The 101,594-nt window shown below is 60.9% G+C and carries 89 protein-coding genes and 1 riboswitch (1 of these 90 running past the window's edge); of the genes, 45 read left to right on the top strand and 44 right to left on the bottom strand.

Annotation, left to right across the window (positions count from 1 at the left end; translation table 11 throughout):
- The 5 genes in view from AC07OV_RS10270 to AC07OV_RS10290 are tightly spaced (at most 9 nt apart) and all read right to left on the bottom strand, a layout consistent with a single transcriptional unit that may run on beyond the window.
- A protein-coding gene (locus tag AC07OV_RS10270) for a C-terminal binding protein (RefSeq protein ID WP_176996656.1) crosses the window boundary here: on the bottom strand, positions 1–519 show its 5' portion. Its footprint begins 441 nt before the window's first position; the window shows 519 of its 960 coding nt (coding positions 1–519); the start codon lies at positions 517–519; its stop codon lies off the left edge, out of view.
- Between the two features lie 9 nt (positions 520–528).
- Positions 529–828, bottom strand: a complete 300-nt coding sequence (locus tag AC07OV_RS10275; protein WP_176996657.1) for an AzlD family protein — start codon at positions 826–828, stop codon at positions 529–531.
- Positions 821–1,531: an AzlC family ABC transporter permease gene (locus AC07OV_RS10280; protein ID WP_494997313.1), complete on the bottom strand. Its 711-nt coding sequence runs from the start codon at positions 1,529–1,531 to the stop codon at positions 821–823. Before AC07OV_RS10280 ends, AC07OV_RS10275 begins: the two co-directional genes overlap by 8 nt.
- Positions 1,528–2,628 (bottom strand): pyridoxal phosphate-dependent aminotransferase, encoded by a 1,101-nt coding sequence (locus AC07OV_RS10285; protein WP_494997312.1) that lies wholly within the window; start codon positions 2,626–2,628, stop codon positions 1,528–1,530. Before AC07OV_RS10285 ends, AC07OV_RS10280 begins: the two co-directional genes overlap by 4 nt.
- Before the next feature lie 5 nt (positions 2,629–2,633).
- Positions 2,634–3,824 carry a KamA family radical SAM protein gene (locus AC07OV_RS10290; RefSeq protein WP_176996660.1) on the bottom strand — a complete coding sequence of 397 codons (1,191 nt, stop codon included), beginning with the start codon at positions 3,822–3,824 and terminating at the stop codon, positions 2,634–2,636.
- Between the two features lie 135 nt (positions 3,825–3,959).
- Between AC07OV_RS10290 and AC07OV_RS10295 the strand changes: the two genes are divergently transcribed.
- Positions 3,960–5,363: an aminotransferase-like domain-containing protein gene (locus tag AC07OV_RS10295; RefSeq protein WP_494997310.1), complete on the top strand. Its 1,404-nt coding sequence runs from the start codon at positions 3,960–3,962 to the stop codon at positions 5,361–5,363.
- A gap of 17 nt (positions 5,364–5,380) precedes the next feature.
- Here the strand turns inward: AC07OV_RS10295 and creC are convergent, their stop codons facing one another.
- The 3 genes from creC to rloA2 are packed head-to-tail and all read right to left on the bottom strand — an operon-like array spanning position 5,381 to position 7,986.
- Positions 5,381–6,808, bottom strand: a complete 1,428-nt coding sequence (gene creC / locus AC07OV_RS10300) for a two-component system sensor histidine kinase CreC (protein WP_494997309.1) — start codon at positions 6,806–6,808, stop codon at positions 5,381–5,383.
- The gene (gene creB / locus AC07OV_RS10305; RefSeq protein WP_495092169.1) at positions 6,808–7,476 is read right to left on the bottom strand and encodes a two-component system response regulator CreB; all 669 of its coding nucleotides are present in this window, start codon (positions 7,474–7,476) and stop codon (positions 6,808–6,810) included. Before creB ends, creC begins: the two co-directional genes overlap by 1 nt.
- 9 nt (positions 7,477–7,485) lie before the next feature.
- On the bottom strand, positions 7,486–7,986 hold the full coding sequence (gene rloA2, locus AC07OV_RS10310) for a retropepsin-like aspartic peptidase RloA2 (protein WP_176996664.1): 501 nt from the start codon (positions 7,984–7,986) through the stop codon (positions 7,486–7,488).
- A 174-nt stretch (positions 7,987–8,160) separates the two neighbouring features.
- Between rloA2 and yihG the strand changes: the two genes are divergently transcribed.
- The gene (gene yihG / locus AC07OV_RS10315; protein ID WP_176996665.1) at positions 8,161–9,048 is read left to right on the top strand and encodes a 1-acylglycerol-3-phosphate O-acyltransferase, YihG family; all 888 of its coding nucleotides are present in this window, start codon (positions 8,161–8,163) and stop codon (positions 9,046–9,048) included.
- Here yihG and AC07OV_RS10320 read toward each other — a convergent pair.
- A complete protein-coding gene (locus AC07OV_RS10320) occupies positions 9,045–9,614 on the bottom strand; it encodes a DUF2780 domain-containing protein (RefSeq protein WP_176996666.1) in 570 nt (189 codons plus the stop codon). The two genes, yihG and AC07OV_RS10320, sit on opposite strands and share 4 nt — an antisense overlap.
- Before the next feature lie 152 nt (positions 9,615–9,766).
- On the opposite strand from AC07OV_RS10320, the gene AC07OV_RS10325 reads away from it, so the two are divergent.
- Positions 9,767–10,393, top strand: coding sequence for a sigma-70 family RNA polymerase sigma factor (locus tag AC07OV_RS10325; RefSeq protein ID WP_494997307.1), 627 nt, complete (start codon positions 9,767–9,769; stop codon positions 10,391–10,393).
- A complete protein-coding gene (locus AC07OV_RS10330; protein ID WP_495092170.1) occupies positions 10,390–11,067 on the top strand; it encodes an anti-sigma factor in 678 nt (225 codons plus the stop codon). Before AC07OV_RS10325 ends, AC07OV_RS10330 begins: the two co-directional genes overlap by 4 nt.
- Before the next feature lie 128 nt (positions 11,068–11,195).
- Here the strand turns inward: AC07OV_RS10330 and fdhA are convergent, their stop codons facing one another.
- The 8 genes from fdhA to AC07OV_RS10370 form a co-directional block, all read right to left on the bottom strand.
- Positions 11,196–12,395 carry a formaldehyde dehydrogenase, glutathione-independent gene (fdhA, locus tag AC07OV_RS10335; RefSeq protein ID WP_016972852.1) on the bottom strand — a complete coding sequence of 400 codons (1,200 nt, stop codon included), beginning with the start codon at positions 12,393–12,395 and terminating at the stop codon, positions 11,196–11,198.
- A 185-nt stretch (positions 12,396–12,580) separates the two neighbouring features.
- Complete coding sequence (gene purU, locus AC07OV_RS10340; RefSeq protein ID WP_495092171.1) at positions 12,581–13,438, bottom strand: formyltetrahydrofolate deformylase; 858 nt, start codon at positions 13,436–13,438, stop codon at positions 12,581–12,583.
- A gap of 124 nt (positions 13,439–13,562) precedes the next feature.
- Positions 13,563–14,195: a sarcosine oxidase subunit gamma gene (locus tag AC07OV_RS10345; protein WP_176996669.1), complete on the bottom strand. Its 633-nt coding sequence runs from the start codon at positions 14,193–14,195 to the stop codon at positions 13,563–13,565.
- A 124-nt stretch (positions 14,196–14,319) separates the two neighbouring features.
- Positions 14,320–17,337 carry a sarcosine oxidase subunit alpha gene (locus AC07OV_RS10350; RefSeq protein WP_176996670.1) on the bottom strand — a complete coding sequence of 1,006 codons (3,018 nt, stop codon included), beginning with the start codon at positions 17,335–17,337 and terminating at the stop codon, positions 14,320–14,322.
- Positions 17,334–17,636, bottom strand: a complete 303-nt coding sequence (locus AC07OV_RS10355; RefSeq protein ID WP_010207083.1) for a sarcosine oxidase subunit delta — start codon at positions 17,634–17,636, stop codon at positions 17,334–17,336. Before AC07OV_RS10355 ends, AC07OV_RS10350 begins: the two co-directional genes overlap by 4 nt.
- A 15-nt stretch (positions 17,637–17,651) precedes the next feature.
- Positions 17,652–18,902, bottom strand: coding sequence for a sarcosine oxidase subunit beta (locus AC07OV_RS10360; RefSeq protein WP_010207084.1), 1,251 nt, complete (start codon positions 18,900–18,902; stop codon positions 17,652–17,654).
- Between the two features lie 22 nt (positions 18,903–18,924).
- On the bottom strand, positions 18,925–20,178 hold the full coding sequence (gene glyA, locus AC07OV_RS10365) for a serine hydroxymethyltransferase (protein ID WP_495092172.1): 1,254 nt from the start codon (positions 20,176–20,178) through the stop codon (positions 18,925–18,927).
- Positions 20,179–20,459: 281 nt separating this feature from the next.
- Entirely contained in the window at positions 20,460–21,188 is a 729-nt protein-coding gene (locus tag AC07OV_RS10370) for a TraX family protein (RefSeq protein WP_495092173.1), read from the bottom strand.
- Between the two features lie 90 nt (positions 21,189–21,278).
- Between AC07OV_RS10370 and AC07OV_RS10375 the strand changes: the two genes are divergently transcribed.
- Together AC07OV_RS10375 and AC07OV_RS10380 are read left to right on the top strand one after the other, a co-directional pair.
- Positions 21,279–22,319: a threonine aldolase family protein gene (locus AC07OV_RS10375; protein ID WP_110620199.1), complete on the top strand. Its 1,041-nt coding sequence runs from the start codon at positions 21,279–21,281 to the stop codon at positions 22,317–22,319.
- 173 nt (positions 22,320–22,492) lie between these two features.
- The gene (locus AC07OV_RS10380; RefSeq protein WP_176996674.1) at positions 22,493–22,693 is read left to right on the top strand and encodes a hypothetical protein; all 201 of its coding nucleotides are present in this window, start codon (positions 22,493–22,495) and stop codon (positions 22,691–22,693) included.
- A 91-nt stretch (positions 22,694–22,784) separates the two neighbouring features.
- Here AC07OV_RS10380 and gbcB read toward each other — a convergent pair whose 3' ends face one another.
- A complete protein-coding gene (gbcB, locus tag AC07OV_RS10385) occupies positions 22,785–23,885 on the bottom strand; it encodes a glycine betaine monooxygenase reductase subunit (protein WP_028618224.1) in 1,101 nt (366 codons plus the stop codon).
- A 280-nt stretch (positions 23,886–24,165) separates the two neighbouring features.
- Here gbcB and gbca point away from each other — a divergent pair, with 280 nt between their 5' ends.
- Entirely contained in the window at positions 24,166–25,461 is a 1,296-nt protein-coding gene (gene gbca, locus AC07OV_RS10390) for a glycine betaine monooxygenase oxygenase subunit (RefSeq protein WP_016972861.1), read from the top strand.
- An 831-nt stretch (positions 25,462–26,292) separates the two neighbouring features.
- Here the strand turns inward: gbca and etfB are convergent.
- The 6 genes from etfB to AC07OV_RS10420 form a co-directional block, all read right to left on the bottom strand.
- Positions 26,293–27,063 (bottom strand): electron transfer flavoprotein subunit beta, encoded by a 771-nt coding sequence (gene etfB / locus AC07OV_RS10395; RefSeq protein ID WP_176996675.1) that lies wholly within the window; start codon positions 27,061–27,063, stop codon positions 26,293–26,295.
- Positions 27,064–27,073: 10 nt separating this feature from the next.
- Positions 27,074–28,294, bottom strand: a complete 1,221-nt coding sequence (gene etfA, locus AC07OV_RS10400; protein WP_495092174.1) for an electron transfer flavoprotein subunit alpha — start codon at positions 28,292–28,294, stop codon at positions 27,074–27,076.
- Positions 28,294–30,237 (bottom strand): dimethylglycine demethylation protein DgcB, encoded by a 1,944-nt coding sequence (gene dgcB / locus AC07OV_RS10405; RefSeq protein WP_495092175.1) that lies wholly within the window; start codon positions 30,235–30,237, stop codon positions 28,294–28,296. The genes etfA and dgcB overlap by 1 nt, the downstream gene beginning before the upstream one ends.
- Positions 30,238–30,400: 163 nt before the next feature.
- A complete protein-coding gene (gene dgcA, locus AC07OV_RS10410; protein WP_017256151.1) occupies positions 30,401–32,461 on the bottom strand; it encodes a dimethylglycine demethylation protein DgcA in 2,061 nt (686 codons plus the stop codon).
- A 15-nt stretch (positions 32,462–32,476) separates the two neighbouring features.
- The gene (locus AC07OV_RS10415; RefSeq protein WP_016977793.1) at positions 32,477–33,007 is read right to left on the bottom strand and encodes a DUF5943 domain-containing protein; all 531 of its coding nucleotides are present in this window, start codon (positions 33,005–33,007) and stop codon (positions 32,477–32,479) included.
- A gap of 78 nt (positions 33,008–33,085) precedes the next feature.
- On the bottom strand, positions 33,086–34,063 hold the full coding sequence (locus AC07OV_RS10420; protein WP_176996679.1) for a dipeptidase: 978 nt from the start codon (positions 34,061–34,063) through the stop codon (positions 33,086–33,088).
- A 265-nt stretch (positions 34,064–34,328) separates the two neighbouring features.
- Between AC07OV_RS10420 and AC07OV_RS10425 the strand changes: the two genes are divergently transcribed.
- The 5 genes from AC07OV_RS10425 (at position 34,329) to AC07OV_RS10445 (ending at position 38,320) form a co-directional block, all read left to right on the top strand.
- On the top strand, positions 34,329–35,840 hold the full coding sequence (locus tag AC07OV_RS10425) for an AAA family ATPase (RefSeq protein ID WP_495092176.1): 1,512 nt from the start codon (positions 34,329–34,331) through the stop codon (positions 35,838–35,840).
- Complete coding sequence (locus AC07OV_RS10430; RefSeq protein ID WP_494997299.1) at positions 35,837–36,811, top strand: hypothetical protein; 975 nt, start codon at positions 35,837–35,839, stop codon at positions 36,809–36,811. Before AC07OV_RS10425 ends, AC07OV_RS10430 begins: the two co-directional genes overlap by 4 nt.
- 142 nt (positions 36,812–36,953) lie before the next feature.
- Positions 36,954–37,355 (top strand): lysozyme inhibitor LprI family protein, encoded by a 402-nt coding sequence (locus tag AC07OV_RS10435; protein ID WP_176996680.1) that lies wholly within the window; start codon positions 36,954–36,956, stop codon positions 37,353–37,355.
- A gap of 39 nt (positions 37,356–37,394) precedes the next feature.
- Complete coding sequence (locus tag AC07OV_RS10440) at positions 37,395–37,877, top strand: hypothetical protein (protein ID WP_494997298.1); 483 nt, start codon at positions 37,395–37,397, stop codon at positions 37,875–37,877.
- Between the two features lie 26 nt (positions 37,878–37,903).
- The gene (locus tag AC07OV_RS10445) at positions 37,904–38,320 is read left to right on the top strand and encodes a DUF3010 family protein (RefSeq protein ID WP_495092177.1); all 417 of its coding nucleotides are present in this window, start codon (positions 37,904–37,906) and stop codon (positions 38,318–38,320) included.
- Positions 38,321–38,445: 125 nt separating this feature from the next.
- Here AC07OV_RS10445 and AC07OV_RS10450 read toward each other — a convergent pair whose 3' ends face one another.
- A complete protein-coding gene (locus AC07OV_RS10450; protein WP_495092178.1) occupies positions 38,446–39,624 on the bottom strand; it encodes an AAA family ATPase in 1,179 nt (392 codons plus the stop codon).
- A 68-nt stretch (positions 39,625–39,692) separates the two neighbouring features.
- A complete protein-coding gene (locus AC07OV_RS10455; RefSeq protein WP_016977789.1) occupies positions 39,693–40,637 on the bottom strand; it encodes a GlxA family transcriptional regulator in 945 nt (314 codons plus the stop codon).
- 193 nt (positions 40,638–40,830) lie between these two features.
- On the opposite strand from AC07OV_RS10455, the gene AC07OV_RS10460 reads away from it, so the two are divergent.
- The 6 genes from AC07OV_RS10460 to AC07OV_RS10485 all read left to right on the top strand — a co-directional run bounded on the left by AC07OV_RS10460 (position 40,831) and on the right by AC07OV_RS10485 (position 46,240).
- Positions 40,831–41,775: a choline ABC transporter substrate-binding protein gene (locus tag AC07OV_RS10460; RefSeq protein ID WP_176996684.1), complete on the top strand. Its 945-nt coding sequence runs from the start codon at positions 40,831–40,833 to the stop codon at positions 41,773–41,775.
- 77 nt (positions 41,776–41,852) lie between these two features.
- The gene (cdhC, locus tag AC07OV_RS10465) at positions 41,853–42,740 is read left to right on the top strand and encodes a 3-dehydrocarnitine:acetyl-CoA trimethylamine transferase CdhC (RefSeq protein WP_495092179.1); all 888 of its coding nucleotides are present in this window, start codon (positions 41,853–41,855) and stop codon (positions 42,738–42,740) included.
- A gap of 129 nt (positions 42,741–42,869) precedes the next feature.
- Positions 42,870–43,835, top strand: coding sequence for an L-carnitine dehydrogenase (locus AC07OV_RS10470; RefSeq protein ID WP_017476440.1), 966 nt, complete (start codon positions 42,870–42,872; stop codon positions 43,833–43,835).
- Between the two features lie 111 nt (positions 43,836–43,946).
- On the top strand, positions 43,947–44,423 hold the full coding sequence (locus AC07OV_RS10475; RefSeq protein WP_176996687.1) for a thioesterase family protein: 477 nt from the start codon (positions 43,947–43,949) through the stop codon (positions 44,421–44,423).
- A gap of 15 nt (positions 44,424–44,438) precedes the next feature.
- Entirely contained in the window at positions 44,439–45,599 is a 1,161-nt protein-coding gene (locus AC07OV_RS10480) for a gamma-butyrobetaine dioxygenase (protein WP_495092180.1), read from the top strand.
- A 377-nt stretch (positions 45,600–45,976) separates the two neighbouring features.
- Positions 45,977–46,240 (top strand): hypothetical protein, encoded by a 264-nt coding sequence (locus AC07OV_RS10485; protein WP_176996689.1) that lies wholly within the window; start codon positions 45,977–45,979, stop codon positions 46,238–46,240.
- An 88-nt stretch (positions 46,241–46,328) separates the two neighbouring features.
- On the opposite strand, the gene gbdR is transcribed toward AC07OV_RS10485, so the two are convergent.
- Together gbdR and AC07OV_RS10495 are read right to left on the bottom strand one after the other, a co-directional pair.
- On the bottom strand, positions 46,329–47,432 hold the full coding sequence (gene gbdR, locus AC07OV_RS10490) for a choline metabolism transcriptional regulator GbdR (protein ID WP_005792167.1): 1,104 nt from the start codon (positions 47,430–47,432) through the stop codon (positions 46,329–46,331).
- 502 nt (positions 47,433–47,934) lie between these two features.
- Positions 47,935–49,311, bottom strand: coding sequence for an L-serine ammonia-lyase (locus tag AC07OV_RS10495; RefSeq protein ID WP_176996690.1), 1,377 nt, complete (start codon positions 49,309–49,311; stop codon positions 47,935–47,937).
- Between the two features lie 415 nt (positions 49,312–49,726).
- On the opposite strand from AC07OV_RS10495, the gene AC07OV_RS10500 reads away from it, so the two are divergent.
- The 3 genes from AC07OV_RS10500 to choV all read left to right on the top strand — a co-directional run bounded on the left by AC07OV_RS10500 (position 49,727) and on the right by choV (position 52,761).
- Positions 49,727–50,674: a choline ABC transporter substrate-binding protein gene (locus AC07OV_RS10500; RefSeq protein ID WP_176996691.1), complete on the top strand. Its 948-nt coding sequence runs from the start codon at positions 49,727–49,729 to the stop codon at positions 50,672–50,674.
- A 66-nt stretch (positions 50,675–50,740) separates the two neighbouring features.
- Complete coding sequence (gene choW / locus AC07OV_RS10505; RefSeq protein WP_010565949.1) at positions 50,741–51,586, top strand: choline ABC transporter permease subunit; 846 nt, start codon at positions 50,741–50,743, stop codon at positions 51,584–51,586.
- Positions 51,583–52,761 carry a choline ABC transporter ATP-binding protein gene (gene choV / locus AC07OV_RS10510; RefSeq protein ID WP_176996692.1) on the top strand — a complete coding sequence of 393 codons (1,179 nt, stop codon included), beginning with the start codon at positions 51,583–51,585 and terminating at the stop codon, positions 52,759–52,761. Before choW ends, choV begins: the two co-directional genes overlap by 4 nt.
- Before the next feature lie 156 nt (positions 52,762–52,917).
- Here choV and AC07OV_RS10515 read toward each other — a convergent pair whose 3' ends face one another.
- Entirely contained in the window at positions 52,918–54,852 is a 1,935-nt protein-coding gene (locus tag AC07OV_RS10515; RefSeq protein ID WP_371319357.1) for a BCCT family transporter, read from the bottom strand.
- A 391-nt stretch (positions 54,853–55,243) separates the two neighbouring features.
- Between AC07OV_RS10515 and betI the strand changes: the two genes are divergently transcribed.
- The 10 genes from betI (at position 55,244) to yccS (ending at position 70,163) form a co-directional block, all read left to right on the top strand.
- Positions 55,244–55,837 carry a transcriptional regulator BetI gene (gene betI, locus AC07OV_RS10520; RefSeq protein WP_495092181.1) on the top strand — a complete coding sequence of 198 codons (594 nt, stop codon included), beginning with the start codon at positions 55,244–55,246 and terminating at the stop codon, positions 55,835–55,837.
- A gap of 110 nt (positions 55,838–55,947) precedes the next feature.
- Positions 55,948–57,420, top strand: a complete 1,473-nt coding sequence (gene betB, locus AC07OV_RS10525; RefSeq protein ID WP_176996695.1) for a betaine-aldehyde dehydrogenase — start codon at positions 55,948–55,950, stop codon at positions 57,418–57,420.
- 138 nt (positions 57,421–57,558) lie between these two features.
- Entirely contained in the window at positions 57,559–59,253 is a 1,695-nt protein-coding gene (betA, locus tag AC07OV_RS10530; protein ID WP_176996696.1) for a choline dehydrogenase, read from the top strand.
- 214 nt (positions 59,254–59,467) lie between these two features.
- A complete protein-coding gene (locus AC07OV_RS10535; RefSeq protein WP_495092182.1) occupies positions 59,468–60,910 on the top strand; it encodes a TldD/PmbA family protein in 1,443 nt (480 codons plus the stop codon).
- Positions 60,910–62,226 carry a TldD/PmbA family protein gene (locus AC07OV_RS10540; protein ID WP_495092183.1) on the top strand — a complete coding sequence of 439 codons (1,317 nt, stop codon included), beginning with the start codon at positions 60,910–60,912 and terminating at the stop codon, positions 62,224–62,226. The genes AC07OV_RS10535 and AC07OV_RS10540 overlap by 1 nt, the downstream gene beginning before the upstream one ends.
- Positions 62,227–62,571: 345 nt before the next feature.
- Entirely contained in the window at positions 62,572–63,462 is an 891-nt protein-coding gene (locus AC07OV_RS10545) for an alpha/beta fold hydrolase (protein WP_495092184.1), read from the top strand.
- Positions 63,463–63,498: 36 nt separating this feature from the next.
- A complete protein-coding gene (gene mdtD / locus AC07OV_RS10550; protein ID WP_176996700.1) occupies positions 63,499–64,926 on the top strand; it encodes a multidrug transporter subunit MdtD in 1,428 nt (475 codons plus the stop codon).
- 130 nt (positions 64,927–65,056) lie between these two features.
- Positions 65,057–66,394, top strand: a complete 1,338-nt coding sequence (gene dbpA / locus AC07OV_RS10555) for an ATP-dependent RNA helicase DbpA (RefSeq protein WP_256349848.1) — start codon at positions 65,057–65,059, stop codon at positions 66,392–66,394.
- Between the two features lie 195 nt (positions 66,395–66,589).
- Positions 66,590–67,768, top strand: a complete 1,179-nt coding sequence (locus AC07OV_RS10560; RefSeq protein ID WP_495092185.1) for a BaiN/RdsA family NAD(P)/FAD-dependent oxidoreductase — start codon at positions 66,590–66,592, stop codon at positions 67,766–67,768.
- Positions 67,769–67,979: 211 nt separating this feature from the next.
- Entirely contained in the window at positions 67,980–70,163 is a 2,184-nt protein-coding gene (yccS, locus tag AC07OV_RS10565) for a YccS family putative transporter (protein ID WP_494997289.1), read from the top strand.
- 94 nt (positions 70,164–70,257) lie between these two features.
- Here the strand turns inward: yccS and AC07OV_RS10570 are convergent, their stop codons facing one another.
- A complete protein-coding gene (locus tag AC07OV_RS10570) occupies positions 70,258–70,995 on the bottom strand; it encodes a substrate-binding periplasmic protein (RefSeq protein WP_176996704.1) in 738 nt (245 codons plus the stop codon).
- A gap of 220 nt (positions 70,996–71,215) precedes the next feature.
- Here AC07OV_RS10570 and AC07OV_RS10575 point away from each other — a divergent pair, with 220 nt between their 5' ends.
- Positions 71,216–71,668, top strand: a complete 453-nt coding sequence (locus AC07OV_RS10575; RefSeq protein WP_494997288.1) for a GNAT family N-acetyltransferase — start codon at positions 71,216–71,218, stop codon at positions 71,666–71,668.
- A gap of 106 nt (positions 71,669–71,774) precedes the next feature.
- On the opposite strand, the gene AC07OV_RS10580 is transcribed toward AC07OV_RS10575, so the two are convergent.
- Genes AC07OV_RS10580 through AC07OV_RS10590 form a run of 3 tightly spaced genes read right to left on the bottom strand, consistent with a single transcriptional unit; the run spans position 71,775 to position 74,738 of the window.
- Entirely contained in the window at positions 71,775–72,071 is a 297-nt protein-coding gene (locus AC07OV_RS10580; protein ID WP_495092186.1) for a winged helix-turn-helix domain-containing protein, read from the bottom strand.
- A gap of 18 nt (positions 72,072–72,089) precedes the next feature.
- Positions 72,090–72,590 carry a M48 metallopeptidase family protein gene (locus AC07OV_RS10585; protein WP_176996707.1) on the bottom strand — a complete coding sequence of 167 codons (501 nt, stop codon included), beginning with the start codon at positions 72,588–72,590 and terminating at the stop codon, positions 72,090–72,092.
- 42 nt (positions 72,591–72,632) lie between these two features.
- Positions 72,633–74,738, bottom strand: a complete 2,106-nt coding sequence (locus AC07OV_RS10590; protein WP_495092187.1) for a putative bifunctional diguanylate cyclase/phosphodiesterase — start codon at positions 74,736–74,738, stop codon at positions 72,633–72,635.
- A 307-nt stretch (positions 74,739–75,045) separates the two neighbouring features.
- Here AC07OV_RS10590 and AC07OV_RS10595 point away from each other — a divergent pair, with 307 nt between their 5' ends.
- Positions 75,046–75,711, top strand: a complete 666-nt coding sequence (locus AC07OV_RS10595; RefSeq protein ID WP_495092188.1) for a polysaccharide lyase family 7 protein — start codon at positions 75,046–75,048, stop codon at positions 75,709–75,711.
- Positions 75,712–75,874: 163 nt separating this feature from the next.
- Here the strand turns inward: AC07OV_RS10595 and fba are convergent, their stop codons facing one another.
- From fba to tkt, 6 genes are all read right to left on the bottom strand, one after another.
- Complete coding sequence (fba, locus tag AC07OV_RS10600; RefSeq protein WP_003177554.1) at positions 75,875–76,939, bottom strand: class II fructose-bisphosphate aldolase; 1,065 nt, start codon at positions 76,937–76,939, stop codon at positions 75,875–75,877.
- Between the two features lie 265 nt (positions 76,940–77,204).
- Positions 77,205–77,540 carry an MliC family protein gene (locus AC07OV_RS10605; protein ID WP_159958049.1) on the bottom strand — a complete coding sequence of 112 codons (336 nt, stop codon included), beginning with the start codon at positions 77,538–77,540 and terminating at the stop codon, positions 77,205–77,207.
- 47 nt (positions 77,541–77,587) lie between these two features.
- Complete coding sequence (locus tag AC07OV_RS10610; RefSeq protein ID WP_176996715.1) at positions 77,588–77,818, bottom strand: hypothetical protein; 231 nt, start codon at positions 77,816–77,818, stop codon at positions 77,588–77,590.
- A 29-nt stretch (positions 77,819–77,847) separates the two neighbouring features.
- Complete coding sequence (locus AC07OV_RS10615; RefSeq protein WP_010207155.1) at positions 77,848–79,011, bottom strand: phosphoglycerate kinase; 1,164 nt, start codon at positions 79,009–79,011, stop codon at positions 77,848–77,850.
- 17 nt (positions 79,012–79,028) lie between these two features.
- The gene (gene epd, locus AC07OV_RS10620; protein ID WP_494996196.1) at positions 79,029–80,084 is read right to left on the bottom strand and encodes an erythrose-4-phosphate dehydrogenase; all 1,056 of its coding nucleotides are present in this window, start codon (positions 80,082–80,084) and stop codon (positions 79,029–79,031) included.
- A 138-nt stretch (positions 80,085–80,222) separates the two neighbouring features.
- The gene (tkt, locus tag AC07OV_RS10625) at positions 80,223–82,220 is read right to left on the bottom strand and encodes a transketolase (RefSeq protein WP_176996717.1); all 1,998 of its coding nucleotides are present in this window, start codon (positions 82,218–82,220) and stop codon (positions 80,223–80,225) included.
- Positions 82,221–82,479: 259 nt separating this feature from the next.
- On the opposite strand from tkt, the gene AC07OV_RS10630 reads away from it, so the two are divergent.
- From AC07OV_RS10630 to AC07OV_RS10650, 5 genes are all read left to right on the top strand, one after another.
- Complete coding sequence (locus AC07OV_RS10630) at positions 82,480–83,475, top strand: ArsR/SmtB family transcription factor (RefSeq protein ID WP_495092189.1); 996 nt, start codon at positions 82,480–82,482, stop codon at positions 83,473–83,475.
- 19 nt (positions 83,476–83,494) lie between these two features.
- Positions 83,495–84,685 (top strand): methionine adenosyltransferase, encoded by a 1,191-nt coding sequence (gene metK / locus AC07OV_RS10635; RefSeq protein WP_176996719.1) that lies wholly within the window; start codon positions 83,495–83,497, stop codon positions 84,683–84,685.
- A 219-nt stretch (positions 84,686–84,904) separates the two neighbouring features.
- A complete protein-coding gene (locus tag AC07OV_RS10640) occupies positions 84,905–85,255 on the top strand; it encodes a hypothetical protein (RefSeq protein WP_176996720.1) in 351 nt (116 codons plus the stop codon).
- A gap of 95 nt (positions 85,256–85,350) precedes the next feature.
- Positions 85,351–87,009: an NAD-dependent DNA ligase LigB gene (ligB, locus tag AC07OV_RS10645; RefSeq protein WP_495092190.1), complete on the top strand. Its 1,659-nt coding sequence runs from the start codon at positions 85,351–85,353 to the stop codon at positions 87,007–87,009.
- Between the two features lie 71 nt (positions 87,010–87,080).
- Positions 87,081–87,476: a DUF1090 domain-containing protein gene (locus AC07OV_RS10650; RefSeq protein WP_176996722.1), complete on the top strand. Its 396-nt coding sequence runs from the start codon at positions 87,081–87,083 to the stop codon at positions 87,474–87,476.
- Positions 87,477–87,482: 6 nt separating this feature from the next.
- Here AC07OV_RS10650 and AC07OV_RS10655 read toward each other — a convergent pair whose 3' ends face one another.
- Positions 87,483–87,932 (bottom strand): c-type cytochrome, encoded by a 450-nt coding sequence (locus AC07OV_RS10655; RefSeq protein WP_176996723.1) that lies wholly within the window; start codon positions 87,930–87,932, stop codon positions 87,483–87,485.
- Positions 87,933–88,061: 129 nt separating this feature from the next.
- On the opposite strand from AC07OV_RS10655, the gene mltA reads away from it, so the two are divergent.
- The gene (gene mltA, locus AC07OV_RS10660) at positions 88,062–89,246 is read left to right on the top strand and encodes a murein transglycosylase A (protein ID WP_495092191.1); all 1,185 of its coding nucleotides are present in this window, start codon (positions 88,062–88,064) and stop codon (positions 89,244–89,246) included.
- 125 nt (positions 89,247–89,371) lie between these two features.
- Here mltA and AC07OV_RS10665 read toward each other — a convergent pair whose 3' ends face one another.
- A complete protein-coding gene (locus AC07OV_RS10665) occupies positions 89,372–89,758 on the bottom strand; it encodes an MAPEG family protein (RefSeq protein WP_176996725.1) in 387 nt (128 codons plus the stop codon).
- A 195-nt stretch (positions 89,759–89,953) separates the two neighbouring features.
- Here AC07OV_RS10665 and AC07OV_RS10670 point away from each other — a divergent pair, with 195 nt between their 5' ends.
- Positions 89,954–91,213: a cation:proton antiporter gene (locus tag AC07OV_RS10670; RefSeq protein WP_494996200.1), complete on the top strand. Its 1,260-nt coding sequence runs from the start codon at positions 89,954–89,956 to the stop codon at positions 91,211–91,213.
- On the opposite strand, the gene AC07OV_RS10675 is transcribed toward AC07OV_RS10670, so the two are convergent.
- The 3 genes from AC07OV_RS10675 to AC07OV_RS10685 form a co-directional block, all read right to left on the bottom strand.
- A complete protein-coding gene (locus AC07OV_RS10675) occupies positions 91,207–92,094 on the bottom strand; it encodes a formate/nitrite transporter family protein (protein ID WP_176996727.1) in 888 nt (295 codons plus the stop codon). The genes AC07OV_RS10670 and AC07OV_RS10675 overlap by 7 nt on opposite strands.
- Before the next feature lie 56 nt (positions 92,095–92,150).
- A complete protein-coding gene (locus AC07OV_RS10680) occupies positions 92,151–94,070 on the bottom strand; it encodes a patatin-like phospholipase family protein (protein ID WP_495092192.1) in 1,920 nt (639 codons plus the stop codon).
- Between the two features lie 100 nt (positions 94,071–94,170).
- Positions 94,171–94,563 carry an acyl-CoA thioesterase gene (locus tag AC07OV_RS10685; protein WP_016977737.1) on the bottom strand — a complete coding sequence of 131 codons (393 nt, stop codon included), beginning with the start codon at positions 94,561–94,563 and terminating at the stop codon, positions 94,171–94,173.
- Between the two features lie 199 nt (positions 94,564–94,762).
- Positions 94,763–94,868: riboswitch (S-adenosyl-L-homocysteine riboswitch) on the top strand.
- Between the two features lie 21 nt (positions 94,869–94,889).
- On the opposite strand from AC07OV_RS10685, the gene ahcY reads away from it, so the two are divergent.
- The 5 genes from ahcY to rhlE2 all read left to right on the top strand — a co-directional run bounded on the left by ahcY (position 94,890) and on the right by rhlE2 (position 101,443).
- Positions 94,890–96,299 (top strand): adenosylhomocysteinase, encoded by a 1,410-nt coding sequence (gene ahcY, locus AC07OV_RS10690; RefSeq protein ID WP_010207176.1) that lies wholly within the window; start codon positions 94,890–94,892, stop codon positions 96,297–96,299.
- Positions 96,300–96,470: 171 nt separating this feature from the next.
- A complete protein-coding gene (gene metF / locus AC07OV_RS10695; RefSeq protein WP_178920074.1) occupies positions 96,471–97,316 on the top strand; it encodes a methylenetetrahydrofolate reductase [NAD(P)H] in 846 nt (281 codons plus the stop codon).
- A gap of 78 nt (positions 97,317–97,394) precedes the next feature.
- Positions 97,395–98,477, top strand: coding sequence for a hypothetical protein (locus AC07OV_RS10700; protein ID WP_494996202.1), 1,083 nt, complete (start codon positions 97,395–97,397; stop codon positions 98,475–98,477).
- A 63-nt stretch (positions 98,478–98,540) separates the two neighbouring features.
- On the top strand, positions 98,541–99,344 hold the full coding sequence (locus tag AC07OV_RS10705) for a substrate-binding periplasmic protein (RefSeq protein ID WP_494996203.1): 804 nt from the start codon (positions 98,541–98,543) through the stop codon (positions 99,342–99,344).
- A gap of 221 nt (positions 99,345–99,565) precedes the next feature.
- Positions 99,566–101,443: an RNA helicase RhlE2 gene (rhlE2, locus tag AC07OV_RS10710; RefSeq protein WP_494996204.1), complete on the top strand. Its 1,878-nt coding sequence runs from the start codon at positions 99,566–99,568 to the stop codon at positions 101,441–101,443.
- The last annotated feature ends 151 nt before the right edge of the window (positions 101,444–101,594 follow it).

Consider the following 101,594-nt stretch of genomic DNA (forward strand, 5'->3'; position numbering starts at 1 on the left):
GCTGACCTGACAACCAAACGCCTTGAAGCGCAGCGCCGCCGCCATGCCGATCCGCCCACACCCAATAATGCCCACGTGCAGTTGGCTCATGCGCGGCAACGCGCCGACTTCACGCCAATCCCAACTGCCTCGCGACACCACCTCATGGCCGCGGGGCAAGCGGCGTAGCAACGACAGGGCCATGGACAATGCGTGATCAGCCACCTCTTCAGTCCCGTAGTCGGGCACGTTGGCCACTTCGATATGGCGCTGACGGGCTGCCACCAAGTCGATATTGTCAAACCCCACGGCCGCACGAACGATGCCCCGGCACCGTTCAAGGCGGTTGATGAACGCGGCTTGCAGCGGTACCAGGTGCCAACTGATCAGCCCGTCGCATTGCATCGCAGCCTGCGGCAGTTGGTCCGCATTGGAGACCTGGAACAGCGAGACGCTGGCCCGCCCGCCGAAGACATCCTGCTCAATGTCGGCCTTGCTCACGTAGCTGTTGTGAAGCGAGTCTATGATTCCGATTTTCATGGTTTGTCCTTAAATGAGCCAACGGATCGCCGCGCAGCTAAAGGTGCCTGCGGCGACGCCGAGCAAGGTGTTCTTGAACTTCCAGACCACCGCCACGGTGATCAGCGCCGCCAGCCAGATCGACACATCGCCGGTGGCGAGTTTCGGACTGATCAGCGCGGCCAGCAGCGCCGCCGGCAGGTTTTTCAGAAAGCGTTCTGTGAAGCCGTTCAAGCTGGTGCGCTCAGCCGTCACCAGCAACCCACCGATACGGGTGAGGTAGGTGACGAGGGCCATGCCGATGATTGCCGCCAGTTCCAACTCACTCATGGTCGATTTCCAGTTGTCCGGCCTGGGGCAACGCGGCCACCAACGCACTGGCGATAATCGCCGCAATGACCACCGACGCCTGGCCAATACCCGGCAACTGCGCCGCGTAGAAGGCGATGACCCCGGACAGCAGCCACGTGAAGAAATCCAGCGAGCGCTGCCACAGCAACACCATCAACGACAGGAACATCGCCACAAAGGTGAAATCCAGGCCGAAGTCCGCTGGCCGTGGAATATGGCTGCCCAATTGGGTCCCCAGCAGCGTGCCGCCGACCCAGCCGAAATAGATCAGCAGGCCGGCCTGCACGAAATAACGCAGGGACGGCGCCGACTTCTTGAAGCGGTGCTCGGCCAGTGCCCAGGTTTCATCGATCAGCAACAAGGAAAACGCGGGAATCAGCTTGCGCTTGGGCTCCTTGCGAAACGCTGGGCGCAGCGACAGACTCATCAACAAGTGCCGTAGATTGACCAACAACGTCGTCAGCACGATGGCCACCAACGACAGCTGCCCGGAGTGCCATTGCTCCACCGCCACGAACTGCGAAGCACCGGCGAATACCATCAGGCTCATGAGTGTGGCGGCGAGGGGCGACAGCCCGGCCTTGCTGGCCAATACACCAAACACCAGGCCGAAGACAAAGCCGCTGATGACAATGGGCAAGGCGTCTTGAAAGGCGTCACGAAACTGCAGTTGAGGTTTCATTCAATGGCCCTCTCGAACAGTTCCAGCACGCGCTCCTCCAGGGCGGCTTCACAGACGGTGACCCGGATCAGGTTGGCAAACGCCGGATGCAGTGGCCGGTGCACGGCAATCCGGTGATCCAGCAGATGCTCCTGCAAGTGGTGAGCCGCCGCCGCGGACGGCAACAACAGGCTGATGAAGTTGGTACCGGACGGCAGCACCCGGTAGCCCATCCCCCGCAACCGCTGGCTGAAGGCATCGCGCAACAGGGCGTTGTTTTCCTGGATGGCTTCGGCGTGGCGCCGATCGTCCAGCGCCACACGCGCGGCGTGCTGCACCAGGCCGCCGACGGCGTAGTGAATGCGCACCTTGTCGAGCATGGCGATGGTCGCAGGATCGGCCAGCGCATACCCCAGGCGCAAACCGGCCAGGGCGTAGGCCTTGGACAGAGAACGCACCCGGATGCAGCCCTCAAGCACCCGCTCACTGTTCATCTGCAGGTCAGGGCAGAAGTCCAGGTAGGCCTCGTCCAACAGCAAGGTGCAATCATCGGGCAAGGAGGACGCCAGCTCCTGGACCGCCTCGAACGACCACCAACTGCCCGTCGGATTATCCGGGTTGGCCAGGTAGACCACCTTGGCGCCGCAGCGCACGGCCTCAAGCAACAAGCCTGGAATGTTCACTGCCAGGCTGGTGTCCGTGCGGTGATACGGGGTTTCGACCACCTCACACCCCGCCGCCTTGGCAAAGTACGCAAAAGTTGGATAGGTGCCAGCACTGCACACCACCCGGTCCCCCGGCGCGCACAAGGCTCGAATGCACAACGCCAGGACCGCATCGGCGCCGCTGTCCAGGCACAGATGCGCCGGGTTGAAACCATGGGCCGCCGCCAGTGCCTGGCGTAGGGCAAAGGCTTGCGGATCGCCATACAGCCGTGCGTGTTCGCAAAAGTCATTACCGTACCGCTCGCGCAAGGCGGTGAGTGGCGCGTCGAGACATTCATTGCCGCCCAGGCGCAAGTCGACCTGCCTGCCTGTGCGCTGCTCAAAGGCGACCATGCCAGGAAACGGGTTGGGGTTGTCCAGGCCCGTCAGATGGCTGGCAAAACGATTGACCATAAGGTTCATTCCGGAAAAGTGCAGGGCTGGCCTTGCCAGTTGGTGTACTGCAGGTATTCACCGTCGCTGCGTCGCTGCAGGGTCGGCAGACCGTTCAGCAGATCCAGCGGCACGGTGTATTTGCCGGTTTTGTGAGGCAGTACGTATTCAGGCACGGCGATGTTCGACAGCCTGCGCTTCATCCGGCTGACCAAGGCCACGGCGTCGCTGATGTCGGTACGAAAGGCCTGGGAACCGGGTGAGAACGGCATGAAGTGATACAAGTAGTGCGGCTGGATGCCGTGCCGGTAGAGGGTCAGGCACAGCTCGGCCATCGTGTCGTAGTCGTCGTTGATGCCACTGAGCAATGGGATGTTGGCGAATAGGATCGGGCACACGCTGCGCAGGCGCTTGGCAGCTTGCAGGAAGTCTTCCGTGACTTCCCGGGGGTGGACGATATGCAAGCCTATGGCAGTGACGTCGTGCCGCCCGAGGACCTCCACGAGTTGATCAGTAATACGGTACGGGTTGAAGGTCAGCGCACGGGTGTGCAGGCGGATGATCAGGTTGGGGCGTATCGCTCGCAGGTCGCCAAGGTAGCCGTCCAGGTGTTTGTCAGAATGCATCAACGGCTCGCCGCCACTGAGGATCACTTCATCGAGCTGCGGGTTCTGACGGATGTAGTCGAGCGTATCGAGCCAGTCCTGCTTGCGCATTGAGCTTTTAACGGTCTGTTTTTCCAGGGTGCGCAAGGCTTCGTAGCAGAACTGGCAATACGCGTGGCAGACATTGGCCAGGCGCAGAATGACCCGGTTGTCGTACTTGTGCTGGCAGATCGGCGTGACCATTTCGTCGGGCAATTCCCAGTTTTCCGACTCGCCGTCGTAGCCCAGGGCCTCGGCGGCAGGGGTGCTGTTCCAATCGGGAATCAATTGACGCCAAAAGGGGTCATCTGTCAGGGGGCGCCGATGCTGATCAACCTTGATCAGACCCAGGGTGTAAGGGGTTACCGTAAGTTTGCGGTCTTCCAGATGCTGGCCAATACGCTGCAGCCAACCATCCTGTGCCAACCCCGGAAAGTAGCCCAGCAGTTCATCAAGCTTGGTCACCGCATTGCGCTGTTGCCATTTCCAGTCGCTCCAGTTGTCCAGGTCGGTCACGGCCAAGGGCTGACTGTTGCGGGGTGCCAATACCGACGGTGACAAAACGTGCGTCATCACTATTCCTCCTGAATTAAGCTGACAGTCCGTCAGGCTTACTCCAGAAATCCCGGCAACCCAAAAACAGTGCTGGTCCTGCTGTAATAACTGTTAGAAGATTTGCCCTAACACTTCATGGTCAGGGTCACAGGGATGGAACTCATACTAGACCGCTCACCAAAGATTGCCGTCATCGAACAGTTGGTGAGTGCCATCAAGGAGGCTATCGGGCGTGGCGAGATCAAGCCCGGGCAGCGTTTGCCGTCCATTCGCGAGCTCAGCGCCAGGCACGACCTGAGCTTCCATACCGTCGTCAGCGCTTACGAGCGCCTGGAAATCAATGGGTGGATCAGCGCCAGCCAAGGCCGTGGTTTTTTCGTCGAGGCCCAGGCGAGCAAACCACCGGCGCCTGCCCAGATGGCGCCCCTGGAAGCCATTGACCGAGGAAACTTGAACGCCTTCTGGCGGATTTTCCATGGCGATGCCTACAGCATGAAACTGGGCTGCGGCTGGCTGCCGCCGGCGTGGCGCGACACGCAAGCCCTGGCGAGGATCATCCGCCGTACGGCCAACTTCGCCCACAGTTCGCTGATCGAATACGGCGATCCACTCGGTCATTTGCCGCTGCGTCAGAACCTGGCCCAACACCTGCACAACAGGCTGGCCCTAACGGTCAACCCCGATCAGGTGCTGACCACCCTCGGCGCCACCCAGGCGCTGGACCTGGTGATTCGCAAACTTATCGAGCCCGGCGATTGCGTACTGGTGGACGACCCCTGCAACAGTAACCTGGTGCAACTGCTGGCCCTGCGCGGTGCCACGGTGGTCGGCGTCGCGCGGCTGCCTGACGGCCCGGATATCGAAGCACTGGAAAAAACCCTGGCCAGCCGAACCGTGAAAGCGTTCTTCATCAACTCGCAATTTCACAACCCCACCGGCTCATCGCTGAGCCCGCATAGGGCTTTCCAGATTTTGCAGCTGGCTTATCAGTACGATCTGCTGCTGGTGGAAGATGACGTTTACGGCGACCTGACCGGCGAACACGGCACGCGGCTGGCGACCCTCGACGGCTTGCGCAAAGTGATCTACATCAGCAGCTTTTCCAAGACACTCTCGGCCAGCCTAAGGGTGGGCTATTTGGTGGCACCGCCCCACCTGATTGCAGCGTTGGCCGACTTGAAACTGCTGACCAGCGTCGCCGTGCCGAGCTTCTGCGAGCGCTTTCTCAGCACGATCCTGTCGGACGGTATTTACGAGCGGCACTTGAACCTGGTTCAACGCAAATTGCAGACCCACCAGGCGATCGCTCAAGCGAGTTTCCAACGCTGGGGCTGGGAGATCTTCCACCTGCCCGATGGCGGGTTGTTTCTCTGGATACGCCACCCCGAACTGACTCAAACCGATGACTTCCTTGAACGCGCCTACAAGCAGGGCATCCTGCTGGCGCCCGGCCAGTTGTTCGACGCCAATGGTCTCAAGAGCCCCTGGTTGCGCATCAACGTCGCACACCTGGACCCGGCCAAAGCCCAGCGGCTGTTCCAGAAGCCTTTCGGTTGAGTCATGCAGACCTCTGCTCAGTCGACGTCAGGCAACCACAGCACCACACGCACGCCGCCGGCAACGTTGCCGATGTGCAGGCCACCGTTATGCAACTGCATCACTTCTTGCACGAAGTTCAATCCCAGCCCAGTGCTCTTGCGCCCGCTCACCGGCCGTGGCAACGAGTAGAAACGCTCGCTCAAGCGCGGTAGTGCATAGTCGGGAATCGGCTCAGCCTGGTTGAACAGGCTCACCTCAATCTTGTTATCCCGGCGCTGCGCCGAGAAGCGCAGCGTGCCGCCAGGGGGCGTGAAATCCAGCGCATTTTCCAGCAGATTGCCGAGGGCCTGTTGCAGCAGAAAGGGCTCGCCAAACAGCTGTACATCCGCGGCGATCCCTTGTTCCACTTGCAAGTCGAAACGCTGGATCCGCGCACATTGAGCGTTGAGGACTTTGTCCACCAAGGCTGCCAGCGGCACCGCCACTTGCTCTTCCAGGCCCTGACGTTGCTCGACCTGCGCCAGGTTCAGCAGGCGCTCGATCAACTGCTGCAGGCGCGCACTTTCGCTGTCGATGTTGCCGACAAAACGCTGCTGCTGCTCGCGGCTCATATCGCCCTGCAACAGCTCCGCCGCGCCACGAATCGCCGCCAGCGGGCTTTTCAGTTCGTGGGTCAGGGTGTGCACGTAATGTTCGACGTAGGCCTTGCCCTCCAGCTGCGTGCGCATGTGCTCCACAGCCGTGGACAGCTGCTTCAACTCGCCGCCCCGGTAATGGGGCAACTCGGCACGCCGGCCTTCGCTGACGGCCTCTGCGTACGCCGTGAGCCGACGCAGCGCCACGCTCAGCCACCATGACAGCAACGCACCGAGCAACAGACCGAGAATCACCAACCCGGCGCCGTACCACAGCAGGCGGCGCTCGGTTCGGTCCACATAGGGCTGCAGCGAGCTGTTGGGCTTGGCCACGGTGACCACACCGATGATCTGGCCGTTGTCGCGGATCGGCGCGCCCACGTGCATCACCGACGACGCCGGGTCGTCCAGTTCGCTGCGGGTGGAACGGGCGCCGTACTCGCCGCGCAGGGTCAGGTACACGTCGTTCCACTTGGAATAGTCCTGGCCTACGGCTTCACCCGTGGAGTCGAGCAACACGGTACCTTTAGCGTCAGTCACGTAGATACGGTGGTTGACCTGGTTCTTCGGCAAGCCCCAGATGGTCGCGCCGGGCTGACGGTTGCCGTAGGCCTTGAGCAGTTCAGGCCAGTGGCTTTGGCCGAGGGTGCCGTTTTTTACGTCATCGCGCAGGATCTCGGCCAACAGGTTGGCGGTGTCCACCAGGGTTTCTTCGGTGGACTGGCGCACGCCCGGGCGGATTTCCTTCATCACCGTGCTGAGCACAAAGTAGCCGGTGAGGCCGATAAACAGCGCGTACACCAGGAAGATCCGCAGCCCCAGGCGCATCAGCTGTTGCTCGGGCTGTAGCTGTAACCGAGGCCGCGGTGGGTCTGGATCGGCTCGGCATCGGCCGCCACGCTCCGCAGTTTGCTGCGCAGGCTCTTGATATGGCTGTCGATATTGCGCTCATAACCGGCATCCGCCGCCACGCCCACCGCATCGAGCAATTGCTCGCGGCTGAACACCCGCTCGGGTTGTTCCAGCAAGCTCTGCAACAAACGGAATTCATGCCGTGTGAGGCTCAACGGCTGGCCGCGATAGGCGATCTGCATGCGTTCCAGATCAACCTGGAACACCGTAGGCGCAGTGCCCGGGCCGATGCGTTTGAGGATCGCCCTGACCCGCGCTGTAACCTCCCGAGGGCTGAACGGCTTGACCACATAATCGTCGGCGCCAATCTCCAGCCCCACCACGCGGTCGATCTCGCCATCCCGCGCGCTGAGGAACATCACCGGCACTTCACTGAACCGGCGCAGTTGCTTGCAGGTTTCAAATCCCGTGATGTCGGGCAGGCCGATGTCGAGGATGATCAGGTCGGCCGGCGTCTGGCGCTGATGGGCCAGCGCTTCCTGGCCGAGGCTCAGCCAGGTGGTGGTGAAGCCATCGCCTTGCAGGGCAAAAATCAGCGTGTCGGCGATGGCCGCTTCGTCTTCGACAATCAGGATATGCGGCATGGTGGTCCGTCAGCAGTCCGGTTTGTCAGCAGTGTAACGACGGGCCGGGTTTACCGCTGCACCGAATTCACGCAGGGCCTTGGCGCCAATCAGCAGCGGGTAGTTGAAACTGCTGCGGTCGGTGAGGTTGACCTCGACGGTGCGCTTGACGTTGCCCAGGCACATTTCCAGGTCGATCACCGGGCGCTTGGCCACGGTGGCTTCGTCCTTGTCGTCGTCTTCATCGGCGCGGCTCTTGATCTTGCTGATGCGCGACACCTTGTGTTCGTAGACTTTGTCACTCGCGTCCTTGCCGCCGAGGCGGAAACGCACCCAGTCGTCCCCGTCACGCTGGAAGGTTTCGATGTTGCGGGCCGACAGCGAGGCGGTCAGCGCGCCGGTGTCCATCTTGGCCTTGAAGGTTTGGCCGATCTCCGGCAGTTGGATGTATTCATAGCGACCGTAGAGGGTCGGTTCGGCGGCCATGACGGGCAAGGCAACCAGGGCAAAGGCGGCAAGGAGCAGTTTCACGAAGTGATTTCCTCGGAAAGAAGTAGGCGGATTCTAGACCGCAAAAGCGCCGGTAAGTTAGCTCGCTGGCAGCATACCCGGCACATTGTGAAACATTCGCCGGGCGATTTGCGATTTGGCCTCTAGACTCACCTCTCTTATGATGGCCCGCCCACCGGACACCAAGAGTTGCTTATGCGCCGCCTGCTCACCGGCTGTTTCGTCACACTGCTGCTATTGCTCAACACCCTGGTCCTCTTCGGACCGTTGATGGTGTTTGCCCTGCTCAAGCTGATCGCCCCCGGCCGCTTGCGCGACTACATGTCCTGGGCGGTGATGTGGATCGCCGAGACCTGGGCCGAGATCGACAAGCTGATCTTCTCGCTGTGCATCCCGACCCAATGGGACATTCGCGGCGGCGATGACCTGCGCGGTGACACCTCCTACCTGGTGATCAGCAACCACCAATCCTGGGTGGACATCCCGGCACTGATCCAGACCCTCAACCGCCGTACCCCCTTCTTCAAATTCTTCCTGAAAAAAGAACTGATCTGGGTGCCCTTCCTCGGGCTGGCGTGGTGGGCGCTGGACTACCCCTTCATGAAGCGCTACACCAAGGCCTTCCTGGCCAAGCACCCGGAACTGGCCGGGCAGGATCTGAAAATCACTAAAGAAGCCTGCGAGCTGTTCAAGCGCCAGCCGGTGACAGTGGTCAATTACCTGGAAGGCACGCGGTTCAGCGAAGCCAAGCGCAAACAGCAGGAGTCACCCTTTGCCCGGTTGCTCAAGCCCAAGGCGGGCGGCGTGGCGTTTGTACTGGCGGCGATGGGCGAACAGCTGGACGCGATCCTCGACGTCACCGTGGTGTATCCACAGGAGAAGATTCCGGGTTTCTGGGACTTGATCAGCGGCGCCGTGCCGAAGGTGATCATCGATATCCGCACCCGTGAGCTGGACCCGGCGTTGTGGCAGGGGGATTACGAGAATGATCCGGCATTTCGCCAGACTGTCCAGAACTGGGTGAACCAGCTCTGGATGGAGAAGGACGCGCGCATCGAACAGCTGCGCGCGACAGGACGTTAACCGCCAGTACCCCACGCCTGGGCCAGTTTGCCCAAGACCGAACTGCTGGCACCCTGGCCGCCCAGGTATTGCAGGATCACCGGCGCAAACTGGCCGATCATCCCACTGTCCATGCCCAGCGCGCTGAACGCGGTGTTCAGGTCGCTGGTGTTCTTCACGTTACCCAGCAGGCCATCGAGGCCGCTGGTCTTGCTGCCGCCACTCTGGCCGAGCATCCCGCTCAAGGCGCCGAGGCTGCCCAGGGAGTTGCTCCCCGAGAGTTGATCCAGGCCCGGTACGCTTTTGCCCAGTTGCGAGTAGTCGGTGCTGCTCAGCTGGTTCTTGGCCAGGCCCAGCATGGCGCCGGTGCCGCCCACGGCTTGTTCCGGGGTGACGTTCAATTGCGAGGTCAGGGCGCTCAGCAGGCCGGCGGTCTGGGAGCTGGGCGCCGCTGCTGCCGCCTTGTTGTTGCCCTGGGCGCCGGAGACGGCGTTGGCCACGTCACCGAGGCTGAAACCTGCGGCAAACACCGGGCCAGCGGCCACGCTCAGCAGGCAGGACAGGGCAAAACCGCGTGAAATCTTCATCAAGACAACCTCTGAAAGTAGGAGCTAAAAAGCAGGCGTTTGACTGACAGTTCCAAAGGAATGTTCCCACCTCAAGATTAGTTCAGAAAAAGCTGCATCCGGATTACGTGCTCGCGCGTATAACAGGCATGCACCGCCCGGAGTCGGATGGAATGAATGCAAGAGCTGAACTACCCTCTGCCTACCGTGCGCAGTCCCGTCGCTCTCGTTCGAGTGCTTGGAGAAGCCCTATTTCCATCAACGATGCTGACCCGTTGCGGCCTTTGCTGGCCCAATGCGCCCTGGGCAACCGCCAGGCATTCGAAACCCTTTACCGCAGTGTCTCACCGCGACTGCACGGTGTGGCCTTCCGTTTCATGGGCCGCTCAGACCTGGCCGACGAAGTGCTGCAAGAGGCCTTCGTGCGCATCTGGTACAGCGCCTCGCGCTACGAGGCGCACCTGGCGGCACCGATGACCTGGATGGTCAACATCACCCGCAACCTGGCCATCGACCAACTGCGCAAACGCCGCGAACTGCCACTGGCCGAGGGCCAACAGGACGCGATGCTCGACGACAGCCCCAGCGCCCACGAACAGCTCGACAGCGAGCGTGACGCCCGCGCCCTCAACCGCTGCCTCGACACCCTGGACGGCATGCAACGCCAGTCGATCACCGTGGCTTACTTCCAGGGCCTGTCGTGCTCGGAACTGGCCGAACACCTGGCCGCGCCCCTGGGCTCGGTCAAATCCTGGATTCGTCGCGGCATGGAGCGCCTGCGCAGGTGCCTTGAATCATGAACTACCAGACCACCGCCCTGCGCCGCGCCCTCGCCGCCGACTATGCCATTGGGCTGATGCCGGCCACCGCACGCCGACGTTTTGATGCCCTGTTGCTCGACGATGCCGCGCTGCGGGTCGAACTCGGCCACTGGCAGGACGCCCTCGCCAGCCTGACCGGCGCGCTGCCCGAACGGCCGGTGCCAGAACATGTGTGGGAAGGCATCAAGGCGCGCATCGAACCGCAGGTGCTGCATATGCCGGCGAAGAAACCGTTCTGGATGAGTTTTCGCGTACTGGCTGCCGCATGTGCCGTGGTAGTGGCGCTGTTGGTGGGCGTGCTGTACCAGCGCGATATCGGCCCCGAGTACAGCGCCACACTGGCCAGCGCCAACCAGCAACCGGCGCTGCAGATCCAGGCGTTTGGCGATCATTTGCAAGTGGAGGCGCTGTCACTGGCCGCCGTGGAACCCACGCGCGCCTTGGAACTGTGGGCTATCCCGGCTGGCGGTAAGCCGGTGTCCCTGGGCCTGGTGCCTGTTGCCGACAAAGGTCGAATTCAGTTGAGCAAGGAGCAGCAGGCATTGCTCACCGCCCCGCTAACCCTCGCCGTCAGCCTGGAACCACAGGGCGGCTCGCCCACTGGGCAACCCACCGGCCCCGTGCTGTATCAGGGCCAATTGGCATCACTTTAAGCCGAGCCAAAACACCATGGGAGGGGGCTTGCCCCCGATAGCGGTGTTTCAGCCAACAAATAAGCGACTGACACTACGCCATCGGGGACAAGCCCCCTCCCACATTTGGATTTACGCGTGTTTGAGATTTACGCCGCGCTGAACAGCTTGTGCGGATCGATCACAAACTTCTTCGGCACACCCGCATCGAACTCGCCATAACCACGCGGCGCGTCATCCAGGCTGATCACCTGCACACCCACGATTTCGGCAATGTTGATTCGGTCCCACATGATCGCCTGCATCAACTGGCGGTTGTACTTCATCACCGGGGTCTGGCCGGTGTGGAAGCTGTGGGATTTAGCCCAGCCCAGGCCAAAGCGAATGCTCAGGCTGCCCATCTTCGCGGCGGCATCCACAGCACCCGGGTCTTCGGTCACGTACAGGCCGGGGATACCGATCTTGCCCGCCACACGCACCACGCCCATCAGCGAGTTAAGCACAGTGGCAGGAGCCTCCGCCTTCACGCCTTCGTGACCATGACCACGGGCTTCGAAGCCCACGGCGTCGACCGCGCAATCTACTTCCGGCTCGCCCAGTAGTGCGGCGATCTGTTCGTGCAGCGGGGTGTCCTTGGACAGGTCGGCAATTTCAAAACCCTGGGCCTTGGCGTGGGCCAGGCGCACCGGGTTGACGTCGCCGATGATTACCACCGCCGCACCCAGCAGGCGGGCAGAAGCGGCTGCGGCCAGGCCAACCGGGCCGGCACCGGCGATGTAGACGGTGCTGCCCGGGCCAACGCCGGCCGTCACAGCGCCGTGGTAGCCGGTCGGCAGAATATCGGAGAGGCAGGTCAGGTCGCGGATTTTCTCCATGGCCTTGTCGCGGTCCGGCAGTTTGAGCAGGTTGAAGTCAGCGTACGGCACCAGCACGTACTCGGCTTGGCCACCGGTCCAGTCGCCCATGTCGACATAGCCGTAGGCGCCACCGGCACGGGCCGGGTTGACGGTCAGGCACACGCCGGTGTGTTGTTCCTTGCAGGAGCGGCAACGGCCGCAGGCCACGTTGAACGGCACGGACACCAGGTCGCCGATTTTCAGGTTCTCGACGTCGCTGCCCTTCTCGATCACTTCGCCGGTGATCTCGTGACCGAGCACCAGGCCGGTCTGGGCGGTGGTACGGCCGCGCACCATGTGTTGGTCGGAGCCGCAGATGTTGGTGGAGACCACGCGCAGGATGACGCCGTGCTCAATCTTCCTGCCACGGGGGTCCTGCATTTTGGGATAGTCGATTTTCTGTACTTCGACCTTGCCGTTGCCGAGATACACGACACCACGATTACCAGACATGCTTTCACCTCGCTGTTGTTTTTATGGAACCACGTCGCCCAGGCAGGCGGCGCGTTTAAGTGCTCGGGTACAGATGCTGTTTCTTGTGTTGTTTATTAGGGCCTCATCGCAGGCAAGCCAGCTCCCACATTTGATCGGGTTCACACGGTCAAAAATGTGGGAGCGGGCTTGCCCGCGATAGCGATCTAAAGAACGACCGTGCGATTGGCGTTCAAGAACACCCGCCGCTCAATGTGATACCCCACCGCCCGGGCCAACGTCAGCCCTTCGATATCGCGCCCCTTGGCAATCAAGTCCTCGGGATAGTGGCTGTGATCCACCACCTCCACGCCCTGGGCGATGATCGGGCCTTCATCCAAATCGTTGTTGATGTAATGCGCCGTGGCGCCCACCAGCTTCACGCCCTTGTTGTAGGCCTGGTGATACGGCTTGGCGCCCTTGAACCCCGGCAGCAACGAGTGGTGAATATTGATGGCCTTGCCATCGAGCTTGCGGCACAGCTCCGGCGACAGCACTTGCATGTAGCGCGCAAGGATCACCAATTCGGCGCCGGTGTCTTCCACCACTTGCCACACCTGACGCTCCTGGGACGGTTTATCGTTGGGGTCAAGGGGGAAATGGTAGTAGGGAATCTGGTGCCAGTCGGCCAACGGCTTCAAATCGGGGTGGTTGGACACCACCGCGACCACGTCCATCGACAGTTGGCCGATGCGTTGGCGATACAGCAGGTCGTTCAGGCAGTGATCGGCCTTGGAGACCATGATCACCACTTTTGGCCGGTAGTTCGGCGCCGTCAGTTCGAAGATCATGCCGAAGGCTTCACCCCGCGTGGCCAGGCCATCGTGGAAAGCCTGCTCGTCAAACCCGTCGGGCTGGCGGAACTCCACGCGAATGAAGAACCGACCCGAAAGGCGGTCATCGAACGAATGGTGCTCGGTGACGTAGCAGCCCTGCTCGAACAGGTAGCGGGTGACCGCATCCACCGTGCCGAGCACGCTGGGGCAGTCGGCGGTCAAAATCCATGTGTCGGGTGCGCGGCTCATTGCAAAACACTCCTCAACCATCTGCATGCAACGCAACCTTGTAGGAGCCGGCTTGCCGGCGATGGCGTTCTCAAGACCGCTATCGCCGGCAAGCCAGCTCCCACAATGTCAGCGTTGCGTCATATCAGGCTTCTACGCTCAGGCCGAACTCGGCCGACGCATCCTGCAGCCACAACCACCAGTAGTCCGAGAAACTGCGACGGATCAGCAGCTCCCAGGTGTCTTCGGCCGTGTGGCGGATCACCAGTTGCGACTTGGCGAACACCGTGCCCACCGCCTTGCCCACCGGGAAGTTGTTGGGGTGCACGTCGTAGCTGGTGGACTTCATCAACACATCGCGCACGTTCGGGCCGCGCAGTTCGAGGATCTGCTGGCCGCCACTGACGTTGACGACCTGGATATGCAAATCACCCAGGGCGGCACGCAGGTTTTGCTCGGCGGCAAATTCTTCCCCACTTGGCACGACCAGTAGCCACTCATCCGGGCCGAGCCATTGCAGGCTGGTTTCACCCTTGACGATGACTTGCAGGGCGCCGGGCAATTCGATGCCCAGGGCCTTGTGTACGCCGGCCGCGAAGGCGGCGTCATGGCCGTCGCCACGAATCGTCAGGTGGCCCAAAAGTTTCTTTTCACGCACGGTCACGCCGGCGTTCTTGCGGCCCTTGCCGACCAGGCTGGCGAGATCGGCATGGTGCAGCGACGACTCGGCCTTGGCGCCGGAGGTGGGGCGTTGTTGGTAAACATTGGCTGCTGTCATAGAGCACCTGTTCTAAATTCTGTGCTGTCTGTTCGGGCCTCATCGCGGGCAAGCCCGGCTCCTACAGGGGAATGCATTCCAAATGTGGGAGCTGGCTTGCCTGCGATGCAGGCGACTCGGTCTGTCAGATGTTCTGGCGATCGCCTTTCGGGTCGAAGAACACCGAGGAGACAATCTCCGCCTCGATCACGCTGCCATCCGCTTGCGGTGAGAACACCCGCTCGCCCATGCGCTTCAAGCCGCCCTTCACCACCGCCATCGCGAACGAGTAGCCGAGGGAGTTATGGGCATAGCTTGAGGTGACGTGGCCGACCATCTTCATCGGGATCGTCTGCTTCGGATCGAACACCAGCTGGGCGCCTTCCGGCAGCCACACTTTTGGATCGACCGGCTTCAGGCCCACCAGTTGCTTACGCTCTTCGCGCACGCAGTCTTCACGGTTCATGCCGCGCCAGCCGATCCACGAGAACGGCTTGGTACGGCCGACGCACCAGCCCATGTTCAGGTCGTCCGGGGTCATCGAGCCGTCGGTGTCCTGGCCAACGATGATGAAGCCCTTCTCGGCCCGCAGTACGTGCATGGTCTCGGTGCCGTATGGGGTCAGGTTGTACTTCTTGCCTGCCTCGACGATTTTTTCCAGCACGCCCATGGCGTAGTCGGCCTGCACGTTGACTTCGTACGACAGCTCACCGGTAAACGAGATCCGGAACACGCGCGCCGGTACGCCGCCGACCAGACCTTCCTTCCAGGTCATGAACGGGAAGCCGTCCTTGTCCAGGTCGATGTCGGTCACTTCGCTCAACAGCTTGCGGCTGTTGGGCCCGGACAGGGTCATGGTCGCCCAGTGGTCGGTGACCGAGGTGAAGTACACCTTCAGGTCTGGCCATTCGGTCTGCTGGTAGATTTCCAGCCACTGCAACACGCGAGCCGCGCCGCCGGTGGTAGTGGTCATCAGGAAGTGGTTGTCGGCGATGCAAGCGGTCACGCCGTCATCGAAGACCATGCCGTCTTCCTTGCACATCAGGCCGTAGCGCGCCTTGCCCACGTCGAGCTTGGTCCAGGCGTTGGAGTAGATGCGGTTGAGGAACTCACGCGCATCCGGGCCCTGGATGTCGATCTTGCCGAGGGTGGACGCATCCAGCAGGCCGACGCTGTCGCGCACGGCCAGGCATTCGCGTTTCACCGCAGCGTGCAGGTCTTCACCGTTGCGCGGGAAATACCAAGGGCGCTTCCACTGGCCGACGTCTTCAAACTCGGCGCCGTTCTTCACGTGCCAGGCCTGCAGCGCGGTGTATCGAACCGGCTCGAAGATGTGCCCGCAGTGACGGCCCGCGACCGCACCGAAAGTCACCGGCGTGTAGTTGGGGCGGAACATGGTGGTGCCCATCTGCGGGATGGTCACATTCAGCGAACGGGCAGCAATGGCCAGGCCGTTGACGTTGCCCAGCTTGCCCTGGTCGGTGCCGAAGCCCAGCGCGGTGTAGCGTTTGACGTGCTCGACCGACTCGAAACCTTCGCGGGTCGCCAGTTCGATGGCGGCGGCGGTCACGTCGTTCTGCAGGTCGACAAATTGCTTCGGCGCCCGTGCAGTCGGCTTGTCATGCGGTACCTGGTAGACAGCCAGTGTCGGCTCTTCCAAGCGGCTCAGAGCTTTTGGCAGGGTGCCTTCCACTGGTGCAAACCCGGCTTCGCTGGCCGCGCGCACGCCGCCTTCAAAACCGTCCGCCAGAGAATCACCGAGACCGTAGACGCCGTTGATGCCCCCCACGCACACGCGTTTCTGCGGGGCTTCGCCCGGTACGAAACCGAGGATGTCTTCACGCCAGGTCGGCTTGCCACCCAGGTGCGAAGCCAAGTGAACCACCGGACTGTAACCGCCGGAACTGGCCACCAGGTCGCACTCCAGCCACTCACCAGGGCTGGTGACTTTGTGCGCTTTCACATCAATCGCGGCCACGCGGGCAGCGGTGACGTGTTTGCTGCCACGGGCCTCGATCACGGCGCTGCCGGTGAGGATACGAATGCCTTTGGCACGCGCCTCTTCCACCAAGGCGCCGCGTGGGTTGTGGCGCACATCGGCCACCGCCACCACTTGCAGACCCGCGTCGAGCCAGTCCAGCGCAACACGGTAGGCATGGTCGTTGTTGGTCGACAACACCAGCTTCTTGCCCGGTGCCACGCCGTAGCGGCGCACGTAGGTCGAAACGGCACCGGCCAGCATGTTGCCCGGCACGTCGTTGTTGCCGTACACCAGCGGACGCTCGCACGCGCCGGTGGCCAGCACCACACGCTTGGCCCGTACACGGTGAATACGCTGGCGCACCACACCAATCGGCGCACGGTCACCGAGGTGATCGGTGAGGCGTTCGTGAATGGTCAGGAAGTTATGGTCGTGGTAGCCGTTGACGGTGGCGCGGGGCAGCAGCACCACGTCAGGCAGGGCTTTCAATTCAGCAATCACGCTGGCGACCCATTCCGCAGCCGGCTTGCCGTCGAGGCTTTCGCGGGAATCGAGCAGCGAGCCGCCGAACTCTTCCTGCTCATCGGCGAGGATCACACGGGCACCGCTGCGCGCCGCGGCCAGTGCAGCCGCCAGGCCTGCAGGGCCTGCGCCGACGACCAGCACGTCGCAGTGACGGTTCATGTTGTCGTAGGTGTCCGGGTCGTTCTCGGTCGGCGAACGGCCAAGGCCAGCTGCCTTGCGGATGTACTTCTCGTACGTCATCCAGAACGATTGCGGGTACATGAAGGTTTTGTAGTAGAAACCCGGCGGCATCAGCTTGCCGCCGACCTTGCCGAGAATGCCCATCACGTCATTGTTGACGTTCGGCCAGCCGTTGGTGCTGGTGGCGACCAGGCCTTGGTACAGCGCCTGTTGCGTGGCGCGCACGTTAGGGATCTGGGTGGCTTCGGTGGCGCCGATCTGCAGCACCGCGTTCGGCTCTTCGGCGCCGGCCGCAAAGATGCCGCGAGGGCGCGAGTACTTGAAGCTGCGGCCGATGATGTCGACGCCATTGGCCAGCAGGGCTGCGGCCAGGGTGTCGCCTTCAAAGCCTTTGTAGGTCTGGCCGTTGAAGCTGAAGGTCAGGACTTTATTACGGTCGATCCGGCCACCGTTGGACAGGCGATTGGTCTGGCTCATACCTTCTCTCCAGAGGCCTTGGCGGTGAATTGTGGCTTCTCACCGATCTTGTAGGTTTCAAGAATTTCGTAGGTCAGGGTGTCGCGGGTCGCGTTGAAGTACTGGCGGCAACCGGCAGCGTGAATCCACAGCTCGTGGTGCAGGCCACGGGGGTTGTCGCGAAAGAACATGTAGTCGCCCCACTCTTCATCGGTGCAGGCGTTAGGGTCCAGCGGGCGCGGGATGTGCGCTTGGCCGGACGCGTGGAATTCCTCTTCGGAGCGCAGTTCGCCACAGTGAGGACAGAAGATATGCAACATAGGGAATTTCTCCTGTTAGTGGGCGACGGCCGCAGCGCCGTGTTCGTCGATCAACGCACCGTTGTGGAAACGGTCGATGGAGAAAGGTGCCGCCAACGGGTGCATCTCACCCTTGGCCAGGCTGGCGGCAAACACGTTGCCTGAGCCTGGGGTGGCCTTGAAGCCACCAGTACCCCAACCGCAGTTGAAGAACATGTTCGGTACCGGCGTCTTGGAGATGATCGGGCACGCATCCGGCGTGGTGTCGACGATGCCGCCCCACTGACGGTTCATGCGCACACGGGACAGCACCGGGAACATCTCGACGATGGCCTGGATGGTGTGTTCGATCACCGGGTACGAGCCACGCTGGCCGTAGCCGTTGTAGCCGTCGATACCGGCGCCGATCACCAGGTCGCCCTTGTCGGATTGGCTGATGTAACCGTGTACGGCGTTGGACATGATCACGCTGTCGATAATCGGCTTGATCGGCTCCGACACCAACGCTTGCAGCGGGTGGGACTCAATCGGCAGGCGGAAGCCCGCGAGCGAGGCCATGTGCCCAGAGTTACCCGCGGTGACCACACCGACGCGCTTGGCGCCGATAAAGCCCTTGTTGGTTTCCACGCCGATGCATACACCGTTTTCCTTGCGGAAGCCGATCACTTCGGTCTGTTGGATCAGGTCCACGCCCAGTGCGTCAGCCGCACGGGCAAAGCCCCAGGCCACGGCATCGTGACGGGCCACGCCGCCACGACGTTGCACGGTGGCGCCCAGCACGGGGTAGCGGGTGTTCTTGGAGCAGTCGAGGTACGGGATCTCGTCGGCCACTTGCTTGGCGTTGAGCAGTTCGCCGTCCACGCCGTTGAGGCGGTTGGCGCTCACGCGGCGCTCGGAATCACGGATGTCTTGCAGGGTGTGGCACAGGTTGTACACGCCACGCTGGGAGAACATCACGTTGTAGTTCAGGTCCTGGGACAGGCCTTCCCACAGTTTCATCGCGTGTTCGTACAGGTGCGCCGACTCGTCCCACAGGTAGTTGGAACGCACGATGGTGGTGTTGCGCGCGGTGTTACCGCCGCCCAGCCAGCCTTTCTCGACCACGGCCACGTTGGTGATGCCGTGCTCTTTGGCCAGGTAATAGGCGGTCGCCAGACCATGCCCGCCGCCGCCGACGATGACCACGTCGTAGACCTTCTTGGGGGTCGGCGTGCGCCACATCTTCTGCCAGTTTTCGTGGTGGCTGAGTGAGTGCTTGAAGAGGCCGAAGCCCGAGTAGCGTTGCATAGTCATTACTCCAAAACCGCGCTCAGCGATAAACCGGGAAATCAGCGCACAGGGCAGACACGTGCTTGGCCACGTTGGCCTCGACATCGGCGTCGCCGAGGTTGTCGAGGATGTCGCAGATCCAGCCGGCCAGTTCGATGCACTGCGGCACTTTGAAACCACGCGTGGTCACCGCCGGGGTGCCGATGCGCAGGCCCGAGGTCACGAACGGCGACTGCGGGTCATTCGGCACGGCGTTCTTGTTGACGGTGATGTGGGCGCGGCCCAGGGCGGCATCCGCCTCTTTGCCGGTCAGGCCCTGACGGATCAGGCTGACCAGGAACAGGTGGTTGTCGGTGCCGCCGGACACCACGTCATATCCACGTTTGATGAACACATCGGCCATGGCCTGGGCGTTATCGATCACTTGCTGCTGGTAGGCCTTGAAGCCAGGTTCCAGCGCTTCCTTGAAGCACACGGCCTTGCCGGCGATGACGTGCATCAGCGGGCCGCCCTGGGCGCCCGGGAACACGGCAGCGTTGAGTTTCTTTTCAATCTCTTCGTTGGCCTTGGCCAGGATCAAGCCGCCCCGTGGACCGCGCAGGGTCTTGTGGGTGGTGGTGGTGACCACATCGGCATACGGCAGCGGGTTCGGGTACAGGCCAGCGGCAACCAGGCCGGCGACGTGGGCCATGTCGACGAACAGCAGCGCGCCGACCTTGTCGGCGATCTGACGGAAGCGTGGGAAATCCAGGGTCTTGGAGTAGGCAGAGAAACCGGCCACGATCATTTTTGGCTTGTGTTCCACCGCCAGGCGCTCGACTTCGTCGTAGTCGATCAGGCCGGTGTCGGTGTTGATGCCGTATTGCACCGCGTTGTACAGCTTGCCCGAAGACGACACTTTGGCGCCGTGGGTCAAGTGACCGCCGTGGGCCAGGCTCATGCCCAGGATGGTGTCGCCGGCGTTGATCAGGGCCAGGTACACGGCGCTGTTGGCCGAAGAGCCGGAGTGCGGCTGCACGTTGGCGTAATCGGCGCCGAACAATTGTTTGGCGCGCTCGATGGCCAGGGCTTCGACCTTGTCCACGTGCTCGCAGCCACCGTAGTAGCGCTTGCCCGGGTAGCCTTCGGCGTATTTGTTGGTGAGGCCGCTGCCTTGGGCTTCCATCACACGTTTGCTGGTGTAGTTCTCTGACGCGATCAGCTCGATATGATCTTCCTGACGCTGTTCTTCGGCATTCATGGCCGCCAGCAGTGCGTCGTCATATCCATGGATCTGGTCTTTTTTGCTGAACATCGCGTCTCTCCCAGCCTTTCGTATTGTTGAGGCCCTCGCAGGGCCCTTTGATGCGATGGTAGGGCTGGTGCAGACAGGTCAAATGCCTACGCACGCCACGCAAAGGTGCGTTTACGACATTCATTGAGCGGCGCAGAACAAATGTGAGAATGGGCCTGTATGGGCGCTGGCTTTTGTGGGAGCTGGCTTGCCTGCGATGGCATCACCACCGTTTAGCTGAGAGACCGAGGTGTCTGCATCGCAGGCAAGCCAGCTCCCACACAAGCCCGCCCCACAGGGGGTTAGGCGATGATCTGGCGGACGAGTAACAGCAGCAGGAAATGCAGGGGATAGAGGACATAAGCCCAACGCCGCATGGCCGGTGGCGAGACGTTTTTGGCACGTCGCAACAGAAACAGACCAGCCAATGGCGCAATCAGACATGCCGCCAACCCCATCAATGCGACCGGCGTGCCGCTCTCGAGCAAAATCTGCCATTGATTGGCGGCCATGCAGACCACACCCGGCAACAGGCTGAAATACCAGGCACGACGAAACACCAGTAGCATCGCCAACGGCAACAACACTCCGAAAAAACCGAACATCAACTGCGCGGAAAACACAGCGGCAATCATGACGGCAACCAGCGCCAATTCTCGATCAAAAAGCGCCTTCTGCTGCCATCCTCGGGCAACCAGCAGGCCCAGCGCCAGGGTCGGCAACACGTTCAACGTATCGGCATCGTCGATAAACAGCCGGTACGGCACTTCGCTGATCACGCTGAACAGCAACAGCCATCCCAGGTAGCGCCACTGACCGGTCACGGGTGCATTTCTTACGCGGTGCAGATTCGCTGCAATCGCCAGGCAAAACCACGGAAACGCCAGGCGCCCCGGCACGTACAGGCCATCCAGGCTCAAGCCGACATACCGCAGGTGGTCCAGCACCATGCACAGCAGCGCCAGCCACTTGAGCAAATCCAAAGCGCCATCACGGACGCGTCCGACAGGAATCGTTTCAGTACCGTGCATAATTCCCCAGTGACTTTGCATTTACAGAGCGTGCGCACCCGCGACAATCTTGGTTACAGTGCGCACCAACATCGACCACAGGAATGGGCCATGACCGACAAGAGCCAACAATTTGCCAGCGACAACTATTCCGGCATCTGCCCGGAAGCCTGGGCCGCCATGGAACAAGCCAACCAGGGTCATCAGCGCGCCTATGGCGACGATGAATGGACCCACCGCGCCGCCGACGGTTTCCGCAACCTGTTTGAAACCGACTGCGAAGTGTTCTTCGCCTTCAACGGCACCGCCGCCAACTCCCTGGCGTTGTCGTCCTTGTGCCAGAGCTACCATAGCGTGATTTGCTCGGAAACCGCCCACGTCGAAACTGACGAATGCGGCGCGCCGGAGTTTTTCTCCAACGGTTCCAAGCTGCTCACCGCCCGCACCGAAAACGGCAAGCTGACCCCGGAATCGATCCGCGAGATCGCCCTCAAGCGCCAGGACATCCACTACCCGAAACCCCGCGTAGTGACCCTGACCCAGGCCACCGAAGTGGGCAGCGTGTACACCCCGGAAGAAATTCGCGCCATCAGCGTCACCTGCAAGGAGCTGGGCCTGAACCTGCACATGGACGGCGCGCGCTTCTCCAACGCCTGCGCGTTCCTTGGCTGCTCGCCAGCCGACCTGACCTGGAAAGCCGGCGTCGACGTGCTGTGCTTTGGCGGCACCAAGAACGGCATGGCCGTGGGTGAAGCGATCCTGTTCTTCAACCACAAGCTGGCTGAAGACTTCGATTACCGCTGCAAACAGGCCGGCCAACTGGCCTCGAAAATGCGCTTCCTCTCGGCCCCGTGGGTGGGCTTGCTGGAAAACGACGCCTGGCTCAAACACGCACGCCACGCCAACCATTGCGCGCAGCTGCTGAGCAGCCTGGTGGCGGACATCCCCGGCGTGGAATTGATGTTCCCGGTGCAGGCCAACGGCGTGTTCCTGCAGCTGTCGGAACCCGCCATCGCGGCGCTGACAGCCAAGGGCTGGCGCTTCTACACCTTCATCGGTAAAGGCGGCGCTCGGTTCATGTGTGCGTGGGATACCGAGGAAGAGCGTGTAAGAGAACTCGCGGCGGATATTCGGGAAGTGATGGGCGCCTGATACTGGCGCAGTGCCGAGTCTGTTATTTGATATTTCTGACAGCAGCACGCTGCATTTTCATTGTCTAGCCTCTTGGAGCCCGGAAGGAAAACGCCGCAGCAGCGGCTCTCCTTTCGGTACGACAACCTGCCGAATGATCGGCCGGAAATGGACATCCAATAGAGAGCTAAGCCATGGAATATCAGAGTATCGGCAACACCCTGGAAAGCGACGGCAGCGTCAGCACCACCGTCATTGACTGGGATGAGTTCCGCAAATACGCGAAAGTCGGCGACACCATCCGCGAGCCATCAAGGACGTTGCGGATCTACGATAAAGTCTATGAATTGACAGCATCAGGCCAGCATTTCGTCGTACACATCTACGCCCAATAACCCCCCCATGTGGGAGCTGGCTTGCCTGCGATGGCGTCCTCATGATCGCCATCGCCGGCAAGCCGGCTCCTACAGGGGGCGGTGCAAGCCTTTAGAATTCGATGCGCACGTCGCCTTTCGGCACGCTGCAGCACGACAGGATGTAGCCCTCGGCTTCGTCTTCCTCGGTGATCCCGCCGTTGTGGTCCATCTCGACCTCGCCCCCCAGCTTCATCACCTTGCACGTGCCGCAGATGCCCATGCCGCAGGCTTTTGGAATCAACAAGCCAAGCTTGGCCGCCGCCGCATGCACGGTTTCGCCCGGGGCCACACGAATGCTCTTGCCCGAGGCAATGAATTCCACCTGGTGCAGATCCGCCAGGTCGATTTCTGGCGCGTCGGCGGCTTGTTCGGCTTGTTCGACTGCATCGGCACGGGCTTCCGGTGGCGTGGCACCGAAGGATTCCTCGTGATAACGCGTCATGTCGAACCCGGCCACTTCCAGCAGGCGCTTCACCGCGTTCATGTAGGGCGTAGGCCCGCAGCAGAACACTTCGCGCTCCAGGAAGTCCGGCACCATCAGTTCGAGCATCTTGTGGTTCAGGTAACCGCGATAACCGGCCCACGGCTCACCCAACCCGTGTTTCTCACAGATCAGGTGCAGGCTGAAGTTATCAATCCGCGACGCCATGTGCTCCAGCTCGCGGTGGTAAATGATGTCCTTGGGCGAGCGGGCGCTGTGGATAAACGTCATGTCGACGTTGGCGTTGGTGTCGTAGAACCAACGCGCCATGGACATCACCGGCGTGATGCCCACGCCGCCGCTGAGGTACAGCACTTTGGGGCTTGGGAAGTCGATGGCATTGAACAGGCCCACCGGCCCGTGCACCGCCAGTTCCTGGCCTTCATGCAGCGTGTCATGCAGCCAGTTGGACACCTTGCCGCCCGGCACGCGCTTGATGGTCACCGAGAAGCTGTAAGGCACCGACGGCGAGCTGGAAATGGTGTAGGAACGCATGATCGGCTGGCCTTCGATTTCCAGCTCCAGGGTGACGAACTGACCCGGCTTGAAAAAGAACAGGATCGGCTGGTCGGCCATAAAGCAGAAGGTGCGCACGTCCCAGGTTTCCTGGATGACTTTGACGCAACGGACAATGTGCCGACCATTGGCCCAGGTCTGGGTGGTTACCGGATTCAGGAAATTATTGGACATGTTGTTCTCCACCGCCGACATCGGCCTTATGGTGGCGATTCTGCGTAACGCCAGAACCACCCATTTACCTATCTGCGACATTCACATACTTATCGCGACCAGCCCCCAACGACCTAGGGTTGCGCGTCGGGAACAGATTGGGCCATGTCGCCCATGGATAAGGTTCGGCCCATCGGCGGCCCCACACTCGCTCCCAACAACGACGCTTTCTTTACGCCTTGCTGCACACCTGATTAGCCACTTATCTCGGCCACACAGAATGGCCATGAGGACCTACACGATGGACGTCACCGCAACCTTAAGCTTGGGCGATCCGCTGGAACCCGCACGCAAGGCCACCGCGCAAATGCTGCAAGAGCGCGAGCGCACCTTTTCGCTGCCACAGCCGTTCTACTCTGATGAGCGGTTGTTTGATATCGACATGCAGGAAATCTTCCAGAAAGAGTGGCTGATCGCCGGCATGACCTGCGAGATCCCCACCAAGGGCAACTACCTGACCCTGCAAGTGGGCAAGAACCCGATCATCGTGATCCGTGGTGCCGAAGGCGTGGTGCATGCGTTCCACAACGTCTGCCGCCACCGTGGTTCGCGCTTGTGCACCAGCGACAAGGGCAAGGTCGCCAAACTCGTGTGCCACTACCATCAGTGGACCTACGAACTGGACGGTCGCCTGCTGTTCGCCGGCACCGAGATGGGCGCCGACTTCGACATGAAGCAATACGGCCTGAAGCCGGTGAACGTGAAGACCGCCGGCGGCTACATCTTCATCAGCCTGTCGGAGAACCCGCCGGCCATCGATGACTTCCTGTCGACGCTCACCCATTACATGGAACCGTACGACATGGAAAACACCAAGGTGGCGGTGCAAACCACCTTGATGGAAAAAGCCAACTGGAAACTGGTGCTGGAAAACAACCGCGAGTGCTACCACTGCAACGCGTCGCACCCCGAGCTGCTGAAAACCCTGCTGGAATGGGACGACGTCACCGACCCGCGTGCCGACCAGGCCTTCAAGGACCACGTAGCCGCCTCCGCCGCTGCCTGGGATGCCGAGAAGATCCCTTACGCCCACGCCAGCTTCGGCCTGCGTAACCGCATCGTGCGCATGCCGCTGCTCAAGGGCACCGTGTCGATGACCATGGACGGCAAGCAAGGCTGCGCCAAGCTGATGGGCCGCATCAAGAACCCGGACCTGGGCTCGATGCGCATCCTGCACCTGCCGCACTCCTGGAACCACTGCATGGGCGACCACATCATCGTGTTCACCGTGTGGCCGATCAGCGCCCAGGAAACCATGGTCACCACCAAGTGGATCGTGCACAAGGACGCGGTGGAAGGCGTGGACTACGACCCGGCGCGCATGCGCGAAGTGTGGGACGCCACCAACGACCAGGACCGTCGCCTGGCCGAAGAAAACCAGCGGGGCATCAACTCCACCGCCTACCAGCCTGGCCCGTACTCCAAGACCTATGAGTTCGGCGTGGTGAACTTCGTGGACTGGTACAGCGAGCGCATGCTGAGCAACCTGGGGGCGGCGCCAGCGCCTTACCTCAAGGGTGTGGCAGTACACGAGTAACAGAGCCCACAAAGACCAAACTGTGGGAGCTGGCTTGCCTGCGATATCGGCGGTGAATTCACTGCACTCATCGCAGGCAACCCAGCTCCCACATTTGCATCTGCACAGTGTTCAAAATTTGATCAAACCTCTTGAAACCCTTTAACGCCCTGCCCTCCAGCCGTTACCCAACAACTTATCCACAAAGCCACCCACAGCAATTGTGGGCAACTGCGCCATTCACCTGAACTTAATTGAAGAAAATCCGTGACTTATTCAACTCATGGGGTTTAAGCATGCATTGCTCACTTATTGATCAAACACCTACAAACCCCGTAGATAGAGGCCTGTAGCAGTACGCAAACACCTTATCCACAGAGCCACCAACAGAGATTGGGTGTAACTTCAAAAACGTTGTGGAAAACCCTATCAAACCGTCATGAACCGGGGGTTTTCACGGTTTCACAGTCAAATTGGTCATTTTTTACCCAAGTCTGTGTAAGCCACGTTTTATAAGGCTCTCAGCCGAAAGCGAACATCTTATCCACAGAAGCGCCAACAGACTTTGGGGGCAAGTCTGTGCGTAAACGCGGTTTCGCACAGGGAAAAAACCCAGGAAAAACCGCCAGTTAGCCTGGTTGTTTTTCGTACAGGGCGCTGCAGGGCTTGATTTGCAAGGGGTGTGGACAGCCGCGAACAGGTTATCCACAGACGGGTCAACAGGGATTGTGGGTAAGCCCATTGTGGGAGCCGGCTTGCCGGCGATGACGGTATGTCAGTCGAGACATCAGTCGGCTGAACGACCGCTATCGCCGGCAAGCCGGCTCCTACAAGGTTTGGGGGGGTTTTGGGTTAGCGTACGACGCCTTCTTCAACCAGCAGCTTGAGGATGGCTTCGGCACCCGCCTCCGGGCTGAGGCCCTTGAGCACTTGCCCGCCGCCGCCACTGGCCTTGGCCGTTGCGGCTTTCATCCGATCGGCACCGCTCTTGGCCTTGATCACTTTGAGGCGCTTGGGCCGAGGTTTGGCCGGTTGCAGCACGGCGCCTGTGAATAACTCGTCCTCTTCCACCTCAACCTCATGGGCAGCCAACTCGCCGCGTTGCGCGGGGCCGTAGGCACTTTGCCGGGGCTTGGGCGCGGCGTTGTCCACCGTTGCCAGGAACGGCAAGCGCACCTTCAAGCGGCGCCGTTGGCCACGTGGCAAGGCTTGCAGCACATGGGCCACGCCGCCGTCGATGGACTCCACTTGCGCCAGCCCGACGATCAACGGCCAGCCCAATTGTTCGGCGAGCAGGAATGGCAGCATGCCCGAGCCTTCGCCGGTTTCCGCCTGGCTGCCAGCGAGCACCACCTGGGCACCTGCCTCGCGCAGGTAGTCGCTGAGCACCGGCAAGGCATCGCTGCCTGCGGGTTGTTCCAGCACCTGCAGTTGCGGCAACCCCATGCCCAGGTAGCTGCGCAGGGTCGGCTCGTTGATGTTGCCGGCATGCAGCACCTGCAACTTATCCCCAGCCATTTGCAGGCCCAGTTCGACGGCGCGCGCGTCCTGCTCGGCACGGCGCGGGCGCCCTGAAGTGGGGTGGGCGCCGATGGACACCAGGCTGATTACATTCGTGGTCATGGCCAACTCCTTAAGCTGCATCGCGCTTGGCGCCGTTGCGGTAAGCCTCGACCGCCGCGATCAAGGCGTGCAGGATCGCGGCGCTTTCGCCAATCACCGACAGGTCGGCACGCTTGATCATGTCGCAGCCAGGGTCCAGGTTGATCGCCACCACCTTGTCGCAGGCACCGATGCCCTGCAGGTGCTGGATCGCCCCGGAAATCCCCACCGCCACATACACCCGTGCCGTGACCCAAGTGCCGCTGGCGCCGACCTGGCGATCACGCGCCATGAAGCCGTCGTCCACCGCCACCCGCGAAGCGCCTTCGGTGGCGCCCAGTGCAGCGGCGGTCTGGTGGAACAGCGCCCAGTCCTTCACGCCGTTGCCGCCAGAGAAAATGAATTCCGCCTCGGCCATGGGAATCGCCGCCGGGTCCACCGCCACCGCGCCGAGGTCCTCGATACGCGGCAGGCTGCGGGCCAGGGGTGTGGATAACTCCACGGGCAAGGCTTCGTGACGGGTTTCGCTGACCGGATCGGCGCACTCGGCAGCCGCCAGGATCAGGCGCGGCAGAGGGCGGGCCAAGTCTTCCTGGCCAGCGCCAGCACGGCCGATGCACTCGTTGCCCTTGATCTGCCAGACGCGGGTGGCCGGGCGTTCCTTGAGGCTGGCGGCAAAGCGTCGGCCCAATTCACCGCCACCGCTGCGGCTGTCGGGCAGCAGCCAGTGACGCGGGTTGAATTGGTTATCCACAGCCCGCAGGCCCTGGACACGTTGCTCCGGTGAATAACCGTCGAATGCGTGACCTTCCAACACCAGCAGGCGGTCGACGCCGGCTGTGGCAAACGCGCTTTCCTTGTGCTCGCCAAACACCACCGCCAGCACGGCGCCGTCGCTGCCGGCCAACTGCCGCGCCAGGCCGAGCAAGTCGCGGTCGTGGCTGCTCAGGCGGCCGCCGACCATGTCCGGCACCACGTTGATGTAGAACGCAGGCGCTGGCACCTGGTGCAACGGCAACTGCACTTCCACCGCCGCCGTGCGCTTGGCCGCGCCGCCCTGTTGGGCGCCGCTGCGGTCGATGCGCTTGATACCGTTGGGGCCGATAAAACCGACGCCATGCACATTCTTGCGGATGACGCCGTTGGGCCCCATCCAGCTGTGTTGCACCGGCTGCATCGCCGCATGGAGCGGGTGCAGGCGGTTACGGGCGATCCATTCGGCCCGGGGGTCGCGGCGGATAATGTCGCTCATCAGTGCACCTCCGCAGGTTCACGCTTTAAAGGAGCTTTTGCCGGTGCGGCGTCTTCGAGCAATGCATCAGCAACAAGCTCGGCAATATCTTTGATCAGTGGGCGCGGTTCGACCACACCCTCAAGCATCGCCGTGCACTGTGGACAACCCACGGCCACCAGCTCGGCACCGGTTTCGCGGATGTCTTCCATGCGCATGTCCGGGATACGTTGCTTGCCGGGAATGTCAGTGATCGGCGCCCCGCCACCGCCGCCGCAGCAACGTGAACGGAAGCCCGAGCGCTGCATCTCCTTAACCTCGATACCCAGCGCACGCAGTACTTGGCGCGGTGCCTCGTATTCACCGTTGTAACGGCCCAAGTAGCACGGGTCGTGGTAGGTCACGCTATTGCCTTTGTGCTGGCCCAGGTTCAACGCGCCTTCGCCGATCAGCTCGGCCATAAACGTGCTGTGGTGCTGCACCAGGTAGTTGCCGTTGAAGGCGCCGTATTCGTTTTTCAGCACGTGGAAACTGTGGGGGTCGCAGGTGACGATGCGTTTGAAGCTGTATTTGGCCAGGGTCTGGATGTTGCGCGAGGCCAGCAGCTGGAAGGTCGCTTCATCGCCCAGGCGGCGGGCCACGTCACCGCTGTCGCGCTCTTCCAGGCCGAGTACCGCGAAGTCCACATTGGCGGCCTTAAGCACTTTGACGAACGCACGCAAGGTGCGCTGGTTGCGCATATCGAAGGCGCCGTCACCGACCCAGAACAGCACGTCGGTGGTGCCTTTTTCGCTGAGCAGCGGCAGGTTCAAATCCGCTGCCCAGTTCAGCCGCCCGCCCGGTGCAAAACCGCCGGGGTTGTCGGTGGCGATCAGGTTTTCCAGGACTTCGGCGCCCTTGTTCGGGGTCGCGCCTTTTTCCAGGGTGAGGTGGCGGCGCATGTCGACGATCGCGTCCACATGCTCGATCATCATCGGGCACTCTTCCACGCAAGCGCGGCAGGTGGTGCAGGACCACAGGGTTTCAGCGTCCACCAGGCCGTTGACGATCGGCTGGTGCGGGTTGCCGCGATGTTCGCCAATGGCTTTGCCTGGATACGGGCTGCCGGCAAACTTGGCATCGGTGCCACCGGCCAGGCCGACCACCATGTCCTGGATGAGTTTTTTCGGGTTCAGCGGTTGGCCGGCAGCGAACGCCGGGCACGCGGCTTCGCATTTGCCGCACTGCACGCAGGCGTCAAAACCGAGCAGTTGGTTCCAGGTGAAATCCTTGGGCTTTTCCACGCCCAGGGGCGCGGTTTTATCGCTGAGGTCCAGCGGCTTCAAACCGGTGGACCGGCCACCGCCGAAGCGTTCGGCACGGCGGTGCCAGGCCAGGTGCAGCGCACCGGCGAAGGCGTGCTTCATCGGGCCGCCCCAGGTCATGCCGAAGAACATTTCGGACACACCCCACAGCACACCCACGCTCAGCAAGGCGGCGAGCAGCCAGCCGCCGAAGTCAGCCGGCAGAATCCCGGCCACCGGCAAGGTGACCAGGAAGAAGCTCACCGAGAACGCCATGAGGCTCTTCGGCAGGCGCATCCACGGGCCTTTGGACAGGCGTGACGGCGGGTTGCGACGACGCAGGTACACGAAGGTAGCGCCGACAAACATCAGCACCGAGGCCAACAGCAGGGCATAACCGAGGATGCGGTTATGCAGGCCGAAACCGTGCACCAGAATGGCGAGCAGCGCCGATAGCACAAACCCGAGCGCCGTGGCGACGTGGGTGTTGGCGATGTATTTGTCGCGGGCGACCACGTGGTGCAGGTCGACCATGTAGCGCTTGGGCATGGCCAGCAGGCCGCCCAGCAAGTCGACCTTGGACGCACGGCCACGGCGCCACATGTTCACCCGGCGCAGGGCGCCGAGGACGGCGAGGCCCAGGGCGGCGAACAGCAGGATGGGAAGAAGGGTGTTCAGCATGGTGAAGCTCCCAAAGACCTCGGGGTCTTGCAGGTCGAGATGCCTTGCTCAATTCCTGTGGGAGCGGGCTTGCCCGCGATTGCAGTGTGTCAGTCAACAAAGATGTCTACTGAACCACCGCTATCGCGGGCAAGCCCGCTCCCACAGGGTTCTCCACAAGCCGTCAGAAATCCTTGCACAGGCGCAGGGCGTCATAGATCGCAGCGTGGGTATTGCGCTGCGCCACACAGTCACCGATGCGGAACAGCAAGTACCCGTCACCCGCTTCGCTCAAGCACGGTTGCGGCTTGATCGCGAACAGGGCTTCGACGTCGATCTGGCCCTTGTTGCGCGAGCCTTCCTTGAGTGCGTAGTAGATGGCTTCGTCCGGGCGCACGCCGTTCTCGACGACCACCTGGTCCACCACCCGCTCCTCTTTGGCGCCGGTGTATTCGTTCTCCAGCACCGCCACCAGCTTGTCGCCTTCGCGGTAGACCTTTTCCAGCATCATGTCGCCGGTCATGATCACTTCTTTGGGGTACATGCTGCGGTAGTAGGTGGGGAACGACGTACCGCCGATGGCCACGCCCGGCTTGATGTCATCGGTGACGATCTCGACCTGGCTGCCTTTGTCGGCCAGGAAGTCGGCCACCGACATGCCGGTGAATTCGCAGATGGTGTCGTACACCAGTACGTTCTTGCCCGGCGCGACTTTGCCGTCGAGCACGTCCCAACTGCTGACGACCAAGCCTTCGGCCGCGCCCCAGTGTTCGTTCTGTTCGACGTTCGGGGTGCCGCCGACCGCCAGTACCACCACGTCCGGACGCAAGTCCAGGATGGTGTCGGCATCGGCCGCCACGCCCAGGCGCAGGTCAACTTTCAAGCGTGCCAGCTCCAGCTGGAACCAGCGGGTGATACCGGCGATCTGGTCACGCTGCGGCGCCTTGGACGCCGTGGTGATCTGCCCACCGATAAATTCTTTTTTCTCGAACAAGGTCACGTCGTGGCCACGCTCGGCAGCGACGCGCGCAGCTTCCATCCCGGCAGGGCCGGCACCGACCACCACGACTTTGCGTTTTGGCCCGGTGGATTTTTCGATGATGTGCGGCACGCCCATGTATTCGCGGGAGGTCGCGGCGTTCTGGATGCACAGCACATCCAGCCCTTGGTACTGGCGGTCGATGCAGTAGTTGGCGCCGACGCACTGCTTGATCTGGTCGATCTGGCCCATCTTGATCTTGGCGATCAGGTGCGGGTCGGCAATATGCGCACGGGTCATACCGACCATGTCCACATAACCGCCTTCCAGAATCCGCGTGGCCTGGTTCGGGTCCTTGATGTTCTGCGCATGCAGCACCGGCACCTTGACCACTTCCTTGATACCGGCCGCCAAATGCAAGAATGGCTCCGGTGGATAACTCATGTTCGGGATCACGTTGGCCAGGGTGTTGTGCGTGTCACACCCTGAGCCGACCACACCGATGAAATCGAGCATACCGGTGTCGTCGTAGTACTTGGCGATCTGCTTCATGTCCTCGTGGGACAAGCCGTCCGGGTGGAATTCGTCACCGCACAGACGCATGCCCACGCAGAAGTCATCGCCCACTTCGGCGCGTACGGCCTTGAGTACTTCCAGGCCGAACTTCATGCGGCCTTCAAAGGTGCCGCCCCATTCGTCAGTACGCTTGTTGACCCGCGGGCTCCAGAACTGGTCGATCATGTGCTGGTGCACGGCGGACAGTTCCACGCCATCCAGGCCACCGGCCTTGGCACGGCGTGCAGCCTGGGCGTAGTTGCCGATCACGCGCCAGATTTCTTCCGGCTCGATGGTCTTGCACGTGGCACGGTGCACCGGCTCACGCACGCCGGAGGGCGACATCAGGGTTGGCCAGTTAAAACCATCCCACCGCGAGCGACGGCCCATGTGGGTAATCTGGATCATGATCTTGGCGCCATGCTTGTGCATGGCGTCGGCGAGGTTCTGGAAGTGCGGGATGATGCGGTCGGTGGACAGGTTGACCGAGCTCCACCATTCCTGCGGGCTGTCGATGGCCACCACCGAGGAGCCGCCACAGATCGCCAGGCCGATGCCGCCCTTGGCTTTCTCTTCGTAGTACTTCACATAGCGGTCAGTGGTCATGCCGCCGTCGGTGGCATACACCTCGGCGTGGGCAGTGCTGAGTACGCGGTTGCGAATGGTCAGTTTGCCGATCTGGATCGGCTGGAACATTGCTTCGAAAGCCATGGCACGGTCCTCGGCTTACAACGGCTTGACGGTGAACAGGCCGTCATCGTGGCCCTCTTCGGAGCCTCCGTAGACTTGCTCTGCGACAGTGCGGATCTGGCTCCCGCGCGCTTGAAGAATCTGGTCCATGGCGCCGGCAAACCAGCCGGTGAACATGTAGTCGACCTTGCGCCCGACCTTGCCGTACACATAGACGAACGCCGAGTGTTCCAGCTTGACGCTGGCGGTGCCTTTGTCCAGGTCGATGTCCTGGATCTTGAACAGGCCCCAGCCGCGTTGCGACAGGCGCTTCATGTAGTGCTCGAACACCGCAACGCCTTCCAGGCCGTGGCATTCAGCTTCTTTTTCGCACCAGTGCCAGGCGGACTTGTAGCCGGCTTTGTAGAGGATTTCGGCATAGGCATCGGCGCCCAGCACTTCTTCAATACCGATGTGGTTGTTGACGAAGAAATGGCGCGGCACGTACAGCATCGGCAGGGCGTCGGAAGTCCAGACACCGGTTTCGCTGTCGACTTCGATAGGCAATTGCGGGGCGATCTTGGCCATGGAAACTTAACTCCAGAAAATTCGTTTGGATGCCCGCTGCGCGAAGGGCAGCGGGTTAAGGATTAGGAGAGCGGTGGCTTATTCGCCCCAGACGTCTTTCAAGACGTTGACCCAGTTCTCGCCCATGATCTTGCGCACCACGCGCTCGCTGTGGCCGCGCTTGAGCAGGGTCTCGGTGAGGTTGGGGAACTCGCCCACGGTGCGGATGCCCAGCGGGTTAATGATCTTGCCGAAGCTGGTCAGGCGGCGGGCGTAGCCCTTGTCATGGGTCAGCATTTCGAAGAAATCCTGGCCATGGCCCTGGGTGAAGTCGGTGCCGATGCCGATGGCGTCTTCGCCGACAATGTTCATGGTGTATTCGATGGCTTCGGCGTAGTCGTCGATGGTCGAATCGATGCCCTTGGCCAGGAACGGCGCGAACATGGTCACGCCGACAAAACCGCCGTGGTCGGCGATGAACTTGAGCTCTTCATCGGACTTGTTGCGCGGGTGCTCTTTCAGCCCGGACGGCAAGCAGTGGGAGTAGCACACCGGTTTCTTGGATTCGAGGATGACTTCTTCGGACGTTTTGGAGCCCACGTGAGACAGGTCGCACATGATGCCGACGCGGTTCATCTCGCCGACGACCTCACGGCCAAAGCCCGACAGGCCGCCGTCACGCTCGTAGCAGCCGGTGCCGACCAGGTTCTGGGTGTTGTAGCACATCTGCACCACCCCCACGCCGAGCTGCTTGAAGATCTCGACATAGCCCAGTTGGTCTTCGAAGGCATGGGCGTTCTGGAAGCCGAAAATGATGCCGGTCTTGCCCAGTTCCTTGGCGCGGCGGATGTCGGCGGTGGTTTTCACCGGGATCACCAGGTCGCTGTTCTCACGGATCAGGGTCTGGCTGGCCACGATATTATTGATGGTGGCCTGGAACCCTTCCCACACCGACACGGTGCAGTTGGCGGCGGTGAGGCCACCTTTGCGCATGTCCTCGAACAGGTCGCGGTTCCACTTGGCAATAATCAGCCCGTCGATAACGATGCTGTCGGCGTGCAATTCGGCTGGGCTCATCAGGCGTCCCCTTATTGGCGATTCACGCGCCGAATCGTCTGCCGGCGCTTTGGGGCCAGCATATGCCCAGGGGCCGACAGAGCCGGGTGCAAAAACGACAGGGGAATTGCCGAAAGCGTCAATCCACGACAATTGGCAAATATGGCATTAGGCCTCTACTCCTTGTAATTTGTCCGGCAGGACCAAAAGACCCGCGCCTTAAGGCGCGGTGAAGCAGCCCAAAGGCATGATCAAAAAGCTCAATTAGAAAAGGAGATTCGGGGAAATGCTCACTTCAATCGATCAAGACGGGGCGATTCTTCATTTACGTAACAGGGAGAGCCACAATCTATTCGATATCGACTCTGTTTCCTTACTCATTGGACCCAATGGCAGCGGGAAAAGCCGATTTCTTCAACAGACGGTGGAAAAATTCGCGCCTCGGGCTCGACCTAAATTTGATTCGGACTGCCGACTGTCATTTGATTACCGTGGAACATTCGATCAAAAAAACTTAAGCGAATGGGGTTTAGTCTACTACACGCCCGTGCGTAACCGATTGACCTTCAGAAAACAGACAAACTTTATCGATGCCTCGCGCGCCCGCGACCAAAACCTCTTTCAACTTTATGAACATAAAAACATCTTAGAAGAGTTCGGCCTGAGCCTGGAACTTTTCGCGAGATTTAGGTTTGACGAAAGAAAAATCAAGGATTTTCTAGCGAGAGCGCTGATTGACGACGAGAAAAACGAATATTCGAAGGTTTTCGACCACCCCGGTGTACTGTCCATCAGGGATTTGGAAAAGCGTCTTAAAAAATTCTCGGACTTCAATGGAAATCAAGACGAGCTAACTCACATGGAGCTCGAGTTAAAAAGCAGGATTGATTCGCTCGGCGACGAAATACTATTGGACTTGAATACCTCCGCGCAACACAACGTCAATAATCCAGAAAATTACCTGCTCGCACTATTTGGCGTTTTCCAGGCCATGCAGAAAATGAATCACAGTTTCCGAGCCTATGTCTCGCTACTCACCGAAGACATCCCATCTTACTACTTCAAGACAATCACTCTCTTACCTTCAAGAGAAGACAAGGCGATCAGTTGTCACACACTGTTCAAACGAACACTTATGATCTTGCAAAGATTCGACTTCAAAAAAGTTGCACGCGGCACTCATCAGTATCAAATTCAAGTAGAACGCGACCGCAGGATCTTCGAGAATTCAAATTTAAGTATTTTCGACATTGTGCTGCCCGGCATGAGCTCAGGCCAATGGGCAATAATAAATCAAGTAATCTCCATCTATGAAGCAATCAAGCAATTAGCCACAAAGCCTGACAAGGCCGCGAAAATCCTAGTACTTATTGATGAAGGCGATGCTTTTTTGCATCTGGCTTGGCAGCGTAAGTACATCTGGCAGGTCAACAATTTTCTGGCTGCGTGTAAGACAGAGTTTTCAATCCCGTGCCTACAGCTAATCATAGCGTCTCACTCTCCCTTGTTGACGTCTGATGTACCCAAGGAATTCATATGCCAATTGCAGCTACCGGAAACCGGCCAGGCTCGAGTACCGCAAGAGGATCAGCCTTCATTTGCTGCACCGCTTAACGCAATATTGAACATTTGCTTTGATGCAAGCACCATTGGCGAATTTGCTACACGACGAATAAATTCAACGATTGAGAACATTAAGCATAAACAACTCTCACCTCGTGACAAGTATCTTATTTCGATCATCGATGACCCGATCATAAAACGAGAGCTTGTGAGAATGAGCGAGCGCCCATCGTGATTATCAATGCTGCCAACACTTGGAAAACGGCCGAAAATCAACACACTACATATTTGAATTCGGTAATTAGACGTTTCCTCGAAAGACCTGCCGACACACTTAAGTCGACGCTGTCCCAGCCGTTTGTTCGACTTATTAGAAATAGACTGACATCCCATCAGCGTGCGGACATGGACATTACTGTTCAATGGCTGCTGCAGATAAAAAATCATGTCAATGTGTTTGAATATAACCATCTGATTGATGATTTGAAGCACGCATTCAACTACACATACTTTAGCAACAAAGAGAAACCCGGCTGGAACGCCTATAGTCTTTGTCGAGAGTCCAAGCTTAAAATCTGCCCTTACTGCCACCACGCATACGCTTTTACTGTATTTAAGGGTGAGGATGGGGCACTCAGACCTACACTTGACCATTTTTATCCAAAATCGCTTTATCCACATTTGGCTTTAACCCTATGCAACCTCATTCCTAGCTGTTACTCGTGCAACTCTTCTCTTAAAGGTGATGACGACGTTTACGCCAACAAACATCTGCATCCATATTTTGATGAGGAAACTATAAACTTCAAGATCACCCACGCATCTAAAACCATCGTAGATATTATCGGCTCGTTTCAAAAAATAAAAAATGAGTTGACAATTGAACTACTTTGGCCCGCAGACTGTGTCGCGAGCAGCAATAGTATGTCTCTCTTCGCTCTTGCAGCTCGCTATGAACACATGTCTTGCGAAGGGGTCGACTTTATTGCCTCACAGGTGGAAATTGAGGCGCTGTTAGGAAACCAAAAGGTCATCAAAAACATGCCTGATGAAGATGCTGACAAAAGCGGCGGTCCACTAAAGATCGAGGACGCCTACCTGAAAGCACGGCTACTGCGGTTTGAACGCAACGAGTACAAGCAATATATCTTGGGAAAAATGTACGCAGACCTATACGACCAATTCCATCGAGGGCTTGATAGCTGACTCTGGAATCGTACGTACATCCTCTGGGAGTTGTCGAAAGCGTCAATCCGCGACAAAGGGCATCAAGACACGTCTGACTGGCAGCTGTTATTTGTCTTACGCTTGGGCCAGAATTCCGCATCACCTGATATGAGACGGCGCAATGAAATCGATTTTCCTGGCTTTGGCACTCATCGCAACCACCGCACACGCGGCTGAAGACACCGACAACACGCCGTGCGATGGCATCGAAAACGACAAGCAAACCCTGGAATGCGCCACCTACAACAAAACCACCGCCGAGCAATTGCTCAAGGACAACTACCAAGGCCTGCTCGAACGCATGGGTTCGACCTACGGCAGCAACAAGTCGCAGCTCGCCGACATTACCGCTCGTCTGAAGGATGCCCAGCAGAAGTGGGAAAAACTGCGTGATGCCGATTGCGCCGTGGACACCTTCCCGGCAGTGAACGGCACCAAGGAATACGCCATCCAGCAGAACGACTGCCTGGCGCGGATGAGTGATGAGCGGTCGGAGTTTTTGGAGTCGATCGGACAGGAATAACAGGCTTAACACCGCTTGGAACGTTGAAAAGGAATTCACATGTATTACGCCCGCGAAGCGGAACGGGATTACCTGTTCACGCGCGCTGTTCTGCTGTTTATATTCACATTGATACTGTCACTGATGCTGTCCCTGTCGGTCAGCCGGGGTGCACCACACGGACTGATCAAGGCAGCCCCCGTAGAAGCCGTTGGGGAAATCACTCAACTCGAAAGCGTCGGCCCGCGAAACACAAGCACCAACGTTTATTACTCGTTCAGCCATGAAGGCCAACGCGAAGACGGCATGGTGAATAACAGCAGCTTCGTTGAAGACCCTGGTTACGAAGTCGGCGACGAGGTCGCCGTGGTGTATTCAAAATGGTTTCCAACGGTGCATAACATCAAGGCCAACTTTCATTCGAGTTCGCCTAATTTCTACATCATGAGCGCCAGCAGCGGCTTGATGATTGTGTGCTGGATGCTGATCCTGTGGACCGTGCACCGGATCTATCAGCACAAAGCCGAAGATCGCTATTACTGACCCCCTCTCATTCCATAGGCTCGAAAATGACTCTCTGCGGCATCGAAATCAAAGGCAGCGAAGCCGTCATCGCTGTCGCTTCCCTGGACAACGGGGCGCTGGCCCATGTCACCCTGGCCACCAAGAAAATCGCCCTGGAAGACGACGATGAAGCGGCCAACGTCAAAGCCTTTGCCGTACAGGTGAAGGCGTTTGTGCAGGAAAACGGCATCACCCGTATCGCCATCAAGAAACGCAGCAAGAAGGGTGAGTTCGCCGGCGGCCCGACCACGTTCAAGATTGAAGGGGTGTTTCAGCTGCTCGACGGTGTGGAGGTGACGCTGCTGTCGCCGCAGACCATTAATGCGCAGAACAAGAAGCACAACTTCGAGTTGCCGGCGACGCTGAACAAGTACCAGCATGAAGCCTACAAAGCGGCGTGTTCGGCCCTGCTGAAAAAATAAGCCACACCACCTATCCCCTGTGGGAGCTGGCTTGCCTGCGATAGCGGTACATCAGTCGACATCTATCGTGCTGACCCACCGCCATCGCAGGCAAGCCAGCTCCCACATTTGATTTGAGTTGCCCCTTAGTCAGGTGTACGCCGCTTGTGCTTCAGCCAATCGCCAAACGTCTTGTCCTCCAGGGCATACCCGCCCCGGCTCGACTTCCACACCAGCTCCTTATCCCGCAGGGCATCAATGCAAGCCTGAATCGTCTGGGTGCCCGGCACTACATCGCTGCCCATCTCTTCCAGCGCCTTGCTGACCGCCGCGAGGGTGCTGTCGGTAAACGGCGCAAACGGTTCGTTGTTTTGCGAACGCTCCACCATCACGTCCAGCACGGCACGCTGGGGAATAGTGAGGTTGTTCCAGGCGCTTTCAAACTCGGTCCACACACCTGCGCGCAGCAACTCGGCTCGGCTGTGCAGCAGTTGGCCCAGGTTGCTCGCCTCGCCCAGTTCCAACGCCACTTCACCAATAATGGTGCGCAGCATCTCGGGACGACGGCCCACCAACTCAAAGGCCTCATCGATGTCGGCAGCGTTGAACTGGTTAGTCTTGGCCAGATTCGCGTTGAGGTGCGCGGTGTAGGCCTGGGTGAACGCTTTGCCTAACAGCGGAAACGGCGTGATGCTGGAACCGAAGAACGGCTGGCTTTTGCCCAGCACCAAGTGGGCCAGCTTGTCGCGGTTGGAGCCGGTGAACACCAGGTGCAACCCACTGCCCTCCTCATCACGCCCTTGGTTGAGCTGATCCCGGGCGGCCTTCAACGCGAACATCGCGTTGATGCCTGAATCGCTGGTCAGCGCGTGCTGCGCTTCATCAATGACCAGCACAACGGGTTTTTCCGCCGCGTGATGCAGCAGCTCCAGCGCCTGGGTCAACGTCGCGCCAACAGGCAACTGAGGCTTGCTGAAATCCCAGGACAGTGTCCGCAGAAAGCTCAGCTTTTCGATGCCAATGTTCTTGGCCAACTTGCGGATGCCCTTTTCATAGGGCACCAGCGAAGCAGCAATTGCGCTGGCAATCAACTCTGCCGGGTCTTTCTCTTTGTCCGCCCACAGGTCGACATACACGGCCAGCCAGCCTCGAAGCTGACACTCCGGGATCAGGTCTTCACGTAGAAAGGTACTTTTGCCTGTTCGGCGCGGCGCTGCGAGAAACAGGCCAGAGGTGAAATCCTGAATGCCAGCCCCCACCAGGCCGTCGGCAATGCTGCTAGCCAGGGCGGGGCGGCGGAATACAAAGCCGCTGTGCTTGGACATGGTTTTATACTCAATTATTCAAAGGACTATAAATTATAGTCAGGAGTATAATTGACTATAATTGCCCGTCAAACTACCTCCCGTCGCCGATCCTCCCTCGGGCACTTGGCAAACCGCGCCCGATAACTGCGCGTGAAATACGACGGCGACTCAAACCCGCAGGCAATACTCACTTCCAGCACGCTCATGTCGCTTTGACGTAAGAGCTGCCGGGCTTTTTCCAGGCGCAGGCCGAGGTAGAAGTTGCTGGGGGTGTCGTTCAAATGCAGGCGGAACAGGCGCTCCAGCTGGCGCCGCGTGACCTTGATCGCTTCTGCCAGGGCCAGGGTGCTCAAGGGCGGCTCGGTGTGCTGTTCCATCTCACCGATCACCTGCACCAGCTTTTTGTTGTTGATGCCGTAACGCGTGGCAATCTGCATGCGCTGGTGGTCTTTGCGCGGGCGAATGCGGCCGAGCACGAACTGCTCGGACACCTGGATCGCCAGCTCCGGGCCATGGGCCTGGGCGATCAGGTCGAGCATCAGGTCGATGGAGGCCGTCCCGCCGGCGCAGGTGATGCGGCGGCGGTCGATCTCGAACAGCTCCTGGGTCACGGTGAGCTGTGGATAAGATTCCTTGAAGGCGTCAATGGCCTCCCAATGCAGGGTCAAGCGATGGCCGTCGAGCAGGCCAGCTTCGGCAAGCACGCAGGCGCCGGTGTCGATGGCGCCCAGGGTCACGCCGTCGTGATCGAGGCGGCGCAGCCAGTGCTCCAGGGCGGGCGTGGCGAACTGCAGCGGTTCGAAACCCGCCACCACTAACAACGTCGCGCCCTTTTTCAGCGGCTCCAGCGCAGCGTCGGCGTTGACCGACATGCCATTGCTCGCCAGCACCGCGCCGCCGTCGGCACTCAACACGTGCCAGCGGTACAACTCACCACGGAAGCGGTTGGCCACCCGCAGCGGTTCCAGCGCAGAGATAAAGCCAATGGCCGAGAAGCCCGGCATCAGCAAAAAGTAGAAATCCTGGGACATGGTGGCGCTCTCGTAGGACGGGCAGCGTGGCACTGTGATACTCCCGTTCTCGGGTGGATTCAAGGGGGCAGGTCGCTGCAGTGCAAGAGCTGGTCGCCGCCGTGCGTTTTGTCGCCCGCGAAGGTACGTAACTTGGCCTCACGGCGCACAAAGACGCCGGACCCCACAATAACGACCTGCCGAGGGATCCACCATGAACCGACTGATCAGCCGCTGCGTGCTTGCACTCAGCGCCAGCGCCATCTTGAGCACGAACGTACTGGCCGCCGACGCGGCGTCCTGCCAGAACGTGCGCATGGGCGTGGTGAACTGGACCGACGTAATCGCCACCAGCGCCATGACCCAAGTGTTGCTCGACGGCCTCGGCTACAAAACCAAACAAACCAGCGCCTCCCAGCAAATCATTTTCGCCGGCATCCGCGACCAACGCCTGGACTTGTTCCTCGGCTACTGGAACCCGCTGATGACGCAGACCATTACCCCGTTTGTTGATGCCAAGCAGGTCAAGGTCCTCGACAAGCCGAGCCTGGAAGACGCGCGGGCCACCCTGGCCGTGCCGACTTACCTGGCCGACAAGGGTTTGAAGACCTTCGCCGACATCGCCAAGTTCGAAAAAGAACTGGGCGGCAAGATCTACGGCATCGAACCCGGCTCGGGCGCCAACACCCAGATCAAGGCGATGATCGCCAAGAACCAATTCGGCCTGGGCAAGTTCCAGCTGGTGGAGTCCAGCGAAGCCGGCATGCTCGCCGCCGTCGACCGCGCCGTTCGCCGCAAGGAAGCCGTGGTGTTCTTCGGCTGGGCGCCGCACCCGATGAACGTCAACGTCGCCATGACTTACCTCACCGGCAGCGACGACGCCCTGGGCCCGAACGAAGGCATGGCCACCGTGTGGAGCGTCACGTCGCCGACCTACGCCGAACAGTGCCCGAACATCCACAAGTTGCTGACCAACCTCACCTTCACCGCCGCCGACGAGAGCCGGATGATGCAGCCGTTGCTGGACCACAAGGACGCCATCGAGTCCGCCAAGCAGTGGCTCAAGGATCACCCGCAAGACCAGGCCCGCTGGCTGGAAGGCGTGACCACTTTCGACGGCAAGCCGGCCGCCGCCAACCTGCAATTGACCAGCAAATAACCTGATTTGAATCACCGTTTCGCAGCCGCTCCTGGCTGCGAACGGCACTACTACGCCCGCCTGTAAGGAACCGCCTCATGAACCACGACGTCATCATCACCTGCGCACTCACCGGTGCTGGCGACACGACCAGCAAAAGCCCACACGTGCCGGTCACTCCCAAACAAATCGCCGCCGCCGCGGTAGAAGCCGCCAAGGCCGGTGCCACGGTTGTGCACTGCCATGTGCGTGACCCACAAACCGGCAAGTTCAGCCGCGACGTGGCCCTGTACCGCGAAGTGATGGAGCGCATCCGCGAGGCCGACATCGACATCATCGTCAACCTCACCGCCGGCATGGGCGGCGACCTGGAGATCGGTGGCGGCGAGAACCCGATGGAGTTCGGCACCAACACCGACCTGGTCGGCCCGCTGACCCGCCTGGCCCATGTGGAAGAGCTGCTGCCAGAAATCTGCACCCTGGACTGCGGCACCCTGAACTTCGGCGATGGCGACACCATTTACGTCTCCACCCCTGCGCAACTGCGCGCCGGCGCCAAACGCATCCAGGAGCTGGGCGTGAAGGCCGAGCTGGAAATCTTCGACACCGGCCACCTGTGGTTCGCCAAGCAGATGATCAAGGAAGGCCTGCTGGACGACCCGCTGTTCCAACTGTGCCTGGGCATCCCGTGGGGCGCGCCGGCCGACACCACCACCATGAAAGCCATGGTCGACAACCTGCCGGCCAACGCCGTGTGGGCGGGCTTCGGCATCGGCCGCATGCAAATGCCAATGGCCGCACAAGCGGTGCTGCTGGGTGGCAACGTGCGCGTCGGCCTGGAAGACAACCTGTGGCTGGACAAAGGCGTGCTCGCCACCAACGGCCAACTGGTGGAGCGCGCCAGTGAAATCCTCAGCCGCCTGGGCGCACGGGTCATGACCCCGGCCGAAGGCCGCGTGAAGATGGGCCTGACCAAGCGCGGCTGATCCTTTCAGAACACAACCAACCCTGTAGGAGCCGGCTTGCCGGCGATGAGGCCCTCATGCCTGTGGCGATGCCTCTGACGCCATCGCCGGCAAGCCGGCTCCTACACTGCCTCCATTCAGGAATATGCCATGAGCTTTATCACCGAAATCAAAACCTTCGCCGCCCTCGGCAGCGGTGTCATCGGCAGCGGCTGGGTGTCCCGCGCCCTGGCCCATGGCCTGGACGTCGTGGCCTGGGACCCGGCGCCCGGCGCCGAAGCTGCGCTGCGCAAACGCGTCGCCAATGCCTGGGGCGCCCTGGAGAAACAAGGCCTGGCGCCGGGTGCATCCCAGGACCGCCTGCGCTTTGTCGCCACCATCGAGGAGTGCGTGAAAGACGCCGACTTCATCCAGGAAAGCGCTCCGGAACGTCTCGAGCTGAAGCTGGAATTGCACAGCAAGATCAGCGCCGCGGCCAAGCCCAACGCATTGATCGGCTCCAGCACGTCCGGCCTGTTGCCAAGCGAGTTCTACGAAGGATCGACCCACCCGGAACGCTGCGTGGTCGGCCACCCGTTCAACCCGGTTTACCTGCTGCCGCTGGTGGAAGTGGTGGGCGGAAAGAACACTGCACCGGAGGCCATTCAAGCCGCGATCAAGGTGTATGAATCCCTTGGCATGCGCCCGCTGCACGTGCGCAAGGAAGTCCCCGGCTTCATCGCCGACCGCCTGCTCGAAGCGCTCTGGCGCGAGGCGCTGCACCTGGTGAATGACGGCGTGGCCACCACCGGCGAAATCGACGACGCGATCCGCTTTGGCGCCGGCCTGCGCTGGTCGTTCATGGGCACCTTCCTGACCTACACCCTGGCTGGCGGCGATGCCGGTATGCGGCACTTCATGGCGCAATTCGGCCCGGCGCTGCAACTGCCATGGACCTACCTGCCGGCGCCGGAGCTGACCGACAAGTTGATCGATGACGTGGTGGACGGCACCAGCGATCAGTTGGGCAAGCACAGCATTTCGGCGTTGGAACGCTATCGTGATGATTGCCTGCTGGCGGTGCTGGAAGCGGTGAAGACCACCAAGGAAAAACACGGTATGACATTCGCTGAATAACCGCTGTTGATCCCTGTAGGAGCCGGCTTGCCGGCGATAGCCCCCTCAAGGACGCCATCGCCGGCAAGCCGGCTCCTACAGTTGACCGAGTACCTACCCGGAATTTATGTCATGCCTGCACTGACGACCTACACCACCCACATCCAGCCCGACTGGGTGGACTACAACGGCCATCTGCGCGATGCGTTCTACCTGCTGATCTTCAGCTACGCCACCGATGCACTGATGGACACCCTGGGCCTGGACAGTGAAAACCGCGAAGCCAGCGGCCATTCGCTGTTCACCCTCGAGCTGCACCTGAACTACCTGCACGAGGTGAAACTCGGCGCCGAGGTGGAGGTGCACACCCAACTCATCGCCCATGACGCCAAGCGCCTGCACCTCTATCACAGCCTGCACCTCGTGGGCGACGAGAAGGAATTGGCGGGCAACGAACAGATGCTGCTGCACGTCGACCTCGCCGGCCCGCACTCCGCGCCGTTCACCGAGGCCACGCTGGAAAAACTCACGGCCATCAGCGCAGAACAGGCCGACCTGCCACGCCCCGCCCTGCTTGGCCGAGTGATTGGACTGCCACCCAAAAAATAAAAACAAGGAGCCACCATGCAAACCGCCGCCGCTGTTGCCGATTTCCGTACCTACCCGAAGATCTGTGACCTCGACGAGGTCCAGGTACTCGACGATCAGATTCGCGTGCGCTGGGCCGATGGACGGGTCAGCCCATTCCATCATCAGTGGCTGCGGGACAACTGCCCGTGCGCGCACTGCGTGTACAGCGTGACCCGCGAGCAGGTGCTGGAGATCGTCGATGTAGACGAGCAGCTCACCGCAATCAGCGCGCACATCGTGCAAGGTGACCTGAGCGTGGAATGGAGCGGCGGCCACCATAGCCGGTATGACCCTGGCTGGTTGCGGGCTCACGCCTACGACGATGAGTCCCGTGCCGAACGGCGTGCGGCAAAACCCAAATCCCAGCTGTGGGACAGCCGTTTCGAGCTGCCGATTTTCGACTATGCAGCCGTCATGCAAGACTCCGACACGTTGCTGCAATGGCTGCTGGCCTTGCGCGACACCGGCCTGACGCAAATCCGTGGCGTGCCCACCGAGCCCGGCTCCCTGGCGTCCATCGCCAAGCGCATTTCGTTCATCCGCGAGAGCAACTTCGGCGTGCTGTTCAACGTGCAATCCAAGGCCGATGCCGACAGCAATGCCTACACCGCTTTCAACCTGCCGCTGCACAGTGATTTGCCGACGCGGGAGCTGCAACCGGGCCTGCAATTCCTGCATTGCCTGGTGAACGACGCCGACGGTGGCGAAAGCATTTTTGTCGACGGATTTGCCATCGCCCAGGCCCTGCGCAACGAAGACCCCGAGGCGTTTCGTGCACTGTGTGAGATCCCCGTGGAATTTCGCAACAAGGACCGCCACAGCGACTACCGCCGGCTCGCACCGATCATCGCGCTGGATGCCCTGGGCGAAGTGTCGGAGATCCGCATGGCTAACTTTCTGCGCGGGCCGTTCGAGGCCAGCGTGGAGCAGATGCCACTGCTCTACCGCGCGTATCGGCGGTTTATTGCGATGACGCGGGAGGAGCGTTTTCGCGTGGTAAAACGCCTGAATCCGGGGGAGCTATGGTGCTTCGACAACCGCCGGACGTTGCATGCGCGCAATGCATTCGACCCGGCGTCCGGGGCGCGGCATTTTCAGGGGTGCTATATCGATCGGGATGAGTTGTTGTCGCGGATATTGGTATTGCAACGGTAGACCGAGGTGCAGCCATCGCAGGCAAGCCAGCTCCCACAGGGGAATGCATTCCAAAGGTGGAACTCGGTCAAATGTGGGAGCTGGCTTGCCTGCGATGAGGCTGGTACAAACACCCCAAAACCCAGGCAAAAAAAGCCCCAACCCAGCCGTGACTGGATCGGGGCAGAGCGCTTGGTGTGAGCGTGACATCCCGAGGGTGACCAAACCTTCAAGGTGCTTGCCTGGCATTCAGTGTGCCTATTACTGCTGTCGGTAAATGGCCCGAAAACGACATGCTCATAGCCATCTGAGGCATTCGTTGATTCTGCCCTTGCCGACCGCTCGGGGGGCTACCAGAATCGAGGTCAGACCCCGCTCCCTACACCAGGAAAAACGCCATGATGCACGCGGATTTGATTGACCAGGATGACCTGCTGGGCCACCTGCGCTCGCTGGGTTTTGAAGTGTCCAGCGGCGCCACCGCCGAGCAGGCTTGCGAGTGCGCGGTACGCGGCTTGAGTGCGGCTCGGGCCAAGGCACTCAAGGGCATGGTGGAACAGATGTACACCGGCAGTGCGACGATTTTGCCGGCGGTGCGCCAGGCGATCGACAAGCAGTTGTTGCCGGCGTTGGTGCAGTTCAAGCAGAACTCTGGCGCCTGATAGATTGCTATCGCTGGCAAGCCAGCTCCTACAGGGGAATGCGTTCCAACTGTGGGAGCTGGCTTGCCTGCGATGAAGGCGACTCGGTCTAAAGCCTTACGCTGGCAAACGTCGACTCATTACGCGCCTGGCTCAACGCCGACATCGGCCCCGACAACGGTGACAACACCAGCGCCTGCGGAATCGGCATCATCGCCACCTGTTGGGTGGTGTTGGAGCCTACGCGCTCATCCCGTGGCGGAATGCCGAAGTATTCGCGGTAGCACTTGGAGAAGTGCGGCGTGGAGACAAACCCGCACACCGACGCCACTTCGATGATCGACATCGGCGTTTGCTTGAGCAACTGCCGAGCACGGATCAGGCGCAGCTTGAGGTAGTAGCGCGACGGCGAGCAGTGCAGGTATTTCTGGAACAGGCGCTCCAGCTGACGACGGGACACGGCGACATACACCGCCAGTTCGTCCAGGTCGATCGGCTCTTCCAGGTTGGCTTCCATCAGCGCGACGATTTCCTGCAGCTTCGGCTGGTTGGTGCCGAGCATGTGCTTGAGCGGCACACGCTGGTGGTCCTGTTCGTTGCGGATGCGTTCGTACACGAACATCTCAGAGATGGCGGCCGACAGTTCACGGCCGTGGTCGCGGCTGATCAGGTGCAGCATCATGTCCAGCGGCGCGGTGCCGCCCGAACTGGTGAAGCGGTTACGGTCGAGGGTGAACAGGCGTGTGCTCATGGCCACGCGGGGGAAGGCTTCCTGCATCGACGCCAGGCATTCCCAGTGCACGCTGCAATCGAACCCATCCAGCAACCCGGCGCAGGCCAGGGCCCAGCTGCCGGTGCACACCGCGCCAAGGCGGCGGGACTGGCGCGCCTGGCTTTGCAGCCACGACACGTGCTCACGGGTCACGGTACGTTGGATACCCACGCCGCCGCACACAATCACGGTGTCCAGGGCTGGGGCTTTGTGCATGGAGGCATCGGGGGTGATCTGCAGACCGTCGCTGGCCCACACCTGGTTTCCGTCAACACTCAAGGTGGTCCAGCGATACAACTCGCGGCCGGAGAGTTGGTTGGCCATGCGCAGCGGTTCGACTGCGGAAGCCAGGGAAATCAGCGTGAAATTGTCCAGCAGCAAAAAGCCGATGGATTGAGGCGCACGGTTCTGGGGTTGGGCCCCGGAGTTGAACGACGTCATCGCGGTATCTCCTCACACAAAGCGGGTGATGGCCTCAGGCGAGGCTCTTGTTATTGCGCTCGTCTGCGACACAGAACGAGGCTTTGAATTGATAGAGCAAATGCCATGCCTAAAATTGAATGGCCGTCCAATAACTCCTAAAAACGACCTCATGACGCGTCTATATAAGCCCGCGCGGTATGTGCGGGATATGACCCGAAATGGGCGTAGGAGCAGGCCTACCTGAGGGGTGTGAGCAGATCGGTAGCACTTGTGGGAAGGCGCTTTGCGGGTGTGGGAGAAGTCTGTCACCGCAAGCGCGGATGACGAGGGATCAGGCGGGAAATCGTTTGGGAGCTACTTATCTGTTTGCGACGCGCTAAAAGGTGGCGCTTTTGGATCCGGGTGTTCACTTTATGAGCAGTGTTGCCTGGGCTGACGCTATCGCCGGCAAGCCGGGCTCCTACAATGGAACGCGCACTCCTGTAGGAGCCGGCTTGCCGGCGATAGCCATTTCAAAGGCTCAACATTCCACGGCACTCACCGCCAACCCACCCCGCGATGTCTCTTTGTACTTGTCATGCATGTCCGCCCCGGTATCGCGCATGGTGCGGATCACCCGGTCCAGGGAGATGAAATGCTGGCCATCCCCGCGCAAGGCCATCTGCGCCGCGTTGATCGCCTTCACCGCCGCAATCGCATTACGCTCGATGCACGGCACCTGCACCAACCCGCCCACCGGGTCGCAGGTAAGGCCGAGGTTATGTTCCAAACCGATTTCAGCGGCGTTACACAATTGCTCCGGCGTAGCGCCGAGGATTTCCGCCAAGCCGGCCGCCGCCATGGCGCAGGCCGAGCCCACTTCGCCCTGGCAGCCCACCTCGGCGCCTGAGATCGAAGCGTTTTTCTTGCACAGGATGCCCACCGCCGCCGCGCCGAGCAGGTAGTCGACCACATTGGCTTCGGTGACGTCCTCGCTGAACTTCATAAAGTAGTGCAGCACCGCCGGGATGATCCCCGCCGCGCCATTGGTCGGTGCGGTGACCATGCGCCCACCGGCCGCGTTTTCTTCGTTGACCGCCAGGGCGAACAGGTTGACCCATTCCATGGCGCTCAAGGTCGAACCGATCACGTTGGGCTTGTTCAATTCCTGCAGGCTGCGATGCAACTTGGCCGCACGCCGGCGCACGTTCAGGCCACCGGGCAGGATGCCTTCGTGCTTGAGGCCTTGTTCCACGCAATCTTGCATGGCGCGCCAGAGCTTCATCAGGCCGCTGCGGATCTCTTCTTCAGAGCGCCACACCTTTTCGTTGGCCATCATCAACTCGGCCACGCGCAGGTTGTGGGTCTTACACAGCTGCAGCAGCTCCACCGCGCTGGAAAAATCGTAAGGCAACTCGGTGCGGTCCATGTCGGCCACACCGCTTTGTGCCTGGGCTTCGTCCACCACAAAACCGCCGCCGACTGAATAGTAGGTGTCGCGGTGCAGCTCGCCGTCATCGCCGTACACCACCAGGGTCATGGCATTGGGATGGAACGGCAGGTTTTCGTCGAGCAGGCGCATGTCCCGCGCCCACACGAACGGCACCGGCAAACGCCCGTCCAGCAGCAGCGTGTCGGTTTCGCGCAAGGTGTGAATACGCAGGCCGATCTGCGAGGGGTCGATTGCATCCGGCCATTCCCCCATCAAGCCCATGATGGTGGCGGTGTCGCTGCCATGGCCGATGCCCGTGGCGGACAGCGAGCCATAGAGCTGAACTTCGACGCGCCGCACTTGTTCCAACCATTCACGTTCACGCAGTGCCTGGACGAACAATGCCGCGGCGCGCATGGGGCCGACGGTGTGAGAACTCGAAGGCCCGATGCCGATCTTGAACAGGTCGAAAACACTGATAGCCATTGCCGTGCAACTCCTCGGGTGAACAGGCCAGGCACCAAGGAGCTGCTACGCTCAGATCGCCCAGATGGCGGCATCATCTAGCTTTTATCCGTCATCACGGCGTCTCACACCGACGTGACCATGCTCAGTAACGTCGCTCGCGTTCGATCACTTGTTTTGGCCGTTTTTAGCGGTGCAGATCGGTAAAAACCGCAGTTTTGCCGTGGAAAAAATCTGTAAGCGACGTCACCGACACTGGATACGACCATCCCTGTACTGGATACGACGCCCCCTGTAGGCGTCAGATTTTCACTGGTACATGATCAGTCTCGACTCGTTTGCAAGGCACCGTGCCAGAGCTGTTGTCGCACGCACCAACCGCAACACCTATAAAGCGCGGCGAACGCCGCCAGAAAAAACACAGGAGTCTAGCCCCATGAAAGGTTCACCCTCGTTGTTGTTGGCCGCCATGTTGAGTCTGCCAGTCCTGGCGCACGCTGCAGAACCGGCACAATGTCAGACCGTCAACTTCTCCGATGTCGGCTGGACCGACATTACCGTCACGACCGCGACCACCAGCGAAGTCCTCAAGGGCCTGGGCTACAAGCCCCGCACCACGATGATTTCGGTGCCAGTGACCTACAAGTCCCTGGCTGACGGCAAGAACATGGACATCTTCCTCGGCAACTGGATGCCGACCATGGAAAACGACATCAAGCAGTACCGTGATGCCGGCACCGTGGAAACCGTCCGCGCCAACCTCGAAAACGCCAAGTACACCCTGGCGGTGCCCGAGGCGCTGTACAACAAAGGCCTTAAAGACTTCGCCGATATCGCCAAATTCAAGGATGAGCTGGGCGGCAAGATCTACGGCATCGAGCCGGGTAACGACGGCAACCGCACCATCCAGACCCTCATCGACAAAGATGCCTTCGGCCTGAAAACCGCTGGCTTCAAAGTGGTCGAGTCCAGCGAAGCCGGGATGCTGTCGCAAGTGGAACGCGCCACCAAGCGCGACCAGGCCATCGTGTTCCTCGGCTGGGAACCGCACCCGATGAACACCCGCTTCAAGATGAAGTACCTGACCGGGGGTGACGATTCGTTCGGCCCCAACTACGGCCAGGCCACCATCTACACCAACACCCGCAAGGGTTACACCCAGGAATGCAGCAACGTTGGCCAGCTGCTGAAAAACCTGGTGTTCACCCTGAACATGGAAAGCACCCTGATGGGTAAAGTCCTGGACGACAAACAGAAACCCGACGTCGCCGCCAAGGCCTGGCTCAAGGCCAACCCGCAAGTGCTCGACACCTGGCTCGCCGGTGTCACCACCGTTGATGGCAAACCAGGTCTGGAGGCCGTTAAAGCTTATCTCGCCAAGTAATCGCTGACCCCGGGGCGGTGCGCTGCCCCGGGATGTTTTCCCTTTCGCATGTGGACATTCACTACCATGCTGACTGAACAGAAAATCCCACTAGGCCAGTACATCGCTGCCTTCGTCGAATGGTTGACCAAACATGGCGCCAACTACTTCGACGCAATCGCATCGACACTGGAAACGATGATCCACGGCGTGACGTTTGCGCTGACCTGGTTCAATCCGCTGGCATTGATCGGTCTGATTGCACTGCTGGCTCACTTCATTCAACGCAAATGGGGCCTGACTGTTTTTGTCATCGCCTCCTTCCTGCTGATCCTGAACCTGGGGTACTGGCAGGAAACCATGGAAACCCTCGCGCAGGTGTTGTTCGCCACCCTGGTCTGCGTGGTCATCGGCGTGCCGCTGGGCATTGTTGCCGCGCACAAACCGATGTTCTACACCATGATGCGGCCGGTGCTCGATCTGATGCAGACCGTACCGACCTTCGTCTACCTCATCCCTACCCTGACCCTCTTCGGGCTGGGTGTGGTGCCTGGGTTGATTTCCACGGTGGTGTTCGCGATTGCCGCGCCTATCCGCCTGACCTACCTGGGTATCCGTGATGTACCGCAAGAGTTGATGGACGCCGGCAAGGCCTTTGGCTGCTCGCGCCGTCAGTTGCTCTCGCGCATTGAACTGCCCCACGCCATGCCGAGCATCGCTGCCGGCATTACCCAATGCATCATGCTGTCGTTGTCGATGGTGGTGATCGCGGCCCTGGTTGGCGCCGACGGCCTCGGCAAACCGGTGGTCAACGCACTGAACACCGCCGACATCGCCCTGGGCTTTGAAGCCGGCCTGGCAATCGTGTTGCTGGCCATCATGCTCGACCGCATCTGCAAACAACCCGACGCCAAAGTAGGGGGTGATGCATGAGCATTATCCGATTCGACAATGTCGATGTGATCTTCTCCAAAGACCCACGCGAAGCGCTCAAGCTGCTGGACCAGGGGATGCACCGCAACGAGATCCTGAAAAAGACCGGGCAGATCGTTGGCGTTGAAAAGGCCAGCCTGGACATCGAGAAAGGCGAGATCTGCGTGCTGATGGGCCTGTCGGGCTCGGGCAAGTCGAGCTTGCTGCGCTGCATCAACGGCCTCAACACTGTCAGCCGCGGCCAGTTGTTCGTGGAGCATGAAGGTCGCCAGATCGACATCGCCTCCTGCACCCCCGCCGAGCTGAAAATGATGCGCACCAAGCGCATTGCCATGGTGTTCCAGAAGTTCGCCCTGATGCCGTGGCTGACGGTGCGCGAGAACATCAGCTTCGGCCTTGAGATGCAGGGTCGCCCGGAGAAAGACCGGCGCAAGCTGGTGGATGAAAAACTCGAGCTGGTGGGCCTGACCCAGTGGCGCAACAAGAAGCCGGATGAGCTGTCCGGTGGCATGCAGCAGCGCGTGGGCCTGGCCCGTGCGTTGGCGATGGACGCCGATATCCTGCTGATGGACGAACCCTTCTCCGCCCTCGACCCGCTGATCCGCCAGGGCCTGCAGGACGAGCTGCTGGAACTGCAACGCAAGCTGAGCAAGACCATCGTGTTCGTGAGCCACGACCTCGACGAAGCACTCAAGCTTGGCAGCCGTATCGCGATCATGAAAGACGGCAAGATCATCCAGTACAGCGTGCCGGAAGAGATCGTGCTGAACCCGGCCGATGACTATGTGCGCACCTTCGTCGCCCATACCAACCCGCTGAACGTGCTGTGCGGCCGCAGCCTGATGCGCACCCTGGACAACTGCAAACGCGTCAACGGTTCGGTGTGCCTGGACCCGGGCGGCGACTCGTGGCTGGACCTGGCCGAAGGCAACACCATCAAGGGTGCCCGCCAGAATGGCGCGGTGATGAACCTGCAGAACTGGGCGCCGGGGCAAGCAGTGGAAGGTTTGGGCCGGATACCGACGCTGGTGGATTCGAACATCGGCATGCGCGATGCGCTGCAGATTCGGTATCACACCGGGAACAAGCTGGTGTTGCATGACAACAACCAGGTGGTGGGGATTCTGGGGGACAGCGAGCTGTACCATGCCTTGCTAGGCAAGAACCTGGGCTAAATCCAACTAAAGAAATGCGGTCGATGTGGGAGCTGGCTTGCCTGCGATAGCGGTGGTGAATTCACCATTGCAATCGCAGGCAAGCCAGCTCCCACAGTTGACCTCATTTCAATCATGAACCAGCGGCACCAGTGACGGCGCCGCACAGCTCAATCATCAGCTATAGACACGGCCAAGGAGCTGCCGATGGCTTTCAAACTGATCGAGCACGTCCCGGGTGATCTGTTCCTGGGTAAAGCCCATCAGGTCGTATTCCTGAGGTCCGTTGTGCAGGTAGACCTCGGCCCGGTAGTAACGGGTGCGCTCTTCCTCGGGCAGGTCGGTCGGTGCCGACGAGTAAGCATCCAGGCTCACTTCGTAGACAAACGGGTTACCCTCTTCCATCTCGATACGCACACCGATGCAGCGCTTGGACTTACCGAGCAAGGTCTGCACTTCGAGGCCCTGCTCACGCAGAGCGCTCGCGGCTTCTTCCAACGCCGGCGTGACGTGCTTGTCCATGAAACGCTGCACCGTGCCTTGGCTCGGTTGCAGGTCCAGCGCGGTCAAACGCTCGCTGAAACCACGACGGCCACGCTCTGCCAGTTGCGCCTGCTCTTGTTCGATGGCCACGTCCTGGCGCATCGCCTTGTGCAAGCCAAACATGAAGAAAATCAGCACCACCGAGAACGGCAGCCCTGCCAGCACCACCATGGTTTGCATGGCTTCGAAGTTACCGGCAAACAGCAGGCCGATGGTCACCAGGGTGATCACCGCCGACCAGAAGATCCGCAGCCAGTGCGGCGCATCTTCGTCCACGTTGCCGCCTTTGCACGAAAGGTTGGCCATCATCACCGCGCCGGAATCCGCCGGGGTCAGGAACAGCACGAAGCCTACGAAGATCGACACACCGATGACGATTTTCGACGCCGGGTAATGCTCAAGCAGTTGGTAGATGGCCATGGACGGTTGTTCCAGCGCCGTCTTGCCCAACTCCACTGCACCGTGATTCAGCACCAGGTCCAGGGCCGAGTTGCCGAAGATCGACAGCCACGCCAGGGTGAAACCCAGTGGAATCAACAGCACGCCCGCCACCAGCTCACGCACCGTGCGACCACGGGAAATACGCGCGATGAACATGCCGACGAATGGGGCCCAGGAAATCCACCACGCCCAGTAGAACAGGGTCCACAGGCCCATCCAGCGCTCGGTCTTGTCGGCGTCGCCTTCGTACACATAAAGGTCAAAGGTTTTCAGCACCAGGCCGTTCATGTAGTCGCCGATGTTCTGCACAAAGCCGTTGAGCAAGTGCAAGGTCGGACCGAACAGCAGCACAAAGATCAGCAAGCCGCTGAACAGCACGATGTTGAGGTTGGACAGGCGGCGAATGCCGTTCTCCACACCCGACACGGCGGCGATGGTCGCCACGGTGCTCATCACGATGATCACGATCAGCAGGTTGGTGTTGCTGTGCTGCATGCCGAACAGGTTTTCCAACCCCGACGACACCTGCATCGAGCCAATGCCCAGGTTGGTCACCAGGCCCAGCAGGGTCACGAACATGCCGAAGCCGTCCACCGCGTGACCGGCCGCACCTTTCACCCAACGCTCGCCCACCAGTGGGTAGAGTGCCGAGCGCAAGGCCAGCGGTTGGTTGTGGCGGTACGCAAAGTACGCCACGGCCAGGCCGACCAGGGCGTAGATCGCCCAGCCATGCAGGCCCCAGTGCAGGAAGGTCAGTTGCAGCGCCTGGCGCGCGGCGCCATTGCTGGCGGCGGCGCCTTCAGGCGGGTTGAAGTAGTGGTCCAGAGGCTCGGACGCACCGAAGTACAGCAGCGAGATGCCGATGCCGGACGAGAACAGCATGCCGGCCCAGGCGCCGTAGCTGAAGTCCGGGGTGTCGTCCTTGCTGCCCAGTTTCAACTTGCCGTAGGACGAAAACGCCAGGCCCACCACAAACACGAGGTAGGCGGCGATGACCACCATGTAGTACCAGCCGAAGCTTTTGGAAAGCCAGGCCTGTGCAACGCCGAGCATGCGCCCGGCCTCCTGCGGGGCGATGATCAGAATGGCGGTCAACAACAGAATCAGCGCGGTGGAGGTGTAGAACACCCAACCGTTGACCCGGACCTTTTCCGGCGGGGTCTTTATAAGAGAGGCAGAACTCATGGCGCAGATGCTCCGGGCAGTGCGAGAGAGAAACACAAGGCAACGGTTATCCCGGGACATCGATTTTTCGGCAGTCGACGGACGGGTGTTATAAAGACACCCCGAAAATTCCTGAACCCCGCCGAAGCGGTGGCCAGGCCCTGATACGGCCTGTTTCAAGGATTTTTGCAGGTGTCAGATGTCGCGGCCCATTTGTAGGAAATACCTGTAGGCAGCGACCATTTGTCGCAGATCTTATTCTTTGTTGATTGAACGTTCAATCAAAACAAAATAGACTGGCCATCAAGCCGACGGACGTTTATCGCCCATCGGCAGGCCTAAGGAGAGGTGCTACATGCCCAAGGTCGGTATGCAACCCATACGCCGCCAGCAGTTGATCGAAGCCACGTTGACGGCCATCGATCAGGTCGGGATGGGGGATGCCAGCATTGCGCTGATCGCCCGCTTGGCCGGCGTCTCGAACGGCATCATCAGTCACTACTTTCAGGACAAGAACGGCCTGATCGCAGCGACGATGCGTTACCTGATGAACGTGCTGATCGACAACGTCCACGAACGCAGGCGTGCCCTGAAGGATGACAGCCCACGGGCGCACCTCCAGGTGATTATCGAAGGCAACTTCGACGCCAGCCAGGTCAACGGCCCGGCAATGAAAACCTGGTTGGCCTTCTGGGCTACCAGCATGCACCACCCGTCATTGCACAGGTTGCAGCGGATCAACGATCAACGTCTGTATTCCAACCTGTGCTGCCAGTTTCGCCGAGTGCTGCCGCTGCCGCGCGCACGCAAAGCAGCCCGAGGCCTGGCGGCCCTGATCGACGGTTTGTGGTTGCGCGGCGCCCTGTCGGGAGACGCTTTCGACACGGAGCAGGCGCAACGGATCGCTTACGAATACATGGATTTCCAATTGGCCATGCAGGTGAGTTAGAGCACACATAACCGCTCAACCCCTGAACTGCTGTCGCTCAGTGTTGCCACACCCTTATGGCCCACTGTTCGGCGGTTAACGCCAACCACTTATGCACTTGCGAGGACTTTATGGCCCGTTTCGAACTGCAAAAACTCTACATTGACGGCGGCTACAGCGACGCTGGCAGCGATGCCACCTTCGACGCCATCAACCCGGCTAACGGTGAAGTTCTCGCCCAAGTGCAACGCGCGACGAAAGAAGACGTTGAACGTGCCGTGGTCAGCGCTGAAAAGGGCCAGAAAATCTGGGCCGCCATGACCGCCATGGAGCGCTCGCGCATCCTGCGCCGTGCCGTCGACATCCTGCGCGAGCGCAACGACGAGCTGGCCGCCCTGGAAACCCTGGACACCGGTAAAGCCTTCTCCGAAACCAAGTACGTCGACATCGTCACCGGCGCTGACGTGCTGGAATACTACGCAGGCCTGGTGCCGGCCATCGAAGGCGAGCAGATTCCGCTGCGTGACACTTCGTTCGTCTACACCCGCCGCGAGCCGCTGGGCGTGGTCGCCGGTATCGGCGCGTGGAACTACCCGATCCAGATCGCCCTGTGGAAATCTGCACCGGCCCTGGCCGCCGGCAACGCGATGATCTTCAAGCCAAGCGAAGTCACTTCGCTGACCACCCTGAAACTGGCCGAGATCTACACCGAAGCCGGCGTTCCGGCGGGCGTGTTCAACGTACTGACCGGCAGCGGCCGTGAAGTCGGCACCTGGCTGACCGAGCACCCGCGCATCGAGAAAGTTTCGTTCACCGGCGGCACTGACACCGGCAAGAAAGTCATGGCCAGCGCGTCGAGCTCCTCGCTCAAAGACGTGACCATGGAACTGGGCGGCAAGTCCCCGCTGATCATCTTCGACGACGCCGACCTCGACCGCGCCGCCGACACCGCGATGATGGCCAACTTCTACAGCTCCGGCCAGGTCTGCACCAACGGCACCCGTGTGTTCGTGCCCAAGCACCTGCAAGCGGCGTTCGAAGCCAAGATTGCTGAACGCGTTGCGCGCATTCGCATCGGCAACCCGGAAGACGAAAACACCAACTTCGGCCCGCTGGTCAGCTTCCAGCACATGGAAAGCGTGCTGGGCTACATCGCCAAGGGCAAAGAGCAAGGCGCACGCCTGCTGTGCGGCGGCGATCGCCTGACCGACGGCGACTTCGCCAAAGGCGCCTTCGTGGCCCCGACCGTGTTCACCGACTGCACTGACGACATGACCATCGTCCGTGAAGAAATCTTCGGCCCAGTCATGGCGATCCTGACCTACGAAACCGAAGAAGAAGTGATCCGCCGCGCCAACGACACCGACTTCGGCCTGGCCGCTGGCCTGGTGACCAAGGACTTGAACCGCGCCCACCGCGTGATTCATCAGCTGGAAGCGGGTATCTGCTGGATCAACGCCTGGGGCGAGTCCGACGCGAAGATGCCGGTCGGTGGCTACAAGCAGTCGGGTGTTGGCCGTGAGAACGGCATCAGCTCGCTGAACAACTTCACCCGCATCAAATCGGTACAGGTTGAGCTGGGCGATTACGCCTCGGTGTTCTGATACCCCGAGTTTTGTGTTGCCTGTGAGGCCCCCTATCGCAGGCAAGCCAGCTCCCACATTTGGAATGCGTTCCCCTGTGGGAGCCGGGCTTGCCCGCGATGAGGCCCGACCTGACTATCTCAAAAGAGGGTGCATCCAATGTCCCAAGAATACGATTACATCATTGTGGGTGCCGGCTCCGCCGGTAACACCCTGGCGACCCGTCTGACCGAAGACGAAGGCGTCACTGTCCTGCTGCTGGAAGCCGGTGGCCCCGACTACCGTTTCGACTTCCGCACACAAATGCCCGCCGCCCTGGCGTTCCCGCTGCAGGGCCGCCGCTACAACTGGGCCTACGAGACCGATCCAGAGCCACACATGGACGGCCGCCGTATGGAATGCGGTCGCGGCAAGGGCCTGGGTGGCTCTTCCCTGATCAACGGCATGTGCTACATCCGTGGCAACGCGATGGACTACGACGGCTGGGCGAAACTGCCAGGCCTGGAAAACTGGACCTACCTCGATTGCCTGCCGTATTTCCGTAAAGCCGAAACCCGCGACATCGGCCCGAACGATTGGCACGGCGGCGATGGCCCGGTCAGCGTGACCACGCCAAAAGCCGGCAACAACCCCCTGTTCCACGCCATGGTTGAAGCCGGCGTACAGGCGGGCTACCCGCGTACCGAAGACTTGAACGGCTACCAGCAAGAAGGCTTCGGCCCGATGGACCGTACCGTCACGCCGAAGGGCCGTCGCGCCAGCACCGCGCGCGGTTACCTGGACACCGCCAAGAAGCGTTCCACGCTGACCATCGTCACCCACGCCCTCAGCGACAAAGTGCTGTTTGAAGGCAAGCGTGCCGTTGGCGTGCGTTACCTGATCGGCGCTGCCGAAGAGCGCGTTGAAGCCCGTGCACGCAAAGAAGTCATCGTGTGCAGCGGTGCAATCGGTTCGCCGCAACTGCTGCAACGCTCCGGTGTTGGCCCGTCCAAGCTGCTGGAAAGCCTCGACATCCCGGTGGTCCACGACCTGCCAGGCGTCGGCGAAAACCTGCAGGATCACCTTGAGCTGTACCTGCAATACGCTTGCACCCAACCGGTGTCGCTGTACCCGTCGCTGCTCTGGTACAACCAGCCGGCGATTGGTGCCGAGTGGCTGTTCAACGGCACCGGCATCGGCGCCAGCAACCAGTTCGAAGCGGGCGGTTTCATCCGTACCCGTGAAGAATTCGAATGGCCGAACATCCAGTACCACTTCCTGCCGGTGGCGATTAACTACAACGGCAGCAACGGTGTGCAAGAGCACGGCTTCCAGGCGCATATGGGTTCCATGCGTTCGCCAAGCCGTGGCCGCATCCAGCTGAAGTCGAAGAACCCACGGGACTACCCGAGCATCCTCTTCAACTACATGGCCACCGAGCAGGACTGGCAAGAATTCCGCGACGGCATCCGCCTGACCCGTGAAATCATGCAACAGCCGGCGCTGGACCAATACCGTGGCCGTGAAATCAGCCCGGGCATTGACGTGCAAACCGATGAGCAGCTGGACAAGTTCATCCGCGAGCACGCCGAAACCGCGTTCCACCCGTCCTGCTCGTGCAAGATGGGCACCGACGACATGGCGGTGGTGGATGGCGAGGGCCGCGTGCATGGCATGCAGGGCCTGCGTGTTGTGGATGCGTCGATCATGCCGATCATCACCACCGGCAACCTGAACGCGCCAACGATCATGATCGCCGAGAAAATCGCCGACAAGATCCGTGGCCGCCAGCCGCTGCCGCGCAGCACCGCCGACTACTACGTGGCCGGCGATGCGCCGGTGCGTGGCAAGCCGCTGCGTGAAATCGCGCAGTAACTGATACACCGCGGCGCTCCCATCGCAGGCAAGCCAGCTCCCACACCGACCGAGTTCGTTTGAACAACTCGATCACCTGTGGGAGCCGGGCTTGCCCGCGATGAGGCCCGACCAGACGCCGAAAAACCACCCGCCTACACTTTCCTTGATCAGCTCCCAGCCCAGGCCTACTCTGTTTGCCTGCCCGCGCCGAGCCGCCCACAAGGAAGGCCCCATGTTCGATTACCACGCCACACTCAAGCAGCACTTCAGTGCCCTGCGCACCCGCGCCGAATTCTTCTCGCTGCGTTACGTGCGCGAATCCGGCCAATACCTGTCGGTACGTAAGAACGTCGCCGAGCCGCCCCACCTGAACCACGACGAAGGCGCGATGCTCACCGTGCGCATCAACGGCGTCGAAGCCTACGCTGCCACTAACGATATTTCCCTCGCGGGCCTGCAAGCCGCCCTCGAACGCGCCGAACAGCAAGCCCGGCAGATCAAGCCCCACGCCCTGCTCGACCTGCGCGAACAACACGTCTCCAGCGACGTCGCCGACTACTTGTCGCCCGAGCTTCAACAGCCCTTCCCTTCCCTGAGCGACTGCTACGCATTGCTCGGCAGCGAATCGGCCGCCGTGCCCAAGGATGAGCGCCTGGTGAACTGGGAAGTCAGCCTCGGCCTGACTCACGTCGAACAGATCTACCTCAATAACGCCGGCGCCGAACTGCGCCAGGCCCAGCGCTTTGTGTTCCCTGGCGTCAACGTCACCGCCTACGACGGCAACGACAGCCAGACCCGCACCCTGGGCGGCAGCAACTTCGGCCAGCAAGGCGGCTTTGATGTGATCAGCCGTTTCGGCCTGGTGGGTGCCGCGCCGCGCATCGCCGACGAAGCCCTGCAATTGCTGCTCGCGCCCAACACGCCCAACGGCCCGCGCGACCTGTTGCTGATGCCCGACCAAATGATCCTGCAGATCCACGAGTCCATTGGCCATCCTCTGGAACTGGACCGCATCTTGGGCGATGAGCGCAATTACGCTGGCACCAGTTTTGTAAAGGCCAGCGATTTCGGCCACCTGCAATACGGCTCCAAGTTGCTCAACGTGACCTTCGACCCGGACATCCCCGAACAACTCGCCAGCTACGGTCATGACGACGACGGCACCGCCGCCAGCAAGCAGTTCCTGATCCGCGAAGGGCTGCTGCTCAAGCCGCTGGGCGGGGCACTGTCGCAATTCCGTTCGGGCATGAGCGGCGTGGCCAACAGCCGCGCCAGCAGTTGGAACCGCGCGCCCATCGACCGCATGGCCAACCTGAATATCGAAGCCGGCGATCAGAGCCTTGCGCAACTGATTGACGGTGTGGAAAACGGCATCCTGATGTCGACCAACCGTTCGTGGTCCATCGACGATGCGCGCAACAAGTTCCAGTTCGGCTGCGAGTGGGGCCAGTTGATCGAGAACGGCGAGCTCAAAGGCGTGGTGAAGAACCCCAACTACCGCGCCATTTCCGCGCACTTCTGGCGCAACCTCAGCGCGGTCGGCGACGCCACCACCTTCAAGGTACTGGGCACGCCCAACTGCGGCAAAGGCGAACCCAACCAGGTGATCCGCGTCGGCCATGCCTCGCCCGCCTGCGTATTCAGTGATGTCGATGTATTTGGGGGAGACGCCTGATGAACAACTTCAAGGCATTGGTGGAATGGCTCAAGCACGCCATCACCGACAGCGAGCAATTCCACCTGGGTTATGCCGATGAGGCGTCCGAGTTTGTGCGCTTCAACCACGCCAAGGTGCGCCAGGCGGGCCAGGTGCAACAGGCCAGCCTCAACCTGAAACTGATCAATGACGGCCGCCACGCCGACCTGGGCATTACCCTGTCCGGCGAGCCGGAGCTGGACCGTCAGCGCCTCGCCGATGGCCTGCAGCAACTGCGCGAAACGCTGCCGCTGCTGCCAGAAGATCCGTACCTGCTGCTCAACCACAACGCCTGGCAAAGCCACAATGAACAAGCCCGGCCATTGCCAGAGCTGGCCCAAGTACTGGAAGACATCAGCCAGGCTGCTGAAGGTGTTGACCTGGTCGGGTTCTACGCCGCTGGCCCCATCAGCCGTGGCTTCGCCAGCTCCGACGGTGCGTTCGGCTGGCATCGCGCCAATAGCTTCAACTTCGATTTCAGCCTGTTCCACGCCAATGGCGAAGCGGTAAAAGCCAGCTACGCCGGGCACACCTGGGACAGCGCCGAGTTCGCCGAACGCTTCCAGCAGGCCCGCGAGCAACTTGAGTTCCTTGGCCGACCGCTGCACACCCTCGCACCCGGGCAATACCGCGCCTACCTGGCCCCGGCGGCGATTGAAGAAATCATCAGCATCATCACCTGGGGTGGTTTTTCTGCCCAGGCCATCGCCAGTAAAGGCAGCTCGTTGCAAAAACTGTATGCCGGCGAGCAATCCCTGAGCCCGCTGGTGACGGTGAGCGAACAGATCAGCGGTTCCCTGAGCCAGGGGTTTTCCACCGAGGGCTACCCGCGCGGTGATGTCACGCTGATCAATGCGGGCAAGGCCGAAGGCCAGTTGATCAACTCGCGCAGTGCCGCCGAATACGGCTTGAGCACCAACGGCGCCAGCAGCGATGAATCCCCCAGCGCCTTGCAGATGGCGGCAGGCGACTTGGCCCAGGCCGATATCCTCAAGCAGTTGGGCACCGGGTTGTACATCAGCAACCTGTGGTACCTGAACTACTCCGACCTGCCCGCCGCCCGCCTGACCGGCATGACGCGCTTCGCCACGTTCTGGGTGGAAGACGGCGAGATCAAGGCGCCGGTCAGCACCATGCGTTTTGATGACAGCGTGTACAGCCTGCTCGGCTCGCAACTCGAAGCCCTGACCGCCGATCGGGAACTGCTGTTGTCGGCCAGCACCTACGGCCAGCGCAACACCGCGTCCAACCTATTGCCAGGCGCCCTGGTCAAACGCCTGACCCTCACCCTGTAACCCACCCCGTGCCGGCTCCTACAGTGGGTGCGTCATGTAACACCCCGTTCCCGTGTAGGAGCTGGCTTGCCAGCGATTGGGCCCGTATGCCATGCACCACGCTTAACGACGCCATCGCCGGCAAGCCGGCTCCTACAGGGGAATTACCGTCACGGCGACGACGCTTCCCTTCTCCATACTTTGGCCGTTCGGCCTGTTGTTCCCCTCCAGATTCCCCGTTATAACGGTTAGTGGCACCTAGCCACGTCCGTGCGGTAACAATAATTCCAACCCCGCCGCCCTTAAACCACTTGAGACCAAGTGATGCACGACCTTGCCCGGGAAAGGGCAAGCTGGAGCGTTGACATGAACCATGGAAGTTTTGTCATTGAAAGGCTGTTCAAGCACTACAACGTTCACATAGAGCAACTGGGTAACGACCCACAAAAGAAAACCGTGCTGATGGTCAACGGCGCGCTGTCCACCACCCGCTCGTTTGCGCGCACCAGCAAATGCCTGGCGGAACACTTCAATGTGTTGCTGTTCGACCTGCCCTTCTCGGGCTATTCGCGCGAATACAACACCGACCTCGACCTGGTGACCAAGGACGACGAAGTGCAAATGCTGCGCGCCCTGGTGGAGCGCTTTGAGGTCAACCACCTGGTGTCGGCCTCCTGGGGCGGCATCTCCACATTGCTGACCCTGGCCCACAACCCGCCCTCCATCGAAAGCTCGGTGGTGATGGCCCTGGCGCCCAACCTCAACCAGGCCATGCTCGACTACGTGGAGCGCGTGCGCGTGCTGATCGAAGCCGATGACAAGTCGGCCGTTGGCCATTTGCTCAACGAGACTGTCGGCAAGTACCTGTCACCCAGACTCAAGCGCAACAACCATCGCCACCTGTCGACCATGGCCACCACGGAGTACCGGCAGGCGCGCTTTCATATCCATCAAGTGCTGGCGCTGGGCGATGGCAACTACCTGCCGGCCCTCAAGCAGATTGAAACGCCGGTGCATTTCCTCAACGGCACGCTGGACGAATACACCCCGGCCGCCGAGGCGCAGTTGTTCAAGCAATACGTAGGGCGCAGCAGCTTTGCCGTGGCCGAACACACCGGCCATTTGCTCGACCTGGAGTCCCGCGAGGCCGCCTTGGCGGTGCACCGTGCGCTGTTGGATTTCTTGGTGGGCAAGGACGCCGCGCTGTCAGATATAGACGAACCGCCAGTGGGAAAAGGAGCGACGGATGGCGCATAATCGCCGACACATAGCCTGCTAACAAAAGGGTTTTCCATGCCGAATCGCGTCCCGCTCGATGCCAAGACCGCCCGCTGGCTACCCTGGGTGGTCGCGATTGCCTTCTTCATGCAGTCGCTGGACGGGACGATCCTCAACACGGCACTGCCGGCCATGGCCCGGGACCTCGCGGAAAACCCGCTGCGCATGCAAGGGGTGGTGATCGCCTATATGCTCACCGTCGCCTTGCTGATCCCGGCCTCAGGCTGGGTCGCCGACCGTTTCGGCACCAAGAAGATCTTCTTTGGCGCCATCATGCTGTTCACCCTTGGCTCGCTGCTGTGCGCACTGTCCAGCAGCCTGACCATGCTGGTGGGTGCGCGGGTCATCCAGGGCTTGGGCGGTGCCTTGATGCTACCCGTCGGCAGGCTCGTGGTGCTGCGCGCTTACCCCCGCTCCGAGCTGGTGCGGATCATGGGCTTCATTACCATCCCCGGCCTGCTCGGCCCGTTGCTCGGCCCGACCATGGGCGGCTGGATGGTGCAATACCTGACCTGGCACTGGATCTTCCTGATCAACCTGCCGGTGGGCATGGTCGGTTGCTACGCCGTGTGGAAACTGATCCCCGACCTGCGCGGCAGCGAACGCACGCGTTTTGATAGCGTGGGGTTCCTGCTGTTCGGCGCGGCGATGGTGCTGATCACCATCGCCATGGAAGGCCTGGGCGAACTGCACTTGCCGCACCTGCGGGTAATGTTGCTGCTGTTCGGCGGGCTGGCGTGCCTGGCGGCCTATTGGTTGCGAGCCGGGCATATCGATAACCCGCTGTTCTCACCGGTGCTGTTCAAGACCCGCACCTTTGCCGTGGGCATCCTCGGCAACCTGTTCGCGCGGCTGGGCAGCGGCGCCCTGCCGTTCCTGGTGCCGTTGCTGCTGCAAGTGGCGCTGGGCTACTCGCCGTCGGAAGCTGGCATGAGCATGCTGCCCCTGGCGGCAGCGGCGATGTTCGCCAAGTCCATCGCTCGCACGCTGATCGAGCGGCTCGGCTACCGCGTGGTGCTGACCGGCAACACTTTGTTCCTCGGCATCATGCTGGCCAGCATGGGCCTGGTCAGCGAGCACACGCCCTACCCGCTGCTGCTGTGCATGCTGGCGATCCTGGGGGCGATCAACTCCCTGCAATTCACCGCGATGAACACCGTTACCCTGATCGACCTGGACGACGCCCAGGCCAGCAGCGGCAACAGTTTGCTGTCGGTGGTGGCGCAATTGTCCCTGAGCCTCGGGGTGGCCTGCGCCGGTGCGCTGCTCGGCGGCTTTACTGCCGAAGCCGGCAACGATGGCGTGGAAAGCGTGCTCGGCGCCTTCCAATTGACCTTCCTCACCGTGGGCATCATGGCAATGCTGGCGGCGGCGATCTTCCTGCAGTTGTCGCCCACCGACGGCAAACGGGTGGTCAGCCGCGAGCATGATATCGAGCACTAGCGGGCGTCTCGTCTAGAACTTGCAGGGAAAATCCTTCGAGACTGGTACACTGCGCAACATTTTGTTTTGCAGAGCCAGTCCCGTGACTACCATCGCCACCGCTTTTAATACTTTGCCCCTGTCCGCCGCCATGCTGGCTAACCTCGACTCGCTGGGTTATGTCGAGATGACGCAGATCCAGGCGCAAAGCTTGCCGGTGATCCTCAAGGGGCTGGACCTGATCGCCCAGGCCAAGACCGGCAGCGGCAAGACCGCCGCCTTCGGCATCGGCCTGTTGAACCCGATCAACCCGCGCTACTTCGGCTGCCAGGCCCTGGTGATGTGCCCGACCCGTGAGTTGGCCGACCAGGTCGCCAAGGAAATCCGTCGCCTGGCCCGTGCCGAAGACAACATCAAGGTACTGACCCTGTGCGGCGGCGTGTCCCTCGGCCCGCAAATCGCCTCCCTGGAGCACGGCGCCCACGTCATCGTCGGCACCCCGGGCCGCATCCAGCAGCACCTGCGCAAGGGCTCGCTGGTACTGGACGGATTGAACACGCTGATCCTCGACGAAGCCGACCGCATGCTCGACATGGGTTTCTACGACGCCATCGAAGACATCATCAGCAAGACCCCGCCGCGCCGCCAGACCCTGCTGTTCTCGGCCACCTACCCGGTGAGCATCAAGCAGTTGGCCTCCAAATTCATGCGCGCGCCGCAACAGGTGAAGGCCGAAGCGTTCCACTCCGACGACCAGATCGAGCAGCGTTTCTACGAGATCTCGCCGGAAGAGCGTATGGACGCAGTGACCAAGGTGCTGGCGCACTTCCGTCCGGCCTCCTGCGTGGCGTTCTGCTTTACCAAGCAGCAAGTGCAGGAAACCGTGGATCACCTGACGGCCAAGGGCATTTCCGCCGTTGGCCTGCACGGCGACCTGGAACAGCGCGACCGTGACCAGGTGCTGGCGATGTTCGCCAACCGCAGTACCTCGGTACTGGTGGCCACCGACGTTGCTGCACGCGGTTTGGACATCGACTCGCTGGACATGGTGATCAACGTCGAACTGGCCCGCGACTCGGAAATCCACATCCACCGCGTGGGCCGTACGGGCCGCGCCGGTGAGACCGGCATCGCCATCAGCCTGGTGGCGCCGTCCGAAGCGCACCGTGCCCAAGCCATCGAGCAGTTGCAGAAAACCCCGCTGAACTGGGACCAACTGGACAACCTCAAGCCGCAAAGCGGTGGCCCGTTGCTGCCACAGATGAGCACCCTGTGCATCGCGGCTGGCCGTAAAGACAAGGTGCGTCCGGGTGACATCCTCGGCGCGCTGACTGGTGAAGCCGGGATTCCGGGTGCCCAGGTGGGCAAGATCGCGATCTTTGATTTCCAGGCCTTCGTGGCCGTGGAACGCGGAATCGCCAAGCAAGCGTTGCAGCGCTTGAATGACGGCAAGATCAAGGGCCGTTCGTTGCGCGTTCGCATCCTGTAAGAACCCCACATATTTACTGTGGGAACCGAATCAATGTGGGAGCTGGCTTGTGTGGGAGCTGGCTTGCCTGCGATAGCATCACCTCGGTGTACCTGACATACCGAGGTGATCCTATCGCGGGCAAGCCCGGCTCCCACACAAGCCAGCTCCCACATTTGATTGCATTTCATATTAAGTTTTTGTGAGGACATTGCTTTGCGCTCGACCGAAGTTGTGATCATTGGCGCCGGCGCCGCAGGCTTGATGTGCGCGCTGACCGCTGCCGGGCGTGGGCGCAAGGTGATGTTGATCGACCATGCGAACAAGGCCGGCAAGAAGATCCTGATGTCCGGTGGTGGTCGCTGCAACTTCACCAATATGTACACCGAGCCGGCCAACTTCCTGTCCCAGAACGCGCACTTCTGTAAATCCGCCCTGGCCCGCTATACCCAGTGGGACTTCATCGGGCTGGTGGCCAAGCACGGCGTGCCGTACCACGAGAAGAAGCTCGGCCAGCTGTTCTGCGACAACAAGTCCAGTGACATCCTCGGCATGCTGCTGGACGAGTGCATCCAGGTCGGCGTGAACCTGCACCTGGACACCTCGATCCAGGAAATCGGCAAGGTCGACGGCGGCTATCAGTTGCAGACCACCTTGGGCGAACTGCGCTGCGAATCCCTGGTGATCGCCACCGGTGGCCTGTCGATTCCGACACTTGGCGCCACCGGCTTCGGCTACCAGGTGGCCAAGCAGTTCGGCCATGAACTGCTGCCGACCCGCGCCGGGTTGGTGCCGTTCACCATCACCGACCAGCTCAAGGAGTTGTGTGGCGAGCTGTCTGGCACTTCGGTGGATTGCCTGGTGAGCTGCAACGATCAGAGCTTTCGCGAGAACATCCTGTTTACTCACCGTGGCCTGAGTGGGCCGGCGATTTTGCAGATTTCTTCGTATTGGGAAAGCGGCGATACGGTCGAGATCAACCTGCTGCCCGACCACGACGCCCACACCTGGCTGCAACAGCAACAGGTCGAGCGCCCGAACAGCGAACTGAAAACCCTGCTGGGCGAGATCTTCACCAAGAAGATGGCTAACCTGCTGGCCGAAACCTGGTTTGCCTCCAAGCCGATGAAGCAGTACACCCACGCCGAAATCGCCGACATCGCGCAAAAACTCGGCAGCTGGCAGTTGGTGCCTGCGGGCACCGAGGGTTATCGCACCGCGGAAGTCACGCTAGGCGGCGTGGACACGCGGGAAGTGTCGTCCAAGACCATGGAGTCGCTGAAAAGCCCGGGCCTGTACTTTATTGGGGAAGTGCTGGATGTGACCGGTCACCTGGGTGGTTTCAACTTCCAGTGGGCCTGGGCTTCGGGCTATGCGGCGGCGCAGTACGCCTGACACGGCTTAACCTTGAAATGCTATCCCCTGTGGGAGCTGGCTTGCCTGCGATGGCTGTAGTGAATTCACCACTGCTATCGCAGGCAAGCCAGCTCCCACATTGGTTTTGTGGTGAACGAGAAAATTTTGCTGTTAGATGTGATCGCCACGCTTGCCGTGGCGTCATTACTGGCTCAATTTAGCGGCATCGTCCCGGAAGACTCCAGACTTCATGTCATCGACCTCGTTCAAGCAGTCCATGCGGCGCCTGTGGGCGCTGGATAAATTCAGTTACAGCGTTCGGGTATTCATCGCCCTCACCGGCAGCATGGCGCTGTGCTGGTATCAGGATGAAATGACACTGCTGATCCCGCTGTTCCTGGGGATTATCGCCAGCGCTCTGGCCGAGACCGATGACAGCTGGCAAGGCCGCCTCAACGCCCTGGCGGTGACGCTGGTGTGTTTCAGCATCGCCGCGCTGTCGGTGGAGCTGCTGTTCCCCTACCCCTGGATCTTCGCGATCGCCCTGGCCCTGGCCAGTTTCTGCCTGACCATGCTCGGTGCCTTGGGCGAACGCTATGGCGCAATTGCCTCGGCGACGCTGATCCTGTCGGTGTACACCATGATCGGCGTGGACCAGCGCGGCGGCGCGGTAACCGACTTCTGGCACGAGCCCTTGCTGCTGGTGGCCGGCGCCGCCTGGTACGGCGTGCTGTCGGTGTTGTGGCAGGCACTGTTTTCCAACCAGCCGGTGCAACAGAGCCTGGCGCGGTTGTTCCGCGAGCTGGGGCGTTACCTCAAACTCAAGTCGTCGTTGTTCGAGCCGATCCGCCAGTTGGATGTGGAAGCACGCCGCCTGGAACTGGCCCAGCAAAACGGCCGCGTGGTCGCAGCATTGAACGCGGCGAAGGAAATCATCCTGCACCGCGTGGGCAATGGTCGCCCAGGCTCGAAGGTCAGCCGCTACCTGAAGCTGTACTTCCTGGCCCAGGACATCCACGAACGCGCCAGTTCGTCCCACTACCCCTACAACGCCCTGGCCGAGGCCTTCTTCCATAGCGATGTGCTGTTCCGCTGCCAGCGCCTGTTGCGCCAGCAAGGCAAGGCCTGCCAGACCCTGGCCGAGTCGATCCAACTGCGCCAGCCGTTCATCTATGACGACAGTTTTGCCGAAGCCCTGGGCGACCTGAACGCCTCCCTGGAGCACCTGCGCATCCAGAGCAACCCGGCCTGGCGCGGGCTGCTGCGCTCCTTGCGTGCCCTGGCCGCCAACCTGTCCACCCTCGACCGCCTGCTGGGCGATGCGAGCAACCCCGATTCCCTGGCCGATGCCACCGACAGCAGCCTGCTCGACCGTGCGCCGCGCAACCTCAAGGAAATGTGGACGCGCCTGCGCACCCAGCTCACGCCAACCTCGTTGCTGTTCCGTCACGCGTTGCGCCTGCCGCTGGCGCTGAGTGTCGGCTACGGCATGGTGCATTTGATCCACCCGTCCCAGGGCTACTGGATCATCCTCACCACCCTGTTCGTGTGCCAGCCCAACTACGGCGCCACCCGGCGCAAGCTTGGCCAGCGGATCGTCGGCACCGCCATCGGCCTGACCGTGGCCTGGGCGCTGTTCGACCTGTTCCCGAGCCCGCTGGTGCAATCGTTGTTCGCCATTGCCGCCGGCCTGGTGTTCTTTATCAACCGTACCACCCGCTACACCCTGGCCACGGCGGCGATCACCTTGATGGTGCTGTTCTGCTTCAACCAGGTGGGTGATGGCTACGGGCTGTTCCTGCCACGGCTGTTCGATACCTTGCTGGGCAGCCTGATTGCCGGCCTGGCGGTGTTCCTGTTCCTGCCGGACTGGCAGGGCCGCCGCCTGAACAAGGTGCTGGCCAATACCCTGACGTGCAACAGCATCTACCTGCGGCAAATCATGCAGCAATACGCCGCCGGCAAGAGCGACGACCTGGCCTATCGCCTGGCCCGGCGTAACGCGCACAACGCCGATGCCGCGCTGTCGACCACCCTGGCCAACATGCTGATGGAGCCGGGGCATTTCCGGAAGGAAGCCGATGTGGGCTTCCGGTTCCTGGTGTTGTCCCACACCTTGCTGAGTTATTTGTCTGGCTTGGGCGCACACCGGGAAACCCAATTGCCGGCCGAAGTGCGCGAGCATTTGATCGGCGGCGCCGGTAATTCGCTGGCGGCGAGTATTGATGAAATCGCCACCGGGCTTGCGAACAAGCAGCCGATTGCGATTCAGAGTGATGCGGAAGAGGCCCTGGCGGCGGACCTTGAGCAGATGCCGGATGAGATCGATGAAGGGCAGCGGTTGGTGCAGACGCAACTGGCGTTGATCTGTCGGCAGTTGGGGCCTTTGCGGACGTTGGCGGCGCATTTGATCAAGGATACCAGCGAGGCTTAGATCGCTATCGCAGGCAAGCCAGCTCCCACAGTTGAAGGTATTCGCAATTCAAAATGTGGGAGCTGGCTTGCCTGCGATGGGGCCCTAAAGCCGCCTACATACCGTGCTCTTTCATCAACCGCTCATAGCTGCCATCGACCTTCATCTTGGCAATTTCCCGGTCGAAGCTGGCCACGATCTGCTCATGCTGCGGGTTCTTCAGGCTCACCAGGATGTGCAGGCTGTTTTCGGTCAGGGGCTTGGGCAAGAACTCCACCGCATTGCGCACACGCGGTGACTCCCGCGCCAGGTAGTAACGGGCCACGTACTCATCTTCCACCGTCAGCCGCACACGCTGCGCCGCCAGCATGCGCACGGCCATGGCGAAGTTATGCACCGGTACTTTCTGCAATTGGGTGTCCTGGTCGAACGCTGGCGAGTAGGCATAGCCGCGCACCACGGCAATGGATTCGTCGTGCAGTTGCTCCAGGTTCTGGTAGTCGATGGGGTCGTCGCGGCGCTTGATGAAACGCACGCGATTGAGCAGGTATTCGCCGGAAAACTGCCCCAGTTGCGTGCGGGCATCGTCGTACCAGGCATTGACCAGCACGTCGTAACGCCCGTCTCCCACGCCCATCAGCGCGCGGGCCCAGGGTACCTGCTCGAAGTCGCTGGCATACCCCGCACGCGCCAGGGCCGTGGTGACGATGTCGGTGGCCAGGCCGCCATTGATCAAGGTGGCATCGGTAAAGGGAGGCCAGGCATCCGCTACCAGGCGCAGACGCTGTGCGAGCGCCGGTGTCGCCAGCAGCAACATTCCTATCAAAGCAACGGCACGAGAAAATCGCGGCATGCTCAAAGTCCTTGGCGGGCAGGCGTTGGCCTGAGCTCAGGCTCAACCTGAGGTTCTAACAGTAGCTCATCAATGAGACTGCATTGCAGATTACACAAAGAAGTCAGCGGCGAATGCACAGAATGATGGCAAATTGACGCCATTCACAAAAATGCCAGATTTAGACAGCGCCGCCCGCCGCGCTTACTATCGGCACAGACACTTGATAAGAGAGCACACCATGACAGTCGAATGGGTCTGCAAACACCACGATGACCTGGGCAAGGACCAGCTGTACGCCATCCTGCGCCTGCGTAACGAGGTTTTCGTCGTGGAGCAGAAATGCGTTTACCAGGACCTCGACGGGCAAGACCTCTCGGGCGACACCCACCACTTGATGGCGTGGCAGAACGACGAGCTGGTGGCCTACCTGCGCCTGCTGGACCCGGAGTCCCAGGGCGGTGACGTGGTGATTGGCCGGGTGATCGTCGCGCCCGTGGCACGCGGTACGGGGCTGGGGCATCGGATGATGGAAGAGAGCCTCAAGCGTATTGAGGATATCTGGCCCGAGACGCCGATTTTCTTGTCAGCCCAGGCGCATTTGCAGGGGTATTACGGGCGGTATGGGTTTGTGGTGGCGGGTGAGGAATACCTTGAGGATGATATTCCACATATTGGTATGCGGCGCGACTGAGGGCCTCTTCGCAGGCAAGCCAGCTCCCACATGTTGACCGTGCAAATCCGATCCAATGTAGGAGCTGGCTTGCCAGCGATGGCGCCAGTACGGTCAACACCGAGCTTCAGGGATACCCCAACACCTGCTTCACCGAAGCCAGATTCCCCTCAATCCACCCCCGATCAATCGCCCCCCAGCTGCGAATCCGATAGTGCCCTGCATGGTTGCGGGCGCCGTCTTCCTGTTCGAACTCACACACGATATCCAGGTCGGCCAACGCCGCAATGGTGTCCTGCGCCGTGCGCCGGGGCATGCCGGTCACGTCGGTCAGCGCAGGCACGCTGCTGGCCAGCCCGCTGTCGATCAGGTAGGCCACGTACAGGCGGCGGTAGAAGCTGCTCTTGGTCTTGCTCACATCCATGGTGGTCGCCTTGTGCGGTCAGGGTTTGCCCTGCAGGTCGCGATACGTGAGGTACACCCGCAGGTCGAATTCCACCTGATGGTAGCCCGGCATCATGTAGTCGCAGAGTTTGTAGAACGCCTTGTTGTGGTCCGATTCCTTGAAGTGCGCCAGTTCGTGCACCACGATCATGCGCAAGAATTCCGGCGCGGCCTCTTTGAACAGCGAGGCGATGCGAATCTCCTTCTTGGCTTTCAGATTGCCGCCCTGCACCCGTGAAATCGTGGTGTGCAGGCCGAGGGCGCGGTGGGTCAGGTCCAGGCGGTTGTCAAACAGTACTTTGTCGATGGCCGGCGCGTTGCGCAGGTGTTCCTGCTTCAAGGCCAGCGCATAGGCGTACAGGGCCTTGTCGCTCTGCACGGCGTGGCGCTCGGGGTAGCGTTTTTCCAGGTAGTCACCCAACTGGTCCTTGGCGATCAGCTGGCGCACCTGCTCCTGGAGCGCGGCGGGATAGGCCTGGAGGTATTTCAGGACGGTCATGGGGTCTGCAACAGGGTTGGAATGGGCGCCAGTGTAGCGAATTCAGCGTAAGCGCGGGGACGACCAGCCCGCCACTTCCTCTGCCATCAGCGGTTGCGCCGCCAGCGGCCCCTGGATAAATGGACAACCGTTGGCCTTGAGCCACTGGGATTGCTCCAGCGTCTCGACCCCCTCGGCCACCACCAGCACATCAAAATGCCCACACAGCTCAATAATGCTGCGCGCCAACGCCGCATCCCGCGCCGAGGCCGGCAGGCGCGCCACCAGGCGCGGGTCCAGCTTGAGGGTATCGAACTCCAGGTCGCGCAAATGGGCCAGGGAACAGTGGCCGCAACCGAAGTCATCCAAGGCGATCCGCACGCCGATCTGGCGCAGCAGCCGCAGCTGCTTGGTCGACTCTTCAAGGTTACTCATCAGGCTGTCTTCACTGATTTCCACCTCCAGCTGCCGACCCTGCAACCCATGTCGTTCGAGCACCTGCTGCAGTTGGTTGGCCAGGTTGGGCATGTTGAACTGGCTGCTGCTCAGGCTCACGCTCAGCACCAGCTCGCTGTCAAAGCTGGCTTGCCAGGCCTGGCGCTGGGCTGCGACCTGCTGGTAGATCCACGCACTGAGCTGGCTGATCAGACGCGCCTCTTCCAGCAGCGGCAGGAACAGCCCGGGCGGGACATCGCCGACGCTGGGGTGCTGCCAGCGCAACAGCGCTTCGACGCCGCGCAAACGCCCATCCTCCAGTGACACCTGCGGCTGATACACCAGGGTAAAGTCTTTGTTCTGGATGGCCGTGCGCACACTGTCTTCAAGCATCAGGCGCGAACGGGCGCGGCCGTTCATTTCCTGATCGTAATAGCGATACTGCTGACGCCCCGCCCGTTTGGCTTCGTACATGGCAATGTCAGCGGCCCGCAGCAGGCCGTTCAAGTCCGAGCCGCAATCCGGGAACGTGGCGATGCCAATACTGACCCCAAGCATCACGTCCAGCCCCTCAACCTGCTGGCACACCGACACCCGTTCGATCAGTTTTTCCGCAATCTTGGCCGCCTGCTCAGGGAACTCAAGCTCCAGCAACGCGGTGAATTCGTCGCCGCCCATGCGCCCCAGCACATCATAAGAGCGCAGGCAGCTTTGCAACTGCTCCGAAACCCAGCGCAGCACCCGGTCACCGGCGTCATGGCCCAGCGAATCATTGACCCGCTTGAAACCATCGAGGTCCAGGTACAGCAAGACCAGGGACTGTTCGCTCCGCTCGCTGCGTAACAAGGTGTTTTCCACCGCCTGGTAGAACCCTCGACGGTTCAACAGCCCGGTCAGCGGGTCGGTGACCGCCTGGAACTCCAGTTGCTGGTGCAGGTGACGCACCTCAGACATGTCCAACACCGTCACTACCATTGCCTTGCGCTCGGCCGGTAGCGATGCACAAGACATGGCCACCGGCACCTGCTGGCCGCGATCGGTACGCAAAATGGCGTCGTGCAAACGCCAGGTCTCGCCCTTGCGGTACCCGGCCATCATCTGCGACTCCAGCCACACGGGCACATGGGGTTTTTGCAGGAAGCCCAGGAACTCCCGACCTTGCAGCTCCTGGAGCGTCGCGTTGAGCAGGCGCGAGATCGCCGGGTTGGCGTACTCGATCACGCCCTCTTCACTCACCACCAGGATGCCTTCGGCGGCGTTGTCCAACACCGAGGCATTAAAGGCGCGGGCGGATTCCAGGTCATGGCTCAGGCGTTGCAGCGCGCGGCGGTTGCGCTGGTGCTCCAGCAAAGCCTGGACCTTGGGCTTGAGAATATTGGGGTCGAAGGGTTTGAGCAGGTAGTCGATGGCGCCGCTGGCATAGCCTTCCAGTACCGCAGACGGTGATTGCGCATGGGCACTGAGGAAAATGATTGGCGTCATGCGCGTGCGCTGGCTGCCGCGCATCAACCGTGCGACTTCAAAGCCGTCCATGCCGGGCATCATCACATCCAGCAGTACCAAGTCGACTTCGTGCGCCAGTAGCAACTCCAACGCCTCCACCCCGGAGCTGGCGGTGACGACCTGCCAGTCTTCCCGGTGCAAAAGCGCGCGCATGCTGATCAGGTTTTCCGGGTAGTCATCGACCACCAGAAGAACCGAACCGCCATCGCCGTGGTGTGGGGCGCCATCCATGCTACGTCTCTTCCTTGGGGAGCTTCCGGTCATTTCTGAGAGAAAAACCGGACAAACGCTGAGGCCTCACTCTAGCCCCGGTTCCCGAAAATCAGAAGTGACACGGGTGCCATCATTGATCCAAAGCTCAGGAAGCCGACTAACGGTCAGCCCCTGCAAGCCCCGATTCACGGGAAACATGGCTTTTTGGCATTCCGTTGACGCCAATAAATCGCCATCGACCGTTTAACAAGTGAGCCGCCAGCGCCTATAAAGAACCTGTGAGCCCCCGGGCTAAAGCTTTCACCCTCTGTAAAAGGCCAACGCCATGATCGACCTCTCTACCTGGAACCTGAGCATTCCGGTCGGCTCGCCCCCGGCGACCATCGACACCCCGAAACTGCTCAGCGGCTTCAAAGACCAGTATTTCCAGGCCGAAGGCAGCAACGTGCAATTCTGGACCCCGGTGACCGGCAGCCGCACCGAGAACGCCATCTACCCCCGCAGTGAACTGCGCGAGACCTACGCCGATGGGCGCCTGCGCAACTGGACCTACCCGGATGCCGACAACTTCCTGCGCGCCACCTTGGCGGTCAATCAAGTGCCCTCCACCGGCAAGGTCGTCATTGGCCAGATCCATGCCTATGACAGCCAGAAGCCGCTGATCAAATTGGAGTACCAGTTCAAGGAAAAGACCCAGACCGGCAAAATCGTCGCCAAAGTGCGCATGCGCCCGGATGAGGACGAAGGGCGGGTGATCATCGTGGCGTCGAATGTGCCGTTGGAGAAAAGCTTCACTTACGTGATCAACCTGAACAAAGCCGGACTGCTCAGTGTGTATGCCGCCGACGGGGAGTGGAATGAGCGTATTGGTGCAGCCTGGGGCGCCAAGCAGTTGTATTTCAAGGCGGGGGTGTATGTGCAGGACAATAGCGGGAACAGCAAGGAGGGCGCGCGGGTGACGTTTGCCAAATTAGATATTGATCACGAGTGAAAGCGGCCTCAATACCTGTAGGAGCCGGCTTGCCGGCGATGGCGGCGTGTCAGTCACAGGTATGTTAACTGGTAGCCCACGATCGCCGGCAAGCCAGCTCCTACAAAGGCAGGCACAAAAAAGCCCGCATCACTGCGGGCTTCTCTTTTTAAACGTCTAAGGCTCAATTCACCTTAGCGTTCAACTCACCTTTGAGGTAACGCTGGTACATCGCTTCCAACGAGATCGGCTTGATCTTCGAAGCATTACCCGCAGTACCAAACGCTTCATAACGCGCGATACACACGTCACGCATTGCCGTCACAGTCGCACCAAAGAACTTACGCGGATCAAACTCGCTCGGGTTGGTGGCCATCAGGCGACGCATCGCACCAGTGGACGCCAGGCGCAGGTCGGTATCGATGTTGACCTTGCGCACGCCGTACTTGATGCCTTCGACGATTTCTTCAACCGGTACGCCGTAGGTTTCTTTGATGTCGCCACCGTACTGGTTGATGATCGCCAGCCACTCTTGCGGGACCGAGGAAGAACCGTGCATCACCAGGTGGGTGTTCGGGATGCGTTTGTGGATTTCCTTGATGCGGTCGATGGCGAGCACGTCGCCGGTCGGTGGCTTGGTGAACTTGTAGGCGCCGTGGCTGGTGCCGATGGCGATGGCCAGGGCGTCGACTTGGGTCTTTTTCACGAAGTCAGCGGCTTCTTCCGGGTCGGTCAGCATTTGGCTGTGATCCAGCACGCCTTCGGCGCCGATGCCGTCTTCTTCACCGGCCATGCCGGTTTCAAGCGAACCCAGGCAGCCCAGCTCGCCTTCAACCGACACGCCGCAGGCGTGGGCCATGGCGACGGTTTGTTGGGTCACGCGTACGTTGTACTCGTAGTCGGTTGGGGTCTTGCCGTCTTCGCCGAGGGAGCCGTCCATCATGACCGAGCTGAAGCCCAGTTGGATGGAGCGCTGGCACACGTCAGGGCTGGTGCCGTGGTCCTGGTGCATGCACACCGGGATGTGCGGGAATTCTTCGATCGCCGCGAGGATCAGGTGACGCAGGAACGGAGCGCCGGCGTATTTGCGCGCACCGGCCGAAGCCTGGACGATCACGGGGGAGTCGGTTTTGTCAGCGGCTTCCATGATGGCGCGCATCTGCTCAAGGTTGTTGACGTTAAAGGCTGGGACGCCGTAGCCGAACTCGGCTGCGTGGTCCAGCATTTGACGCATGCTGATAAGTGCCATTGTGTTGTCTCTCCCGGTCGAGGGTCGTTAATCGTGCAAGCCTGCCGTAGCGGGGGCTGCTATTCAAGTTATTGCAGATCAAGGGGTTGGGCCTTGGCCTGCTGAATCGTTATTGCAACTGGGCTCGACTCAAATTCCAATCTGGAACCGAATCATGTGGGAGCTGGCTTGCCTGCGATGGCGACTTACCTCCCGACATCTTCAGTGGCTGACCCACCGCAATCGCGGGCAAGCCCGCTCCCACATTTGATCTTCATTGATCCCACTACTGGGCTTTGCAACCACGGCCGATCAAATCGTCGGTGGCTACCCAGTAAACCAGGCCTTCCTCACCTTTTGTGTGAAACGCCAATTGGTCGTTGGCGTACAGCACGCCCGAAGCGGCGACGTCCTGTTTAAGGCGATAAACCTGGTCGGAACCGCCGAGGCGTACGTCCACCTCGGATTTAGCCTGATTAGCAAAGCGCCAGTTGACCTCAGCCTTGCTGTCGCAGGTCCAGGTGGTCCACTTGTCGGCAGGCTCGGCCTTGCTGGTGAACATGTTCATGCTGCTGCAGCCGGCCAACAGGGCCAGGGCTGCCAGGGCGAAAACGCCTTTCATTGCCAATCCTCGTAGGGCGGCCCACAGCCGCCAGTTGATCAGACCCGTCAAGGGCAACCCTGTTCCTGACCGTTGGGCGCGGCGTCGTATTTCTCCAAGCGCTCGTTGCCGATGCGCTTGTTGATCACCGGCATGGTCTCCGCCTGCCAGTCCGCCTGGTAGCAGCTTTTTTTCGGCTGCCCCGGCGCAGGGTTACCCGCCTCCGGGGCCGCGCTTGGCGTGCTGCCGCAGCCGGCCAACAGGCCCGCTGCGATCACCAGTGCCAACGACTTGATCATGGGAATACTCCTTTTCCGGATCACGAGCCTTAGCCTTTGGCTCGAGTTTCCAGCACTTCAACGGCCGGCAGTACTTTGCCTTCGACGAACTCGAGGAATGCGCCGCCACCGGTAGAAATGTAGGAGATCTGGTCAGCAACGCCATATTTATCGATGGCCGCCAGGGTGTCGCCACCGCCCGCGATGGAGAATGCCGAGCTTTCAGCGATGGCCTTGGCCAGCACTTTGGTGCCGTTGCCGAACTGGTCGAATTCGAACACGCCCACTGGGCCGTTCCACAGGATGGTCTGGGAGGCTTTCAGCAGTTCGGCGAAATTGGCAGCGGTTTGCGGGCCGATGTCCAGGATCATGTCGTCGGCGGCCACGTCAGCGATCAGCTTGACGGTGGCTTCAGCGCTTTCGGCGAATTCCTTGGCGACGACCACGTCCACCGGCAACGGCACGCTGACTTTAGCGGCAATGGCGCGGGCAGTGTCCAGCAGGTCCGGCTCGTACAGGGATTTGCCCACCGGGTGGCCGGCTGCGGCCAGAAAGGTGTTGGCGATGCCGCCGCCGACGATCAACTGGTTGCAGATCTGGCTCAGGCTGTTGAGCACGTCCAGCTTGGTGGACACCTTGGAGCCAGCCACGATGGCGGCCATCGGCTGGGCCGGAGCGCCCAGGGCCTTGCCCAGTGCATCCAGTTCAGCGGCCAGCAATGGGCCGGCAGCTGCAACCTTGGCGAACTTGGCCACGCCGTGGGTCGAACCTTCAGCGCGGTGGGCAGTACCAAAGGCGTCCATCACGAACACGTCGCACAGCGCAGCGTATTGCTGGGCCAGTTCGTCGCTGTTCTTTTTCTCGCCCTTGTTGAAGCGCACATTCTCGAACAGCACGATGTCGCCGGCTTTGACGTCGACGCCACCCAGGTAGTCAGCCACCAGCGGCACGTCGCGGCCCAGGGCTTTGCTGAGGTAATCGGCTACGGGCTTAAGGCTGTTTTCAGCGGAGAACTCACCTTCGGTCGGACGACCCAGGTGGGAGCAGACCATGACGGCCGCGCCTTTTTCCAGGGCCAGCTTGATGGTCGGCAGCGAGGCCAGGATTCGCGCATCGCTGGCGACAACACCGTCCTTGACGGGGACGTTGAGGTCTTCGCGAATCAGTACGCGCTTACCTTGCAGATCGAGGTCGGTCATCTTCAACACGGTCATGGGTCGCAGTTCCTGAATTACTGTTGAGGTTGTTTAGAGGCGATGTGCAGATAATGTTCCGCAACATCCAGCATGCGGTTGGCAAAACCCCATTCGTTGTCGAACCAGGCCAGGATGTTCACCAGCCTCGGGCCGGAAACGCGGGTCTGGCTGGCATCGACAATCGCCGAATGCGGGTCATGGTTGAAATCACAACTGGCGTGGGGCAACTCGGTATAGGCCAATAAGCCTTTGAGCGGGCCGCTGGTGGCGGCGTCGCGCAGGATCCGGTTGACCTCCGTCGCATCAGTATCGCTGACGGTTTGCATGGTGATGTCCAGGCAGGACACGTTCACCGTCGGCACCCGTACGGCTTTGGCCTGGATTCGCCCGGCAAGTTCCGGTAACAATCTTTCGATACCGCGAGCCAGGCCGGTGGACACCGGAATCACGGACTGGAACGCCGAACGCGTACGGCGCAGGTCTTCATGGTGATAGGCATCGATCACCGGCTGGTCGTTCATCGCCGAGTGAATCGTGGTGATCGACACGTAATCCAGGCCGATCGCCTGATCCAGCAGACGCAACAGCGGCACGCTGCAGTTGGTGGTGCAGGAGGCGTTGGACACCAGCAGCTCATCACCGGTCATGCAATCCTGGTTGATGCCATAGACGATGGTGGCGTCGACATCCGCCTCGCTGGCCATCGGCTGGGAAAACAGCACACGCGGCGCGCCGGCGTCGAGAAAACGCTGGCCATCGGCACGGGTGTGATAGACACCGGAACACTCCAGCACCAGGTCGACGCCCAGTGCTTTCCAATCGATGCCTTCGGGGGTGGCACTGCGCAACACCTGCACGCAGTTGCCATTAATGTGCAGACAATCGCCCTCGACCCGCACTTCGCCTGGGAACCGGCCATGGGTGGAGTCAAAGCGTGTCAGGTATTCGATGCTGGCCATGTCGGCCAGATCGTTGATCGCCACAATTTCAAACCCGGCCGCCGCCCCTCGCTCGAACAGAGCACGCAAGACGCAACGACCAATGCGGCCGTAGCCGTTGAGTGCAACTTTGTAGGGACGCGGTTGAGGCATGGGGTTCTCGATCAAGGTTAGTTCGGTGTTGAATGTTCGGACGCCATCGCGGGCAAGCCCGCTCCCACATTAGACCGCGATCCAAATGTGGGAGCGGGCTTGCCCGCGATAGCGCCAGTACAGACAACGCAGACTGACTTAGTCTTCCAGCAGCTCTTCAGCCTGACCCAGGATGTTTTCCAGGGTGAAGCCGAACTCTTCGAACAATGCTGGCGCCGGCGCCGACTCACCGTAGGTGGTCATGCCGATCACGCGGCCTTCCAGGCCCACGTACTTGTACCAGTAGTCGGCGTGAGCCGCTTCGATGGCAATACGCGCGCCGACTTGCAGTGGCAGTACCGATTGCTTGTAGCCGGCGTCCTGGGCTTCGAACACGCTGGTGCAGGGCATCGAAACAACACGCACCTTGCGGCCTTGCTCCGTCAGCTTGTCGTAGGCCTGAACGGTCAGGCCCACTTCGGAACCGGTGGAGATCAGGATCAGCTCCGGCTCGCCCGCGCAGTCCTTGAGCACATAACCACCACGGCTGATATCGGCGATCTGCGCGTCGGTACGCACTTGGTGTTGCAGGTTCTGACGCGAGAAGATCAGCGCCGAAGGGCCGTCCTTGCGCTCGATGGCGTGCTTCCAGGCCACGGCGGATTCCACCGCGTCGGCTGGGCGCCAGGTGTCCAGGTTCGGCGTGGTGCGCAGGCTGGTCAGTTGCTCGACCGGCTGGTGCGTCGGGCCGTCTTCGCCCAGGCCGATGGAGTCGTGGGTGTACACATGGATCACACGCTTCTTCATCAGCGCCGCCATACGTACCGCGTTACGGGCGTATTCCATGAACATCAGGAAGGTCGCGCCGTAAGGCACCAGGCCACCGTGCAGGGAAACGCCGTTCATGATGGCGCTCATGCCGAACTCACGTACACCGTAGTACATGTAGTTGCCGCTGGCGTCTTCAGCCGACACACCTTTGCAGCCTTTCCACAGGGTCAGGTTGGAACCGGCCAGGTCAGCCGAACCACCGAGGATCTCAGGCAGTAACGGGCCAAAGGCGTTCAGGGTGTTCTGGCTGGCTTTACGGCTGGCGATGGTCTCGCCCTTGGCTGCGACTTCGGCGATGTAGGCCGAGGCTTTTTCCGAGAAGTCGGCAGGCAGGTCACCGGCAAGACGGCGAACCAGCTCGTTGGCAAGTTCTGGGAATTCAGCGGAGTAGGCAGCGAAACGCTGGTCCCACTCGGCTTCGGTCGCCAGGCCTTTTTCCTTGGCGCTCCACTCGGCGTAGATATCAGCCGGGATTTCGAACGGGCCATGGTTCCACTTCAGGGCTTCACGGGTCAGGGCGATTTCCGCGTCACCCAATGGGGCGCCGTGGCAGTCTTCTTTACCTTGCTTGTTCGGCGAACCGAAACCGATGGTGGTCTTGCAGCAGATCAGGGTCGGCTGCTCGCTCTTGCGGGCGGTGTCGATGGCGGTCTTGATCTCTTCCGGGTCGTGGCCGTCGACGTTGCGGATCACTTGCCAGTTGTAGGCTTCGAAACGCTTAGGGGTGTCATCGGTGAACCAGCCTTCGACTTCGCCGTCGATGGAGATGCCGTTGTCATCGTAGAAGGCAATCAGCTTGCCCAGGCCCAGGGTGCCGGCCAGGGAAGCGACTTCATGGGAAATACCTTCCATCATGCAGCCATCACCCAGGAACACGTAGGTGTGGTGGTCGACGATGTCGTGGCCAGGGCGGTTGAACTGCGCGCCCAAGACTTTTTCAGCCAGCGCGAAACCAACGGCGTTGGCCAGGCCTTGGCCCAGGGGACCGGTGGTGGTCTCGACGCCTGGGGTGTAGCCGAATTCCGGGTGGCCCGGGGTGCGGCTGTGCAGCTGGCGGAAGCTCTTGAGGTCGTCGATGGTGACGTCGTAGCCGGTCAGGTGCAGCAGCGAGTAGATCAGCATCGAGCCGTGGCCGTTGGACAGCACGAAGCGGTCACGGTCGGCAAACGATGGGTTGCTCGGGTTGTGTTTCAGGTAGTCACGCCAAAGTACCTCGGCGATATCCGCCATGCCCATTGGGGCACCTGGATGGCCGCTGTTGGCTTTTTGCACGGCATCCATGCTGAGGGCACGAATAGCGTTGGCACGCTCACGACGGCTGGGCATCGCTGATCTCCTGGGGTTTGCTGAAAAGAAACGGAAAAAAGGACCGGCATTTTCCCTCAGCCACCGCCTGCGGGCAATGACAGATAGTCACTTGAGGGTGTTTTTCCTGTGCTTTGGGCGGCATTCGTCTGCAGAAACCGGTCACCGGTTCGTCTAAAGGCTATAGCGGCTGCTTATAACCGCCACTTATCGATCAATATCAAAACTTTTTGATATTGGCCTTGCGAGGATTTCCACCCGTCACTAGACTGCTGGCCTTATGAACCTACCTGTGCCCTCCCTGCGTCCCGACGACGGCGAAGAGCTGGCAGCCTTATGCAAGGCCGCTGGTGATCCGTTGCGCCTGAACGTATTGCGCGCACTGGCCAACGACTCGTTCGGCGTACTGGAACTGGCACAGATCTTCGCCATCGGCCAGTCCGGCATGAGCCACCATTTGAAGGTACTGGCCCAGGCCGACCTGGTGGCCACCCGCCGCGAAGGCAATGCGATTTTCTACCGCCGCGCCCTGCCCCACACCGAGTTGCTGGGCGGCAAGCTGCATACCGCCCTGCTCGAAGAAGTGGATAACTTGAGCCTGCCCACCGACGTACAGTCGCGCATCGGCCAGGTCCACGGGCAACGGGCTGCCGCCAGCCAGGACTTTTTCTCACGGGTCGCCGAGAAGTTTCGCGCCCAGCAGGACCTGATTGCCGGCCTGCCCCAGTACCGCGAAAGCGTACTGGCGCTGCTGGACAAGCTGAGCTTCAGTGATGAGGCGACGGCGCTGGAAGTTGGCCCCGGCGACGGCGGTTTCCTGCCCGAACTGGCGCGGCGCTTCCAACAGGTCACGGCGCTGGACAACAGCCCGGCGATGCTCGAACTGGCGCGCCAGCTGTGCGAGCGCGAAGCACTGGGCAACGTCAGCCTGCAGTTGGCCGACGCGCTCAATGACACCAGCCTGCGGGCCGACTGCGTGGTGCTGAACATGGTCTTGCACCATTTCGCCGCCCCGGCCGACGCCCTCAAGCAAATGGCCGGGTTGCTGCACCCTGGCGGTAGCCTGCTGGTTACGGATTTATGCAGCCACAACCAGAATTGGGCCAAGGAGGCCTGCGGTGATCTCTGGTTGGGTTTTGAACAGGACGATTTGGCCCGTTGGGCCACCGCTGCGGGACTCGTTCCCGGGGAAAGCCTCTATGTAGGTTTACGTAATGGTTTCCAGATCCAGGTCCGCCACTTTCAGCGACCGGCTGGCGACACTCACCATCGGTAAATATCAGGAAAACATCGAGATGAGCGAATACTCCCTTTTCACCTCCGAGTCCGTGTCTGAAGGGCATCCGGACAAAATCGCCGACCAGATTTCTGACGCGGTGCTGGACGCCATCATTGCTGAAGACAAGTTCGCCCGTGTGGCGTGCGAGACTCTGGTGAAAACCGGTGTAGCGATCATCGCGGGTGAAGTCACCACGTCGGCCTGGGTTGACCTGGAGCAGATCGTTCGTGACGTGATCACCGACATCGGCTACACCAGCTCCGACGTCGGCTTCGACGGCGCGACCTGCGGCGTGATGAACATCATCGGAAAGCAGTCCCCCGACATCAACCAGGGTGTGGACCGTGCCAAGCCTGAAGATCAGGGCGCCGGCGATCAAGGCCTGATGTTCGGCTATGCCAGCAACGAAACCGACGTGCTGATGCCAGCACCGATCACCTTCTCGCACCAGCTGGTTCAACGCCAGGCTGAAGCCCGCAAAGCCGGCCTGCTGCCATGGCTGCGCCCGGACGCCAAGTCCCAGGTGACCTGCCGTTACGAAGGTGGCAAGGTTGTCGGTATCGACGCTGTTGTCCTGTCGACCCAGCACAACCCGGACGTTTCCTACGCCGACCTGCGTGAAGGCGTAATGGAGCTGATCGTCAAGCACGTACTGCCTGCCGAGCTGCTGACCAAGGACACCCAGTTCCACATCAACCCGACCGGCCAGTTCATCATCGGCGGCCCGGTGGGCGACTGCGGCCTGACCGGTCGCAAGATCATCGTCGACAGCTACGGCGGCATGGCCCGTCACGGCGGTGGCGCATTCTCGGGTAAAGATCCATCCAAGGTTGACCGTTCCGCTGCCTACGCCGGTCGTTATGTGGCCAAGAACATCGTGGCGGCCGGCCTGGCCGAGCGTTGCGAGATCCAGGTTTCCTACGCCATCGGTGTGGCCCAGCCTACGTCGATCTCACTGAACACCTTCGGCACCGGCAAGATCAGCGACGACAAGATCGTGAAGCTGGTGCGTGAGATCTTCGATCTGCGCCCTTACGCCATCACCACCATGCTCGACCTGCTGCACCCGATGTATCAGGAAACCGCAGCCTACGGCCACTTCGGTCGTACCCCTGCGCAGAAGACTGTCGGCGACGACACCTTCACCACCTTCACGTGGGAAAAAACTGACCGCGCCAACGACCTGCGCACTGCTGCCGGTCTGTAATCGCTCGCGGTACACAACGCCCTGCCGGGTTGTCCCGGCAGGGCTTTTTTATGGCTGGCGTTTACGGGACGACCTTCACGTTTTTTGGATCCAATAGTTGCAGGCCAAATAATGGCCCTCTAGAATCCGCGCCCTCTCGGGCCCTTCACCTTATTTGGATATTGCCCTGCGCCAGCCCGGGATAGACATGCGCGCAGGCAATCGAACATTGAGGTTTTCATGCGCATTTCCACACTCGCCCCTGCCGCCCTTCTGCTCAGCCTGTTCGCCCTGCCGGCCCATGCTGCCGACCTGAGCGCCCTGGGTGGTGCACTGACGTCCAAACTGGGCGTGAGCAATTCCGGCGATTGCCAGCAACAAGCCAACGACCTGCAAGCCAAGATCGATGCTGCCAAGGCCGCCAAGGACGATCTCAAAGAGAAAGCCTTCAAAGCCGCTCAAGACCAGATCAACAAAGGTTGCAACAAACTCGCTGAGACCCAGGCCAAAGCCGACGCCAAGCCGCAAACACAGGAAGCCAAGGCCGATAAAGCCGACCCGGTGAAAGCCTTGGGCGGTCTGTTCAAGTAAGTAGAAACACCCGGTAAAAAGCCCCGCGCTGTCGGGGCTTTTTTGTGGCCGTGAGGATCACTTAGGCTGTGCGTCCTTTTCGGGCAAGGATGCTCATGATGCGTTTTCTGATTGCTCTTTTATTGAATGCGGTGCCGTTTCTGGCGTGGGCCGAAGCGTGCCCGGATGACGCCCGATCTCAACTCGACAGTCTGGCCAGACAGGTCAGTCAATGGGATGACAGCTACCACCGGCTTGGCCAGTCGCCTGTCAGCGATGAGTTGTACGATCAGGCCCGGGGTCGCCTGGCCCAATGGCGCCAGTGTTTTCCTCAAACCCAGCCTGACAACCCGCTGGCGAGTTCGCGAGGCACAGTGCGTCACCCAGTCGCTCACACGGGCCTGGAAAAACTGCTGGATGAGGCGGCGGTCGGCGACTGGCTCGGTACACGGCAAAACGTCTGGATCCAGCCCAAGATCGACGGTGTGGCGGTGACACTGGTGTATCGCCAGGGTCGCTTGAGCCAGCTCATCAGTCGCGGCGACGGGCTGCTCGGCCAGGACTGGTCAGCCGCCGCACGCAAGATCCCAGGCATCGTCCAGCATCTCCCGGAACCTGTTGACCTGGTGCTGCAAGGCGAACTCTATTGGCGCCTCACTGATCATGTGCAGTCGGCAAACGGAGGCCTCAGCGCCCGCAGCAAGGTTGCCGGCCTGATGAACCGGCGCCAACTGAACGATGCCGAAGCTGGTGGTATCGGCTTGTTCGTCTGGGCCTGGCCGGATGGCCCGCCCGATTTTACCGAACGCCTGGCGACCCTCGCACGCTGGGGCTTCCCGGACAGCCAGCGCTACAGCCAACCCCTCCAGACCCTCACCGAGGCCGCACACTGGCGCAGCTATTGGTTCAACCACCCGTTGCCGTTCGCCAGCGATGGGGTGGTGCTGCATCAAGCCGTGCACGCACCCGCCGAACGTTGGCAGGCCAGCACACCCTACTGGGCGGTTGCCTGGAAGTACCCGGCGGCCAAGGCCCTGGCGCTGGTACGCAAGGTGCAATTCAAGATCGGGCGAACCGGGCGCATCACCCCCATCCTGGAGCTGGAACCTGTGCGGCTGGACGACCGGCAGATCAGCCGAGTCAGCGTCGGCTCCCTCAAGCGCTGGCAGGCGCTGGATATACGCCCCGGCGACCACGTGTCCATAAGCCTGGCCGGCCAGGTAATTCCGCGACTGGACCAGGTGATCCTGAGGAACGAGACAAGGGTGCCGCTCACCGTACCCGAAGCCCGGGACTTTCACCCCTTGAGCTGCTGGCAACTGGATCCGGGCTGCGAGGAGCAGTTGCTGGCACGCCTGACCTGGATGAGCAGCGACCAGGGCCTGGCTTTGCCCCATATGGGCCGTGAAACCTGGAACGTATTGCTCCAGGCCGGTCTAATCGCAGGCTTTCTCGATTGGTTAACCCTGGATGAGGCAGAGCTTGCTAACATTGATGGCTTCGGTGATCGCAGCCGTGCGCGCGTGCTCAACAGCATTCACAGCGCCCGGCAACGGCCCTTTGCACAATGGCTAAAAGCCCTGGGCGTACCGCCCTCGGCACGCAACAACCTGGACGGCGGCTGGCAAAACCTGGTCGCTCGAGACACCAAAGCCTGGCAGGCCGCAGATGGCATCGGCCCAGGGCGTGCAGCGCAACTCAGCGCTTTTTTTCACGACCCGCAGGTACAGGCCTTGGCCGAAACATTACACGTGGCTGGGATCGACGGGTTTTGAACCCGGCCCACCGCTCTTTAACCCAACGGCAGAATTCACCCTGCCACCCGTTTGCGACCTTGGAGCCCTACATGAAATTTCTCGCCCCGTTTGCCCTGTTGACCGTCGCAAGTTTCATGGCCACGCCGTTGCTGGCCGCAGAAGAAGCCCCTCAACTCACCGGCTGTGCCGCCAAGCGCCAAGCCATCAGCACCCAGATCGATCAAGCCAAGGCCCACGGCAACAGCGAACAGCAAGCCGGCCTGGAAAAAGCCCTGAGCGAAGTGACCGCCAATTGCACTGATGCTTCCTTGAAGAAGGAGCGTGAGAACAAGGTGCTCGACGCCAAGCACGAAGTCAGCCGCCGTCAGGCCGACCTCGACAAGGCGATGAAAAAGGGCGACGCCGACAAGATCAACAAGCGCAAGGACAAGCTCGCCCAGTCCCGCAAAGAACTGCAGGACGCAGTCGAAGAGCTCGACAAGTAAAACCGGTCAGTGGTCGCGGAACTGCTTATGGCAGGCCGTGCAGGCGTCTTCGACTTTCTGCACGGCCGGCCCCAGGTTGCTGGCCTTGTAAGGCTGCACCTGGCTTGCGATCACCAACTCGCCGGTGGCCGCTTCAAGGTTGCGCGCCAGTTCCTGGAAGCGTGCCTGTTGCTGCCAGACGTTGTCTTTAGCACTGGTGTGATCTTCCTCACGCACGCTCGGGAAATGCTTCCACGGCTCGTGGGACAACGCATCGAGCTTGACCGCGCCTTCAGCGAACTTCGCACCGTCGAACGGGATACGCCCACGCAACATGCCGCCCAGGTCTTCGCCGGTCTTGAGCATCTGCTTGAAGATCGCCTTGCGCTGGCCCAACGGCGAATTCGGGTCGACACCGCCACAGGCGGACAGCGTCAGGCAGGCCAGCAATACAACGGTCAGTCTTTTAAAAGTCATGATGGCTTCGAGGTCACGGGAAACGGCGGCCAGTATCCTCGCCCCGCCCGTAAACACCAATAGCCCTATTAATAATAAGGGTTGCCCGAATGCGCCAATGCACGGGCAATCGCTTCAGGAAGTGCTTGTATGAATGTCACCCGAAAAGCCTGGAGCCGCCGCCTGGCGTGGGCTCTGCCAATGATCGCGCTGCTGGCCGGCTGCGATGGCGGCAAGGACGCGGGCAAAGATGAAATCGTAAAACCCCATGCCGTCGCGACCTACGTGAGCGCGCCTTGGGAAGCTTTGCCCACGGTGTCCGACACGGACTTGCTGGCCGGTTTTGAATCCTGGCGCAGTGCCTGCCAACGCCTCAAGGCCGACCCGGTCTGGGGCGCGACCTGTGCCGCTGCAGCCAGCGTGCCGGGCAACGCCGCAGCGGTTCGCGGCTTTCTCAAGGAGCGCCTGGATGTCTTCGGCTTGCGCTCGGCGGACAACACCCCGAACGGCTTGATCACCGGCTATTACGAACCGGTCTACCCCGGCAGCCTGACCAAGACCGCCACCGCCAACGTGCCAGTGTATGGCGTGCCGGATGACCTGATTATCGTCAACCTCGAAAGCATCTACCCGGAACTCAAGGGCAAGCGCCTGCGCGGGCGCCTGGAAGGTCGTGTACTTAAGCCCTATGACGATGCCAGCACCATCAATGGCCAAGGCTCCAGTGCCAAGCCGATCGCTTGGCTGACAGACCCGATGGACCTGCAATTCCTGCAGATCCAGGGCTCAGGTCGCATCCAGCTGGCAGGCGGGCGGCAACTGCGCATCGGTTATGGCGACCAGAACGGCTACCCGTACCGTCCTATCGGCCGCTGGCTGGTGGAACAAGGCGAGTTGAAAAAGGATGACGTGACCATGGGCGCCATCAGCGCCTGGGCAAAGGCACATCCGCAACGTATTCCGGAACTGCTGGCGAGCAACCCCAGCTATGTGTTCTTCAGTGCCCGCCCCGACAGCAACGAAGGCCCGCGCGGCTCTCTGAACGTGCCGTTGACTGCCGGCTACAGCGTGGCGGTGGACCGCAAGGTGATTCCGCTGGGTAGCTTGCTGTGGCTGTCGACGACTAAACCGGATGGTTCACCTATCGCAAGGCCCGTCGCGGCGCAGGACACAGGCGGTGCGATTACGGGTGAAGTGCGCGCGGATCTGTTCTGGGGGACTGGCGCTGCGGCGGGGGAGCTGGCCGGCAACATGAAGCAGCAGGGGCAAATCTGGATGCTATGGCCCAAGGGGGCTGCGCTGCCGCAAGTACCCGATGCCCCTGCCGGGACTTGAAGAACATCACCGAACCCGTGTGGGAGCCGGGCTTGCCCGCGATGGCGGCCTGTCAGATACATCTTTGCTGGCTGACACTGCGCGATCGCAGGCAAGCCAGCTCCCACATCGGGCTGCGTCAATCTTTAGATCGAGACAAAGAAGAAACTCGCAATCAACGCCATGCCGACAAACCACACCAGCGAACGCAACATCGCCCAGTCCGCCAGGTAGCAGATGATGTACAGGAGGCGACTGGTGATAAACAGTACCGCCAACACATTGATCGTCACCAGTGACGCCGTGCCGGCCAGGTGCGCGATGATCACCGCCGCCGCAAACGCCGGGGTGACTTCAAAGCTGTTGAGCTGGGCGTTGTGGGCGCGCTTGGCAAACCCGTCAAGAGTTTCCAGGAAGGCACGAGGGTCGTGGTTCTGCCGTGGCCCGAACTTGCCGCCGCTGAACTTGGCCACGCCCGTGCACAGATAAGGCAGGAAAATTGCGATCAACACACACCAGAAAGCGACCGTCATCACTGATTCCTTTTGTCGTTTTAGTCAGGAGTTAGAGTTTTAGCACTAATAAAGCCACGCCGCACCCACCCGCTATGAGCGACGGTGTGCGCAAAGGTTCTATCCGGCTTTTGCCAGAGAGCCTGCAACCCCCCGCCGCAATTGCGGTCCATCCACCATTAACGATCGTCTACCCCCCACTTCCAAGGACCCCGGATGCTTGAACTTGTCGCCGCCTTCATTTGCCTGACCACCCTGCTCACCTATGTGAACTTCCGTTTTATCGGCCTGCCGCCCACCATAGGCGTGATGGTCACGGCCCTGCTGTTTTCCCTGATCCTGCAAGGCTTGAGCGTCCTCGGCTACCCCGGCCTCGAAGAACGTATCCAGCAATTGATCGGCCAGATCGACTTCGGCGACCTGCTGATGAACTGGATGCTGTCCTTCCTGCTGTTTGCCGGCGCCTTGCACGTCAACCTGAACGACCTGCGCAGCTACCGCTGGCCCATTGGCCTGCTGGCAACCTTTGGCGTGTTGATCGCCACCGTGGTGATTGGCAGCCTGGCGTACTACATCTTTGCCCTGTTCGGCTGGCACGTGAGTTTCCTGTACTGCCTGTTGTTCGGTGCACTGATCTCCCCGACCGACCCGATTGCGGTACTCGGCGTGCTACGAACCGCCAATGCATCCAAACCGCTGAAAACCACCATTGTCGGCGAGTCGCTGTTCAACGATGGCACGGCGGTGGTGGTGTTTACCGTCTTGCTGGGCATCGCACAGCTGGGTGAGACGCCCACCGTGGGCGCCACCGCCATGCTGTTTGCCCACGAGGCGATTGGCGGCGTGGTGTTTGGTGGCCTGATCGGCTACCTGGTGTACCTGATGATCAAGAGCATCGAGCAGCACCAGATCGAAGTGATGCTGACCCTGGCGTTGGTGATCGGCGGCTCGGCGATGGCCACTGAATTGCACGTTTCGGCACCGATCGCGATGGTGGTGGCCGGTCTGATCATCGGCAACCTGGGCCGCAAGCTGGCGATGAACGACATGACCCGCCGCTACCTGGACGGTTTCTGGGAGCTGCTCGATGACATGCTCAACGCCCTGCTGTTCGCCCTGATCGGCATGGAGTTGTTGCTGTTGCCGTTCAACTGGCTGCATGTGTTCGCCGCCAGCCTGCTGGCAGTGGCGATCCTGCTCTCGCGCCTGTTGACCGTCGCCCCGGCGATCCTGTTGCTGCGCCGCTGGCGCACGGTGCCACGGGGCACCATCCGTATTCTCACCTGGGGTGGTTTGCGCGGCGGCGTCTCGGTAGCACTGGCGCTGGCCCTGCCGCTGGGCCCGGAACGTGACCTGCTGCTGAGCATCACCTATATCGTGGTGCTGTCGTCGATCCTGTTGCAGGGTTTGAGCATCGGCAAGCTGGTCAAACGCGTGACCCGGGACGAACCCCAGGCTACGCCTGACGCTCACTGATCCTTGCTGATTGGCTGCGGATGCCTCGGGTCCGCAGCCTTCTTGCCCGGCAGACTGTTTTCACTGCGGATCTGCGCGTGGCTGATCAGCGCAAAGATAAAGCTGCCGCCAATGATGTTGCCCGCCAGCGTCGGCCCGGCGAACACCAGCCAGAAGTCCTTCCACGGCAATTCGCCGGCAAATACCAGGTAGGACACCTCCGCCGAGCCCACGACGATATGGGTGAAGTCCCCCAGCGCCATCAAGTAGGTGATCAAGATGATGATCCACAGCTTGGCGCTTTCCATCGACGGGATCATCCACACCATGGTGGCAATCATCCAACCAGAGACAATGCCCTTGGCGAACATCTGCCCGGGGTCGTTCTCCATGACCTTGCGCCCGATGTCGAGGAAGGCCATGTCGGTCTTGGTGTCGAAGATCGGCAGATGCAGCATCACGTACGCCACCAGCAAGGTGCCGCACAGGTTACCCACCAGCACCACCGTCCACAGGCGCAGCAACCGGCCAGCATTGGCCAATGTCGGCTTGCTCATCACAGGAAGAACGGCGGTCAGGGTGTTTTCGGTGAACAGTTGCTGGCGCGCCAGGATCACCGCGAGGAACCCCGCGCAGTAACCGAAGCTGGCGATGACTTTGAATTCCTCACCGTCCGGCAACCGTGAGTTGAGCAGTCCCATGCCCATCAGGGACAAGCCCATGGTCAGGCCGGCCGCCAGCGCCGACCACCACAGCGCCGCGACATTGCGCTCCAGTTCCTGGTCGCCCTGGGTGCGGATGATTTCATGCAGGACCGCCGCGCGGGGTGGCTGGTTCTTGTCCACGTCCTGCTGCTCTTCCTGCGACAGGTTGGGGGTCTTGCCGTCTTCTTCAGTAGCCATGATCGTTCAGCGCTCGAGGGGTGCCTGTAGCTACGACACGCCGCGACGACAGCTGTTCAGTGGCCCGGTATACGCCAGGCCTTGGCCATTTCCACAGTGGTCGAGCTGAACGGCTTGCCCCAGGGTTTATTGCGCGCTTTGTAATGCTCAATGATGACATCCAGCACGCGGTTGAACTCGGCGGGGGTGGTGGCTTCGCCCAGGTCCCGCGCGGCGCGTTGCAGCAATTCAACGTTGGACGCCGGCTGACCCGGGCGGTACAGCGACGGGTAGATGACCTCTCGTGTGAAGTTTTCAGCTTTCACCGCGATATCGCGCCGCTTCATTTCGGCGACAGCACTGGTCATCACCCTCGAGAGGGGCTCTCCGGTGGCTGACGCCGGTTTTTGAGCCACCTGCATCAGTTGCTGGAAGTTGTGCTGACCCGGCGCATTCAGACGCTTCCCCAGCCACTCAACATGCTCAGGTCGACGGGCAAGCGCATCCAGGTTACGTAATGCCGCCGCCAGTTTCGGCGTAATTTTCAGGGTATCGCTGGCCTGATTCGCTTCGGTAATCGCGACATCCAGTACCCGCAACGCCTGCAGCGCCCCCTTGTGAAACAGCAACACATCCGCACCCGCCGGGTCCTTCGCCAACTGATCGCTCACGCTGGCCAGCATTTCATCGTCCATCGCCAGCACTGCGCTCTCCAATGAAGCAAACGGATACTGCTCGCGGACCACCTCACGTTTGTCCAAATGCGCAGCCACTGCCTGATGAGCCTTCGCCTGCAGGTGCTGTTTCTGTTCGGGGGTCATGGTGAAGTTGACGGTGCCGTTGAGCAGGCCGCGAAAATCGCCTTTGTCCGTGTGCAGCGGCAATGTCACCGTCTGGTCGCTATAGGCCTTGAGCCGTTCTGTTTGATAAGCCCCAGCAGCGGCATGTGGGGTGCCGGTCACTTTATCGACGATGTGGCTGATAAACCCGCCGCTTTTTTTCGGCGCTGCCTCTTCGGACTCAAACTTGACGACCAGCGACTCAGGCTTGCTCAACGGGCCCAGCGACAGCGACGAGCCGACCACGCCGGGCGCGGGCGTGTTGGCCAGCAAGCCACCGTCCTGGAACGCAGTAACTTCAGCCGCTTCCTGAAACCCATGGCCTTGTTCTTGAGGGCTCTTGAACACCACCGGCAGCGAGCCTGAAATGCGCGCGGCGCGGGCGATATCCATGTCCGGTGTGAGGTTGGCATTGAACACCACCAATTGCGGACGACCGTCGAACATGCCGGTGCCGGTGATATTGAGTTGCTTGATCGCCGGAATATGACGGCTTAACACTTCAAGGTCGCGAAAGGTCGGCGCATCACCGGCGCTCAGCCTGTCGGCGATCTTCATGACTTCAGCGGGCCGAGCAGCCCTTGGCATTTCGGCAATATGCACCAGGATCGATTTGCGAGACTCGCTGCGCATCATCTCTTCCAGGGGGGAGGCCTCGGTTCGCAGGCGCGGCAGCAACGTCAGCAGCAATTGGGAGATGTTGCCGGCAGGCCCAGGCAAGCGACCGGCGAGCTTGCCGAGGTGGGTGCTGACGCCTTGCAACCAAGCGGTCACCGGATCGTTGCTATTGAGCAGGCTTGGCAGGTCGATGCTGTTCGACAGCTCGCCGAACGCCTTGGCGCCCATGCCGCTGGCCAGCAAGGTCGCGGAAATCGCGCCGGCGGATGAGCCGGAAATCACCTTCATGCCTTGCAGTTTCTTGCCATCCTCCAGCGCCTGCACCATCCCCGGAAACGCAATGCCCTTGGCGCCACCACCGCTGGGCACCAAGTGGCTGGGCGGCGACGGAGACACGCTCACCTGCACTCGCCCATCTCTATAACGATAGAGGCTCAACTTGCGCGGCCCTACATCTTTGACCAGAGGCGTCTTGACGTCCTGGTCGACGGTTTGAGGCAACGGGGGGCGGATTTGGACAGGGGAGTTGGACACTTTCATACACAGGCTCTCGCTACAGGTTGTGGTCCTGTGTGATGAGAGAGCCTGAGAAAGATCCAGGCGGAATGATTTGGTAAAGCAAATCAAACCGTCGTTGGGGTTATTCGTCCTGGAACTGGTCCTTCACGTACTTGATCTCGGTACGGCCATGCGGTGCTGGCAGGCCGTCTTCACCGAGGTTGACGAAAACCATTTTTTCCACGGTCAGGATGCTTTTGCGGGTGATCTTGTTGCGTACTTCGCAGGTCAGGGTGATGGAGGTGCGGCCGAACTCGGTGGCCGTAATACCCAACTCGATGATGTCGCCCTGGCGCGAAGCGCTGACAAAGTTGATTTCGGAGATGTACTTGGTCACCACACGCTGGTTGCCCAACTGGACAATCGCGTAAATGGCCGCTTCTTCGTCAATCCAGCGCAGCAGGCTGCCACCGAACAGGGTGCCGTTGGGGTTGAGGTCTTCGGGTTTTACCCATTTGCGGGTGTGGAAGTTCATGGTCACTCCAAAGCGTCTTGCCGAATGATGGGGCACATCATGGCAGAGCCCGCGCCCGAGCTCTATGAGCCATTGTCTATCAACCCCATGTGCGATCTTCATATGGCCGACGGAAAGGCTTTTAGAACGCGTAACCAGACGGCTATAATCGCCCCCGCTTCAAAACGGTCATCTTCAGTTGATACCGTTCTCCCGCCACCTGTCCGAGGGGCGCTGCAGCAGGTTCAACCTGTCAGGCTCGGATGGGGCGTTGTCCGGCCTGCTTAGCCAGCTGGATACTAAACGCACAACGGCGCCCATTCGCACACTACGAATGGAGGCTCTTCATGAGCGCAGTAAACACGCCTGCAGATTTCAACGACTACAAGGTCGCCGACATGTCCCTCGCTGCCTGGGGCCGTCGCGAAACCTTCATCGCCGAATCCGAAATGCCAGCCCTGATGGGCCTGCGTCGCAAGTACGCCGCTGAGCAGCCGCTCAAAGGCGCCAAGATCCTCGGCTGCATCCACATGACCATCCAGACTGCCGTGCTGATCGAAACCCTGGTTGCCCTGGGTGCCGAAGTGCGTTGGTCGTCCTGCAACATCTTCTCGACTCAAGACCAGGCCGCCGCCGCCATTGCTGCTGCCGGTATCGCGGTATTCGCCTGGAAAGGCGAGACCGAAGAAGAGTACGAGTGGTGCCTGGAGCAAACCATCCTCAAAGATGGCAAGCCATGGGACGCCAACATGATCCTCGACGACGGCGGCGACCTGACCGAGCTGCTGCACAAGAAGTACCCACAGATTCTGGACCGCGTCCACGGTGTGACCGAAGAGACCACCACTGGCGTTCACCGCCTGCTGGACATGCTGGCCAAGGGCGAGCTGAAAATCCCGGCCATCAACGTCAACGACTCGGTGACCAAGAGCAAGAACGACAACAAGTACGGCTGCCGTCACAGCCTGAACGATGCCATCAAGCGCGGCACCGACCACCTGCTGTCGGGCAAGCAAGCCCTGGTGATCGGCTACGGTGACGTGGGCAAGGGTTCGTCCCAGTCTCTGCGTCAGGAAGGCATGATCGTTAAAGTTTCCGAAGTTGACCCGATCTGCGCCATGCAAGCCTGCATGGACGGTTTCGAAGTGGTTTCGCCGTTCATCAATGGCCAGAACGACGGCACCGAAGCGAGCATCGACAAGGCCCTGCTGGGCAAGATCGACCTGATCGTGACCACCACCGGTAACGTGAATGTTTGCGACGCGAACATGCTCAAAGCCCTGAAGAAGCGTGCTGTTGTCTGCAACATCGGCCACTTCGACAACGAAATCGACACCGCTTTCATGCGCAAGAACTGGGCATGGGAAGAAGTGAAGCCACAGGTACACAAGGTTCACCGTACCGGCGCTGGCGATTTCGACCCGCAGAACGACGACTACCTGATCCTGCTGGCTGAAGGCCGTCTGGTTAACCTGGGCAACGCCACTGGCCACCCAAGCCGCATCATGGACGGCTCGTTCGCCAACCAGGTGCTGGCCCAGATCTTCCTGTTCGGCCAGAAATACGCCGACCTGTCGCCTGCCCAGAAAGCCGAGCGCCTGACCGTGGAAGTACTGCCGAAGAAACTCGACGAAGAAGTGGCCCTGGAAATGGTCCGCGGCTTCGGCGGCGTGGTAACCCAACTGACCAAGACCCAGGCCGACTACATCGGCGTGACCGTTGAAGGTCCGTTCAAGCCTCACGCTTACCGCTACTGATTTGCCTGCTGCCCGCCTCCTTCTGGAGGCGGGCTCTTGTAGGAGCTGGCTTGCCGGCGATGGCTTCAACTCGGTTTTGCTGCGCCACCGAGGTGCCTGCATCGCCGGCAAGCCAGCTCCTACAGGGATTGCGCACGTCTTACAGGCCTTTGAGTTTCCAAGGATACGACCATGTCCCAAGACCGTCGCTACAGCTTCGAGTTCTTCCCGACCAAGACCGATGCTGGGCATGAAAAACTGATGGCGACTGCCACTCAGTTGGCCAGCTACAACCCCGACTTCTTTTCCTGCACCTACGGCGCCGGCGGCTCGACCCGTGACCGTACGATCAACACCGTGCTGCAGCTGGAAAGCCAAGTCAAAGTTCCCGCCGCTCCGCACTTGTCGTGCGTGGGCGACAGCAAAGCCGACCTGCGCGGCCTGCTGACTCAATACAAGCAAGCCGGCATCAAGCGCATCGTTGCCCTGCGTGGCGACCTGCCGTCCGGTATGGGTATGGCCAGCGGCGAGCTGCGCTATGCCAATGACCTGGTGAGCTTCATCCGCGAAGAAAGCGGCGATCACTTCCACATCGAAGTCGCGGCTTATCCGGAAATGCACCCCCAGGCGCGCAATTTCGAAGACGATCTGCACAATTTCGTACGCAAGGCCAACGCCGGCGCCGACAGCGCCATCACCCAGTACTTTTTCAACGCCGACAGCTACTTCTATTTCGTCGAGCGTGTACGGGCCATGGGCGTCAACATCCCGATCGTGCCGGGCATCATGCCGATCACCAACTACAGCAAGCTGGCGCGCTTCTCCGACGCCTGCGGCGCTGAAATCCCACGCTGGGTGCGCAAGCAACTGGAGGCCTACGGCGACGACGTCAAGAGCATCCAGGCGTTCGGCGAACAGGTCATCACCGAAATGTGTGAACGTTTGTTACAAGGTGGCGCGCCAGGGTTGCACTTCTATACCCTGAACCAGGCTGAACCCAGCCTTGCCATCTGGAACAACCTCAAGCTGCCACGCTAAGGGTTGTCTGGCTGTACCAAGGCCCTCGTTTCGACGAGGGCCTTTGTCGTTTTAAATGCCCACGGAACCCTGCAGTCCATGAACACAGCGCCTTCGACTTCCCGCCCGCAATTGGTCTACCTGGTCTTCGGTTCCGAGACCTACCACCAGGAAGCGGTCTTCAGCATCGCCAGCGCATTGGCCTTTCTGCAGGAAACCCCGGACGCGGCCCTTGATATCCAGGTATTCAGCGACAACCCCGAGCCCTATCGCCTGCTGCCCGTGCGCGTACGCCCACTGGACGAGGCCACGCGCAAACGTTGGAGCGAGCCCCACGGCTACCACTTCCGCACCAAGCACGTGGTGTTGCGCCAAGTGCTGGAAGAATCACCGGTCGCGCTGTTGATCGACACCGACACCTTCTTCCATCACTCGCCCATGGCCCTGTTCGAGCGCGTGCAGCCCGGCACCCTGTTGTGCAACGCCTTTTACACCAAGTACGGCGACAACCACGAAAGCATCCTCTATACCGCCTTGCACCAGCGTTTGCTGGACATGGGCGTGGCCGACGATGACATGATGACCCTCAACTCCGGCGTCATGGGCCTGACGCAGCAGGACGCACACATCCTCGACCGCTCGATCGAGTTGATGGACGAGCTGTTCCCCCATGCCCAGGGCGCCTACACCCTGGAAGAGTTCTGCTTGTCCATCGCCGCCTACCGTACCGTCAACGTGCGCGAGTGCCCGGACCTGATCCACCACTACTGGAGCCGCAAGCAGCTGTTTCGCGCCAAGGTCAAGGCGTGGATCGCCAAGCACGCGGCCGACCCTACCAGCGAACTGGCGATGGCCGACACCCGCCAGGTGTCCTCGCACCTGCCACGTCCACCACGCCTGCAGCGCCTGATGTACAAGATGATCACGTTGCTTTTGCCCAAGCACCAGCAGCAGTTCATCCGCGAAATCCTCTACGGTTGCTACGAACACGAGAATGAATTCGACCAGGCGTGTGGCCCGGTTTGGTGGGACAAAGCGCGACAAAACCAGGAAGAGCGCCAGCAGCGGCCGATTGACGCACACCAACTGGAGCACTGGTTCGCCAACCCGGTGGTGCGCCTGATTCTGGGCGAGCGGCGCAATGCCATCCACGAGCATCTGATGGACGCACCGGCCAAATAAGACTACCCGCCAATGCGTGTGCCAGAGCTTCTCTTTAAGGCAGGAGCGTCGTAACCTCAGGGCATGCCCGTTCTTCTCAAGCTGTTGACCGCTGCGCTTTTCACTTGCCTGAGCTTTGCCGCTTATGGCGAAAAACTGCGCATTGTCACCGAGCCCTGGGCGCCTTACGTCTACGACGACAACGGCACCATGCGCGGGCTGGACTACGAAACCACGGTGATCGTGTTCCAGCGTCTGGGGGTCGATGTGGAATGGCAGTTCCTGCCCTGGAAACGCTGCCTGGCGATGCTCGACCAGGGCCACGCCGATGGCGCGCTGGATATTTTCCACAGCCACGACCGCGATGCCCTGCTGCTTTACCCCAGCGAGCCATTGTCGGAAGTCGAGTTCGCGCTGTACTACGCCAACGAGCGCCCTCACCCCGCCGAAACCCTTGATGACCTGCGCGGCCTCACGGTCGGCACCTCACCGGGCTACCTCTATAGCGAGGCGTTCAGGGAATCCACCCTGTTCAATCACGAGCCGGCTCCCAGCCACGAGGCCAACTTCGGCAAGTTGTCCCTGGGCCGCATTGATCTGGTGATCACCGACCGCCGCGTGGGTCAGCATGTGATCAAGGCCCTGGGCCTGGAGGGCAAGGTCAGCCAGGCGCCCATGGTGGTCAGCCGCCAGCAGCAATTCCTGGCAGTACGCCGTGGCGCGGGCATGGACCTGCTGGTGCAACGCTTTGCTGCCGAGCTCAAACGCTTCAAACAAGAGCCCGCCTACGCCGCCTTGAGCGAAAAATACGGCGGTAGCCCCACTCCAACGGCTTCGATACCCGCCCCCGAACACACCGTTGAGCAGCAGGAAAGCAGCGCACCGTGATTGCTCTGTTATACTCCGGCCTTTCCGCCAGGCTTACGCCCGGCCGCTGAGGTCTTGAAAAAGGCACCCAACCCCGCTACTGCGCAGCTTTCAGCCCGCGCGAGCCGGTGGAGTGCCCGCCAGACGCAGCAGGACCGGACGGGATAACGCTCCCCTAAGCGTCATTCACGCCCGGCAAGATTATCCCTCTGGGCCAAGCCCTAACTAAAACAGGATTACTCATGTCCTTTGCTTCCCTCGGTCTCTCCGAGGCTTTAGTCCGCGCCATCGAGGCAGCGGGCTATACCGAGCCTACTCCGGTGCAACAGCGGGCCATTCCCGCCGTGTTGCAAGGTCGCGACCTGATGGTTGCGGCTCAGACAGGTACTGGTAAAACCGGCGGCTTCGCCCTCCCGATCCTGGAGCGGTTGTTTCCCAATGGTCACCCGGACAAATCCCAGCGTCACGGCCCGCGCCAACCGCGCGTACTGGTCCTGACCCCCACCCGCGAACTCGCCGCTCAGGTGCACGACAGCTTCAAGCTGTATGCCCGCGACCTGAAGTTCGTCAGCGCCTGCATCTTCGGCGGCGTCGGCATGAACCCGCAGGTTCAGGCCATGTCCCGCGGTGTTGACGTGCTGGTGGCCTGCCCTGGCCGCCTGCTCGACCTGTGCGGCCAAGGCAGCGTCGACCTGTCCCACGTGGAAATCCTCGTGCTGGACGAAGCCGACCGCATGCTCGACATGGGCTTTGTCCATGACGTGAAAAAGGTCCTCGCCCGCCTGCCGGCCAAACGCCAGAACCTGCTGTTCTCGGCCACGTTCTCCCAGGACATCACCGCCCTGGCTGGCAAGCTGCTGCACAACCCGGAACGCATCGAAGTCACGCCGCCGAACACCACGGTCGAGCGCATCGAGCAACGCGTGTTCCGCCTGGCCGCCAGCCACAAGCGTGCGCTGCTGGCTCACCTGATCACCGCAGGCGCCTGGGAACAGGTGCTGGTGTTCACCCGCACCAAGCACGGCGCCAACCGCCTGGCCGAGTACCTGGACAAGCACGGCCTCACCGCCGTCGCCATCCACGGCAACAAGAGCCAGAACGCACGCACCAAGGCCCTGGCTGATTTCAAGGCCGGCACCGTGCGCATCCTGGTCGCCACCGATATCGCCGCCCGCGGCCTGGATATCGACCAATTGCCACACGTGGTCAACTTCGAGCTGCCAAACGTCGATGAAGACTACGTGCACCGTATCGGCCGTACCGGCCGTGCCGGTCGTTCGGGTGAAGCCATCTCCCTGGTTGCACCGGACGAAGAAAAACTGCTGAAAAGCATCGAGCGCATGACCAAGCAGAAAATCGCCGACGGCGACCTGATGGGCTTCGATGCCAGCGCCGTGGAGGCCGAAAAGCCAGAAGCGCGCGAACGTCCGGACGTGCGCAACCCGCGCAACCCACGCGGTCCGAAGGGCGATGGCCCGAACGGCGGCGGTGGTGGCGGTGGTCGTCGCGACAAGGGCAAAGACAAGGGCAAGGAGAAATCCGCCTCCAGCAGCCGTGGCGAACGCCCGGCCCGTGAGCAAAAACCACGTGAAGGCACCCCGGCCCGCGAACAGCGCCAGCCGAGCCAACCGCCACGCGCCGCAGCCGACCGCGCCCCGGACGAGTTCCTGGACGACGACGTGGATAACTTCGGTAACCGCGTCGATTATGTGCCCCAGGCCAAGCCAGCCCAAGGCCGTGGCCGCCGCCCAGGTGCCCCGGCACAAGGTGCGGGTGCAGGCGCGCCACGTGGCGGTCAGCCACAAGGTGGCCGTCAGAACGGTCCGCGCAACAGCAGCGGCGGCACCACCGGTACCCCGCCAGGTAAACGCAACGGCCCACGCAACGGTGCACCGCGTGACGGCCAGGCCCGTCGCGAAGACTCGCGCAACCGCCGCCCGTCCCGTGACGACCAATCGCGTTCGTCCGAGCCAGCCGTGCAGAACCCACGCGGCGGCCCGGCACCGAAGATCATCCACAAGGAGTCGAAAGCAGACCGCTTCCCGACACCTGAGCAGTTGGATCAACTGCCGGGCCGTCCTCGTGGTGAAAAGCCAGCGCTGCTGACCCGCAACCGCTGATTTTCAAAGCCCCATAAAAAATGCCCCGCCTCGAAAGATGCGGGGCATTTTTTTCGATTGAGCAAAATCAAATGGGCTTTTCTGTGGGAGCTGGCTTGCCTGCGATAGCGGTGCATCAGTGAGATATGCTTCAACTGACACACCGCTATCG

It is taken from the genome of Pseudomonas sp. GW821-FHT09A09 (assembly GCF_059418405.1).

Coding starts and splice junctions, on each gene's coding strand:
- AC07OV_RS10370 (WP_495092173.1), bottom strand. CDS start 21,188: ATGCACGGTACTGAAACGATTCCTGTCGGACGCGTCCGTGATGGCGCT.
- AC07OV_RS10470 (WP_017476440.1), top strand. CDS start 42,870: ATGAGCTTTATCACCGAAATCAAAACCTTCGCCGCCCTCGGCAGCGGT.
- AC07OV_RS10655 (WP_176996723.1), bottom strand. CDS start 87,932: ATGACTTTTAAAAGACTGACCGTTGTATTGCTGGCCTGCCTGACGCTG.
- AC07OV_RS10350 (WP_176996670.1), bottom strand. CDS start 17,337: ATGAGCCAGACCAATCGCCTGTCCAACGGTGGCCGGATCGACCGTAAT.
- AC07OV_RS10610 (WP_176996715.1), bottom strand. CDS start 77,818: ATGATCAAGTCGTTGGCACTGGTGATCGCAGCGGGCCTGTTGGCCGGC.
- AC07OV_RS10455 (WP_016977789.1), bottom strand. CDS start 40,637: ATGTCCCAGGATTTCTACTTTTTGCTGATGCCGGGCTTCTCGGCCATT.
- AC07OV_RS10570 (WP_176996704.1), bottom strand. CDS start 70,995: ATGCCGCGATTTTCTCGTGCCGTTGCTTTGATAGGAATGTTGCTGCTG.
- AC07OV_RS10680 (WP_495092192.1), bottom strand. CDS start 94,070: ATGAAAGTGTCCAACTCCCCTGTCCAAATCCGCCCCCCGTTGCCTCAA.
- yihG (WP_176996665.1), top strand. CDS start 8,161: ATGCGCCGCCTGCTCACCGGCTGTTTCGTCACACTGCTGCTATTGCTC.
- AC07OV_RS10440 (WP_494997298.1), top strand. CDS start 37,395: ATGTATTACGCCCGCGAAGCGGAACGGGATTACCTGTTCACGCGCGCT.
- etfB (WP_176996675.1), bottom strand. CDS start 27,063: ATGACCACGAATGTAATCAGCCTGGTGTCCATCGGCGCCCACCCCACT.
- AC07OV_RS10360 (WP_010207084.1), bottom strand. CDS start 18,902: ATGCAACGCTACTCGGGCTTCGGCCTCTTCAAGCACTCACTCAGCCAC.
- glyA (WP_495092172.1), bottom strand. CDS start 20,178: ATGTTCAGCAAAAAAGACCAGATCCATGGATATGACGACGCACTGCTG.
- AC07OV_RS10580 (WP_495092186.1), bottom strand. CDS start 72,071: ATGGATGTGAGCAAGACCAAGAGCAGCTTCTACCGCCGCCTGTACGTG.
- AC07OV_RS10605 (WP_159958049.1), bottom strand. CDS start 77,540: ATGAAAGGCGTTTTCGCCCTGGCAGCCCTGGCCCTGTTGGCCGGCTGC.
- fba (WP_003177554.1), bottom strand. CDS start 76,939: ATGGCACTTATCAGCATGCGTCAAATGCTGGACCACGCAGCCGAGTTC.
- AC07OV_RS10450 (WP_495092178.1), bottom strand. CDS start 39,624: ATGTCCAAGCACAGCGGCTTTGTATTCCGCCGCCCCGCCCTGGCTAGC.
- cdhC (WP_495092179.1), top strand. CDS start 41,853: ATGAACCACGACGTCATCATCACCTGCGCACTCACCGGTGCTGGCGAC.
- metF (WP_178920074.1), top strand. CDS start 96,471: ATGTCCCAAGACCGTCGCTACAGCTTCGAGTTCTTCCCGACCAAGACC.
- AC07OV_RS10295 (WP_494997310.1), top strand. CDS start 3,960: ATGGAACTCATACTAGACCGCTCACCAAAGATTGCCGTCATCGAACAG.
- AC07OV_RS10615 (WP_010207155.1), bottom strand. CDS start 79,011: ATGACCGTGTTGAAGATGACCGACCTCGATCTGCAAGGTAAGCGCGTA.
- mltA (WP_495092191.1), top strand. CDS start 88,062: ATGAATGTCACCCGAAAAGCCTGGAGCCGCCGCCTGGCGTGGGCTCTG.
- epd (WP_494996196.1), bottom strand. CDS start 80,084: ATGCCTCAACCGCGTCCCTACAAAGTTGCACTCAACGGCTACGGCCGC.
- AC07OV_RS10630 (WP_495092189.1), top strand. CDS start 82,480: ATGAACCTACCTGTGCCCTCCCTGCGTCCCGACGACGGCGAAGAGCTG.
- gbdR (WP_005792167.1), bottom strand. CDS start 47,432: ATGACGTCGTTCAACTCCGGGGCCCAACCCCAGAACCGTGCGCCTCAA.
- AC07OV_RS10700 (WP_494996202.1), top strand. CDS start 97,395: ATGAACACAGCGCCTTCGACTTCCCGCCCGCAATTGGTCTACCTGGTC.
- gbcB (WP_028618224.1), bottom strand. CDS start 23,885: ATGTCCAATAATTTCCTGAATCCGGTAACCACCCAGACCTGGGCCAAT.
- AC07OV_RS10640 (WP_176996720.1), top strand. CDS start 84,905: ATGCGCATTTCCACACTCGCCCCTGCCGCCCTTCTGCTCAGCCTGTTC.
- AC07OV_RS10475 (WP_176996687.1), top strand. CDS start 43,947: ATGCCTGCACTGACGACCTACACCACCCACATCCAGCCCGACTGGGTG.
- AC07OV_RS10435 (WP_176996680.1), top strand. CDS start 36,954: ATGAAATCGATTTTCCTGGCTTTGGCACTCATCGCAACCACCGCACAC.
- choW (WP_010565949.1), top strand. CDS start 50,741: ATGCTGACTGAACAGAAAATCCCACTAGGCCAGTACATCGCTGCCTTC.
- AC07OV_RS10595 (WP_495092188.1), top strand. CDS start 75,046: ATGATCGACCTCTCTACCTGGAACCTGAGCATTCCGGTCGGCTCGCCC.
- betA (WP_176996696.1), top strand. CDS start 57,559: ATGTCCCAAGAATACGATTACATCATTGTGGGTGCCGGCTCCGCCGGT.
- creB (WP_495092169.1), bottom strand. CDS start 7,476: ATGCCGCATATCCTGATTGTCGAAGACGAAGCGGCCATCGCCGACACG.
- AC07OV_RS10480 (WP_495092180.1), top strand. CDS start 44,439: ATGCAAACCGCCGCCGCTGTTGCCGATTTCCGTACCTACCCGAAGATC.
- AC07OV_RS10320 (WP_176996666.1), bottom strand. CDS start 9,614: ATGAAGATTTCACGCGGTTTTGCCCTGTCCTGCCTGCTGAGCGTGGCC.
- AC07OV_RS10540 (WP_495092183.1), top strand. CDS start 60,910: ATGAACAACTTCAAGGCATTGGTGGAATGGCTCAAGCACGCCATCACC.
- creC (WP_494997309.1), bottom strand. CDS start 6,808: ATGCGCCTGGGGCTGCGGATCTTCCTGGTGTACGCGCTGTTTATCGGC.
- AC07OV_RS10325 (WP_494997307.1), top strand. CDS start 9,767: ATGAATGCAAGAGCTGAACTACCCTCTGCCTACCGTGCGCAGTCCCGT.
- AC07OV_RS10675 (WP_176996727.1), bottom strand. CDS start 92,094: ATGGCTACTGAAGAAGACGGCAAGACCCCCAACCTGTCGCAGGAAGAG.
- AC07OV_RS10415 (WP_016977793.1), bottom strand. CDS start 33,007: ATGGCCAAGATCGCCCCGCAATTGCCTATCGAAGTCGACAGCGAAACC.
- yccS (WP_494997289.1), top strand. CDS start 67,980: ATGTCATCGACCTCGTTCAAGCAGTCCATGCGGCGCCTGTGGGCGCTG.
- AC07OV_RS10290 (WP_176996660.1), bottom strand. CDS start 3,824: ATGACGCACGTTTTGTCACCGTCGGTATTGGCACCCCGCAACAGTCAG.
- AC07OV_RS10545 (WP_495092184.1), top strand. CDS start 62,572: ATGAACCATGGAAGTTTTGTCATTGAAAGGCTGTTCAAGCACTACAAC.
- AC07OV_RS10280 (WP_494997313.1), bottom strand. CDS start 1,531: ATGAAACCTCAACTGCAGTTTCGTGACGCCTTTCAAGACGCCTTGCCC.
- purU (WP_495092171.1), bottom strand. CDS start 13,438: ATGAGCCGCGCACCCGACACATGGATTTTGACCGCCGACTGCCCCAGC.
- AC07OV_RS10685 (WP_016977737.1), bottom strand. CDS start 94,563: ATGAACTTCCACACCCGCAAATGGGTAAAACCCGAAGACCTCAACCCC.
- AC07OV_RS10355 (WP_010207083.1), bottom strand. CDS start 17,636: ATGTTGCATATCTTCTGTCCTCACTGTGGCGAACTGCGCTCCGAAGAG.
- AC07OV_RS10375 (WP_110620199.1), top strand. CDS start 21,279: ATGACCGACAAGAGCCAACAATTTGCCAGCGACAACTATTCCGGCATC.
- AC07OV_RS10535 (WP_495092182.1), top strand. CDS start 59,468: ATGTTCGATTACCACGCCACACTCAAGCAGCACTTCAGTGCCCTGCGC.
- AC07OV_RS10420 (WP_176996679.1), bottom strand. CDS start 34,063: ATGAGCCCAGCCGAATTGCACGCCGACAGCATCGTTATCGACGGGCTG.
- ligB (WP_495092190.1), top strand. CDS start 85,351: ATGATGCGTTTTCTGATTGCTCTTTTATTGAATGCGGTGCCGTTTCTG.
- AC07OV_RS10460 (WP_176996684.1), top strand. CDS start 40,831: ATGAACCGACTGATCAGCCGCTGCGTGCTTGCACTCAGCGCCAGCGCC.
- AC07OV_RS10485 (WP_176996689.1), top strand. CDS start 45,977: ATGATGCACGCGGATTTGATTGACCAGGATGACCTGCTGGGCCACCTG.
- AC07OV_RS10380 (WP_176996674.1), top strand. CDS start 22,493: ATGGAATATCAGAGTATCGGCAACACCCTGGAAAGCGACGGCAGCGTC.
- AC07OV_RS10585 (WP_176996707.1), bottom strand. CDS start 72,590: ATGACCGTCCTGAAATACCTCCAGGCCTATCCCGCCGCGCTCCAGGAG.
- betB (WP_176996695.1), top strand. CDS start 55,948: ATGGCCCGTTTCGAACTGCAAAAACTCTACATTGACGGCGGCTACAGC.
- fdhA (WP_016972852.1), bottom strand. CDS start 12,395: ATGTCTGGTAATCGTGGTGTCGTGTATCTCGGCAACGGCAAGGTCGAA.
- AC07OV_RS10650 (WP_176996722.1), top strand. CDS start 87,081: ATGAAATTTCTCGCCCCGTTTGCCCTGTTGACCGTCGCAAGTTTCATG.
- AC07OV_RS10495 (WP_176996690.1), bottom strand. CDS start 49,311: ATGGCTATCAGTGTTTTCGACCTGTTCAAGATCGGCATCGGGCCTTCG.
- betI (WP_495092181.1), top strand. CDS start 55,244: ATGCCCAAGGTCGGTATGCAACCCATACGCCGCCAGCAGTTGATCGAA.
- AC07OV_RS10330 (WP_495092170.1), top strand. CDS start 10,390: ATGAACTACCAGACCACCGCCCTGCGCCGCGCCCTCGCCGCCGACTAT.
- etfA (WP_495092174.1), bottom strand. CDS start 28,294: ATGAGCGACATTATCCGCCGCGACCCCCGGGCCGAATGGATCGCCCGT.
- AC07OV_RS10445 (WP_495092177.1), top strand. CDS start 37,904: ATGACTCTCTGCGGCATCGAAATCAAAGGCAGCGAAGCCGTCATCGCT.
- rhlE2 (WP_494996204.1), top strand. CDS start 99,566: ATGTCCTTTGCTTCCCTCGGTCTCTCCGAGGCTTTAGTCCGCGCCATC.
- gbca (WP_016972861.1), top strand. CDS start 24,166: ATGGACGTCACCGCAACCTTAAGCTTGGGCGATCCGCTGGAACCCGCA.
- AC07OV_RS10345 (WP_176996669.1), bottom strand. CDS start 14,195: ATGACAGCAGCCAATGTTTACCAACAACGCCCCACCTCCGGCGCCAAG.
- AC07OV_RS10665 (WP_176996725.1), bottom strand. CDS start 89,758: ATGACGGTCGCTTTCTGGTGTGTGTTGATCGCAATTTTCCTGCCTTAT.
- dgcA (WP_017256151.1), bottom strand. CDS start 32,461: ATGGCTTTCGAAGCAATGTTCCAGCCGATCCAGATCGGCAAACTGACC.
- ahcY (WP_010207176.1), top strand. CDS start 94,890: ATGAGCGCAGTAAACACGCCTGCAGATTTCAACGACTACAAGGTCGCC.
- metK (WP_176996719.1), top strand. CDS start 83,495: ATGAGCGAATACTCCCTTTTCACCTCCGAGTCCGTGTCTGAAGGGCAT.
- tkt (WP_176996717.1), bottom strand. CDS start 82,220: ATGCCCAGCCGTCGTGAGCGTGCCAACGCTATTCGTGCCCTCAGCATG.
- AC07OV_RS10425 (WP_495092176.1), top strand. CDS start 34,329: ATGCTCACTTCAATCGATCAAGACGGGGCGATTCTTCATTTACGTAAC.
- dgcB (WP_495092175.1), bottom strand. CDS start 30,237: ATGCTGAACACCCTTCTTCCCATCCTGCTGTTCGCCGCCCTGGGCCTC.
- dbpA (WP_256349848.1), top strand. CDS start 65,057: ATGCTGGCTAACCTCGACTCGCTGGGTTATGTCGAGATGACGCAGATC.
- AC07OV_RS10575 (WP_494997288.1), top strand. CDS start 71,216: ATGACAGTCGAATGGGTCTGCAAACACCACGATGACCTGGGCAAGGAC.
- AC07OV_RS10500 (WP_176996691.1), top strand. CDS start 49,727: ATGAAAGGTTCACCCTCGTTGTTGTTGGCCGCCATGTTGAGTCTGCCA.
- choV (WP_176996692.1), top strand. CDS start 51,583: ATGAGCATTATCCGATTCGACAATGTCGATGTGATCTTCTCCAAAGAC.
- mdtD (WP_176996700.1), top strand. CDS start 63,499: ATGCCGAATCGCGTCCCGCTCGATGCCAAGACCGCCCGCTGGCTACCC.
- AC07OV_RS10705 (WP_494996203.1), top strand. CDS start 98,541: ATGCCCGTTCTTCTCAAGCTGTTGACCGCTGCGCTTTTCACTTGCCTG.
- AC07OV_RS10670 (WP_494996200.1), top strand. CDS start 89,954: ATGCTTGAACTTGTCGCCGCCTTCATTTGCCTGACCACCCTGCTCACC.
- AC07OV_RS10590 (WP_495092187.1), bottom strand. CDS start 74,738: ATGGATGGCGCCCCACACCACGGCGATGGCGGTTCGGTTCTTCTGGTG.
- AC07OV_RS10275 (WP_176996657.1), bottom strand. CDS start 828: ATGAGTGAGTTGGAACTGGCGGCAATCATCGGCATGGCCCTCGTCACC.
- AC07OV_RS10285 (WP_494997312.1), bottom strand. CDS start 2,628: ATGGTCAATCGTTTTGCCAGCCATCTGACGGGCCTGGACAACCCCAAC.